The sequence below is a fragment of the Streptomyces ardesiacus genome (assembly GCF_003112575.1).
GTDB classification, from domain to species: Bacteria; Actinomycetota; Actinomycetes; order Streptomycetales; family Streptomycetaceae; genus Streptomyces; species Streptomyces ardesiacus.
The window spans coordinates 338,868-454,210 of the sequence record NZ_BEWC01000007.1; the positions used below are offsets into that span (position 1 = coordinate 338,868).

Below are 115,343 nucleotides of genomic sequence, written 5' to 3' on the forward strand. Positions count from 1 at the left end.
GGTTTGGGACCCTCGCCGAGCCGCTGGTAGTGTGGGTGACTGTGTCTCTTGCCCTCTCAGCGTGAGGCACTCCTTCAAGAAATCACCGGCACGGGACCCTCGCGGCCTCGTGCCTGAACCTGCAAAGGCTCATTCGTGGCGAACATCAAGTCCCAGATCAAGCGGAACAAGACCAACGAGAAGGCCCGGCTGCGCAACAAGTCGGTCAAGTCCTCTCTGAAGACCGCGATCCGCAAGGCCCGCGAGGCCGCCGCCGCGGGTGACGTCGAGAAGGCCACCGAGTACCAGCGCGTCGCTTCGCGCGAGCTCGACAAGGCCGTCTCCAAGGGCGTCATCCACAAGAACCAGGCCGCCAACAAGAAGTCGGCGCTGGCGCAGAAGGTCGGCGCTCTCCAGGGCTGAATCCCTTGTCTGGTCTGATCGCCGGAAGGACCCAGAGCGGGCCCTCTCTCATCCGCTCCCGTCCGGCACCCGGGATCCGTGCGCGGCCTGCGTTCGCCACGCGGGCACGGATCCGCGAGCTTGATCCGGAGGCCCCGGTGGCCGTCCTTCCCCAGGACGGCGCCGGGGCCTCCGGTGTGTCCGGGGCCGCGCAGGCCCGGGGAGGCGGCCGGGAGGAGGGACGGGCCTACGACCGCCCCCGCGAGCGGGCCGCCCGGGCGATGGTCACCACGGCTTTCTCCAGGGCGTACTCGGGGTCGTCCCCGGCGCCCTTCACTCCCGCGTCCGCCTCGGCCACCGCGCGCAGGGCCACGGAGACGGCGTCCGGGGTCCACCCGCGCATCTGCTGCCGGACGCGGTCGACCTTCCAGGGCGGCATGCCCAGCTCGCGGGCGAGGTCGGCGGGGCGCCCGCCGCGGGCGGAGGACAGCTTGCCGATGTTCCGCACGCCCTGCGCCAGGGCGCTGGTGATCAGCACCGGCGCCACTCCGGTCGCCAGCGACCAGCGCAGCGCCTCCAGGGCCTCCGCGGCACGTCCCTCGACCGCCCGGTCGGCGACCGTGAAGCTGGAGGCCTCCGCCCGCCCGGTGTAGTACCGCCCGACGACCGCCTCGTCCACGGTCCCCTCGACGTCAGCGGTGAGCTGGGAGACCGCCGAGGCCAGCTCCCGCAGATCGCTGCCGATCGCGTCGACCAGGGCCTGGCACGCCTCGGGGGTGGCGGAACGCCCGGCCGTACGGAACTCCGAACGCACGAACGCCAGCCGGTCGGCGGGCTTGGTCATCTTCGGACACGCCACCTCGCGCGCCCCCGCCTTGCGCCCGGCGTCGAGCACGCCCTTGCCCTTGGCACCGCCCGCGTGCAGCAGCACGAGGGTGATCTCCTCGACGGGGGCTGCGAGGTACGCCTTGACGTCCTTGACCGTGTCGGCGGACAGGTCCTGCGCATTGCGTACGACCACGACTTTGCGCTCGGCGAAGAGCGAGGGACTGGTGAGCTCGGCGAGGGTGCCGGGCTGCAGTTGGTCGGAGGTGAGGTCGCGTACGTCCGTGTCGGCGTCGGCGGCCTTCGCGGCGGCCACCACCTCCTGCACGGCACGGTCGAGCAGGAGGTCCTCCTGGCCCACGGCAAGGGTCACCGGGGCGAGAGGGTCGTCGTTCGCAGTCTTCCTGGCCATCGCGACAAGCATCGCACGCACCACTGACAACGCCGGACGGCCCCGCGGGCCGAGCACCGCCGGACGAGCACCGCCGCACGAGCGCCGCCGACCGCGCACCGCCGGACGGGCGCTACGGCTCCTCGCGCCAGCCCTCCCACTCCCCCGCGAACGCGTCCAGTTCACCGGGGTCCAGCGCGTCCCGCTCGTCCCTCAGGACGACCAGCCACTGGGCGTCCTCGGCGTCGTCCTCACCGGCCAGGGCGTCCCGGAGGATCCGGGGCTCCTCGTCGATCCCGAACCGCTCCCCGAGCGCCTGGGCCGCTTCCTCCGCGGCGTCGCGGTCGGGCAGTACCAGTACATGTCTCACGTCGCTCACGGGAGCCATTCTCGGTCAGCTCTTGGGAACGATCTGCACGTCGAGGTCGATGCGGATGCTGGGGCCCACCACCGCGATGCCGCGGGCCAGCATCGTCTGCCAGCTCACCGTGAAGTCGTCGCGGTGCAGTTCGGTGGTGGCGCGGCAGGCGGCCCGCGTCTCGCCCTCCATGCCGTTGCCGAGGCCGAGGTACTCCGTGTCCAGGGTGACCGTGCGCGTCACACCGTGCAGGGACAGCGCGCCGGTGACGGCCCAGCGGTTGCCGCCGCGGTGGGCGAACCGGTCGCTGTAGAACTCCAGGGTCGGAAACCGCTCCACGTCCAGGAAGTCCGCCGAGCGCAGGTGGTCGTCGCGCATCTTCACGTTGGTGTCGATGGAGGCCGCGTCGATCACGACGTGCATCGCCGACTGCTGCATGTCGTCGGCGATCCGCACGGCTCCCGCGAAGGAGTTGAACCGGCCGTGGATCCGGGCCAGCCCGATGTGCCGCGCGGTGAACGCGATCGAGGAGTGCGCCGGCTCTATCTCCCAGTCGCCCGACGCGGGCAGCTCCGGCGGCTGGGCCACCTGGAGCGTCACGTCCCCGAGCGAGGCCAGCGTGTCCTCGACGACCGTGGCGGAGGCGCGGTAGGGGGTGTAGCCCTCGGCGGAGACGGCGAGCCGGTACTCCCCCGCGGGCACCGTCGTCACGAACGACCCGAAGGGGTCCGTACTGCCGCCGACCACCTTGCGCCCCATGGCGTCGCTGACCGTGAACTCCGCGTTCGGCACCGGGGCGCTGACGGGGTCGAGCACCCGGCAGCTCAGCACTCCGGCGTCCGGCGGGGTGTGCACCGCCGCCAGGGGACCCGTCCGTTGCATCCGCTTCGTTCGGCTTCCCAGCAAGCGGCCGATCATTGGCGACACCCTCTGCACGACTTCGAAGAACTAGTTGACTGGGAAAACATTCGATCACCGATGTGGCTTTCGAGGCAACACGGGACTACATCACAGCAAACCGTCGCATGTGCCGGCAGTCGGCAGGAGAAGCCCTCTGTGCTCCGGTTTCACCGCACCGGGCGGGATTTCTCACAGGAGGCGCACAGGCCGCCGGGTCTCCGGCAGCGCCTCCTCACGCCTCCCAGTACAGACCGCGGACCTTCGCACTCGTGATCGTGACCGGGGTCTGGTCGCCCGCGTCGGGCGGGTAGTAGGCGAACTCGAAGCGCACCCTCTCGTTGGCGACGACCGAGCCGCTGTTCCCGAAGTCCGGGTAGCTGCCGCCGGTGGTGCCCAGCCGCTCGACGATCGGGCCGGTCCACCTGCTTCCGTCCGGCCGCAGGTGGTAGAAGCGGCCCTGGAGCGTGGAGCCGGGCGGCACGACCATCTGGAGGTGGGCCGTGGCCTGGTAGTGGGACGCGCCGGTCAGCAGGTCCGTCCCGCCCACGGTGAGCGTCGTCCACTTCCGGGGCGTGATCCGCTGGTCGTCGTTGCCGGTGCGGCTGATCGCTCGCGGCATGTCTTCCTCCTCGGAATCGCCGGGTGTCCAGCCGGCGGGGTGGTTGAGGCGTTCTTCGACCCGGGCGCGCATCGAGGCCATGGTGAAACCGCGCGGGTCGACCTTTCCGGGCTGCCACTCCAGGTGGCCGACGACGGACCGCCCGTTCCAGCCGTGGTGCCGGCACAGGGCGGCGGCGGCCCGTTCGATCGCGTCCAGTTGTGCCGCGGGCCAAGGGTCCTTGCCGTCGCCGAGGTTCTCGCACTCGAAGCCGTAGAAGTGGCGGTTGCCGTCGGTGTCGGCCTCGTTGTCCGGGGGCAGCGCCTTCTCCGCGATGACGGCGCGCAGCACGTCGCCGTCGCCCAGGCCGGCGTGGTTGGCGCGGCCGTGGCCGACCAGGTGCACACGGCCGTCCTTGGTGATGACGCCGTGGCACAGGGGGCCGGGCAGGCTCGCGTAGCCCTTGCGGCAGATGTCGACGGTGGCGGCGCTGCCCCGGGTCACGGTGTGGTGGATCATCACTCCGTGGACGGGGCCCCACGGCCCCTTGTGGTTGCGGTTGTGGCTGCGCCAGTCGCCCACTTCGACGACGGTGAGGCCCTCCGCCTTCAGTGCCTTCAGGAAACCGCTCGCGGTGATGGGGGCGGCCATCAGCCACGCTCCGGCCGCGACGACGTGGTCCGCCGCCCGTCCTCGCCGGGCCGGTGCACGACGGTGCGCCCCGGGCTGGGGGCAGGGGGATGGGGCATGGGCTGCTCCTTCTGCGGTCGTTCGGGCGGGCGTTGACGAAGCCGTCGCGGGCGGAGCCGTCGCCGGTCGGACGGCTTCGAGGCCCTGGGAGGGTGGAAGTGGGGGTGCGGGGGCGCTGGTGGGGGGACGATCGGCCGGGCGCGTCGGCTGCGCCGCACGGTGGCGTCGCTCTGCCTCGCTGGTCTGGAAATTCCCGGTGCCCGCCCGGCCTACGCCTCCCACGGCACCGCGGGACCGGAGCAGCGTGCGTTCCGGCCAGTACGGGGTCCCCGCGCCCCGGCGGAGCGGGCCCGTCCGAGCGCCCCGACCCAAGTCTCAGTCTCCCGCCACCCGCAGCTCCCTCCCCGTGCCGGCGACCGCCAACGCCCCGTCCCGGTCCGTGCGCAGCACCGTCGCTCCCTGGGCGCGCAGTGCCGCGACCGTGCCCGGCGCCGGGTGGCCGTAGGTGTTGTCCTCGCCGCAACTGACGAGGGCCAGCCGTGGCGCGACCCGCCGGAGGAACGCGAAGTCCTGGTGGGCCGAGCCGTGGTGGGCCACCTTCAGCACGTCGGCTCCTTCCCACGCCGCTGCCGCCGGGGAGCGGGCCAGCTCCCGCTGGGCCGGGGGTTCGAGGTCGCCGAGGAGGAGCAGGCGTATGCCCGCCGTGCGGACCAGGAGGGTGACGCTGGCGTCGTTGGGCCCGCTTTCCGTGCCCGGTGCCGTGGTCGTCGGCGGGCTCGGCGGGGGCCACACCACCTGCCAGGACAGCGGGCCGGAGCGACGCTGCTCTCCGGCGGCCGCGTGCCGCAGGGGGATGCCGGCGGACGCCGCCTGCCTGCGGACGAACTCCGCCTGGTCCACGGGCTCTTCGAGGGCGGTTGTCTCGATCCCGCCCACCGCGCGGCCCCGCAGTACGCCGGGGAGCCCGGCCACGTGGTCGGCGTGGAAGTGGGTGAGCAGGACGAGGGGGACGCGGGTGATGCCGAGGGAGCGCAGGCAGCGGTCGACGGGGGCGGGGTCGGGACCCGCGTCCACGACGACGGCCGTCCCCGGCCCCGCCGCGAGCACCAGCGCGTCGCCCTGACCCACGTCGCACATCACCATCCGCCAGCCGGGCGGGGGCCAGCCCTTGATCACCCGGGCCAGCGGGGGCGGCTGCACCACGACGAGGATCAGGAGCAGGGCGCACAGGCCGCACCACCACGGGTGCCGCAGCAGGCGCCGCCCCGCCGGCAGCGCTCCCGCCGTGACGAGGGCCAGCAGCGCCGCTCCGGCCCAGTTGCCCGGCCAGTCCACTCCGGCGCCGGGCAGTGCGGCCCCGCTGCGGGCGATCCCCGCGATCCACTCGGCCGGCCAACCCCCGCACCAGGCCAGGGCCTTGGCGAGCGGCATCGCCACCGGTGCCGTCGCCAGTGCCGCGAAGCCCAGCACCGTGGCCGGGGCCACCGCGAACTCCGCCAGCAGGTTGCACGGCACTCCCACCAGGCTCACCCGCGCCGACAGCACCGCGACCACCGGCGCGCACAGGGCCTGCGCGGCACCCGCGGCGGCCAGTGCCTCCGCCGGCCGGGGCGGCATCCCCCGTCGGCGCAGCCCCGCGCTCCACCGTGGGGCGATCGTGAGCAGCGCCCCCGTGGCCAGCACGGAGAGCACGAAGCCGTAACTGCGGGCCAGCCAGGGGTCGTACAGCACCAGCAGCAGGACCGCCGTCGCCAGGGCGGGCAGGAGGGTTCTGCGGCGTCCGGTGGCCAGCGCGAGCAGGGCGACGGATCCGCAGGCCGCCGCGCGCAGCACGCTCGGGTCGGGACGGCACACGACGACGAAGGCGAGCGCGAGCAGTCCGCCGAGCAGGGCGGTGGTCCGCAGGTGCAGGCCGAGGCGGGGCGCCAGGCCGCGGCGCTCGCTGCGCTGGGCCAGGCCCGGCGGGCCGAGGAGCAGTGCGAGCACGATGGTGAAGTTGGCTCCGGACACGGCCAGCGTGTGGGTCAGATCGGTCTCCTTGAACGCCTCCTCCAGCTCCGGTGTGACGCGTGCGGTGTCGCCGACGACCAGGCCCGGCAGCAGCGCCCGCGCGTCGGCGGGCAGGTTCTCGGTCGCCTCGCGCAGGCCGGCCCGCAACCGGCCCGCGAGCCGTTGCGCCGCCGAGGGCTCCGACGTCCGCTCCGGTGGCTGTCGGCCCGTCCGTACGCGCAGCACCGCGGCGATGCGGTCGCCACGCTGCTTCGGGGGCGAGAGCCGGGCGGTGACGCGGAGCCGGGTGGTCGGCAGCAGGCTCAGCCAGCGGGAGGGAGCGGGCTCCGCGCGGGACCGATCGTCCTGCGCGCCCACGTCCACGTCCACGAGCACGAGGACCGGTGTCCTGGTCGTCACCGTCCTCCCGTCCCCCTCGGTCACCCGCCGCACGTCCGCCTCGATCAGCACCGTGGGCGGCACCGCGCGGTCGCCCCGGACGCGGGGCCGGGTGAGGCGGGGGTCGGCCGTGACCTCCACCTCGGCGGTGACGGTGGCGTACCGCCGCGCCAGCTCGGGCACGGGGCCCCTGCGCAGGTCCGCGCCGTGCAGCGCGGCCGAGGCGGCGGACGCGGCGATGCAAAGGAGGACGGCGGCGGCCACCGGCGCGTGGGGCCGTCCGCGCCTCGCCGGGCCCAGCAGGAAGGCACCGGCCAGCAGCACACCGGCCGCCACCACCCCCACCGCCCAGCCGGCCGGCACGTCCGGCGTCAGTGCCGCCGTCGCCCAGGCCGCCAGGGCGGGCGGGACCAGGCGCAGGTCGGCCGGGCCCTCCTGCCGGGGATGGGCCGCGCCCAGCCGGTGGCCGGAGGCGGCGTGCACGGCGGCGCGCGGGGGCCTCGCCGGTGGCTCCCGCGGCCCGTCGCACCCCTCGCGCCCGTCCGGCGGCTCCGGCCGGACCGGCCGGACCGCTCCCCTGACGTCCGTGTTCATGGCCGTACGAGGTCTCGCAGGTCGGCGAAGCGGCGTTCGCCGATGCCGTTGACCTCGCGCAGTTCGTCCACCGAGCGGAACCCGCCGTGCTCGGTGCGGTAGTCGACGATGTGCTGGGCGAGGACCGGGCCGACGCCCGGGAGGGTGTCGAGCTGGTCGGTGGTCGCCGTGTTGAGGGAGACGGGTGCCCCGGGTGCCGCTCCCGCCGGTGCGCCCGGGGCGGGGCCCGCCGCGGGCGGGGGTGCGGGCGCGGACGCTCCGACGATCACCTGCTCGCCGTCCACCAGGAAACGGGCCCGGTTCAGCCCGTCGGTCTTCGTGCCGGGCCGCACGCCGCCGGCGGCCCGCAGGGCGTCCGCGACACGGGAACCCGCCGGGAGACTGTGGACCCCGGGATGGCGGACCTTGCCGCCCACGTCCACCACGATCTCGCTCCCGGCCGTGGCCGAGGGCTCGGTCGTGGCCCCGCCCTCGTCCGGGGTCGCGCGGTCCCCGGCCGTCGGCCCCGTCTTCCCCGCTCCGTACGCCGCCGCCTCCCGCACCACCTCGGGCGCCGCCACCTGCTGGGTGCGGCCGGACCAGAAATGCTGCACCGCGAAGACCGCCGCGACGACGAGCAGTACCGAGAGCGCGGCCACGCCACGCCGCTCCAGTCCACACCGTGTCTGCAGCCACAGCGGCATCCGCTCCCGCAGGGCCTGTCCGGTCCGCTCCCGCCAGGTGGTCGTCGCACCGCGGAGGTCACCGGTCCCCGCGTCGCCGGGTGCCCCGGGGCCGGGCCGTGGCGGACGTGGCGGCCCCTTCCCCGACTCGCCCTGCGTCCCCTCGGGGGCCGTCTGCTCGACGCGCTCCCCGAACAGCACCTCGGCCCTGCGCCGCAGCTCCTCCGGCGGCGCGGGCCGGCGCCCGCGCAGGGCACGGGAACGGGGACGGGCGTGGGAGGGGGAGCCGGAGGGGCGGCGGTGGGCGAGGCGGCCGTCGGAGGCCGGGGCGCGGCCCGGGCCACTGGTCGCGGACGTGGTGCCTGAGCGTGATCGGAGAGCCATGCGACGAGGATCGGGCACCCCGCCGGCTCGCGGTGATCATGGTCGAATCCCGGGGACTACCCACGGGTTGTGGAAAACCCCGACACCCTCACGCGGGGCGGGACGGAAACGGCCGACCGGCGGACGTGAGCATGCCTCACCGCGACGAGACCACAACCCCCAGCAACCCCGGCCCCGTGTGCGCGCCGATCACCGCACCGACCTCACTCACATGCAGGTCCGCCAGCCCGGGCACCCGCTCCCGCAGGCGGTCCGCGAGGGCCGACGCCCGCTCGGGGGCGGCGAGATGGTGGACGGCGATGTCGACGGGCGCGCCGCCCGCCCGGTCGGCGGCGATCTCCTCGAGCCGGGCGATGGCCCTGGAGGCCGTCCGGACCTTCTCCAGGGGTTCGATGCGCCCGCCCTCCAGCCGCAGCAGCGGTTTCACGGCGAGCGCGGAGCCGAACAGCGCCTGGGCGGCGCCGATCCGGCCGCCGCGGCGCAGATAGTCGAGGGTGTCGACGTAGAAGTAGGCCGAGGTGTCCGCGGCCCGCTTCTCGGCGGCCGTGACGGCCTCGTCCACCGTGCCGCCCGCCTCCGCCGTCTCCGCGGCCGCGAGCGCGCAGAAGCCGAGGGCCATCGCGATCATCCCGGTGTCCACGACCCGGACCGGGACGGCGGCGTCACGCGCCGCGACGACGGCCGCGTCGTGGGTGCCGGAGAGCTCGGCGGACAGGTGCAAGGAGACGATGCCGTCGGCGCCGGACTCGGCGATCCGGCGATAGGTCGCGGCGAACAGTTCGGGACTGGGCCGGGAGGTGGTGACCGGCCGGCGTTTCTGCAGGGCCTGGGCCAGGGAACGGGTCGAGATCTCGGTGCCCTCCTCCAGCGCCCGGTCGCCCAGGACGACGGTCAGGGGTACCGCTGTGATGCCGTGCCGCTCCATCGTCCGGGCCGGGAGGTAGGCCGTTGAATCCGTGACGATAGCGACATGGCGGGACATGAGCTGGAGGTTACCTGGCGTAGTGCCCGTACGGCAGTCCGGCCCCGACGAGCGGGCGTTCACAGGTCCTCGGCCGGGCGGCCGGGCCGCTCCGGCGGGTCGGAGCGAGGGTCAGGTCGTGCTCTCCGGGCGGGCCTTCTTCTGCCACGGGTACACCGGGCTCGCGGCGGGCGGAGTGATGGCGGGGCGGGCCGAGCCGCCCTCCGCCGGCTCCTGCGCCGGGGAGTCCGGCCAGGTCTGCCGGGTGGACGGGGCGTCGGCGGAGGGGGCCTCGGGCCAGGACGGCGGCGTGGTGCGCGCGCCCTCCCCCGGGCCTGTTCCGGCGTCCGTCTCCGCCTGCGTCCTGGTCTGCGTCCAGTGCCGCAGCGCACCGGCCTCCACGTCGATCTGGGCGCTCAGCGAGTCCAGGTCGTCGTCGGCGAAGCGGCGGGCGCGGTCACGGGCCGCCCAGCGCAGGGCGTCCGCCGACCGGGTGATGCGCTCGGTCCGCTCGCGCAGCTCGGGAAGGCGCTCGGCGAGGGCGGCGCGGTCCGGCTCGGACTCCAGCCGCCGCAGCTCGGCGTCCAGCTCGAAGCCGTGCGCACTGAGCCGCTCGAAGAGGGCGAGGGACTCCTTGAGGGACGCGTCCTCGGCCACGCGCGCGTGGAGCGCGTCCTGCGTGGACCGCATGGAGGTGCGCAGCCCCAGCCGCAACTGGGCCAGCTCCGCGGCCGGCCCCACCTGGACGAGGGACTTGGCCCGCAGGGTGTGGTCCTCGACCGTGCGGCGGGCCTGGGTGATGCCGCGGTCCACGCTGCGCTTGGCGGCGCCGACGGCCTTCACCGTGGCGTACACGCCGAGTACGACGGCGAGCAGGAAGAGCAGGGCGAACACGGTGAGCGCTGCTTCCACGGGGCTCCTCCTCGGGGGACGTCCGGTCCGCGCACCGGCGGTCCACGGCACGCATCGCGCCGCTCTTCCACGGTAAACGCAGCGGGCAGGCCCAGGGTTCCGCAAGAACCCCGAACCTGCCCGTACCGGACCCTGATCCGACCCGTAGGGGACGGCTCCGCGGCCCGCTCACCGGCGGACTACGCCGGCACGATGTTCACCAGCTTCGGCGCCCGGACGATCACCTTGCGGATTCCGGCGCCGCCCAGCGCGGCCACGACCTTCTCGTCGGCCAGCGCGGCCTTCTCCAGGTCGCCGTCGGAGATGGACGGGGAGACCTCCAGACGCGCCTTGACCTTGCCCTTGACCTGGACGACGCAGGTCACGGTCTCGTCGACGACGTAGGCCGGGTCGGCGACCGGGAAGTCCTCGTGGACGACCGAGGTCGTGTGGCCCAGCTTGCGCCACAGCTCTTCGGCGACGTGCGGGGCCAGCGGGGCGACCAGCAGCACCAGGCGCTCGGCGACCGACCTCGGGACCGGGCCGCCGGCCTTGGTCAGGTGGTTGTTCAGCTCGGTGACCTTGGCGATGGCGGTGTTGAACCGCATGCCCTCCAGGTCCTGCCGTACGCCGTCGACGGCCTTGTGCAGGGCGCGCAGGGTGTCGGCGTCGATGTCGCTCTCCGCGACGTCCACGACCGACAGCTCACCGGTGTTCTCGTCGACGACGTTGCGCCACAGCCGCTGCAGCAGCCGGAACTGACCGACCACCGCGCGGGTGTCCCACGGCCGGGACACGTCCAGCGGGCCCATCGCCATCTCGTACAGGCGCAGCGTGTCGGCGCCGTACTCGGCGCAGATCTCGTCCGGCGTGACCGCGTTCTTCAGGGACTTGCCCATCTTGCCCAGCAGCCGGGAGACCTTCTCGCCCTGGTGGTAGTAGGCGCCGTCGCGCTCCTCGACCTCGGCGGCGGGCACCGCGATGCCGCGGCTGTCCCGGTAGACGTAGGCCTGGATCATGCCCTGGTTGAACAGCTTGTGGAAGGGCTCCGCGGAGGAGACGTGCCCCAGGTCGAACAGGACCTTGGACCAGAAGCGCGCGTACAGCAGGTGCAGCACGGCGTGCTCGGCGCCGCCGACGTACAGGTCGACGCCGCCGTGCGGCAGACCCTCGCGCGGGCCCATCCAGTACTGCTCGATCTCGGGGTCGACCAGCCGCTCGCCGTTGTGCGGGTCCAGGTAGCGCAGCTCGTACCAGCAGGAGCCGGCCCAGTTGGGCATGGTGTTGGTCTCGCGGCGGTACGTGCGCGGTCCGCGGCCGTCGCCCAGGTCCAGGGTGACGTGGACCCAGTCCTCGTTGCGGGACAGCGGGGTCTCGGGCTCGGTGTCGGCGTCGTCGGGGTCGAAGGTGCGCGGGGAGTAGTCCTCGACCTCGGGCAGTTCCAGCGGCAGCATCGACTCGGGCAGGGGGTGGGCGACGCCGTCCTCGTCGTAGACGATGGGGAAGGGCTCGCCCCAGTAGCGCTGGCGGCTGAACAGCCAGTCGCGCAGGCGGAAGTTGACGGTGCCCTCACCGGCGCCGGTGCGCTCCAGCCACTCGGTGATGCGCTCCTTGGCCTCGACGACGGGCAGGCCGTCCAGGCTGACCTCGTCGTTGGAGGAGTTCATGATCTTCGCGTCGTACGACGAGAAGGCGTCCTCCCACGTCGCGGTGTCGGTGCCGCGGCCGTCGGTCGGCTCGACGATGCAGCGGATCGGCAGCTCGAAGGCGCGGGCGAACTCGAAGTCGCGCTGGTCTCCGGCGGGGACGGCCATGATGGCGCCGGTGCCGTAGCCCATCAGCACGTAGTCGGCGATGAAGACCGGGACCTGCTCGCCGTTGACCGGGTTGGTCGCGTACGCGCCGATGAAGACGCCGGTCTTGTCCTTGGCCTCGGCCTGCCGCTCGACGTCGGACTTCGAGGCGGCCTGCGCGCGGTACGCGGCGACGGCCTCGGTCGGGGTGGCGTGGCCCCCGGTCCACGCGTCGCGGGTGCCCTCGGGCCAGGCGTCCGGGGTGAACTTCTCGACCAGCGGGTGCTCGGGCGCCAGCACCATGTAGGTCGCGCCGAACAGGGTGTCGGGGCGGGTGGTGAAGACGGTGATGCGCTCGCCGTCGACCGGGAAGTCGACGCGGGCGCCCTCGGAGCGGCCGATCCAGTTGCGCTGCTGCAGCTTGATGGCCTCGGGCCAGTCCAGCTCGTCCAGGTCGTCCAGCAGCCGGTCGGCGTAGGCCGTGATGCGCATGTTCCACTGGCGCAGCTTGGACTTGAAGACGGGGAAGTTGCCGCGCTCGGAGCGGCCGTCGGCGGTGACCTCCTCGTTGGCCAGCACGGTGCCCAGCCCGGGGCACCAGTTGACCGGCGCGTCGGAGGCGTAGGCCAGGCGGTACTCGCCCAGCACGTCGGCGCGCTCGGCCTCGCTCAGGCTGCTCCACGCCCGGCCCGCGTGGCCCGGGACCTCCCGCTCACCGGACTCGAACTGCGCGACCAGCTCGGCGATAGGACGGGCCTTCTTCGCCTCGTCGTCGTACCAGGAGTTGAAGATCTGCAGGAAGATCCACTGGGTCCACTTGTAGTACTCGGGGTCGATCGTGGCGAACGACCTGCGCTTGTCGTGGCCCAGGCCCAGCCGGCGCAGCTGGGACTTCATGTTCTCCATGTTGGCCTCGGTCGACACGCGCGGGTGCGTGCCGGTCTGCACGGCGTACTGCTCGGCGGGCAGGCCGAAGGCGTCGAAGCCCAGGGTGTGCAGGACGTTGTGGCCGGTCATCCGCTGGAAGCGGGCGAAGACGTCGGTGGCGATGTACCCCAGGGGGTGACCGACGTGCAGACCCGCACCGGACGGGTACGGGAACATGTCCATGATGAACTTCTTCGGCTTGGCGACCAGCTCGGGGTCGCCCGCCAGGTCGCCCTTGGGGTTGGGAGCGGCGTACGTGCCCTCGGCGTCCCAGAAGTCCTGCCAGCGTGCCTCGATCTCGGCGGCCATGGCGGCCGTGTAGCGGTGCGGCGCGGCGTCCGCCGACACAGGGGCGGTCGCCGCGGGGTTCGTCTCGCTCATGATCCTCAAAGCTCCATCGATCGTCTCTGCCAGCGGCTGCGACCTTCAAGACCAGCGGCTGCTAGGGCCGGGAAATGAAAAATCCCCTCGCACAGGAGGGGACGCCGCGCCGATTCCGGCCACCGGAGTCGACCGGTGCCGGGACTGATCAGCGCGGCTCGCTAAGCAGAAGGCGTACGGCACGCATGGCGTCAGGGTACCGCAGTCGCACAGCGGGCCGCGACGGGCTTCCGCGGTCACCGGAATCCGGGAACCGTGGTCCGGAAAACGGAGGCCGACCTGAACCAAGGTTAAGGGTTACTTCGCGTAACGACCACTAAGGGACAGCGTTACGAGCGCGCGGTCATTTGATAACAACGCAATAACTCAAACCCCCTACCCACGGGTACGGCGCCACTTAGAGTGCGGCAGCGGGACCGCTTTCCCGAACCGCTCCGGAGTTGCCCCCATGAACCCTCCCCCGATCCACCCTCGCGACACCCGTGCGCGGACTTTCCTCACGTCCCTGACGTGGGGAGGTCCCTCCTCATGACGAACGACAGCACGGTGGACGACACCTTCGCCCAGTTCCTCGACTTCGGCGCCGGCGTCCTCTCGCTCGTCTTCCTGAGCTGCTCGGTCATCTGGGGCCTGCTCGCCCAGGACCGGATCGTCCTCGACACCCGGCAGCGGATCCTGGCCCAGGCGGTGCACCGGACCACCGCGGTCGCCTCGGTCGTCTTCCTCCTGGTGCACATCGGCGTCAAACTCGCCCTCGACCACACCACCTGGGTGGCCGCGGTCCTCCCGTTCGGCCTCCTGGCCACGGACGACGAGGCGTTCGGCGGCCGGGCCGTCCTCATCGGCTTCGGGACCCTGGCCAGCATGCTCATGATCTTCGTGGGGATCACGGGAGCCCTGCGCAACCGCTTCGCCTCCCCGGCCCCCGTGGCGGCCCGCTGGCGGGCGATGCACATGCTGGCCTACCCGGCCTGGTGCCTGGCCCTGCTGCACGGGCTCTACGCGGGCCGGGCGGCGAAGCCGGTCTTCATGGTCCTGTACGCCCTGTCCCTGGTCGGCGTCATGGCGGCCCTGGCGCTGCGCGCGGCGCCCCGCCCGGTCAAGCGCAGGGTCGCCGACCGGATCTCCGGCCTGCTCGGGACCGGGGAGCGGCCCGCCCGGCAGGAGCGTGCGCAGGCGGCGGAGGGCCGGTCCCGGGAGGACGCCGCGGTCCCGGGCCACGAGCGCGCCGGGGCTTCCCGGTCACCCGGCACGTCCCCCTCCGCCCCGCTGTACGCAACCGCGGAGCGCCTCGCTCCCCCGGAGCCCGCGGGCGGCTTCGCGGCGGCCTACCGCGCCGTGTCCGCCCCCTCCGGTCCGCACCGCCCGCCGCTGACGGCCGACCCGCGGCCCGCCGAGGCGATGCCCGCCGCGGACAACGGCGGCGGCACCTCGGGCAGTTGGCCCATACCGTCGCCGCCCCCGGTCGGCGAGGCCCCCCCGTCGCACTACGACCCGCTCAACGACACGGGACACACCATCCCCGTCCACGGCGAACCGGACACCGTGGGCTCCGCCGCCGGCCACGTCCCGGCGTACCCGTCGCCGTACGGCTCGAGTGACGTGTACGACACCCGTGAGACGAACGCGGTCCACGGCACGTACTACCCGGACGACACGTACAACAGCGGTCCCGCCCCTGAATCAACCCCCGGTGCGCCGTCGTCCCGCGACTTCGGCGCACCGGGTTCCGGCGAACCTTGGAACACGCCTTCCGGAGGCTTCAAGTGAACGAGGCCCTGCCCGACGTCCCCGAAGTCCGCGTGGTCGGCCTTCCCCAGCTCACGTCGGGTTTCGACCTTGTCGAGCGGCTCGACCTGCCGATGCACCTCAAGGTGCACGGTCCGCTCGAACCGATGGGCGGGGAGCAGCTCGCGCAGCTCTCCGAACGCATCGGCCTGAAGGGCCGCGGCGGCGCGGGCTTCCCCTTCCACAAGAAACTGCGCTCGGTCGCCGAGGCGGCGATCAAGCGCGGCGTACGCCCGGTCGTGGTCGTCAACGGCAGCGAGGACGAACCGGCCTGCCGCAAGGACACGGTGCTGATCAACCGTGCCCCGCACCTGATCCTGGACGGCGCGCTGCTGTGCGCCGAGGCCATGGGCGCCCGCACGCTGGTCATCGGGGTCACCCGGGAGTCCACGCAGCGCTCCATGGAGGCCGCCCTCGCCGAGCGCGGCCTGAGCAACGGGCGCCGGTCCGCCCTCCGCGCGCGCGTGCAGCGCAATCCGGTGCGCATGGTCACCGGCGCGGCGGCCTCGCTGATCCGCTCCATCGACGGCGGCCCGGCGATCCCGCCCGGCCGCAAGGTGAGCGCCTCCAGGAGCGGCGTCGGCGGCGCCCCGACCCTGCTGTCCAACGCCGAGACCTTCGCCCAGTTGGCGATCGCCGCCCGCATCGGCCCGGAGCGCTACGGCCACACCGGCCTGTACGACGAGCCGGGCACCGTGATGCTCACGGTCTCCGGCGCGGTGGCCCGGCCGATGGTGATCGAGGTCCCCACGGGCGTGCCGCTGCGCTACGTCCTCCAGTTGGCCGGCGCCCCGCCGGTGCCGCAGGGGGTGCTGACCGGCGGCTACCACGGCAAGTGGATCGACGCGGCGACCGTCGACGAGGCGATCGTCTCCCGCAACTCGCTGCAGCAGGTGGGCGGGTCGCTCGGTGCGGGAGCGATCCTGCCGATCAGTCAGGACACCTGCCCGCTGGGCGAGTCGTTGCGGGTGGCGCAGTGGCTGGCCGAGGAGAGCGCGGGCCAGTGCGGCCCCTGCTACCTGGGCCTGCCGGCCGCCGCCCGGGGCCTGGAGGACATCCTGAACGGCGGCGGCCCGGCCGCCCTCGAGGCCGTCAAGCAGGTCGCGAAGAACGTGAAGCGGCGCGGCGCCTGCTCGCACCCGGACGGCTCGGCGATGTTCCTGGAGTCGACCGTCAAGGCGTTCACGGACGACCTGGCCGCGCACGTCCTCGGCAACGGCTGCGGACGGCCCGTGGAGGGTGTCCTGCCGCTCTTCGAGGGGGGCAGGACACCGACCGGCATCCCGGGCGGCGGCGGGGAGGAGGACGGCCCCAGCCGTCAGAAGATCTTCGTCGACTGGACGCTGTGCCGGGGCCACGGGCTGTGCGCGGACATCCTCCCCGAGGTCTTCCAGCTCGGCGCGGACGGCTTCCCGACCGTCGCGCAGGCCGCGGTGCCCCGGTTCGCGGAGGCCAAGGCCGTGCGGGCGGTGCGCCGCTGCCCGGCGCTGGCGCTGCGCATCGAGGAGGACACCCGCGCGCAGGCGCCGTCCTCGCGCACCAACCTGCCGGTGCTGTCCCAGGGACGGGGCCGCCGGGCGCTCGGGCGCTGAGCCGGAGGCTGCGTCGAGAACGAGGAAACCCCCGGATCGTCGATCCGGGGGTTTCCCTGTGTGTGTGGAGCTAAGGAGAATTGAACTCCTGACCTCCTGCATGCCATGCAGGCGCTCTACCAACTGAGCTATAGCCCCTTGTCCTTCATCCGCCCGGTCTCCCCGGCGGCGACGCCAACATTACACGGTCCACCGGGGCAAACACCAAATCGTTTCCGTTCTGCCCGGTTCGCCCTACGCCGTCACGAACGAGTAGAAGCGCTTGAGCGTGCAGTGCTCCTCGAGGAGCCGGCCGTAGATCGGCTCGCCCTCCAGTTCGCGGTACGTCTCGATGGGGTCGCCCTTTATGATCAGCGCCCGCGCGCATTCCTCGCACCAGTACTGGTAGTCGGGGTTGAGCGGCTCCATGTCGCGCACGATGGGCGTACCGCTGCCGCACCAGTCGCACTTCCGCCTGTGTGCACCCATCGTTCAGCTCCAGCTGTGGCCGCAGGCCGTGCACACGTAAGAGATTCCGCCGTTGTCGCCGAGGACCTGGGCCACGTGCCGGGAACCGCAGGAAGGGCAGCTCAGGCGGGTGAGCGTGTTCCTCGCCACCGCTCCGTCGAGGAGGTGACCGACCTCCTCGAGGATGCTCCCAGGCATCGCCACTCCCTCCCGTCGGGCCGCGGTCCCCTTCCGGCCGTTTGATTCTGCCACGACCGGACGACCCGGTCAGCGACGTCTCAGTACCGTTCCGGACACGGAGTCCACCGACGTATACGCCTGTGGGACGCGTGGTGCTCAAGCGGGCGGAGACGAAAAATCCCGCCCCCCGAAGGGGGCGGGATTCATCCGTGGGCTGTGGAGCTAAGGAGAATTGAACTCCTGACCTCCTGCATGCCATGCAGGCGCTCTACCAACTGAGCTATAGCCCCTGGTGCCACGCGACCGGAGCCGCATGGTTCTTCACTTCGTCCGCTCCGCCCGGCGGGGCGAACAAGAAGAACTTTAGCCTGCGACCTGCCGGAAAGTGAAATCCGGGTCCCGGGCCCACCGGCCGGGCCGCCGGCACCGGCTCAGACGTCGTCGCCGAGGACCGGTTCCGGCAGCGTGCCGGCGTTGTGCTCCAGCAGCCGCCAGCCGCGGGCGCCCTCGCCGAGGACGGACCAGCAGCAGTTGGTCAGCCCGCCCAGGCTCTCCCAGCTGTGCGGTTCCAGACCGAGCAGGCGGCCGATGGTGGTGCGGATCGTGCCGCCGTGGCTGACCACGACGAGGGTGCCGTCCTCGGGGAGCTTCTCGGCGTGCCGGAGCACCACGGGGGCGGCGCGGTCGGCGACCTCGGTCTCCAGTTCGCCGCCGCCGCGGCGCACGGGCTCGCCGCGCTTCCAGGCCGTGTACTCGTCGCCGTACCTGGCGATGATCTCCTCGTGGGTCAGCCCCTGCCAGACACCCGCGTAGGTCTCCCGCAGGCCCTCCTCCAGGGTCACCTGGAGGCCGGTGAGCGCGGACAGCTCGGCGGCCGTGGCGGAGGCGCGCGAGAGGTCGGAGGCGACGATCGCGTCGGGCCTCAGGTGCACGAGCAGTCCGGCCGCGCGGCGGGCCTGGGCGACGCCGGTCGCGGTCAGCTCCACGTCCGTGCTGCCCTGGAAGCGGCGCTCCACGTTCCACGCGGTCTGGCCGTGCCGCCAGAGGATGACGCGCCGGCCGCGGCCCGGCTTGCCGGCCGTCACCTCGCCGGTGGCGCTCATCGCCAGTCCTCGTCGGCCGGCGTCGCCTCCTCGGCGGCCTGGAGCTTGGCGTGCTCCTCCGCCTTGCCGCGGGTCTGCCTGGCGTCGGCGGGCAGGTCCAGCTCGGGGCAGTCCTTCCACAGCCGCTCCAGGGCGTAGAAAACGCGCTCCTCGCTGTGCTGGACGTGGACGACGATGTCGACGTAGTCGAGCAGGACCCAGCGGGCCTCGCGGTCGCCCTCGCGGCGCACCGGCTTGGCGCCGAGTTCCTTGCTGAGCCGCTCCTCGATCTCGTCGACGATCGACTTGACCTGGCGGTCGTTGGGTGCGGAGGCCAGAAGGAAGGCGTCCGTGATCGACAGCACGTCGCTGACGTCGTAGGCGATGACGTCGTGGGCCTGCTTGTCGGCCGCCGCCTGTGCGGCGGTGTTGATGAGTTCGATGGAGCGGTCGGTCGCGGTCACTGCCTGGCTTTCGGGTCGGCGGTCGGTTGACCTCAAGGGTCTCACGACCGCCGACACGGGCCCACGCAAAAAACCTCCGCCCCCTACGAGGCCGGCTCGTAGTCCTGGCCGAGCACCACCGAGACCCGCGCGTTCGCGGAGACCTTGCCCCGGGAGACGGAGTCGGTGGACAGGCCCAGGGTCTTGGCGACCTGGACGGCGTTCTCCTTGTCGGCGTCCTCCGCGTAGACGACCTTCGAGACGGCCTCGGTACCGGAGGCGGTGCCGCCCGACACGAAGGTGAAGCCGCCGTTGAGGAGGACGACGCGGGCCTTGCCGGTGCGGTCCTCCTCGCCGGTGGCGTTGCGCACGGAGACGCTGACGGCCGCGTCCTGGTCGGGGCTCTTGGCGGTGCCGCCGAGGACGTCCTTGACGATGCTGTCACTGGCCTCGGCGCTGATCCCGCCGCCGTCCTGGACGGGCAGCAGCGCGGTCTTGAAGTCGCCGCCCTTGGCGCGGTCGGAGAGCCCGGCGAGGAAGGTGCCGAGGTCCTTCTCGGTCAGCGGCGGGTCGAGGATCATCCCGAGGGTCTCGACGGTGGTCGTCGCGGCCTGCGGGTCGGAGGACATCTTGCGCAGCACGCCCTGCATGACCTGACCGAACCGCTGCAACTGGGCGTTCGCGTCCTCGCCCGAGCCCTTGTGGGTGGCGTAGGCGACGGCCATCTTGCCGCTGAGGGTCTGGCGCTCGCCCTTGCGCACGAGGGGCGCGGCGCCCTTCTTCTTGGACTCCGGGTCGGGGACGTCGGCGTCGGTGTCGACCTCGATGTTGCCGACCAGGTCCACGAGGATCTGGAGGTAGGGCGTGTCCAGGCGCCAGGTGCCCTCGATGTCGGTGCCGAGCGCCGAGTCGAGCGAGGTCCGGGTCGCGTCGGGTCCTTCGTCGCCGACGGACTCGGCGAGGGTGGTGGTGCTGCCGTCGTCGCCGGTCAGGGCGAGCGCGTTGGGCACCAGGACGGCGGTGCCCTGCTTGGTGGTGGTGTTGTTCACGAGCAGCGCGGTGGAGGTGCCGCCGCCCTTGGTGTCGTGCAGGTGGACGGCGATCACGTCGCGCTTCTGGGCGCCCGCCGCCGTCGTGCCGCCCGCCTTGTCGTCGGAGGAGGACAGCCCGGGCAGCTTGCCCGCGTACCAGAGGTAGCCGACGCCGCCGACGGCGACCAGTGCCAGGACGACGACCAGGGCGACGACCCGCGTGCGCGCGCGCCGGCGGGCCTCCTCGCGGCGTTCGGTGCGGTTCTCCGTGAACTTCATCCAGTCGATGACGTCCTCGGAGTCGCCGGCCGGCTCCTCGACGAAGGCGAACTGCTCGGTGCGGTAGTCCCCGCCGGCGCCGGGCTCCGGCTCGTCGGTGTCCGTCCGCTCCCGCTCCTCCGGCGGGGCCGCCTGCTGCGGGATGTGGGCGGTCTGCTCGGCCACCCGAGGCTGCGGGCCGCTGGTCGCGGCCCGGCCGTAGGGGTCGTACGGCTGCTGCGGGGCCGGGCCGGACCCGTGGTCGCCGTAGCCCGGCGCGGGCGGCTGCGGGGGCTGCTGACCGGTGTCGTAGCCCCCGGGGGAGCCGTAGGGGTCGTACGGCTGCTGGACGGGCTGCTGGGTGCCCGTGGCGTACGGGTCGTACCCGTAGCCCTGCTGGCCGTACGGCTGTCCCTGCTGTCCGTACGGGTCCTGGCCCTGCTGCGGGTACGGGTCGTACGGCTGCTGCGCGCCGGGCTGGGCCGGTACGTGGCCCTGGGCGCCGCCCTGGGCCTGGCGGTACACCGGGCGGCCGTACGCGTCGTAGCCGACGAGTTCGTACGGGTCGCCGCCGTATCCCGGGTCGTATCCGTCGTTCACGGGTGCCCCTCTCGGCTCACTCGCCGCGGTACAGCCGGCGTTTGTCGATGTAGCGCACGACTCCGTCGGGCACCAGGTACCAGACGGGCTCGCCCTGGGCGACCCTCGCACGGCAGTCCGTGGAGGAGATGGCGAGGGCGGGGACCTCGACGAGCGAGACACCGCCCTTGGGGAGTCCGGCGTCCGTGAGGGTGTGGCCGGGCCGGGTGACGCCGATGAAGTGGGCGAGGGAGAACAGTTCCTCGCTGTCGCGCCAGGTGAGGATCTGGGCGAGGGCGTCGGCCCCGGTGATGAAGAAGAGGTCCGCGTCCGGGTTGAGGGCGCGCAGGTCGCGCAGGGTGTCGACGGTGTAGGTGGGGCCGCCGCGGTCGATGTCGATGCGGCTGACGGAGAACTGCGGGTTCTCGACGGTCGCCACGACCGTCATCAGGTAGCGGTCCTCGGCCGCGGAGACCGTGCGGTGGCTCTTCTGCCACGGCTGCCCGGTCGGCACGAACACCACCTCGTCGAGCTGGAACTGCGCGGCGACCTCGCTGGCGGCCACGAGGTGGCCGTGGTGGATCGGGTCGAAGGTCCCGCCCATGACGCCCAGGCGTCGCTTGCCCGACGGCGGGCCGTCGCCCGGTCCGTTGACCGGGCCGGTGGCGCGGGCGGGCACCGCGTTCTGCGTGCCGCGCGCCGGCGCGTGCGCCGGGCCGGTAGGCGTGTCGTGCTCTCCCATGCGAGCAGACCCTACCGGCCCGCCCGGAACCACCCGGTCGCGCCCACTCGGCCGCCGCTCAGCGGTCGCGGTTGAACCGGGTCGTGATCCACAGCAGGAGCAGCAGGATGATGAGCGCACCGAAGCCGGTGACGTAGGGGCTGAGGCTGTTGTGGTTGCCGCCGTGGCCCTCGCCGCCCTCGGCTGCGAGGGTGGCGAACTGGGCGGCGCTGAGAGGAAGGCTCATTGTCTGCAGGACCTATCCGGTGTGGGCGGGACAAGACGTCCGCTCATCGTATGCGGGCGTCCCGCGGACGATCACGCCGACTCCGCCGACGGAGCCGGGCGGCGCCGGGCCGGGGCGGGCCCCCGGGGAACCTCCGGATCTCCTCAGTCGTCCTTCTGCCTGTACCCCCGCAGCAGGAACCACCCGGTCAGCACGCAGCCCACCACCATCACGATCAGGACGATCCGGAGCAGATTCCCCGGCCCCTGCTGCTCTGCGGCGGTCGCGGCCCCGGCGAGCCAGTCGGCGTGGGGGATGTGCTGCATGGCGTGGACTCCTTCGACGTACTGCCCGTCCACGGTATCTCCGCCTAGGCTGGTCCCGGCTCCGGGGGCGCAAAGGGCCGCACAAGGGTTCGCAAAGGCCCGGCACACACGCAGGTCATACAGACGCACATGGGGGATGAGATGTCCGACGGCCACGACAACGGGCACGAGAAGGTGCCCGGCAGGCAGCGCAGGCGCTTCCCCGGGATCTCCTCGCGTGCCTACGAACATCCGGCCGACCGCAGCGCGCTGGTGGCGCTGCGCAGGCTGAGCGGCTTCGACACGGTCTTCAAGGCGCTGAGCGGCCTGCTGCCCGAGCGGAGCCTGCGGCTGCTGTTCCTGTCCGACTCGGTGCGTGTCTCGGACCGGCAGTTCGCCCATCTGAACGTCATGCTGCGGGACGCCTGCTACATCCTGGACCTGGAGAAGGTGCCGGCGATGTACGTCAAGCAGGACCCGGTTCCGAACGCGATGTGCATCGGCATGGACGAGCCGATCGTCGTGGTCACCACGGGATTGGTCGAACTCCTCGACGAGGAGGAGATGCGGGCGGTCGTCGGGCACGAGGTCGGTCACGCCCTGTCCGGGCACGCGGTCTACCGGACGATACTGCTGTTCCTGACCTCGCTGGCCGTCCGGGTCGCCTGGATCCCGCTGGGCAACGTGGCGATCATGGCGATCGTGACCGCGCTGCGCGAGTGGTTCCGCAAGTCGGAGCTGTCCGCCGACCGCGCCGGTCTGCTGGTCGGCCAGGACCTGCAGGCCTCCATGCGGGGCCTGATGAAGATCGCGGGCGGCAACCACCTGCACGAGATGAACGTGGACGCCTTCCTGGAGCAGGCCGAGGAGTACGAGGCCAGTGGCGACCTGCGCGACTCGGTGCTGAAGATCCTCAACGTGCTGCCCCGCTCGCACCCGTTCACCACGGTGCGGGCCGCCGAGCTGAAGAAGTGGGCCGCCTCCCGCGAGTACCAGCGGACGATGGACGGTCACTACGCGCGGCGCGACGAGGACAAGGACACCTCGGTGCGGGACTCCTTCCGGGAGTCGGCGTCCCACTACGCCACGCATGTGCGCAACTCCAAGGACCCGCTGATGAAGCTGGTCAACGACATCGCGGGCGGTGCCGGCGACCTCGGCGACCGGGTGCGGCGCGGCTTCGGAGGCTTCGGGGGCTCCCGGCCGGGGCCGCCCGGGGACGGCGACGGACCGGCGGGCGGCTCCGAGGGCCCGGAGGGGTCCGGGGGCGAGGGCCCCCGGTCTCCGCGCGACGGCGCCTGACGCCGCGCGGTCACAGCTTCGGCTGGGCGCCCTCGGCGAGGGTGCCGCACAGGGCCGTGGCGTCGCCCGGGCGGAACGGGTCGGTGCCGGCGGGGAGGCCGGCCCCCGCCTGCTCCCCCGCCAGCAGCGGGCGCAGGTGGTTCGCCGAGTCCCCGGCGCAGGACATCGGCCCGGCCTGGACGTAGGAGCCGACGAGCCGGGTCTGGTGCAGGCGCAGGTCGTCGCGGTCGAAGCGGAAGTGCAGCTCGCGCCGGACGGTGAACAGCGACTCCTCGGCCCGGTCGCCGTGGGCCGGGCGCAGCGCGTACACCATGGTGTGGTCGGCGGTGACGTCCAGGGTGGACGCGTCGCTCTCGACGATCCGCAGGCTGCCGTCCACCCGGATCCCGGGGTCGGCCAGCTCGGCCCGGGCGGGGTCGAAGCGGATCAGCCATCCGGTGGGCGTGTGCCGGCCGTCCGCGGCGGGGCTGTCGAAGCTCTGGTCGAACTGCTGGAACTGGTCCGGGTCCAGCAGCACCCGCACCGAGCGGACCTGGCCGCCGCGGAGCACGTCGGGGTCGAGCGCCGAGCGGACGATGTAGGTCTTGGCGGTGGTGAGCGCGTTGAGCACCTGGTCCTCGGAGAAGTGCGCCGTGCGCCGCGCCCCCGGCAGCGGGACGCCGTCGGCCGCGGTCCTGAAGTGCGCGGCGGGACTGTGCGCGTACAGGCGGGCGGCGTCGTCGGCGCCGGGCACCCGCTCGCGCGGGGCGAGCGGGACGACGGTCATCCGGGCCGGTTCGGCCGCCCGCTCCACCGTGGGGCTCTGGTACGGGTGCCGCACGCCCATGTAGATGGCGGTGCCGAAGGCGACGGCGATCAGGACGACGAGGATCAGCGCCTGCCGGGACAGTCCGGCCCGGCGCAGTGGCGGGCGGGGGCGTACGGCGGGCGCGTGGTCGGTGATGCGCTCCTGGGCGGAGAACTCCTGGAGCCGGGCAGCACGCACGAACGATTCGTCGAAGACGACGGACCGGTATTCGTCCTCTCCGCCTCCGGGGGCGCCCTCGGGCGTTCCTCCGGGCGGACCGCCACGCCCTGCCATACCTTCAGAGTGGGTCTGCGGCAGGTCGTGTAAACGCGCCGGTGCGGGTCAAGTTGGGCCCGGTCCGGCGTCGTCCGGCGGCAGGTCAGGGGCTGCGCGGAAGCACCGGGACGGCCGGCCGGGAGTAGTCGGCGGAGGCCGAGGGCGTCACGGTGCCGCCCTGTTCGGGGCCGGTCGAGGCGGGCGGGGGCACCTGCTGCGGGCCGCCGCCCGAGGAGGCGCCGCGGTAGACGGCCACGAAGGCCAGCGCGACCATGCTGATGCCCATCGCGAGGGCGAGCAGCCAGGCGACGGGGCGGTGCCAGCGGACCTGCTTGCCGTAGGCCGCGGGAGCGCCGTAGGGGCGGTCGAGGGGGTCGCGGTCGTCGTCCGGGTCGTCGAGGTCGGGATCGGGGGCGAGGTCGCCGTATCCGTCGTCGTAGCGCTCGGCCCTGCTGCGGCCGCGGCGGGCCGCCTCGGCCTCGGTGGCCTCGGCCCGGGCCTCCGCGGCGGCCAGGAGGCGTTCGACGGCGGTCGGCTCGTGCACCGCGGCCGCCTGGACGAAGGCCTCGTCGAAGACCACGGAGGCGAACTCTTCGTCCGACACCCCGCGGTCGTGGTCGTCGTCGGGCTCCCTGCCGTCCGGAAACGGCGTGCCCCCCACGTCCTCCGGCACGGGTCCAGCCTAGACCTGGGGGGTCGTTTTGGGCAGACGGCGGGGAAATTCATCCAGTGGGTGAGATGCCCCGATCGGTGCGCCTGCGGCGGGCCGGCTAGCGGCGGACGTGCCCGTCGCCGGTGACGATGTACTTGGTGCTGGTCAGCTCCGGCAGGCCCATCGGGCCCCTGGCGTGCAGCTTCTGCGTGGAGATGCCGATCTCGGCGCCGAAGCCGAACTGGCCGCCGTCGGTGAAGCGGGTGGAGGTGTTCACGGCGACGGTGGTGGAGTCGACCAGTTGGGTGAAGCGCCGGGCGGCCTGCTGGGAGGTCGTCACGATGGCCTCGGTGTGGCCGGAGGTCCACAGCCGGATGTGCTCGACGGCCCGGTCCAGGGAGTCGACGACGGCCGCGGCGATGTCGTACGACAGGTACTCGGTCTCCCAGTCCTCGGGCGTCGCCTCGACGACGGTGGCCCGGGAGTCCTTGGCGTACGCCATCACGCGCTCGTCGGCGTGCACGGTGACGCCGGCCTCGGCGAGGGCGTCCAGCGCGCGGGGCAGGAAGTCGGCGGCGATGTCCTGGTGGACCAGGAGGGTCTCGGCGGCGTTGCAGACGCTGACCCGCTGGGCCTTGGAGTTGACCAGGATGTCGACGGCCATGTCGAGGTCGGCCTGCGCGTCCACGTAGACGTGGCAGTTGCCGGTGCCGGTCTCGATGACGGGGACGACGGACTCCTGGACGACGGTGTTGATCAGCGAGGCGCCGCCGCGCGGGATGAGCACGTCGACCAGGCCGCGGGCCCGCATCAGCTCGCGCACGCTGTCCCGGCTCTCGCCGGGCACGAGCTGCACGGCGTCGGCGGGCAGCCCGGCCCCGCCCACGGCGTCGCGGACGACCCGGACCAGGGCGGTGTTGGACTGGTAGGCGGAGGACGAGCCGCGCAGCAGCACCGCGTTGCCGGACTTCAGGCACAGGGCGGCGGCGTCGACGGTGACGTTGGGCCGGCCCTCGTAGATGATGCCGACCACGCCGAGCGGCACCCGGACCTGGCGCAGGTCGATGCCGTTGGGGAGGGTGTTGCCGCGCACGACCTCGCCGACCGGGTCGGGCAGGGCGACGACGTCGCGGACGTCGGAGGCGATGGCCCGGACCCGCTCCGGGGTGAGGGTGAGCCGGTCGACGACGGCCTCGCTGGTCCCGGCGGCACGCGCCTTGGCCACGTCCTGGGCGTTGGCCTCGACGATCTCGCTCGTACGGACCTCCAGCGCGTCCGCGACGGCGAGCAGCGCGTCGTCCTTCGCGGCCCGCGGCAGCGGCGCGAGGTCGGCCGCGGCGGACTTGGCCCGGTAGGCGGCCCGGGTGACGGGTGACATCGAGTCGTACGGCGAGAGCGTGGTCATGAGGGGAAGGGTAGTGCGCGCCGTCGGGGCGGCCACCTGCCGTCCCACCCCGCGAGATGCGCCGGGAGGGGGTCGGCGGAAGGGGTCAGAACGGGTGAACGCCGACGGGTGTCGCCGGTGCGGGGCCGTACCCGGCGGCGATGCGCTGGTGGTAGGTGGCCCGGTCGATGACCTCCAGGCCGACGATCTCCCAGGGCGGCAGTCCCGCGGTCTGGCGGTGCTCGCCCCACAGGCGCAGGGCGACGGCGGCGGCGTCGTGCAGGTCGCGGGCCTCCTCCCAGTAGCGGATCTCCGCGTGGTCGTCGGCGTAGCGGCTGGTCAGCAGGAAGGGATGGTCGTGCGCGAGCTGTTCGAGCGCCCGGCGCACCTCGGCGAGCGGGGCGCGTGCGCCGGAGACGCTGAGGGTGACGTGCCACAGGCGCGGGGTGTGCTCGGGCTCCTCGCCGCGGAAGCGGTCGCCGGCGGCGACGCTGGTGAGGGCGCGCTCCTCGCCCGGTGCGCGGTTCGCGCTCCGGGCGCCGCCGGGGCGCGCGCCGGCGGCGCCGCGTGCGCCCGTGCCGCCTCGGGAGGCGGCACCACCGCGGGGCGCCGGCGGCCCAGGGCGTACTCCGCTCACGTCGGCCTCCTTCACGCACACGGCTCGGCCCGGTGGTCGGCCGGGCTTTGTCCCTGAGGAAAGTTGAGCAGGCCGCGCGAGATCGCGGGGCGGTTTTGCGGAACGTCCACCACCGATTCGGGGACGTTTCGACCCATTACGGGTGCAGGATCACCAGATCGTCCCTGTGTACGACCTCGCGTTCGTACGCGGGTCCGAGTTCGCGCGCCAGTTCCCGGGTCGAGCGGCCGACCAGCCGGGGCATCTCCTTGGCGTCGAAGTTGACCAGCCCCCGGGCCACGGGCCGGCCCGCGCCGTCCCGCAGCTCGACGGGGTCGCCCGCGGCGAAGTCGCCCTCCACCCCGGCGATCCCGGCGGGCAGCAGCGACTTGCGGCCCTCCACGACCGCCCGTACGGCGCCGTCGTCGAGGATCAGGGCCCCCTGCGGGGCGGAGGCGTGCTGGAGCCACAGCAGCCGGTCGGCGGAGCGCCGGCCGGTGGCGTGGAAGTACGTGCCGGTGTCGCCCCCGGCCAGGGCGTCGGCGGCGTGGACCGCGCTGGTCAGCACGACGGGGATGCCGGCGGCGGCGGCGATCCGGGCCGCCTCGACCTTGGTGACCATGCCGCCGGTGCCGACGCCCGCCTTGCCGGCGCTGCCGATCTCGATGTCGGCGAGGTCGGCCGGTACGCGCACCTCGGCGATCCGCGAGGTGCCGGGCCTGCTCGGGTCGCCGTCGTACACGCCGTCCACGTCGGACAGCAGCACCAGCAGGTCGGCGTGGACCAGGTGGGCGACGAGGGCGGCGAGACGGTCGTTGTCGCCGAAGCGGATCTCGTCGGTGGCGACGGTGTCGTTCTCGTTGACGATCGGGAAGGCGCCCATCGCCAGCAGCTTGTCGAGGGTGCGGGACGCGTTGCGGTGGTGGGCGCGGCGGCTCATGTCGTCGCTGGTCAGCAGCACCTGGCCGACGCGGACGCCGTAGCGGGCGAAGGAGGCGGTGTAACGGGCGACCAGCAGCCCCTGGCCGACGCTGGCGGCGGCCTGCTGGCGGGCCAGGTCCCTCGGGCGGCGGCGCAGGCCGAGGGGGGCGAGGCCGGCGGCGATGGCGCCGGAGGAGACGAGGACGATCTCCTTGTCGGTGCCGCGCACCTTGGCGAGCACGTCGACGAGCGCGTCGACCCGGTCGGCGTCCAGGCCGCCCGCGGCGGTGGTCAGCGAGGAGGAACCGACCTTGACGACGATCCTGCGGGCCTCGCCCACGGCCTGCCTTGCCCCTGCCACGGCCCCGTCCGCCTCTCCCGTCGACACACGCCGATCCCTGCGCTCGCCAGGCAATCTACGCGAAGCCGCACACCCGCCGCACCGGAGTTCACGCTGCGGACAGGAGGCCGGGGGGCGCCCGCCGCCGGACGCCGCGTCCCTCGCCGCGCGCACCGCGTCCGCCGTGCGTTCCGGCCCGTCAAGGCCCCGCGTCAACACGCGCGTGTCGTCCGGTGGTCACTGGGCGTTAACCCGGTTGTCCGATGCGCGACGAGCCTGGAGCGACCGCAGTGCCCCTCACCCCGCCCCGCCTGCCCCGCCGCCGTCCTCCCCGTGGGCCCCGCCCCGGCCCGCCCGCACGGCGGACCGTCGTGAAGCTGCTGGCGCTGGGCGGGCTGGCGGCCGCCTTCGCCGCGCAGGCGCTGGGCGCGCTGCTGCCGCACGTGCCGCTGCTGCTGGCGGCGAGCGCCGCCTCGCTGGCCGCCGAGGGCGTGCTGTACCGGTGGCAGCGGGGCATGGTGTCGCTGTTCGCCAAGTCGCACGCCGACCTCACGGTCCGGCACGTGCTGCGGGACCTGCTGCTCGTGGTGGGCCTGCTGCGCCTCGGCGAGCAGCACCGCGAGGGGGCGTACGCCCCGCTCGTCGCCGGGCTGCTCGTCTTCTACGCGCTGCACTGGGCGATCCAGGCGGTGTCCGTCCTGGTCCGGCGCACCCGCACGCTGCCCGTGGTGACCCGCAACATCGACGCCTCGGCGCTGCGGCTGACCCCGGCACCCCCGGTGCTGCTGCGCCGTTCCGGGCACCGGCTGGCGGTCTTCGGGCTGCCCGCGACGGGCGGGCTCGCGGCGACGGCGGCGGCCGACGCGCCGGTGTACGGGGCGGCCGGGCTCGCGGTGTCCCTGGCGGCGGCGCTGGCCGGCCTGGGCACACTGCTGCTGCGGCTGCTGCCGGGCCGCCGGCCGGCCGGTGAGCAGGAGGTGCTCGACTGGTTCGACGCCTGGCTGGCCCGGTACCGGCCCACCGTCGGCCTCTACTTCTCGGGCGGGGCGTCCTCGGCGTACCAGGCGAACATGTGGCTGGAGCCGCTGGCCGGCCTGGACGGGCGCCCGGTGATCGTGCTGCGGGAGCGGCACATGGTGCAGCGGATCGCGGCGACCGACATCCCGGTGGTGTGCCTGCCGAAGGTGTCCACGCTGATGCGCCTGGAGCACTCCACGCTCCGCGTCCTCCTGCACCCGTCCAACTCCGGGAAGACCTCGCAGGTCCTGCGCATCCCGACCATCAAGCACGCCTTCGTCAACCACGGGGAGAGCGACAAGCTGTCCTCGTGCAACCCGTACGCGAAGGCGTACGACGAGGTGTGGGTGGCCGGCCCCGCGGCGCGCGAGCGGTACGCGCTGGCGGAGGTCGGCGTCGAGGACAAGGACGTCGTGGAGATCGGCCGCCCGCAACTGGACGCCGTACGGCCCTGCGCCGGGCCGCCCGCGCCCGGGGCGCCGACCACCGTTCTGTACGCGCCGACCTGGGAGGGCTGGGACGGCAACCCGGGCAACACCTCGGTGGTCGAGGCCGGGGAGAACCTGGTGCGGGCGCTGCTCGCGGACCCGGGCGTACGGCTGCTGTACAAGCCGCATCCGCTGACCGGCTCCGTGGATCCGCGGGCCCGCGCCGCCGATCTGCGCATCCGGGAGCTGGTGCGCGCGGCGAACCGGGAGCGGGGCGGGCCCCGTCCCGACGCCTCGGCGGCCGCCGGTCTCGCGCGGCGGGCGGCGGAGCTGGACCGCCTCACCGCGGCCGGTTTCCGCCCGGCGGCGGACCAGGCGGAGCGGATGCTGCGGCAGCCCGCGCTGGAACCCGGGCGGGCGGAAGCGGTGCGGCGGGCCGCGGCCGCGTGGGAGGAGGCGTACTGGGCGTCGCTGCCCGCGGGGCAGCACCAGGTGGTCACGGACGCCCGGCCGGCGCTGTACTCCTGCTTCAACCGGGCCGACCTGCTGATCAGCGACGTGTCGAGCGTGATCAGCGACTTCCTGGCGAGCGGCAAGCCGTACGCGGTGGCCAACACCAGCACGCTGGCCGAGGACGTGTTCCGCAAGTCGTTCCCGACGGTGGCGGCGGCGACCGTGCTGACGCCGGACGCGTCCGGGGTGCCGGCGCTGCTGGAGTCGGTGCGGCATCCGGAGCTCGACGAACTCGCCGGGGAGCGGGCCGCGTTGGCCCTGCGGCTGCTGGGTCCGGCCGAGCCGCCGTCCCGGGAGCGCTTCGCCGGTGCGGTGCGGGACCTGTGCGCGGAAGCGGTACGGCACCGGGCCAGGATGGCGGAGCGGCTCGCCGAGGAACTCCCGCCCGCCGGACCGCTCCCCGGCCCGCGCCGCGAACCCGCCCGGCCGTCCGCCCCCTCCGCGGCCCCGGAACCGCACGGCCGCGTCTGAGTCCCTTCCCGGCCCGGCGGGCACCGCGCCTGTCACAGCATGGTCACGAATCACGCCGCGCGGCCGGGGGCGCCCCGCCCGCCCCCGGTACCGCCCGGCGCCCGCGGCCGGTGCCGTCGGGGGCGCCCGGCGGACAAGTCCTCGCACCCGGCCGCGCCTTCGCCGCCCGTGCCCCGCACGCGTGCCCCGCGCACGCCGCCGCACCGGCTCCGGCCGTGACCAGCCCGCTCGTTCGCCCGTCTCCCGCACCTCCGGCACCCGGCCGGGGCTCGTACACGGCCCACGGAAAACGAGTCGGGCACATGGGGCGGAAACCGGCGCAAGTCGGTAAAGAGGACAGCGGGGCCGAATGTGAGGAAGTTCTCCAGCTTCTTCGGCGCGGCCCATTCGGGCGGCCGGTCCTTCCTTTTCCCACCGTGGCGGGGCACAGGGTGTCCGACTACCGTGCCCACGGAAACTCCGCGTGAATCCTTTACGCTGATGCGGCGGCGCGCTCCAGGCCCGAGCGGTGCCCGGAGCGCGTTCCGGTCCCAGCCCGCGGTCCCGTGGTCAGTTCTCGGAACAGGTTGTAAGGATGCCCAAGCTCTCTCTCGTTGTCCCCGTGTACAAGGTGCAGGGCTATCTGCCCGAGTGCCTTGACTCCATACTCGGGCAGGACTGCACGGACTTCGAGATCATCGCGGTCGACGACTGCTCGCCCGACGGGTCAGGGGCCATTCTCGACGAGTACGCGAAACGCGACGACCGGATTCATGTGATTCACCTCACGGAAAACGTGGGGCTGGGTCGCGCGCGCAACGCCGGACTGGAAAAGGCCACCGGCGATTACGTGTTGTTCCTGGACAGTGACGACACGTTGTCGGACGGTGCGTTGTCGGCCATTCGGGACCGGATCGAGGCCACGGGCGATCCCGAGATCCTGATCTTCGACTACGCGCGCACCTACTGGGACGGCCGGGTCCGCCCGAACCTGCGGGCCGACGTGCTCAAGGAGGAGGGCCCGGACACCTTCTCCCTCGCCGAGCGCCCCCAACTGCTCGACCTGCTCCAGATCGTGTGGAACAAGGCCTACCGGCGCGACTTCGTCACCCGCACGGGGCTCACCTTCCCGCCCGGCTACTACGAGGACGCCCCCTGGACGTTCTGCTCGCTGATCAGCACCGAGCGGATCGCCGTGCTGGACCGGGTCTGCGTCTACTACCGGCAGCGGCGCGAGGGCGGCAACATCCTCAAGACGGTCAGCCGCAAGCACTTCGACGTCTTCGACCAGTACCAGCGGGTCTTCGACTACCTCGACGCCCACGAGGAACTCGCCGAGTGGCGCGCCCCGTTGTTCCGCAAGATGGTCGACCACTACCTGACCGTCCTGGAACGCCCGGGCCGCCTGCCGCAGGACGCGCGCGCCGAGTTCTTCCACCGGGCCTCGGCCGACTACCGCGCCCGCGTGCCGAAGGGCTTCACCCGCCCGGGCGGCGGCCGCGGCCACAAGTACGGGATGCTGGAGCGCGACGCCTACACGACCATGGTGAGCGCCCTGGCGGCGGTGAAGCTGCGCCAGCGGGTCAAGTCCCGCACCCGCACCGCGCTCAACCGCTCCAAGCGCGGCGCGATGGGCGCCTTCTACCAGTCCCAGCTCAGGCTGCCGCTGGACGACAACCTGGTGCTGTTCTCCGCCTACTGGAGCCGCAGCGTCTCCTGCAACCCCGCCGCGATCGACGCCGAACTGGCCCGTCTGGCCCCGCACATGCGCCGGGTCTGGGCGGTGCGCGCGGAGAACGCGAGCCGGGTGCCCGAGGGCGTGGACGTCGTCCGGGTGGGCTCACGCGCGTACTGGGCGGCCGTGGCCCGCGCCAAGTACCTCGTGAACAATGTGAACTTCCCGGACTCCGTGGTCAAGCGCGACGGCCAGATCCACGTGCAGACCCACCACGGCACGCCGCTGAAGACGATGGGCCTGGACCAGCAGAAGTACCCGGCCTCCACCGACATGGACTTCGAGAAGCTCCTCGAGCGCTGCGACCGCTGGGACTACAGCGTCAGCGCCAACCAGTTCTCGACCGTGATCTGGGAGCGGGTCTACCCCTGCTCGTACACCACGCTGGAGACCGGCTACCCCCGCAACGACGTCCTCGTCAACGCCGGTTCGCAGGAGGTGCGCGCGGCCCGCGCGGCGCTCGGTCTGGCCGACGGCACCAAGGCCTTCCTGTACATGCCGACGCACCGCGAGTACCAGCCGGGCTTCACGCCGCCCCTGAACCTGTCCGCGTTCGCCCGCGAACTCGGGCCCGACGTGACCCTGCTGGTGCGCGGCCACTACTTCTACGGCAACTCCCCGCACGTCGACGAGCTGCGCCGCACCGGCCGGGTCGTCGACGTCTCCGGGCACGCCCGGGTGGAGGAGCTGTACCTCGCGGCCGACGCCCTGATCACGGACTACTCCTCGGCGATGTTCGACTACGCCGTGCTGGACCGCCCGATCATCAGCTACGTCCCCGACTGGGACGTCTACTCGGCGGTGCGCGGCACCTACTTCGACCTGCTCCAGGAACCGCCCGGCGCGGTGGCCACCACGCAGGCGGAGCTGCTGAAGCTGCTTTCCTCCGGCGCGTACGACAGCCCGGAGACGACGAAGCGCCGGGACACCTTCCGCCGGCGTTTCTGCGAATTCGACGACGGACACGCAGCCGAACGGGTCGTGCGACGCGTCTTCCTCGGTGAAGAGAGCCTGCCGCCCATCGTCCCGTTCGACGAACGCCACCACGCCCCCACCCCCGCCCAGGCGCTCGAACTGGTCGAGCGGGCCTGACCCCGAAAGGAGACCACCAAGCCATGGCCCCTCGGCTCAGTGTCATCGTCCCCATCTACGACGTGGAGCGCTACCTCCCCGCCTGTCTGGACTCGCTCGCGGCACAGACCTTCCGTGACTTCGAGGTCCTGATGGTGGACGACGGTTCGCCCGACAACTCCGCCGCCATCGCCGAGGAGTACGCCGCCCGCGACCCGCGCTTCAAGCTCATACGCAAGGAGAACGGCGGCCTGGGCGCCGCCCGCAACACGGGCATGACGCACCTGGCGCCCGAGTCCGAGTTCCTGACCTTCGTCGACAGCGACGACCTGATACCGCCGGACGCCTACCGGCTCATGGTCGGCAGCCTCGACGAGAGCGGCTCGGACTTCGCCACCGGCAACGTCTACCACCTCAAGGGCGAGAAGTCCTGGCAGGTGCCGCTGATGCGGATGCTGGCCGGCGAGGCCCGGCTGCGCACCCACATATCCCGCTACGGCAAGCTCGTCGCCGACCGCATCGCCTGCAACAAGGTCTTCCGCCGCACCTTCTGGGAGAAGAACGGCTTCGCCTTCCCCGAGGGCCGGCTGTACGAGGACACCCCCGTCACCATGCGGGCCCACTACCTGGCCGAGAGCGTCGACGTCATCTCGGAGCCCTGCTACTACTGGCGCCTGCGGGAGGGCGAGTCCGCCCCGTCGATCACCCAGCGCCGCACGGACCCGGCGGGCGTGCGCGACCGGACCACCTCCGTGATGGAGATCAGCGCCTTCCTCGCCGATCAGCCCGGCGAGACCTACGCCCGCCTCAAGCGCGAGTACGACACCCGTGTCCTCCGCGACGACCTGCGGCTCTTCCTCAACGTGGTCCCGGACGGCGACGAGGAGTACCGGGCCGAGTTCCTGCGGTCGGCCAACCGCTTCCTCGACAGCATCGACCCCAAGGTCGTCATGGACCTCCCGGCCGAACTGCGCGTGCAGTGGCTGCTGGTGCGCAAGCACCAGATGGAGGAGCTGATCGCCCTGCTGGCCGGCCAGCGCCGCAAGGAGACGCCCGAGGTCAGCGGCCTGGTGCGCAAGTACGCCTCCTTCCCCTCCCTGGAGGGCGCGGACCTGCACCTGCCCAAGGGCGCCCTGCGCATCGACCAGCACCTGAACATGCGCGCCCCGCTGCAGGAGGTGAGCTGGTCCGGCGGCAAGCTCGTGCTGTCCGGCAACGCCTGGATCGACAAGATCGACCTGCCGACCCGCAAGGCCTCGGTGAAGGTGCTCCAGCTGCGCAAGGACCGCTCCCGCCGCCGCATCCTGCTGCCGGCCCGCAACCTGCCCCGCCCCGAGGTCACCACCGACTCCGGCCAGGACCGCTACAACTACGAGTGGGCCGGCTGGGAGGTCACCATCGACCCCGCCCGGCTGCGCAAGGGCGGCGAGTGGCAGGAGGCCGTGTGGCACGTGGGCCTGGGCATCTTCGCCTCCGGCCTGGTGCGCCGCCACGCGGTCCACTCCAGCGGCGGCGCGGCCTGCAACTTCCCGCCGTACCACTGGCTGAGCCCGGACTTCCGGATGCTGCCCGCCGTGGAGCGCGGGGCGCTGAAGCTGCGGATCGAGAAGGTCCGCGCCCTGATCACGGGCCGTGAACTGGAGGGCGACCGGATCAAGGTCACCGGTGAGATCCGCGAGCCCCTCGCCGCGGACGAGCAGGTGGTCCTGCGGGTCAAGAACCAGAAGGGCGCCGAGACGCTCGACTACCCCGTCGCCGTGGAGCGCGCGGGCGGCAGGCAGACCTTCTCGGTCGGGGTGCCGGTCGCCGACGTGGCGCTCATCTTCCACGAGGGTGTCGACGAGAAGGCACAGCCGGAGAAGCGGACCTGGTCCACGGTGCTGGTCGCGACCGACGCGCAGGGCAAGGAGCGCCGCTTCGGCACCGTGATGCAGGAGGGCCTGGCCGACGCGGCGTTCCCGCTGCCCGAGTCCCTGGGCACCCAGTCCCACCTGGTGGAGCTGGCCGTCGTGGCGGGCCACACCGGGTACCTGAAGTTCTCCGGCCGCACCCGCCGCGCCGTGATCGACACCGCCGTGGTGCGCGACGGCAGGATGGTCCTCACCGGCCACGCCGACCCGCGGCTGTCCGGCTCCCGTTTCCTGCTCAAGCCCCGCAACCGCTACGAGGAGCGCTTCGTCGAGACCCGGTGGCTCGACGGCGGACGCTTCGAGGTGGCCTTCGACCCCTCCCGTCTCGGCGGCAAGGGCGACCTGCCGCTACGTGCCGGGCGCTGGAACCTCTTCCTGCGGCCCGACGAGGAGGGCGTGCCCGACGTCGCCTTCGTGACCGACCGGCTGGCCTCGGACGCGTTCCCCGTCCAGGCCGAACTGAACGGCCGCCGCTACTGGCTGGAGAACCGCTGGGGCGACTTCCCGCAGCTCAACGCCCGTTCCGAGCTGAGCGACCTGGAGCGCGGCCCGTACCGCCAGAAGGAACTGCGCCGGACGGTGTACGAGCCGCTGTTCCAGCAGCCGCTCAAGGACCAGGTCTTCTACCTGAGCTACAACGGCAAGCAGTTCTCGGACAGCCCGCGCGCGATGTACGAGGAGCTGGTGCGGCGCGGCTCGGACCTCAAGCACCTGTGGGCGGTCCGTGACGGCCAGGTCAACCTGCCGGACGGGATCGAGAAGGTCCGCATGTGGGGCAAGGAGTGGTACGAGGCGCTGGCCTCCAGCCGCTACATCGTCACCAACGCCCACCTTCCCGACTGGATCGTGCGCCGCCCGGGCCAGTCGATCGTGCAGACGTGGCACGGCACGATGCTGAAGAAGATCGGGCACGACATCGACACCCTGCACTTCGACCGGCGCTACCAGGAGAAGCTGGCCCTGGAGGCCAAGCAGTGGAGCCTGCTGGTGTCCTCCAACCGCTTCAGCACCCCCATTTTGAAGCGGGCGTTCTCCTACGACGGCGAGATCCAGGAGGCGGGCTACCCCCGCAACGACTACCTGTACTCGCCCGAGCGGGACGCGATCGCGGCCCGGGTGAAGAAGGCGCTCGGCCTGCCCGAGGGCAAGAAGGTCGTCCTGTACGCGCCGACCTGGCGCGACGACCAGTCGCACAGCGCCGGGCAGTACCTGTTCGACCTCCGCATCGACCTCGAGGACGCCCAGCGCCGCCTCGGCGACGACCACGTGCTGCTGATCCGCCGCCACTCCAACGTGGTGGACGCGGTGCCGGGCGCGGGCAACGGGTTCGTGTGGGACGCCTCGGAGTACCCGGACATCGCCGACCTGTACCTCGCGGCGGACATCATGATCACGGACTACTCGTCGGTGATGTTCGACTACGCGCACCTGAAGCGGCCGATGCTGTTCTTCACCTACGACCTGGAGCACTACCGGGACACGCTGCGCGGGTTCTACTTCGACTTCGAGCAGGACTCCCCCGGTCCGCTGATCGACAACTCCAAGGAACTGGTCGACGCGATCCGGGACATCGACCAGGTGCAGGCGGAGTACCAGGAGCGGTTCGACCGCTTCCACCACCTGTTCTGCGACCTGGACGACGGCAACGCCTCCGCGCGGGTCGTCGACCGGATGATCGAGCAGGCCCGCGAGGGCTGACCCGCCGCCGCGCGGGTGAAAGGGGCGGGCCCCGAGGAACACGATCCTCGGGGCCCGCCCCTTTCGTCCGCGGCCGGTTCAGAGCCGTACGGTCTTCACCGAGAGCTGGCACGCGGCCGTGAAGTAGGGACGCAGCTCGGTGCGCCGGCGGGTGGGCGGCAGCGGGGCGGGCGTCTGGCCCAGCGCCCGGCGGGACTTGCGCACCGCGCGGGTCAGCACGGTCGGCGGGGAGGCCACGGGCTCGCTGAGCACCGGGCGGGGGAAGGTGAACACGTCGATCGGCGCGAGGACGTCGGTCGCGAGCTTGGCCAGCGGCACCCGGGGCGCGTCGGCCGCCGTGCGCAGCGACAGGTCCCAGATGACCTCCTTCTCGTCCTCGTCGGTGTGCGCCCGCACCAGGGCGGCGCAGTCGACGTCCACGGCCACCCAGCCGTCGCCCTCGTCGCGCAGCGGGAAGGTCAGCACCCGCTCCTTGTCCCGCCGGTGCACGGCCTCCACGACGGCGCCCGCGGCGGGCCGCGCACCCCACAGCTCGGCGCGTACGGCGACGGTGCGCTCGTCGACGGCGACCGGTCCGACCTCGGCGTGCACCTCGCGCAGCGCGCTGCGCAGCCGCAGCCCGCCGTCCTCGTGCCGGTGCGGCAGCATCAGCGCCAGGGACGGCCCCTGCTCGCGCGGCAGCCGTACGGCCAGCAGGTCGCGGGTGTCGCAGCCGTAGCCGTCGGTGGTGAGCGCCACCTCCCGCTCCCCCTCGCGGGCGGCCAGCGCCAGCTCCCAGGTGCCGTGCGCGAGACCGGCGTCCCAGGGGACCACGGCGTCGCCCTCGGCGGAGAAGGGGAAGCGGTGCTCCGCGGCACCGGCGCCGCCCTTGCGCAGGACGAGGTCGGCCTGCCCGACGCTCGCCGGCAGCGCTCCCACGGCGACGTGGACCGAGCCCTCCCGGTCCACCCGCGCGGTGGCGTGGCGGGGCAGCTCCTTGCGGGCGAAGGCCTCCTCGATGATGGCCTCGAAGCGCTCGCGGCTGGCCCGCTCGTGGAAGCGCTCGGCGTTGCGGATGCCCGCGGCGCCCATCTTCAGGCGCAGTTCGTCGTCCTGGACCAGGCGCCGGATCGCCCCGGCCATGGCCTCCACGTCACCGCGCGGGACGATCAGCCCGTCCTCGCCGTCGGTGAGGATGTTGCGCGGCCCGTGGTCGGCGTCGGTGGCGACGACGGGCAGTCCGGCGGCCATCGCCTCGACGAGGACGTTGCCGAACGCCTCCCGCTTGGAGGGCAGGACGAAGATCGAGCCCTTGCCGAACTCCGGGGTGACGGGCGAGGTCTGGCCCATCAGCAGGATGCTGTTGGACAGCCCCAGTTCCTCGATGCGGGCCCGCAGCTTCTTCTTCTCGGCGCCGTGGCCGTAGATGCGCAGGGTCCACTCCGGTGCCTCGGCGTGGACCTTGGCGAAGGCCTCGACCAGCAGGGCGTGGTTCTTGTTGTCGGTGAGGTGGCCGGCGGAGACGATCACCTTGTTGGTACCGCTGGAGCGGATCGCGGACGCGGGCACGCAGTTGGGCATCACCGCGAGGCGGTTGCGCACCGCGGGCACCTGCCGGGCGAGGGCCGCGACCTCCTCCGGCGTGAGCGCCGTGAGGGCGTCCAGGTGCCGGTAGGCCGGGAAGAGGCGCTGCTTGATGTCCGTGGCGTAGATGGCGGGCATCGAGTGCTCCTGGGTGACCTTCAGGTAGTCACCGGGCGCCTGTGCCAGCATGATCGTGTTGCGCGGGCTGGAGCTGACCACGACGTCGGCGTCGGTGGTGGCGAGGTACTCCAGCAGCCGCAGCTCCGCGAGCCGGCTCACCACCGGCGTCTTGGCACCGGCGTTGAGCGGGTATATCAGCGGGAACTTGTCGGACAGCGGGTCGTCCACGTCGGAGACCGGGGAGTGCGGCCGCATGTCGGTCAGCGCCCGGACCCTGACCCGCGGGTCCAGCGGGAAGTACGACTCGTCGCGCACCTTGCGCAGCGCGACGATCTCGACGTCGTGCCGCTCGGCCAGGGCCCCGGCGAGGTTCTGCGTGGCGCTGACCACGCCCCCCATGTGGCACAGGTCCCGAACGAGGAATGCGATCTTCACTTTGCGGCTTCTCTCTGCTCCCGGGAGCGGCTGGTCAGGCCGTCCCCCACCCCTGGCCACACACGTGAGGCCACATCATCCTCACAAAGTACACAGGGAATCCGAAGGTCGGATCACAGCGGTGACACACCTCTGTAACCCCGTCGACGGGACAGGGGCGCAAGCGGGGGCGGCCCGGGGGGCGGGAGAGAGCGCCGACCGGCCCTAGAAGGGCTCGAAACCGTCGAACTCCTGCTGGACCTCGTCCCGTTCGGCCTCCCGGTCGCGGCGGCGCTGAGCGGCTGGGCGGGGTGCCTCGAAACGGTGGTCCTCGCCGCGGCGGCCGAGCATCTCGGCGCCGGCCGACATCGACGGCTCCCAGTCGAAGACGACCGCGTTGTCCTCGGGGCCGATGGCGACGCCGTCGCCGCCGCGGGCGCCCGCCTTCAGCAACCGCTCCTCGACACCAAGGCGGTTGAGCCGGTCGGCGAGGTAGCCGACGGCCTCGTCGTTGTTGAAGTCGGTCTGGCGCACCCAGCGTTCGGGCTTCTCGCCGCGCACCCGGAACAGGCCGTCCTCCTCGCGGGTGACGGTGAAGCCGGCGTCGTCCACGGCCTTGGGCCGGATGACGATGCGTGTGGCCTCCTCCTTGGGCCGGGCGGCCCGCGCCTTGGCGACCAGCTCGGCCAGCGCGAAGGACAGCTCCTTGAGGCCCATGTGGGCCACGGCAGAGACCTCGAACACGCGGTAGCCGCGCGCCTCCAGGTCCGGGCGGACCATCTCGGCGAGGTCCTTGCCGTCGGGCACGTCGATCTTGTTGAGGACGACGATCCGGGGCCGGTTGTCCAGGCCGCCGTACTCGCGCAGCTCGGCCTCGATGACGTCCAGGTCGGAGAGCGGGTCGCGCTCGGACTCCAGCGTCGCCGTGTCCAGCACGTGCACCAGCACGCTGCACCGCTCCACGTGCCGCAGGAACTCCAGGCCCAGGCCCTTGCCCTGGCTGGCGCCGGGGATGAGGCCGGGGACGTCGGCCACGGTGTACACGGTCGAACCGGCCGTCACCACGCCCAGGTTGGGGACGAGCGTCGTGAAGGGGTAGTCGGCGATCTTCGGCTTGGCCGCGCTCAGCACCGAGATCAGCGAGGACTTGCCGGCGCTGGGGTAGCCGACCAGCGCCACGTCGGCGACGGTCTTCAGCTCCAGGTGGATGTCCTGGAGGTCGCCGGGCTCGCCGAGCAGCGCGAACCCGGGCGCCTTGCGCCGCGCGGAGGCCAGCGCCGCGTTGCCGAGGCCGCCCCGGCCGCCCTGTGCGGCGACGTAGGAGGTGCCGTGGCCGACCAGGTCGGCGAGCACGTTGCCCGCCTTGTCGAGCACGACGGTGCCGTCGGGCACCGGCAGGACCAGGTCCTGGCCGTCCTTGCCGGACCGGTTGCCGCCCTCGCCGGGCTTGCCGTTGGTGGCCTTGCGGTGCGGGGAGTGGTGGTAGTCGAGGAGCGTGGTCACCGACTGGTCCACGGTGAGGATCACGTCGCCGCCCCGGCCGCCGTTGCCGCCGTCCGGGCCGCCGAGGGGCTTGAACTTCTCACGGTGGACGGAGGCACAGCCGTGGCCTCCGTTACCCGCGGCGACGTGCAGTTCGACGCGGTCCACGAAGGTGGTCATGGGATGTGCCTCCAGTTACTACTCACTGCTACGAGTACTACGAGTTACTGACAAGAGCGTCTCTTGGGTAACACGCGAAAGGCGGACCCGCTTCCCGTGGGGGAAGTGAGGCCCGCCTCGCGAAAGTGTCCGGTCAGGCGACCGGGACGATGTTCACGACCTTGCGGCCACGGTGGGTGCCGAACTGCACCGCACCGGCCTGCAGGGCGAACAGCGTGTCGTCGCCGCCGCGGCCGACACCGGCGCCCGGGTGGAAGTGGGTGCCGCGCTGGCGGACCAGGATTTCACCCGCGTTGACGGCCTGACCGCCGAAGCGCTTCACGCCGAGCCGCTGGGCATTCGAGTCGCGACCGTTCCGGGTGGACGATGCGCCCTTCTTGTGTGCCATGTCTCCTCAGTCCCTTACTTCGCAGCCGCGGGGATCTCAGTGACCTTGATCGCCGTGTACTGCTGGCGGTGGCCCTGACGACGGCGGTAGCCGGTCTTGTTCTTGTAGCGCAGAATGTCGATCTTCTGGCCCTTGTGGTGGTCCACGACCTCGGCCTGGACCTTGATGCCGGCCAGCACCCACGGGTCGCTGGTCACAGCGTCGCCGTCGACGACGAGCAGGGTCGAGAGCTCGACCGTGTCGCCGACCTTGGCGGTGGAAATCTTGTCAACCTCAACGATGTCGCCGACAGCAACCTTGTGCTGGCGACCACCGCTGCGCACGATGGCGTACACGCGGATCTCACTCTCTCGCTCGGGAACGGCACCCCCGCAGTCCAGCCGCCCGGTGACACACGCGCGGCCTCTCCCGGCCGGAGCCCGTGAGGGCACACACCCGGAAGGAAAGAGGTTTACGGGGATGTGACGCGCCAGTCGACACGCCGACGGTCAAGATTACGGGGCCGCACGACGGGGGTCAAACCGGGCCCCCGGGTGTCAACCGGAGACGGCCGCGACGTACTCGGCGTACGCCTCCCCCGCCCGCGCGGGCGACAGGTCGAGGTGCTCCAGGATCGTGTACCGGCCGGGCCGGGTCCGCGGCGCGAACCCCACGGCCCGCACGAACTCCTCGTCGTCGAACCCGATCTCCCGGGCCACCACGGGCAGCCCGTGCCGGCGCAGCGTGTCCGCCATCAGCAGGGAACCCTCCCGGTCGCCGCGCAGGTACGTCGCGAAGGCGGCACCGATGCCGACCTGCTCGCCGTGGCTGGCCGCGCGCCCGGGGTACAGCAGGTCGAGGGCGTGGCTGATCTCGTGGCAGGCACCGGACGAGGGACGGGTGTGCCCGGCGATGGTCATGGCGATGCCGGACAGCACCAGCCCCTCGGTCAGCACGGTGAGGAACCCGTCGTCGCCGCAGCCCCCGGGGTGGCGCAGCACGGCCTGGCCGGCCTGCCGGGCGAGGGCGGCGGCGAGGCCGTCGACCTTCTCGCCGTTGATCCGGTGGGCCAGCTCCCAGTCGGCGACCGCGGAGATGTTGGACACGGCGTCGCCGATCCCGGAGCGCACGAAGCGGATCGGCGCCTCGCGGATCACCGCCAGGTCCACGACGAGCGCGATGGGCGTGGGCACGCCGTACGAGCCGCGCCCCGCGTCGTTGTCGAGGATCGAGACCGGCGAGCAGATGCCGTCGTGGGACAGGTTGGTGGCCACCGCGACCATGGGCAGACCCACGCGGGCCGCGGCGAACTTGGCACAGTCGATGACCTTGCCGCCGCCGAGGCCGACGACCGCGTCGTAGCGCCCCGCCTTCATGCCGTCGGCCAGTCGCACCGCGTCGTCGATCGTGCCGCCGCCCACCTCGAACCAGTCGGCGCCCGGCAGGGACGGCTCCAGCCGCCTGCGCAGCCGCGCCCCCGAACCGTCGCTGACCGCCACGGCCAGCATGCCGGACTGCGAGATCCGCTGGTCCGCGAGGACGCTCGCCAGGTCGTCCAGGGCGCCGTGCCGGACGTCCACGACGAGCGGCGAGGGGATGAGCCTCGTCAGTACCGGCACGTGATCTTCTCTCCTCGCGGGGGCGGGCCTGTCGTTGATGATGCGCCGGGGAGGGCCCGGGGAAACGTGTGGCCCCGTCCGAACGGACGGGGCCACACGTCGTGCTGCGGTGCCGGATCAGCCCTCGTCGGTGGCGGCCGTGACCGAGGACGGTGCCTGCTGGGCGGCCGCCGCGGTCTTCTTCGACGCCGTCTTCTTGGCCGTGGCCTTCTTGGCGGTCGTCGTCTTGGCCGCCTTCTTGGCGGTGGCCTTCTTGGCGGTCGTCGTCTTCTTGGCCGCCGTCTTCTTGGTGGCGGCCTTCTTCGCCGTCGCCTTCTTGGCCGTCTTGCGGGCCGCCGCCTTCTTGGCCGGGGCCGCCTCCTCGCCCTCGGGCTCCGCCTGCGGCGCCTCCTCCGCCGTGGCCGACGGGACGACCACGACGGCCGCCTCCTCGGACGCGGTGGACGTGGTGGGCTTGCGCACCGCGCGGCGCCGCGGACGGGCCGGGGCCGCGCTCTCGGCCGCCTCCGCCGGGGCCGGGGCCTCCGGCGCCTGCTCGGGCTGCGCGGGCTGCTCGGACACCGCGGACGCGGTCTCCGGGACCGTCAGTACGGCGGCCTCGGCGCCCTCGGGCGAACCGGCCGGCGCGGACACCTTGCGGGTGGCCCGGCGGCGCGTACGGCCCTTGGGCGCGGCCTCGTCCGACACGGGCTCCGGGGCCTGCTCCGGGGCGGGGGCGCCGGAGACGGCGTCCTCGACGGCGGCCGGCTCGGCCAGCACCTCGGCGGCGGGCTCGCGCCGCACGGGACGCTCGACCTCCTCGCGCACGGTCACGTCCTGCGCCGTCGGCACCCCGGCGGAGGCGGCCTCGGCCTCCTCGGGCCTCGCCGTCTTCTCCGCCCGGGCCTCCTCGGACTTCGCCGTCCCGGCCTTCGCGGCCCTGGGCGCGCCCGCCGGGGCGGACGCCCGACGGCTCGCGCGACGCCGGCCGCGACCGCGCGTGGCGGCGGCCTCGGCCTCGGCGGCGCTGCTGTACAGCTCCTCGTCCGTGCTGAAGTCGGGCGCCGGGAGGGCGACCGGCTCGGCCACCTCGGCGGCCACCTCGGACTCGGACTCGGTCTCCGCCTCCTGCTCCGCCGTCGGGCCGGTCTCGACCCCGGCGACCGCCTCGTGCTCGTGCGGCTGCTCGGCCCCGGCCCGCGCCCGCTTGCGGCGCTTGCCGCCGCCACCACCGGCCGACGACGGCTGGTCGAGGTGGACGATGACACCGCGGCCGTTGCAGTGGACGCAGGTCTCCGAGAACGACTCCAGCAGGCCCTGGCCGACCCGCTTGCGGGTCATCTGCACCAGCCCCAGCGAGGTCACCTCGGCCACCTGGTGCTTGGTCCGGTCCCGGCCCAGGCACTCCAGCAGGCGCCGCAGCACCAGGTCCCGGTTGGACTCCAGCACCATGTCGATGAAGTCGATGACGATGATGCCGCCGAGGTCGCGCAGCCTCAGCTGGCGCACGATCTCCTCGGCCGCCTCCAGGTTGTTCCTGGTGACCGTCTCCTCGAGGTTGCCGCCCTGACCGGTGAACTTGCCGGTGTTGACGTCGACGACGACCATCGCCTCGGTCCGGTCGATCACCAGCGAACCGCCGCTGGGCAGCCAGACCTTGCGGTCCAGCGCCTTGGCGAGCTGCTCGTCGATCCGGTACGTCGCGAAGACGTCGACCTCGCTCGTCCACCTGGACAGCCGCTCGGCGAGGTCCGGCGCCACGTGGGACACGTAGCCGTGGATGGTCTGCCAGGCCTCGTCGCCGCTGACGACGACCTTGGAGAAGTCCTCGTTGAAGATGTCGCGCACGACCCGGACGGTCATGTCCGGCTCGCCGTACAGCAGCGTGGGCGCGCTGGAGCTGCCGCCCTTCGCCTTCTTCTGGATGTCCTCCCACTGCGCCTGGAGCCGCTCGACGTCGCGGCGCAGCTCGTCCTCGCTGGCGCCCTCGGCGGCGGTGCGCACGATGACGCCCGCGTCCTCGGGGACGATCTTCTTCAGGATCGTCTTGAGGCGGGAGCGCTCGGTGTCGGGCAGCTTGCGGCTGATGCCGGTCATCGAGCCCTCGGGCACGTAGACCAGGTAGCGGCCGGGCAGCGAGACCTGGCTGGTCAGGCGGGCGCCCTTGTGGCCGATCGGGTCCTTGGTGACCTGCACGAGGACCGACTGGCCGGACTTGAGGGCGGACTCGATGCGGCGCGGTCCGCCCGCCATGCCCAGCGCCTCGAAGTTGACCTCACCGGCGTACAGGACGGCGTTGCGGCCCTTGCCGATGTCGATGAAGGCGGCCTCCATCGACGGCAGCACGTTCTGCACCTTGCCGAGGTAGACGTTGCCGACGTACGAGGTGGCCTGCTCCTTGTTGACGTAGTGCTCGACGAGCACCCCGTCCTCCAGGACGCCGATCTGGGTGCGCTCGCCGTGCTGGCGGACGACCATGACGCGTTCGACGGCCTCGCGGCGGGCCAGGAACTCGGCCTCGGTGATGATCGGCACGCGCCGGCGGCCCTGCTCGCGGCCCTCGCGGCGGCGCTGCTTCTTGGCCTCCAGACGGGTCGAGCCCTTGATGGACTGCACCTCGTCGGACGGCTCGCTCTTCTCCCGCGCGGGACGCGGCTCGCGGACCTTGACGACGGTGCGCTCGGGGTCGTCGGCGGAGGTCTCGCCCTCGCCGGAGGCGTCCCCGGCACGGCGGCGACGGCGACGGCGGCGACGGCTGCTGCTGGAGCCACCGCTCTCGCCGGCCTCCTCGCCGCTCTCCTCGGCGGCGTCCTCCTGCGTCTGCTCGGCGGTGTCCTCGGCGTCCTGACCGGCCTGCTCGGCGGCGGTGTGCTCGCTCTCGCCGTCCGCCAGGTCGCCGTCGGCGGCGTCACCCCGGCGGCGGCGACGGCCGCCCCGGCGACGGCGCCGGCGCGAACCGGACTCCTCGTAGCCCTCGGCGTCGTCGTGGTCGTCGCCCGGCTCGTCGGACTCGGCGTCGGCGTCCGCGTCGCTCTCGGCCTCGGGCTCCTCCGGGACGACGGCCGCGGTGGCACGCTCCTCGGCGGCCTCCTCGGCGACGGCGCCCCGGCGCTTGCGGCGACGGCGCGAACCGGCGGTCTCCTCCGCGGGCTGGGCGCTCTCCTCGACCGGCTTCGCCGGCTGGGCACCGGCCGCCTCGGCGGCGGCCTCGGCCGCGGCCCGCTCGGGCGTCTGGAACTGGGGCTCGGCGAACACGGGCGCCTGGAACACGGCGACCGCTGGACGCGAGGGACGCTTGGGCGCGTCGGCCTCGTCGGAGTCGGCGGCGCCCCGCGCCGGGGCGGCGAAACCGGAGGCGGCCTTACGGGTGGAGCGGCGGCGCGCACGGCGCGGGGCGGCGTCCTCACCGGACTCGGCGCTCTCGGCCCGCGCGGCGGGCTCGGCGGCCTTCGCGGGCTCGGGCTCAGGGGCCACCGCGGCCTCGGGCTCGCCCGTTTCGGCGGCGGTCTCGGCGGGGGCGTCGACCGGGGCGGAGACGCTGCGCGTGGCACGGCGCCGGGTCCGGCCCTTGGGAGCGGCACCCTCGGCCTCGGCCGGGGCCTCCTCCGCGGCGGGCGCGGACGTCTCGGCCGGCTCGGCGGCCGAAGTCACGCTGCGCGTGGCCCGGCGCCGGGTGCGCGCCTTGGGAGCGGCGCTCTCGGCGACGGCCTCGGCGGCTTCGGCGGACCGCGCGTCCTCCGCGGGCGCCGGCGTCTCGGCGGCGGACGCCGCGGGCACGACGGTCTCGGCCGTCTCCGCCGGCGCGGCGGCGCCCGCCGGAGCGGAGGCACGCCGCACCGCACGGCGGCGCGGGCGGGCGGGGGCCGCGGGCTCCGGGGCCGGCTCGGGGGCCTCCGCCACCTCGGCGGGGGCGGTCCCGGCCGGGGCCACGGTCTCCGCCGGCGCCTCGGAGGCACCGGCCGGCGGCCCCGCCGGGCGGGACGCGGCCCTGCGCCGACGGCGCGGCGGCAGGGTGTCGCTGGGGGTGTTCGACTCGGTGTCCGTCGAGCTGGTCGCGGACCCGGTGGGTTCGGTCGGTTCGAGCATGCGGGGGTTTCTCCCGTCAGGCTCCCGGGCGCCGCGCCTGGTCCGGCATCGATCAGGTCGACCGCCGGTGACGTCCGCGGCTCGCGCGGTGCGCGATCGCCGCCGTCCGGGGCGCGGGCGCCGCTCGGAAGCTCTCCGTGTCTTGTCTCGCCGGTTCCGTACCCCTTGTCGTGCACGGCCTGGCGAAAGTCTTGTGGTCGGTGCGCTGCCCGACCCAGGTGGCTCCCGAGTTCGAGGGCGGCGCTACGACGTCCGTCCCTACGCGGAACCTTCCTTACGCCGGCGCCTTCGCGGCGGCGGAAGCGGCGGCCGGTTGCGGCTCGGGCGCTTTCGCCTCGCGGTCGGGCGCGAGCGGGTCGGTCACCGCACCGGTCTCTTCATCGAACAGCCCCTGCGCCAGCCTGGTCACCGCTGCGGGGACCGGCGGCGCCAGGTCGGCCACGGCGCGAAGACCGGACAGGACGTCGTCGGGTCGTACGGCAGGCGTCACGTGCCGAACAACCAGCCGCAGTATCGCACAGGGCCGGTCGGTCGGCCTATCAGCCGGTGAACCGTGCGTGGTGAGGCTCTCGAGGTGCGCGACGGCGGAACGGGTGTCGAAGGTCCGCACGCCGTTCTTGGTCCGGCGCTGGACCTCCACCGTCGGAGCCGCGTTGAAGGCCGCGACGGCGGCCTCGGCCTCGGCGGGCCGCACGCCCTCCAGCCGCAGCTCCCACACGGAGGCCGTCAGCCGGTCGGCGAGCCCGGAGGTCCGGGCCTCGACCGCGTCGACGACGTCGAGCCCGGCGGGCAGCGACTCGTCGAGGAGCAGCCTGAGCCGCTCCGGGTCGCGCGCCTCGGTGAGCGCGATCTCCAGGTACTCCGCCTCACTGCCCGTGCCGGTGGGTGCGGCATTGGCGTACGACACCTTCGGGTGCGGCGTGAACCCCGCCGAGTACGCCATGGGCACCTCGGCGCGGCGCAGCGCACGCTCGAAGGCGCGCTGGAAGTCACGGTGGCTGGTGAACCGGAGGCGGCCGCGCTTGGTGTAACGCAGTCGAATGCGCTGCACCGCGGGAACGGGCGGCGGGCCTACGGGCTGTCGCTTGCCCAGTGTCGTTCAGTCCTTCGTGAGAGCGGTCGTACTTCTACCAAGGGTACGTGCCTCGGCGGCGGATGGTTCCCGCCTACTTGACCACGGTCAGCGGCAGCAGCTTCTTGCCGGTCGGGCCCACCTGGATCTCGGTGTCCATGGCCGGGCACACCCCGCAGTCGAAGCACGGCGTCCAGCGGCAGTCGTCGACCTCGGTCTCGTCGAGGGCGTCCTGCCAGTCCTCCCAGAGCCATTCCTTGTCGAGGCCGGAGTCCAGGTGGTCCCAGGGCAGGACCTCCTCGTAGCCGCGCTCGCGGGTGGTGTACCAGTCGACGTCGACGCCGGTGGGCTCCAGGGCCTTGTCGGCGCAGGCCATCCAGCGGTCGTAGGAGAAGTGCTCGCGCCAGCCGTCGAAGCGGCCGCCGTCGTCGTAGACGGCGCGGATGACGGCACCGAGGCGGCGGTCGCCGCGGGAGAGGAGGCCCTCGACGATGCCGGGCTTGCCGTCGTGGTAGCGGAACCCGATGGAGCGGCCGTACTTCTTGTCGCCGCGGATCTTGTCGCGGAGCTTCTGGAGGCGGGCGTCGGTCTCCTCGGCGGAGAGCTGCGGGGCCCACTGGAAGGGGGTGTGGGGCTTGGGGACGAAGCCGCCGATGGAGACGGTGCAGCGGATGTCGCCGGAGCCGGAGACCTCGCGGCCCTTGGCGATCACGCGGGTCGCCATGTCGGCGATCTGGAGGACGTCGTCGTCGGTCTCGGTGGGCAGGCCGCACATGAAGTACAGCTTCACCTGGCGCCAGCCGTTGCCGTAGGCCGTCGCGACGGTCCGGATGAGGTCCTCCTCCGAGACCATCTTGTTGATGACCTTGCGGATGCGCTCGGAGCCGCCCTCGGGGGCGAAGGTGAGGCCGGAGCGGCGCCCGTTGCGGGTCAGCTCGTTGGCCAGGTCGATGTTGAAGGCGTCGACGCGGGTGGAGGGCAGGGACAGGCCGACCTTGTCCTCCTCGTAACGGTCGGCGAGGCCCTTGGCGATGTCGGCGATCTCCGTGTGGTCGGCGGAGGAGAGGGAGAGCAGGCCGACCTCCTCGAAGCCGGTCGCCTTGAGACCCTTGTCGACCATCTCGCCGATGCCGGTGATGGAACGCTCGCGCACCGGCCGGGTGATCATGCCGGCCTGGCAGAAGCGGCAGCCGCGGGTGCAGCCGCGGAAGATCTCCACGGACATGCGCTCGTGGACGGTCTCGGCGAGCGGCACGAGCGGCTGCTTGGGGTAGGGCCACTCGTCCAGGTCCATGACGGTGTGCTTGCTGACCCGCCACGGGACGCCGGAGCGGTTGGGGACGACGCGGGCGATACGGCCGTCGGGGAGGTACTCCACGTCGTAGAAGCCGGGGACGTAGACGCCGCCGGTCCTGGCGAGGCGGAGGAGGAGTTCCTCGCGGCCTCCCGGGCGGCCCTCGGCCTTCCAGGCGCGGATGATCGCCGTGACCTCCAGGACGGCCTGCTCGCCGTCGCCGATGACCGCGCAGTCGATGAAGTCGGCGATCGGCTCCGGGTTGAAGGCCGCGTGGCCGCCGGCCAGGACGACCGGGTCGTCGATGCCGCGGTCCTTCGCCTCCAGCGGGATGCCCGCCAGGTCCAGGGCGGTGAGCATGTTGGTGTAGCCCAGCTCCGTGGAGAAGGAGAGGCCGAAGACGTCGAAGGCGCCGACCGGTCGGTGGCTGTCGACCGTGAACTGCGGGACGGAGTGCTCCCGCATCAGCTCCTCGAGGTCCGGCCAGACGCTGTAGGTGCGCTCGGCGAGGACGCCCTGCTGCTCGTTGAGTACCTCGTAGAGGATCATGACGCCCTGGTTGGGCAGGCCGACCTCGTAGGCGTCGGGGTACATCAGGGCCCAGCGGACGTCGCAGGATTCCCAGTCCTTGACCGTGGAGTTGAGCTCTCCGCCGACGTACTGGATCGGCTTCTGCACATGCGGCAGCAGGGCTTCGAGCTGCGGAAACACGGACTCGGCGGCCTGGGTGGCTTCGGCAGACATCTCACGGGACCTTCGTGTGCTGACAAGGGGGACCATCCAGCCTAACCCGGCCGGACCCGTCCCCCTGACCCCTCACCCCTCCGGTGCCGTGCTACGCCGACATCGGTCTCTGCACGGCGATCGACTGGAGCAGGCCGACCGCCATCCACACGGCGAACATGGAGGAGCCGCCGTAGGAGACGAAGGGCAGCGGGAGGCCGGTGACCGGCATGATGCCCAGCGTCATGCCGACGTTCTCGAAGGACTGGAAGGCGAACCACGCCACGATCCCGGCGGCGACGACCGTGCCGTACAGGTCGGGGGTGCCGCGGGCGATGCGGCAGGCGCGCCACAGGACCACGCCGAGCAGGGCGATGATGAGGCCCGCGCCGAGGAAGCCCAGTTCCTCGCCGGCGACGGTGAAGACGAAGTCGGTCTGCTGCTCGGGCACGAACCGGCCGGTGGTCTGCGAACCGTGGAAGAGGCCGGAGCCGGTGAGCCCGCCGGAACCGATGGCGATGCGGGCCTGGTTGGTGTTGTAACCGACGCCCGCGGGATCGAGGGCCGGGTTGGCGAACGCGGCGAAGCGGGCGATCTGGTAGTCGTCCAGGATGCCGAGCTGCCACACGGCGAGCGCCCCGGCGGTGCCGGCGCCGAGCAGCCCGAAGATCCAGCGGTTGCTGGCGCCGGAGGCGAGCAGGATGCCGAGCACGATGATGACCATGACCATGACCGACCCGAGGTCGGGCATGAGCATCACGATGAGCATCGGCACGGTGGCCAGGCCCAGCGCCTGGAGCACGGTGCGGTGGTCGGGGTGCGGCCGGTCCCCCGCGTCGACGCGGGCGGCCAGCAGCATCGCCATGCCCAGGATGATCGTGATCTTCACGAACTCCGAGGGCTGCAGGGAGAAGCCGCCGGGGAGCTTGATCCAGGAGTGGGCGCCGTTGATGGTCGAGCCGAGCGGGGTGAGCACCAGCAGGATCAGGAAGACGGACGCGCCGTAGAGGACCGGCACGGCGGTGCGCAGCGCGCGGTGGCCGAGCCAGACGGTGGCGACCATCAGGGCGATCCCGATGCCGGTGTTCAGCAGGTGCCGGGTGAGGAAGTAGTACGGGTCGCCCTGGTTGAGTTCGGTGCGGTTGCGGGTGGCGGAGTAGACGAGCAGCGAGCCCATCAGCGACAGGGCCACCGCGGCCAGCAGTATCGGCCAGTCGAGCCGCCGGGCCAGGGAGTCCCGGGCGAGGAGGCGGGTCCAGCCGGCCTTCGCGGGGCCGTATCCGGAGACCTGGAAGCTGTTGCCGGTCATGCGCGTGCCCTCCGGCTTCTTCCGACGCCGCCGCGCCGGGCGCCGCCCCGGGCACCGCCTCGCCGTCGGTGGCGGCGGGTGTCGCGGTTCTCCCCGGTCGGGTTGGGGGTGGTCGCCGGCTGGTTGCCCTCCTCGACGGGGGCGTACTCCTCGTCGGGGGAGGCCTTCTCGTCGGGCTGGAGTTCCTTGACGACGTCCTTGGGCATCTTCGGGGAGAGGATGGTCCCGTCCGTCTTGATCTTCGGGAGGCCCGCCTGCGGCTTGGGCAGCAGGGCCTTCTTCGGATCGATGTCGCCGTCGTCGGAGACGCCGTACAGCGCGTCGTAGATGTTGCGGACGGCCGGGCCCGAGGCGCCGGAGCCGGTGCCGCCCTGGGAGATCGTCATGACGATCGAGTAGTCCTTGGTGTACGTCGCGAACCAGGACGTGGTCTGCTTGCCGTAGACCTCGGCGGTACCGGTCTTGGCGTGCATCGGGATCTTCTCCTGCGGCCAGCCGACCTGGGCGAACCGCCAGGCGGCGGTGCCCCGGCTGGCGACGCCGGCGAGGGCCTCGTCCATCTTGGCCCGGGTGGCCTTGCTTATGGGCAGCCTGCCGTGCGAGGTGGGCTTGATCTCCTGGACCTGCTTGCCGTCGGGGCTGACGACGGCCTTGCCGATGGTCGGGTCGTAGAGGGTGCCGCCGTTGGAGATGGCCGAGTAGATGGTGGCCATCTGGATGGGGGTGACGAGGGTGTCGCCCTGGCCGATGGAGTAGTTGATGGAGTCACCGGCGCGCATCTTGTTGCCCTCGAGGCAGTTCTCGTACGCGATCTTCTCGACGTAGGAGCCGTCCTTCTTGCCGGACTTGCACCAGGCGTCCTTGTTGGCCTCCCAGTAGTCCTGCTTCCACTGGCGGTCGGGGACGCGGCCGGTGACCTCGTTCGGGAGGTCGACGCCGGTCTTGGCGCCGAGGCCGAACTGGTGGGCGGCCTTGTAGAAGTAGTCGTGGGGGTTCTTCGGGTTCATCCCGCCGTCCTTCTTCCACTCCTGGTGGGACAGGCGGTAGAAGACGGTGTCGCAGGAGAGTTCCAGGGCGCGGCCGATGGTGATCATGCCTTCGTTGGCCGACTCGAAGTTCTTGAAGACCTGGCCGCCGACGTCGTAGGCGCTGGAGCAGTCGTAGTTGCCGTCGAAGTCGTAGCCGGCCTCGACCGCGGCGGCCGAGGAGACCACCTTGAAGATGGAGCCGGGGGCCGCCTGGCCCTGGATGGCGCGGTTGAGCAGCGGGTAGTTGGAGTCCTTGCCGGTGAGCTTCTTGTAGTCCTTGGCGGAGATGCCGCCCACCCAGGCGTTGGGGTCGTAGTCGGGGTTGGAGGCCATGGCGACGACCCGGCCGGTCTTGGCCTCCATCACCACAACCGCGCCGGAGTCGGCCTCGTAGGTCCGGTTGGTGTTGCGGTCCATCTCCTTGCGGGCGGCCTTCATCGCCTCGTTCAGCTCGTACTCGGCGACGCGCTGGACGCGGGCGTCGATGCTGGTGACGAGGTTGGCGCCGGGGGTGCCGGGGTCGGACTCGGCCTCGCCGATGACGCGGCCGAGGTTGTCGACCTCGTAGCGGGTGACGCCCGCCTTGCCGCGCAGTGCCTTGTCGTACTGCCGCTCCAGGCCGGAGCGGCCGACCTGGTCGGAGCGCAGGTAGGGCGAGTCGGTGTCCTCGGCCTTCTTCAGCTCCTCGTCGGTGACCGGCGAGAGGTAGCCGAGCACCTGGGCGGTGTTGGAGCCGCCGGGCGCGGCGTAGCGGCGTACGGCCATGGGTTCGGCGGTGATGCCGGGGAAGTCCTCGGCGCGCTCGCGGATCTGCAGGGCCTGCTTGGCGGTGGCCTCGTCGGTGACGGGGATCGGCTGGTAGGGCGAACCGTTCCAGCAGGGCTGGGGGGTCTTCGCGTCGCAGAGCCGGACCTTGTCGATGACGTCCTGGGGCTTCATGCCGAGGACACCGGCGAGCTTGGTGAGGACGGCCTTGCCGTCGTCCTTCATCTTCAGCAGCTCGGTGCGGGAGGCGGAGACGACGAGCCGGGTCTCGTTGTCGGCGAGGGGGACGCCGCGGGCGTCCAGGATCGAGCCGCGGGTGGCGGGCTGGACGACCTGCTGGACGTGGTTGCCGGAGGCCTCGGCGGCGTACTCGTCGCCCTGGCGGATCTGGAGGTACCAGAGGCGGCCGCCGAGGGTGGCGAGGAGGGAGAGGACGAGGATCTGGATGACGACGAGCCGGGTCTGGACGCGGGTGCTGCGGCCGGTCTCCGGGATGTTAGTCATGGGCGCGGCCCATCCGGTTGAGGGTGGTGGTGGGCGACGGGTGGGAGCTGGTCACTGCTGCCTCCCCCTGACGACGTGTGTGCTGGTGTGCCGGCGTGCGCTCACAGCCGCTTGACCCCCTTGATGCGCCCGGCCCTGGCGACGCGGGCGCGGGCCGTCTTCACCCGCAGCGCGTTGCGCTGTCTGCCGATGCGCAGGCCGGTGCCCCCGGAGAGCCAGCCCGAGGAGATGTCGGGGCTCTGGGCCGCGGAGTTGGTGTCGGCCAGCGGGTCGTTGTCGGCGCGGCGGGCCAGCGCCATGATGCCGGGGACGACGAACGGCGCGAGCAGCAGGTCGTACAGGGCGGCCGTGAACAGCAGGCTGGGCAGGCCGACGTGGCGGGCGGCGGTGTCGCCGACGAGGGCGCCGACGCCCGCGTAGAGCAGGGTGGTGCCGACGGCGGCGGCGACCACGACGACCATGGGGCCGGTGGCCGAGCGGAGCCGTCCGTTGTCCGGCTTGGCGAGGCCGGCGAGGTAGCCGACGACGCAGAGCACGAGGGCGTAGCGTCCGGCGGCGTGGTCGGCGGGCGGGGCGAGGTCGGCGAGGAGTCCGGCGCCGAAGCCGACGAGGGCGCCGCCGACGTGGCCGTAGACCAGGGCCAGGCCGAGGACGGTGAGCAGCACGAGGTCGGGGACGGCGCCGGGCAGGTGGAGGCGGGCGAGGACGCTCACCTGGATCACCAGGGCGACGACGACCAGGGCGACGGACAGCAGGATCCGGTTGACGCGCATGGGGTGAGGGCTCCTACGGCTGGGTCTGCTCGTTCTGCTGGTCGGTCTGGCCGGTCTGGTTGTTCGGGTCGGTCTCGTTGTCCGGGTCGGTCTGCCCGGCGGTGTCGTTCTGGCCGGCGGTGTCGTTCTGGCCGGTCCCGCCGTCCTGGGCGCGGCCCTCGGGGTCGGCGCCCGGGGTCACGGTCACCGTCACGGTCGGCGTGGGCTTCGGCTGCTTCTTCTCCGGCAGCACCGTGTCGCGCGGGTCCTTCGCCGGGGCCTGGACGACGACGCCGACGATGTCGAGCTTGGTGAAGCTGACGAACGGCGTGACGTCGAGGATGCGGGTCAGGTCGCCGCCGTTGGGGTCGACGCGGGTGATGGTGCCGACGGGCACGCCCGGCACGAACGGCTTGTCGGACTGGGAGCCGAAGGTGACCAGGCGGTCGCCCTTCTTGACGTCGGCCTTGCCGTTGAGGAGTTCGACGCGCAGGGGCCGGCTGCCCTGGCCGGAGGCGAAGCCGAGTTCGTCACCGGACTCCATCCGGGTGCCGACGGTGAAGTCCGGGTCGTTGGCGAGCAGCACCGTGGAGGTGTTCGGGCCGACGGTCGTCACGCGTCCGACGAGGCCGTCGCCGTTGAGGACGGTCATGTCGCGCGCGATGCCGTCGTTGGCGCCGACGTCGAGGGTGACGGTCCAGGAGAAGCCCTGGGCCGCTCCTATGGCGATGACCTGGGCGCCCTTGATGCCGTACTGCCCGGCTCCGGCGAGTCCGAGCATCTTGTCGAACTGCCTCAGGCGGCTGCGGCCGCGCTCGTCGCTGCCGAGCTTGGCCTTCAGCGCCGCGTTCTCCGTCGCCAACTGCGCGAGCCGGTCGTGCCGGTCGCCGGAGTCGCGGATCGCGGAGACGGCGTTGCCGACCGGGTCGACCGCGGACGACACACCGTTCTCGATCGGGCCGAAGACGGTGGCCGCGGCCTGCCGGGCACCGTCGACCGGCGAGTCCTCCCCACCGCGGATGTCCACCGTGATCAGTGCGAACGCGACGGCGATCAGCAGTACCAGGAGCAGCCGGCTCTCTTTCGTGTCCCTCACGTGCGGCGGCCGTGCCTTCCTCGTCGAAATCCGGGAATCTCGGAATGTACGTGGCGGTGTTCAGGAATTCAGGTGATCCGGTGCTTCGGGCGTGTGCGGCGCATCGGGCACTTCACGCGCATCGAGTACCGGAACCCTCTATATCAACGATCCGCCGCACGAGAGGAGATCGTCTCGTACGGCGGAACCGAAGTGTGACGTCATCTGCGGGGCGAGGCGTCCAGCACCTGCTGGAGCGCCTCGAACTCCTCGACGCACTTGCCGCTGCCGAGCGCGACGCTGTCGAGCGGGTCCTCGGCGATGTGGATCGGCATTCCGGTCTCCCGGCGCAGCCGTTCGTCGAGCCCGCGCAGCAGGGCGCCGCCGCCGGTCAGGACGATGCCGCGGTCCATGATGTCGCCGGACAGCTCCGGCGGACACTTGTCGAGGGTCGTCTTGACGGCGTCGACGATGGCGTTGACCGGTTCCTCGATCGCCTTGCGCACTTCGGCGGCGGAGATGACGACGGTCTTGGGCAGCCCGGAGACGAGGTCCCGGCCGCGGATTTCGGTGTGCTCGTCGGAGTCGAGGTCGTACGCCGAACCGATCGTGATCTTGATCTGCTCGGCCGTGCGCTCACCCAGAAGAAGGCTGTACTCCTTCTTCACGTGCTGGATGATCGCGTTGTCCAGCTCGTCACCCGCGACGCGGATGGACTGGGCGGTGACGATGCCGCCGAGCGAGATGACCGCGACCTCCGTGGTGCCGCCGCCGATGTCCACCACCATGTTGCCCGTGGCCTCGTGGACCGGCAGGCCGGAGCCGATGGCCGCGGCCATGGGCTCCTCGATGATGTGCACCTGTCGGGCGCCGGCCTGGGACGACGCCTCGATGACGGCGCGGCGCTCGACGCCGGTGATGCCCGAGGGCACACAGACGACGACCCGCGGACGAGCCAGATAACGCCGCTTGTGGATCTTCAGGATGAAGTAGCGGAGCATCCGCTCGGTGATCTCGAAGTCGGCGATGACGCCGTCCTTCAGCGGGCGCACGGCAACGATGTTGCCGGGCGTGCGCCCGATCATCTTCTTCGCTTCGGCGCCGACCGCGAGGATGCCACCGGTGTTGGTGTTGATCGCGACGACGGACGGCTCGTTGAGTACGATCCCGCGACCCCTGACGTACACCAGCGTGTTGGCGGTCCCGAGGTCGACAGCCATGTCACGGCCGATGAACGACATTGAGTTCCCCATCAGGATTCGACTGGCCTTCCCAGGAGCTTTTGAGGGCTTTTCAGGTCGGCGAAGTGGGTGCAGTGACGCGTGGAGGCTTCCATCGTAGACGCGCTTTCGCGAACACTGCGCGAGGGTCTTCGCCATTGTCAGCAGATGGCGCACCGCCTCGCTCGTGGAGACGGGCCAACGGTGGGATCCGTTCCCCCGAACAGGCGCGCATATGCCACAGGGCGGTCGCTTTCGCGCGACCGCCCCGGCTCTCTCCGGTCCATTCGGCTGACGTGGTGTCAGAAAAAAGGCCTCTCCGGCGTGTCCCGAAGGCGGATCAGACCCGGCCCGGGAAGAAGATCTTCAGCTCGCGCTCGGCGGACTCCTCGGAGTCCGAGGCGTGGATCAGGTTCTCGCGGACGATCACGCCGAAGTCGCCCCGGATGGAGCCGGGCGCGGCGGCGATCGGGTCGGTCGGACCGGCCAGCGCGCGCACGCCCTCGATGACCCGCTCGCCCTCGACGACCATCGCGACGACCGGACCGGACGCCATGAACTCGACCAGGGGCTCGTAGAAGGGCTTGCCCTTGTGCTCGCCGTAGTGCTGCTCCAGCGTCTCGGCGTCCAGGGTCCGCAGTTCCAGCGCGGTGATCTGCCAGCCGGCCTTGCGCTCGATACGGCTGATGATCTCGCCGGTCAGGCCACGACGGACGGCGTCGGGCTTGAGGAGGACGAGGCTGCGCTGGGTCACGAGGGGCTCCCTTGGAGAGGTGCGGTTGTGCGGGTGATGACTGAGGTTACCGGGCGTGTCGCGACGCCCGTCACGCAGCGTCAGGCATACGGGCCCGGTCGCGTCCGGCGCTTTCAGGCGGGGTCGGCCGCGGAGGCCGCCGAGGCCTCGGCCTGCGCGGCGAACCGTGCCTTCGCCTCGTCGATCTTGCGCCCGTAGTGCACGGAGGCCCACCACAGGGCGGCAAAAACCGCGCCCAGGAAGTACATGGTCGGCACGACCAGGCCGGAGGCGATGAGCGCGACCTGGAGCGCCCAGCCGAGGACGACGCCGCCGGGGCGGGTGATGACCCCGCACAGCGCGACGCACAGGAACATCGCGATGCCGCTGACCGTCCACACCGTCCCCATGGACAGGTCGGGGTCCTTCATGGCGACCAGACCGGCGAAGCCGATCACGAAGAACTCGCCGATCAGCGTCGAAGCGCAGAGCGTACGCACGGTTTCTCAGCCCCTCCTCAGAAGCAGTCGGGCCTCGCCGACGGTGATGACGGAACCGGTGACGAGCACACCGCCGCCCGCGAACTCGCCCTCCTCCTCGGCCAGCGTGATCGCCGCCTCCAGGGCGTCCGGCAGCCGCGGCTCTACCTGCACGCGGTCCTCGCCGAAGACCTCGACGGCGACCGCGGCCAGCTCGTCGGCGTCCATCGCGCGGTGGCTGGAGTTCTGGGTGACGACGACCTCGGCGAAGACCGGCTCGAAGGCCTCCAGCAGCCCGCGCACGTTCTTGTCACCGCTGGCGCCGACCACACCGATGAGCCGGCTGAACTGGAAGGCCTCCCCCACCGCCTCGGCGGCGACCCTGGCGCCGGCCGGGTTGTGCGCGGCGTCGAGGACCACGGTCGGCGAACGCCGCACGACCTCCATCCGCCCCGGCGAGGCGACGGAGGCGAAGGCCCGGCGCACGGTGTCCACGTCCAGCGGCTCGGGACGCTGGGCGCCGACGCCGAAGAACGCCTCGACGGCGGCCAGCGCGACCGCCGCGTTGTGGGCCTGGTGGGCGCCGTGCAGCGGCAGGTAGACCTCGGTGTACTCGCCGCCGAGCCCGCGCAGCGTCACCAGTTGCCCGCCGACGGCGACCTCGCGGGCGACGACGCCGAACTCCAGCCCCTCGCGGGCCACGGTGGCGTTGACGTCCACCGCCTTCTTCAGCATCACCTGCGCCGCGTCCACCGGCTGCTGGGCGAGGATCACGGTGGCGTCCTGCTTGATGATCCCGGACTTCTCGACCGCGATCTCGCCGGGCGTCCCACCGAGCCGGTCGGTGTGGTCCAGGTCGATGGGGGTGACGACGGCGACGTCCCCGTCGATGACGTTGGTGGCGTCCCAGGAACCGCCCATCCCGACCTCGACGACGGCCACGTCCACGGGCGCGTCCGCGAAGGCGGCGTACGCCATGCCGGTGAGCACCTCGAAGAACGACAGCCGGTACTCCTGCTGCGCGTCGACCATCTCGACGTACGGCTTGATGTCCTGGTACGTCTCGACGAACCGCTCGGCGGAGACCGGCGCCCCGTCCAGGCTGATGCGCTCGGTGATCGACTGCACGTGCGGCGAGGTGTACCGCCCGGTGCGCAATTCGAAGGCGCCGAGCAGGGCCTCGATCATGCGGGCGGTGGAGGTCTTGCCGTTGGTGCCGGTGATGTGGATGGAGGGGTACGAGCGCTGCGGCTCGCCCAGCACGTCCATCAGCGCGGCGATCCGGGTGACCGACGGCTCCAGCTTGGTCTCGCCCCAACGGGTCGCCAGCTCCGTCTCGACACCGCGCAGGGCCGCGTCCAGCTCGGGGTCCTCGGGACGCCCGGGGATGTCGGCCTGCGGGGGACCGCCCTGGGTGCGCAGGGTGCGGCTGCCGGCCTCGATGACGGCGAGGTCGGGGTCGCGGGTGGTCTCCGCGTCGATGATCTCGTCGAAGGAGTCGAGGGGGTCGGGCTGGTCGTTCTGGCCGGGGTTGTCGCTCACGGGGACCAGTCTACGTACCCGTCCTGCACGGGCAGTCGCGCCCGCCGCGGGGCGGCACGGGCGGGCCCGGCGGCACCCCGCGAGCGCCGGGCTGCGCGATTCCCTGCGGGCCGCCGGCGGACGGGGTGGCTCGGGTCTCCGGGCGAGTGCGGCGCCGTTGTGGCCGGTCGCGCGGTTCCCCGCGCCCCTGGGGGCGGAAAGGCACCCGGCGCCTGCAAGGGCCCCGGGTGCCTTCCTGAGGTATCGGCGACTACGCCTCCGGCAGCTTCTCCAGCTGCGCGGTGATGCGGGCGATGTCCTCGTCCGCCTTGGCGAGGCGGCCCCGGATCTTGTCCACGACCTGGTCCGGCGCCTTCGCCAGGAACGCCTCGTTGCCGAGCTTGGCGTTCGCCTGGGCCTTCTCCTTCTCGGCCGCGGCGAGGTCCTTCGCCAGCCGCTTGCGCTCGGCGGCGAAGTCGATGACCCCGGAGAGGTCGAGGGCCACCTCGACGCCCGCGACCGGCAGCGTCGCCGTCGCCGTGAAGGCGTCGCCCTCCGGCTGGAGCCGCAGCAGCTGCCGGACGGCCGCCTCGTGGGCCGCGAGCGCGCTGCCCGCGAGGGTCAGCCGGGCCGGGACCCGCTGGCCGGGCTGGAGGCCCTGGTCGGCGCGGAAGCGGCGGACCTCGGTGATCACCGACTGCAGCGTCTCGATCTCCCGCTCGGCGTCCGCGTCCCGGAAGCCCGAGTCGGTGGGCCACTCGGCGATGACGACCGACTCGCCGCCCGTGAGCGTCGTCCACAGCGTCTCGGTGACGAAGGGGACGACCGGGTGGAGGAGACGCAGCGTCACGTCCAGGACCTCCCCCAGGACGCGCTGGGAGACCTCGGCGGCCTCGCCGCCCGCCTGGAAGGTGGTCTTGGACAGCTCGACGTACCAGTCGAAGACCTCGTCCCAGGCGAAGTGGAACAGGGCGTCGGAGAGCTTCGCGAACTGGTAGTCCTCGTAGTACGCGTCGACCTCGGCGACCACCGAGTTGAGCCGGGAGAGGATCCAGCGGTCCGTGGACGACATCTTCGACGCGTCCGGCAGCGGGCCCTGGACCGTCGCGCCGTTCATCAGGGCGAAACGGGTGGCGTTCCAGATCTTGTTGGCGAAGTTCCGGGAGCCCTGGACCCAGTCCTCGCCGATCGGGACGTCGACGCCCGGGTTGGCGCCGCGCGCGAGGGTGAAGCGGAGGGCGTCGGAGCCGTACTTGTCCATCCAGTCCAGCGGGTTGACCACGTTCCCGAAGGACTTGGACATCTTCTTGCCGTTCTGGTCACGGACCATGCCGTGCAGGGCGATGGTGTGGAACGGCGGGGTGCCGTCCATCGCGTAGAGGCCGAACATCATCATCCGGGCGACCCAGAAGAAGAGGATGTCGTAGCCGGTGACCAGGACGGAGTTCGGGTAGAACTTCGCGAGCGACTCGGTCTGCACGGGCCAGCCGAGCGTGGAGAAGGGCCACAGGCCGGAGGAGAACCAGGTGTCCAGGACGTCGGGGTCCTGGTGCCAGCCCTCGCCGCTCGGCGGCTCCTCGTCGGGGCCGACGCAGACGACCTCGCCCGCGGGGCCGTACCAGACGGGGATGCGGTGGCCCCACCAGAGCTGGCGCGAGATGCACCAGTCGTGGAGGTTGTCGACCCAGTCGAAGTACCGCTTCTCCATCTCCTGCGGGTGGATCGTGACCCTGCCGTCGCGGACCGCGTCACCGGCGGCCTTCGCGAGCGGGCCGACCTTGACCCACCACTGCATGGACAGGCGCGGCTCGATGGTGGTCTTGCAGCGCGAGCAGTGGCCGACGGAGTGGACGTAGGGCCGCTTCTCGGCGACGATCCGGCCCTCGGCGCGCAGCGCGGCGACGATGGCGGAGCGGGCCTCGAGGCGGTCCAGGCCCTGGAAGGGGCCGTGGGCGGTGATGACGGCGTGCTCGTCCATCACGGCGATGGCGGGCAGGTTGTGCCGCTGGCCGATCTCGAAGTCGTTCGGGTCGTGGGCGGGCGTCACCTTGACGGCGCCGGTGCCGAACTCGGGGTCGACGTGCTCGTCGGCGACGACGGGGATGGAGCGCTCGGTCAGCGGCAGCTTGATGAGCTTGCCGACCAGGTGCTTGTAGCGCTCGTCCTCGGGGTGGACGGCGACGGCGGTGTCGCCGAGCATCGTCTCCGCGCGGGTGGTGGCGACGACGATGGTCTCGTCGCCCTCCCCGTACTTCATGGAGACCAGTTCGCCGTCGTCGTCCTGGTACTCGACCTCGATGTCGGAGATGGCCGTCAGGCAGCGCGGGCACCAGTTGATGATGCGCTCGGCGCGGTAGATCAGCTCGTCGTCGTAGAGGCGCTTGAAGATGGTCTGGACGGCCTGGGACAGGCCCTCGTCCATGGTGAACCGCTCGCGCGACCACGCGACGCCGTCGCCGAGGCGGCGCATCTGGCCGCTGATCTGGCCGCCGGACTCGGCCTTCCACTGCCAGACCCGCTCGACGAAGGCCTCCCGGCCCAGGTCGTGCCGGGACTTGCCCTCCTTGCCCAGTTCGCGCTCGACGACGTTCTGCGTGGCGATGCCGGCGTGGTCCATGCCGGGCTGCCACAGCGTCTCGTGGCCCTGCATGCGCTTGCGGCGGGTCAGGGCGTCGATGAGCGTGTGCTCGAAGGCGTGCCCGAGGTGCAGGCTGCCCGTGACGTTCGGCGGCGGGATGACGACGGTGTACGGCGGCTTGTCGCTCTTCGCGTCGGCCTCGAAGTAACCCCGTTCTACCCAGCGCTCGTACAGCTGCCCCTCTACCTCGGCCGGCGTGTACTGGGTCGGCAGTTCGGTGGTGGGTGCGGGCTGCGGCTGCTGAGAGTTCTCGGTCACGGGGGTCAGTTTACGGGCGTCACGGCCCTGTCCCGAAACTCGTTTCCTTTGTAACGGTGCGGCCCCCGATGACCTGCGCACGCCGGCTCTGGGTCAGGATGTCAGAACCACGTAAGCATCTGGAGGGGAACCCAGTAATGAGTCACAACCAGCCGGGCCCGTACGGCGGGCAGCCCCAGCAGCCCGGACCGTACGGCCAGCCGGGACCGTACGGCCAGCAGCCGCCGCAGGCCCCCCAGCCCGGCTACGGCTACCCCCAGCAGACGCCTCCCCCGCAGCCCGGCTACGGCTACCCGCAGCAGCCCCAGCAGGGCGGCGTCCCGCCGCAGGCTCCCCCGTACGGCCAGCAGCCGCCCTACGGCCAGCAGCCCCCGTACGGCCAGCAGCCGCCCTACGGTCAGCAGCCGTACGGCATGCCGCAGCCCCCGGCTCCGGGCGGCGGCAAGAAGAAGACGGGCCTGATCATCGCCGGGGTGGCCGTCGTGGCGGCGCTCGGCGTGGGCGCGTACTTCGTGTTCGGCGGGGGCGGCGGCGCGGGCGGCGGCCTGAAGGACGACGGCGCGCACAAGCTGACGACGCCCGCGAAGGCGCTCGGCGAGTACACGAAGTTCCAGGGCCAGGAGAGCAACGACTCCGACACGGCCAAGGACATGACGAAGAGCGGCGTCAAGAACGGTACCGCCGTCGTCGCGCAGTGGTCGACCGCCGACCTCAGCGGCTTCGACCCCGAGGACCCGTCGACCGCGCCCGACCAGTCGGAGCTGCTGACCGCCAAGGGCTTCACGATGCTCGGCGGTTACGGCACGATCGACGACCCCCAGGCGGTCCTGGACAAGTTCTTCGCGAACATCCAGAAGCAGGTCAAGGAGAGCTCCACCGGCAACACCGGCGGCATGCAGAACGCCGAGCTGGTCGGCGAGCCCGAGGAGGTCGAGATCGACGGCACGGTCGCCAAGTGCCAGGCGACCAAGGCCACCAACGGGCTCACCAAGAAGGAGTCGACCGACTGGTTCTGCGCCTGGGCCGACTACAGCACGGTCGCCATGGTCTCCCCGGGCGACAACTCCGGTACCGGGGTCGGCAAGGAGACGGCGATCGACATCACGAAGCGGCTGCGGGACGAGGTCCGCGTCAAGTCCTGACGCGCGGGACGGCACAGCGGAAGGGGCCCGGTCGACGACCGGGCCCCTTCCGCATGGCTGTTTCGCCTACGCCGTCTTCTGCTCGCCCGAGCCGCGTCCCCGCGCATCCCGCGGGATGAGCGTCGGGTTGACGTTGGAGAGGACCACGTCCGCCGTGATGACGACGCGGGCCACGTCCTTGCGGGACGGGACCTCGTACATCACGCCCTGGAGGACTTCCTCCATGATGGCGCGCAGGCCGCGGGCGCCGGTCTGGCGGAGGATGGCCTGGTCGGCGATGGCCTCCAGGGCACCGCGCTCGAAGTCCAGCTCCACGCCGTCGAGTTCGAAGAGGCGCTCGTACTGCTTGACCAGCGCGTTGCGCGGCTCGACGAGGATCTGGAGGAGCGCCTCGCGGTCCAGGTTGTGCACCGAGGTGATGACGGGCAGCCGTCCGATGAACTCGGGGATCATGCCGAACTTGACCAGGTCCTCCGGCATGACCTGCTCGAACTGGTCCTTGGACTCGATCTCCCGCTTGGAGCGGATCTGCGCGCCGAAGCCGATGCCCTTGGCGCCGGCCCGGCCCTCGATGATCTTCTCCAGGCCCGCGAAGGCACCGCCCACGATGAACAGCACGTTCGTCGTGTCGATCTGGATGAACTCCTGGTGCGGGTGCTTGCGGCCGCCCTGGGGCGGGACGGAGGCCGTGGTGCCCTCCAGGATCTTCAGCAGGGCCTGCTGGACGCCCTCGCCGGACACGTCGCGCGTGATGGAGGGGTTTTCACTCTTCCGCGCGACCTTGTCGATCTCGTCGATGTAGATGATCCCGGTCTCGGCCTTCTTGACGTCGTAGTCCGCGGCCTGGATCAGCTTCAGCAGGATGTTCTCGACGTCCTCGCCGACGTATCCCGCCTCGGTGAGCGCCGTGGCGTCGGCGATCGCGAACGGGACGTTCAGCATGCGGGCGAGGGTCTGGGCGAGGAGGGTCTTGCCGGAGCCGGTGGGGCCCAGCAGGAGGATGTTGGACTTCGCCAGCTCGATGGCGTCCTCGCGGCCCTGGGCGCCGCCGTTCTCGCCGGCCTGGACCCGCTTGTAGTGGTTGTACACCGCGACGGAGAGGGCCTTCTTCGCCGCCTCCTGGCCGACCACGTAGCTTTCGAGGAACTCGTAGATCTCGCGGGGCTTAGGGAGCTCCTCCCAGCGCACCTCGCTGGTCTCCGCGAGCTCTTCCTCGATGATCTCGTTGCAGAGGTCGATGCACTCGTCGCAGATGTACACACCGGGCCCTGCGATGAGCTTCTTGACCTGCTTCTGGCTCTTCCCGCAGAACGAGCACTTGAGCAGATCGCCGCCGTCACCGATGCGTGCCACGGTGTGCTTCCCCTTCGCCTGGGAGACTCCCGGACGTCGACGTCACGTCAACGGCGGGCGGACTCCTGGTGCTGCCTTATGTCCGACGGTACCTTGCCGGGCCCCTCGTCCGGGCCCCCCTTGGCACGGTTCGCTTTGACGTGAATCGCGTCAAACCGTGCCAAGGAGCGGCAGACGATACAGCCTCCCGCCTAGCGGAGAGAGGAGTTGTCCATCTTCCGGGTGGTGATGATCTGGTCGATCAGGCCGTAGGCCAGCGAGTCCTCGGCCGTGAGGATCTTGTCGCGCTCGATGTCCTCGCGGATCTTCTCGACCGGCGTGGTGGAGTGCTTGGCCAGCATCTCCTCGAGCTGCGAGCGCATCCGCAGGATCTCGTTGGCGGCGATCTCCAGGTCGGAGACCTGGCCGCGGCCGGTCTCGCTGTACGGCTGGTGGATCAGGACGCGGGCGTTCGGCAGCGCCATGCGCTTGCCCGGCGTGCCGGCGGCCAGCAGGACGGCGGCGGCGGAGGCGGCCTGCCCCATGCACACCGTCTGGATGTCGGGCTTCACGTACTGCATCGTGTCGTAGATGGCCGTGAGCGCGGTGAAGGAGCCGCCGGGGCTGTTGATGTAGATCGAGATGTCCCGGTCGGGGTCCATCGACTCCAGGCACAGCAACTGCGCCATGACGTCGTTGGCCGAGGCGTCGTCGATCTGGACGCCGAGGAAGATCACGCGCTCCTCGAAGAGCTTCGCGTACGGGTCGTACTCGCGCACGCCCTGCGAGGTGCGCTCGACGAAGCGCGGGATGACGTACCGGGACTCGGCGGAGGGGCCGGTGTACTCGGCGCGCGAGCGGTCGTACAGGCCGCTGCCGGGGAAGTCGTTCACAGTGTCTCCTGTAAAGGGGCTGAGGCGGTCGGCTCGGGGCGGGGGATGGCTCAGGCGCCCGTGCCGCCGCCGCCCGGCATGCCGGCGGCCGTGGCGATGACGTCGTCGATGAGGCCGTACTCCTTGGCCTCGAAGGCGTCGAACCAGCGGTCGCGGTCCGAGTCGCGGGTGATCTGCTCGACCGTCTGGCCGGTGTGCTGAGAGGTGAGCTCGGCCATGCGCTTCTTGGTGTGCAGCAGTCGCTCGGCGTGGATCTTGATGTCCGAGGCCGAACCGGCGAGGCCGGCGGAGGGCTGGTGGATCAGGATCTCCGCGTTCGGCAGCGCGAAGCGCTTGCCGGGGGTGCCCGCGCTGAGCAGGAACTGCCCCATGGAGGCCGCGAGGCCCATCGCGATCGTCACCACGTCGTTCTTGATGTACTGCATGGTGTCGTAGATCGCCATGCCGGCCGTGATCGAACCGCCCGGGCTGTTGATGTACAGGAAGATGTCCTTGTCCGGGTCGGACGCGAGGAGCAGCAGCTGTGCGGTGATCTTGTTCGCAATGTCGTCGTCGACCGGCTGGCCGAGGAAGATGATCCGCTCGCCGAGCAGTCGGTTGTAGACCTGGTCGCCGAGGCCGCCACCGATGGAGGGCTCGCCGGCGGCTGAGGGCATCAGATTCGTCACGTATCCACCTGCTCGTCTTACGACGGCGCCGGGCCGTCTCACGTTTCCCTGCGGGGCTGGAGCCGCTTTCGGGGACTCCCCTGCCCTCGTATTCATGGACCCTAACGCGGTGACCCTGCGGTGCCATCCCGGTTCTGCGGGTGTTCGCCTCGGGCGTAGCGGTACGCAGGGTGCGGGTGGGGGTCTCGCCGTCGGGGTGCACGCTCGTCGCCGGGTGCGGGTCCCATCGTGGTCGCTCGCGCAGTTCCCCGCGCCCCTGGGCCGGCTGCCCGGCCGTATGCCGAAAGGGCCCCGGCGTCGGAACGTCCGGGGCCCGTTTCACATCCGTCGGAGACGGCGCGAGGGGATCAGCCCTCGGTCTTCTCCTCGGCCTTGTCGTCGGCCTTGTCGGCGTCGGTGGACTCGGCGGCGGCCTCGGCGGCCTCCGTCTCCTCGTCCTCCTCGTCGTCCAGGTCGACGACCTCGCCGTTGGTGTCCTTGACCGTGGCCTTCTCGACCACGGAGGCCAGGGCCTTGCCGCGGGCGACCTCGCCGACGAGGAGCGGGACCTGGCCCTGCTCGACGACGGCCTGGGCGAACTGGTCGGGGGACATGCCGGAGGAGGCGGCGCGGCGCATGAGGTGCTCGGTCAGCTCTTCCTGGCTGACGTTGAGCTTCTCCTGCTTGACCAGCTCGTCGAGGACGAACTGGGTCTTGATGCCCTTGACCGCGGCCTCGCGGGTCTCGGTCTCGAACTCCTCGGCGGTCTTGCCCTGCAGCTCGAGGTACTTCTCGAGGTCCAGGCCCATCTGGCCGAGCTGGTGGTGCTCGAGGTTGTGCTTACGGGTGTTGATCTCGTCCTCGAGGAGCTTCTCGGGGACCGGGACCTCGACCAGGTCGAGCAGCTTGTCCAGCACGCGCTCCTGGGCCTGCGTGGCCTGGTCGTACTGCTTCATGTTGGCCAGGCGCTTGCGGCTGTCGGCCTTCAGCTCGTCGAGGGTGTCGAACTCCGACGCGAGCTGCGCGAAGTCGTCGTCCAGCTCGGGCAGCTCGCGCGCGGCCACCTGGGTGACCTTGACGGTGACCTCGGCCTCCTTGCCGGCCGCCGAGCCGCCCTTGAGCTCGGAGGTGAAGGTGGCCTCGCCGCCGGCCTCCAGGCCCGTCACGGCGTCGTCGATCCCGTCCAGCAGCTCGCCGGAGCCGATGGTGTAGGAGACGCCGTCGGCGACGCCGTCCTCGAGGACCTCGCCGTCGACCTTGGCCTGCAGGTCGATGGTGACCACGTCGCCCTCGGCGGCGGCGCGCTCGACCGGGGAGGTCGAGGCGAAGCGCTCGCGGAGCTGCTCCACGGACTTCTCGACGTCCTCGTCGGTGACCTCGACGGCGTCGACCTCGATCTCGATGCCGGAGTAGTCCGGGATCTCGATGGAGGGGCGGACGTCGACCTCGGCGGTGAAGTTCAGCGTCTCGCCGTCCTTCAGCTCCGTGATGTCGACCTCGGGCTGGCCGAGCGGGTTCAGCTCGGCCTCGTTGACCGCGTCGGTGTAGAACTTGGGAAGCGCGTCGTTGACCGCCTCCTCCAGAACCGCACCGCGGCCGAACCGCTGGTCGATGACCCGGGCCGGGATCTTGCCCTTGCGGAAGCCCTTCACCGTGACCTGCTGGTTGATCTTCTTGTACGCCGCGTCGAGGCTGTCCTTGAGCTCCTCGAAGGGCACCTCGACAGTGAGCCGAACCCGGGTCGGGTTCAGGGTCTCCACGGCGCTCTTCACGGTTCGGTCTCCTTGGTGGCTGACTTCTTGGGTTCTGCCGGAAACCAGAGTGTCCGGCGAATTTCGCCGCCCGGAGACTTCAGACGCTGAGACACACGGGCGTGCAGCTTGCATAGTAACGGCAGCGACTACACGGCCCAAAAGGCGATCGCTCGCGCTCACCGGGGAGGCCGGGGCGGTCGGCGGTCCGGCCGACGGACGGTGGTCGGGGTGGCGGGATTTGAACCCACGGCCTTCCGCTCCCAAAGCGGACGCGCTACCAAGCTGCGCCACACCCCGTCTGGTGCGACACGTAGGGTACATGCCGCCGGACGCCGGGGGCCGCAGAGTTTCCCGGGCGTCCTCGAAGGCACGGCGCGTACCGGAAGGGGTGTGCGGTGAGGGGCGGCGACCCGCTACGATGCGTGCAGTGCCGCGGTCACCGACTCGCGGCGCGCGCTGTGCGGGCGTAGCTCAATGGTAGAGCCCCAGTCTTCCAAACTGGCTACGCGGGTTCGATTCCCGTCGCCCGCTCCGAGAGGCCTCCGGCCCGGTCCCCACAGGGGATCGGGCCGGAGGCCTTTGTGCGCTCCGCGCGCTCCGGCCCTCCGGGGGGGAACGCCGGGACCGCACGGCGGCCCGGGGGCCGCGCGGGCCCGCTAGAACCGGATCGAGTTGATCGTGTTCGCTATGGAGTCCAGGAAGCGCTGGATGTCGTCGGCCATGCCGGTCGAGGCCAGGAAGAAGCCGAAGAGGACCGCGACGACCGCCGGCCCCGCCTTGATGGAGCCTCCCCGCAGCAGCACCACCAGGATGATCCCCAAGAGCAGCACCACTGACAGTGAAATGGCCACAACTGATCACACCCTCGGTCGGTCCGCTCTCCCGGCCCGGAGGTGCGCCACCGCGCACCCCCGCCAGAACCATCGTGCCACCAACCGGGCCTCGTCATGCGGGAGGTGACACATCGTCCGGTCGGCTGCGCCCACCTCATGCTCCCCCGCGCACGCGGGCGCACCCGGCCCCGGTGCCCCGTACGGAATTTCGACCGGACACTCGTACGAGAAATTCCGGCCGTTTCGTTTCCATGTCCACACAACGCGTTCGCAGATATTTCGAATTGTCGTGGCAGACACATCGACACGGTTCTCACAGGAGGTTCACAGGAACACCGGGCGAACCCGTAAGCGCATGGAAGCGGACATTCCAGGGGAGTCGCCCGCCGGTCTTATGCGGCGTTTAGTCGTGATGTGTCCTGACAAGTGGGGTGCTCGGGACGGGGTTTCGGACGCGCGGCCCGGCAGCGGCGCGGCCCGGGTGTGGGGGCCGTCACCCGTCCGGAGAGGCCGAGTTCCCGAAATACGGGGGTAACCGCACGGTACCCACACCGTGCTCAAGACGCGAAATGCAGGAATGACGTCGAGGGTTTTACGGAATCACATCGAGAACGCTAGGGTGCCTCAAATGTTCTACGCTGCCTCGTCCCCCACCAGAGCAGCGAGGTCCTGTGACCACTCGCCGGTTTCCGGCGGGAGGTGGCATGACTAGCTCGCTGCGACCCCACGGCGACCGGAAGCCGTCGTCTTCGTCGGACCAGCAGACACAGCAGGCACAGCCGGCCCGGCAACCCCCACGGACCCCGTCGGGCCGGCAGCGCGACGCGTTCTTCGACAACGCCAAGTACCTGGCCATCGTGCTGGTCGGGGTGGGTCACGCCTGGGGCCAGATCCTGGACGGGAACCGGACCGTGGAGACCCTCTACCGGGTCCTGTACACGTTCCACATGCCGGCGTTCATCATCATCTCCGGCTACTTCTCGCGCAGTTTCGACCTGAGTCCCAAGCGGGTCAAGCGGCTGATCACCGGCGTCGCCGTCCCGTACCTCGTCTTCGAGATCGCCTACACGCTGCACCGCCGCGTCAGCGAGGACCCGCAGGCCGACTTCAGCCTGCTGGACCCGACCTACCTCCTGTGGTTCCTGTGCGCGCTGTTCGTCTGGCGGCTGACCACGCCCATCTGGCAGACGGTCCGTTGGCCGCTGCCGATCGCCCTGGTGATCGCGGCGCTGGCCTCCGTGACGCCCACCATCGACAACGACCTGAACATGCAGCGCGTGCTGCAGTTCCTGCCGTGCTTCGTGCTGGGGCTGCTGCTGCGCCCCGAGCACTTCCACCTGGTGCGGCGCCGCGCGGTGCGGATCTGGTCCGTGCCCGTGGTCGCGGCGGCGCTGGTGATCGGCTGGTGGTCGGTGCCGCGCATGGAGACCGGCTGGTTCTACCGCAACGCCGCGGTGCAGGACACCGGCGGCCCCTGGTGGTCCGGGCCGGTCCTGACCCTCGCGCTCTTCGGCTGCTCCGTGGTGTTGTCCGTCTGCTTCTTCGCCTGGGTGCCCGGCCGGCGCATGTGGTTCACGGCCCTCGGCGCCGGCACGATCTACGGCTACCTGCTGCACGGCTTCCTGGTGAAGGAGGGCAGCTACGCCGGCTGGTTCCAGCACTCCTTCCTGGACGAGCCGCTGGGTGAGATCGGGCTCACCGTCCTCGGCGCCGCCGTCATCACCCTGTTGTGCACCAAGCCCGTCCAGCGGGTCCTGCGGTACGTGGTCGAGCCGCGGATGGACTGGGCCTTCAAGCGGGATCCCGGCGACAGCGCCCGGGCCCGCGACCGGCGGGACGAGGACGCGGGCGGCACCCGCGCGACGCCCGCCGGGGCCTCCGCGCCGATCGGCGGCGGGGAGAAGGTCTCCGTCTAGCCCCGTCCGCCGGCGCTCCCGCTCATGCCCGGTCCGGCCGGCCGAGGAGTTCGCGCATCCGCGCGTACTTCTCGGTCAGCCGGGCGCGGGTGGCCCCGTCGAGGACGGCGAGCCGGGCGGGGTCGGCGTTGTGCGCCAGGTCCGCCTCCTTGACCAGCCGCGCCCCCGGGGTGGCCAGGATCCGCGCGGCGTACGCCTCGGGCGGCTCCCCCGGCCGTTTGGTGAGGGCCAGGACGATGTCCTTGGTACGGCGGCTCAGCGGTGCCCCGTCCAGCCACCGTTCGCTCAGCGCGTCGTCCTCGACGGCGTCGTGCAGCCAGGCGGCGGCGATCTGCTCGTCGTCGCCGCCGCGTCGGCGTACGCCCTCGGCGACGGCCCGCAGGTGCTCGGCGTAGGGCCGGCCCGCCTTGTCGGTCTGTCCGGCGTGGGCGGCGCGGGCGGTGGCCTCGACCTCGGCGAGGGAGAGCGGCGGGGCGGTCGGACCGGAACCGGAGTCCGGGGAGTCCTGCGGCGTCTGGGGCATCGGGCCAGTATGGCGGGGCGCGGCGCGGGTCCTCGGGCCCCGGGCAGGGATCTCAGGCCCCGGGCGGCGCGGACTGGGCCGTCGGTCCGTCCCGGGAGATCAGCAGCAGCGCGCGGTCGTCGTTGACGTCCTTGGCCACCGCCTCGATCAGGTGCCAGGCCGCACCGTGGAAGCCGCCCGCGACATAGCGGTCGGCCTCGCCGGTGAGACGGTCGATGCCCTCGGCGATGTCCCGGTCGGAGGTCTCCACCAGGCCGTCCGTGAACAGCATCAGCACGTCTCCGGGCCGCAGGGTGCCCTTCACCGGGTCGAACTGCGCACCGTCGTACACGCCGAGCAGCGGTCCCTCGGCGGACTTCTCCTCCCAGCGGCCGGTGCCCGCGCTGAGCTGGAGGCCCGGCGGGTGTCCGGCGGAGTACAGCTCGTAGTCGCCGGAGTCGAGGTCGAGCACCAGGTGGATCGAGGTGGCGAAGCCCTCGTCCCAGTCCTGGCGCAGCAGATAGCCGTTGGCGGCCGGCAGGAAGGCGTGCGGCGGAAGGCTGCCCAGCAGTCCGCCGAAGGCGCCCGACAGCAGCAGGGCGCGGGAGGCCGCGTCCATGCCCTTGCCGGAGACGTCGGTGAGGACGACCTCAAGGGTCCGGCCGCCGTTCGTGCGGGCCGCGACGACGAAGTCGCCGGAGAAGGACTGGCCCCCGGCCGGGCGCAGCGCCATCTCGCGGTGCCAGCCCTTGGGCAGTTGGGGCAGTTTGCTCTGGACGCGGATGCGTTCGCGCAGGTCGAAGAGCATGGTGCCGCCGCGCCGCCAGGGCACGCCGACCCGGCTGCGGAACTGGGCGACGACCAGCCCGAAGAATCCGCAGGCCGCGACCACCAGGACCACGCCGGGGGTGACGCGGGAGGGCCCCTCGGTGTACGGGCCGAGTTGTACGGACTCCACGATCAGCGCGGTGGCCGCCGCGGCGTACAGGCCGAGCAGGCTCGCCGGGCGCAGCAGCAGGCCGCCCGCGACGATCGGCACGACCAGCGCGGAGGGCGAGCACCACACGGAGTTGGCCATGGTGCCGGCCGCGATGACGGGTATCGCCAGCAGCAGTCCGGCCAGCGCGATCCAGTCGGAGCCGTCGCCGCGGAAGTAGTCGACGGCGGCCCGGCGCACGCCGACGCGGGCCCGGTGCCACTGCTTCTTCCACCGGGCCGTGAACGTCTCGGCCTCCGCGCGCCGCTGTCGTCCTGCTGCCATTAGTTCGGGACCCTATCCATCGGACCGGCCGCTTGGCACGGGAGGTCCTCCTTGTCCCCCGTCCGGGGCCGGACTTCACAGTGAACTTCACGAACGGCTTCCGCGCCGCAACCCTGCCGAAATTGCCTCGCCCGTCTCCGTCCTGCCCTGATACGCATGAGGCATGGAACGGTCCACGGGAAATGGCGGCGACGTGACGACGACGGAACCGCGGGTACTGCGGCAAGAGGAGTGGGACACCTGGTACGGGTCGCTGGTCCGCGCCTTCGGCGGGGTTCCGGAACCGGACGAGGAGTTGGCGCTGTTCCGCGAGCTGACGCGGTTCGACCGGTCGATCGGTGTGTGGGAGGGCGACGCGTGCGTCGGGACGGCCGGCGCGTTCGCCTTCCGGATGACCGTGCCCGGCGGCGCGCAGGTGCCCGCGGCGGGCGTGACGATGGTGAGCGTGGCCGCCACGCACCGGCGCCGGGGTGTCCTGACGTCGATGATGCGGCGGCAGCTGGACGACGTACGTTCCTGGGGCGAGCCGCTGGCCGTGCTGACGGCCTCCGAGCCGGCGATCTACGGCCGGTTCGGCTACGGCGCCGCGACCTTCGAACTCGGCGCGGAGATCGACACGAGCCGGGTCCGGCTGTCCGCCCCGCCCGGCACGGACGACGTACGGCTGCGGTACGCGGCGCCCGGTGACGTGCTCGACGTGTGCGAGGCCGTGTACGCGCGGCTGGTGCCGGCGCGGCCCGGGATGATCGCCCGGCAGCCCGGCTGGGAGCGGCTGGGACTGCTGGACCCGGAGAGCGGGCGGGAGGGTGCCTCCCCCCTGCAGTGCGTGGTCGCCAGGCGGGGCGGCGAGGTCACCGGGTACGCGCGGTTCCGGGTGCGTCCGGCGTGGGAGCAGGACGGGCCCAGGGGCACGGTGGTCCTGGACGCCCTGGCCGGGCTCGACCCGGCGACCGAGGCGGCGTTGTGGCGTTTCCTGTACGACATCGACCTGACCGGCACGCTGTCGGTGCGGGGGCGGCCGGTCGACGAGGCGTGGCAGCACCAGGTGTCGGACATCCGGCGGTGCCGGCCGGCCCTGCGGGACGCGCTGTACGTGCGGCTGGTGGACGTGGGGGCGGCGCTCGCGGCGCGGACCTACCAGGCGCCGGTGGACGTGGTGTTCGAGGTCGAGGACGCCTTCTGCCCGTGGAACGCGGGGCGTTGGCGGCTGAGCGGCGACGCGAAGGGGGCGTCCTGCGAGCGTACGGCCGACGCGGCGGATCTCGCCCTGTCGGTGCGGGAGTTGGCGGCTGCCTACCTCGGCGGTGTGCGCCTCGGTTCGCTCGCGGCGGCCGGGCGGGTGCGCGAGGTGCGGGGCGGGGCGCTGGCGGAGGCGTCGGTGGCGTTCGGGTCGGACGTGGCGCCGTGGCTGCCGCACGGCTTCTGAGCGCGGGGCGGCGCTAGCGCCGCTGGCAGGTGGGGCACCAGAAGAGGTTGCGGGCGGCGAGGTCGGCGGTGCGGACGGGGCTGCCGCAGAGGTGGCAGGGCTGGTTCGCCCGGCGGTAGACGTAGACCTCGCCGCCGTGGTCGTCGACGCGGGGCGGGCGGCCCATCGCCTCGGGGGTGTGCTCCGGGCGGACGGTGTCGATGCGGTTGTTCCGCACGCCCTCGCGCATGAGGCCGGTGAGGTCCTGCCAGACGGTGTCCCACTCGGCGCGGGTGAGGTCCCTGCCGGGGCGGTACGGGTCGATGCCGTGGCGGAAGAGGACCTCGGCGCGGTAGACGTTGCCGACGCCGGCGACGACCTTCTGGTCCATGAGCAGGGCCGCGACGGTGGTGCGGCTGCGGGAGATCCGGCGGTACGCGGCCTCCGGGTCGGCGTCCGGGCGCAGTGGATCGGGGCCGAGGCGGTCGTGTATCGCCTGTTTCACCGGGTCGGTGATCAGGGTGCAGGTGGTGGGGCCGCGCAGGTCGACGTACGCCGTGTCGTTGGCGAGGCGGAGGCGGACGGTGTCCGTGGGCGGGGGTGCGGGGGCGGGGCCGAAGGTGACCTTGCCGAAGAGGCCGAGGTGGATGTGGACCCAGGTGGACGTCTCGGGGGCGGTCCCGGCTGCGCCGAAGCCGAGGAAGAGGTGTTTGCCGTGGGCGTCGGCGGTGGTGAGGACGGTGCCGTCGAGGAGGGCCGCGGAGTCGGTGAACTTGCCCTGGGGGCTGGTGGCGTGGACTGCCGTCCGGGCGAAGGCGGCGGTGTAGTCCTGGGCCAGCCGGTGGATCGTGTGCCCCTCTGGCACGTGCGGTGTCCTTTCGTCGCGGTGCGGAGCGCTGCGCTGCGCTCGCCGTGGCCTTTGCCCACCCGCCCACCCGACTCGGTGGGTCGAGAGGCTCGACTCGTTCCGGGGCTCCGCCCCGGACCCCGGCGGGGACTCCGTCCCCTGCACCCCTGGGGTCCGCTTCCCCACCCTGGGGGTCCGGGTTCCGACCACCCCTGAGGTCCGCTTACCTGCCCAGCGGGGTCCGGGTTCCGACCACCCCTGAGGTCCGCTTCCCTGCCCTGCGGGGATCGGGTTCCGACCCCCCGGTGAGGCCGTTTCCCTCCCCACGGGGATCAGACCCCGACCACCCAGTGGGGGGGCGGGGCCCCCGGCCCTGCGGGATTCGGTTTCCCACCACCCCGGTGAGGCCGTTTCCCTCCCCGCGGGGAGCAGATCCCGGCCACCCGGTGAGGCGGTGTCCCCACCCTGCGGGGTCCGGTTTGCGTCCGCCCCGCGGGCGCCGTTTCCCCGCCCCGCGGGTGCGCCCCCAGTGGGGCGGGGCAACGGCGGCGTTCGTGTGCCGGGGTCGGCTACTGCTGCGGGTGGTGGGGCGGGACGGGCGGGAGGTCGCCCGTCGTTTCGTAGGACGTGAGCATGTCGATGCGGCGGACGTGGCGTTCGTCGCCGGAGAACGGGGTGGTGAGGAAGGTCTCGACGAACTTCGTCGCCTCGTCCTGCGTGTGCATGCGGGCGCCGACCGCGACGACGTTGGCGTTGTTGTGCTGGCGGCCGAGCGAGGCCGTCTCCTCGCTCCAGGCCAGCGCCGCGCGCACGCCCTTCACCTTGTTCGCCGCGATCTGCTCGCCGTTGCCGGAGCCGCCGATCACGATGCCGAGGGCGTCGGGGTCCGCGGCCGTGCGCTCGGCGGCGCGCAGGCAGAAGGGCGGGTAGTCGTCCTGGGCGTCGTAGATGTGCGGGCCGCAGTCGACGGGCTCGTGCCCCGCCGCCTTGAGCCACTCGACGAGATGGTTCTTGAGTTCGAAGCCCGCATGGTCCGAGCCGAGATACACGCGCATGCGTCGAGTGTGACACGGCGCGACGACCCTGGTCGTGCGGGGTCGGGGTGCCCGCCGGGACGCCGCTCGCGGCCCCGGCGGGGTCCTCGCGTGGGCCCGCGGCCTCCTACCGCTTGTCGGCCAGCTTCCACGCGGTGGGCAGGACGCCCATCGCCAGTACGGCCTTCAGCGCGTCGCCCACCAGGAACGGGGTGAGGCCGGCCGCGATCGCGGCGGTGAGGGACATGTCGGCGGCCAGGGCCAGGTACGGCACGCCGACGGCGTAGATGATCGCCTCGCCGAGCAGCATGGTGCCGGCCGTGCGCAGCATCGAGCGGTCGGCGCCCCGGCGGGCCAGCGCGCCCACGACCGTGGCGGCGAGCAGCATGCCGAAGACGTAGCCGAGCGACGGGGCGGCGGTGCCGGAGCCGCCCTCCGCGAACCACGGCACGCCCGCCATGCCCACCAGGGCGTACAGCGCGAGCGAGAGGAGGCCGCGGCGGGCGCCGAGCGCGGTGCCGACGAGGAGTGCGGCGAAGGTCTGGCCGGTCACCGGCACCGGGGAGCCGGGCACGGGCACGGCGATCTGGGCCGCGACGCCGGTGAGCGCGGCGCCGCCCGCCACGAGCGCGACGTCCCGGACTCGGGAGGAGGGGATGAGGTCGGCGAGGACCTGCCCGGAGCGGCGGGCGGAAACGGCAGCGGTGCTCATGGGGACTCCGCGGTGGTGTGGACATGTCGGGACACCGCGACGCTATCCCAGCCGCCTGGAGCCGATCACCAGTAACGCCCGACAAAGGCCCGCTCATCGGCTTGGTGGGCTCCCGACAAAGGGCGCGGGATACACACGGACTCGGGTGACACCGGTCACCGAAGGGGTGAGGCGGGCGTCACCGGCAAGCGGAACTTCGCATTCGGACTGTCACACTCCGCATCCGGTCCGTCCGTATCGTGGGCGTCCGCTGTCGCCGGCCGGCGCGAGACCGGAGACTGTGGGCGTTTTTGCCCTGCCCGAGCCCCCCACGCATTGGACGAGCCGCTCCATGTCCAACAGCACCACCTCCACGGCGCCCCAGCAGCCGGTGGACGCCTCCCTCTCCCACGGCCTCAAGCAGCGCCACCTGTCGATGATCGCCCTCGGCGGCGTGATCGGCGCCGGACTGTTCGTCGGTTCCGGGGCCGGGATCGCCGCCGCCGGACCCTCGATCGTCGTCGCCTACACCCTCTCCGGTCTCCTCGTGATGCTGGTGATGCGGATGCTGGGCGAGATGTCCGCCGCGTATCCGTCGTCCGGTTCCTTCTCCGCGCACGCCGAGCGGGCGATCGGGCCGTGGGCCGGGTTCACCGCGGGCTGGGCGTTCTGGGTGCTGCTGTGCACGGCCGTCGGCCTGGAGGGCATCGGCGCCGCGCAGATCGTGCACGGCTGGCTGCCGGGGACGCCCGAGTGGGCGTGGGTGGCGCTGTTCATGGTGGTGTTCTGCGGGACGAACCTGGCCGCCGTGAAGAACTTCGGCGAGTTCGAGTTCTGGTTCGCCGCCCTCAAGGTCGGCGCGATCTCGCTGTTCCTGGTGCTGGGCGTGCTGGCGATCTGCGGCGTCCTGCCGGGCACCGACTCCCCCGGCACCGCCCACCTGGGCGACTTCCTGCCGAACGGCGGCAACGGCCTGATCATCGGCCTGCTCGCCTCGGTGTTCGCCTACGGCGGCCTGGAGACGGTGACCATCGCGGCGGCCGAGTCGGAGAACCCGGTCAAGGGAGTGGCGAGCGCCGTGCGGACGGCGATGTGGCGGATCGCGCTGTTCTACATCGGCTCGATGGCGGTCATCGTGACCCTGGTCCCCTGGGACTCCCCCGAGGTGGTCGAGAAGGGCCCCTACGTCGCGGCCCTCGACGAGCTGGGCATCCCGGGCGCGGGCGGGCTCATGAACGTCGTCGTCCTGGTCGCGCTGCTGAGCGCCATGAACGCCAACATCTACGGCGCCTCCCGCATCGGCTACTCGCTGGTCGAGCGGGGGCAGGGGCCGAAGGCGCTGGGGCGGGTGTCGGGCGGGGTGCCGCGGATCGCGGTGCTGGTCTCCTCGCTGTTCGGCTTCGGCTGCGTCCTGCTCAGCTACTGGCGGCCCGACGACGTCTTCTCCTGGCTGCTGAACATGATCGGCGCGGTCATCCTGGTCGTCTGGATCTTCATCGCCGCCTCGCAGCTGCGGCTGCGCCGCCGGCTGGAGCGGGAGGCGCCCGGGAGGCTGGTGGTGCGCATGTGGGGCTTCCCGTGGCTGACCTGGGTGGCGCTGGCGGGTATGGCCGCGGTGTTCGTGCTGATGGCCCGCGAGCCGGACACGCGGGTGCAGCTCTACTCGACGGGCGGGATGACGCTGTTCCTGGCGGCCGTCGGGTACGCCCGGCAGCGGCGGCGGGCCCGCCTCGGCTAGCCGCCCCGCCCGGTACCTCCCGAGGGCCTCCGCACGGTCGCGTGCGGGGGCCCTTTTCGTGTGCCGCGCGTCCGGCCCTGCGCGCCTCCCGGACCTCTTGCTGCTAGCGTGCACTTGCAAGCCTTTTGCAATAAGAGGTCGGAGGGGATCCGCCATGCCCGTCTACACGCTTCCTGAACTGCCGTACGACTACTCCGCACTGGCTCCGGTGATCAGTCCCGAGATCATCGAGCTGCACCACGACAAGCACCACGCCGCGTACGTCAAGGGCGCCAACGACACCCTCGAGCAGCTCGCCGAGGCGCGGGACAAGGAGACGTGGGGCTCGATCAACGGCCTGGAGAAGAATCTGGCCTTCCACCTCTCCGGCCACATCCTGCACTCGATCTACTGGCACAACATGACCGGCGACGGCGGCGGCGAGCCCCTGGACAAGGACGGCACGGGCGAGCTGGCCGACGCGATCGCCGAGTCCTTCGGCTCCTTCGCCGGGTTCAAGGCACAGCTCACCAAGGCCGCCGCGACCACCCAGGGCTCGGGCTGGGGCGTGCTGGCGTACGAGCCGCTGAGCGGCCGGCTGATCGTGGAGCAGGTCTACGACCACCAGGGCAACGTCGGCCAGGGTTCCACCCCGATCCTGGTCTTCGACGCCTGGGAGCACGCCTTCTACCTGCAGTACAAGAACCAGAAGGTCGACTTCATCGACGCCATGTGGGCCGTCGTCAACTGGCAGGACGTGGCCAGGCGCTACGAGGCGGCCAAGTCCCGCACGAACACCCTGCTGCTGGCGCCCTGAGCGCCCTGAGCACTCCCGGTCGTCCTGCCTCGTGATCGTCTTCTCACCCTTCACCGGGCAGGCGGAATGAGGGAAGCCCCCGCGAGGACGTGACTCGCGGGGGCTTCCTGTGCGCGGGGGTCCGCCGGGGCCGCCTACAGGTTGCTGAAGTCCGGGCCCTTGGTGCGGGTCCGCTTGATCTCGTAGAAGCCGGGGACGGAGGCGACCGCGAGGGTGCCGTCCCAGAGCTTGGCGGCGTCCTCGCCCTTGGGGGCGGGGGTGACGACCGGGCCGAAGAAGGCGAGCTGCTCGCCGTCGGCGCCGGGCACGGCGATGACCGGGGTGCCGACCTCCTGGCCGACCTTGTCGATGCCCTCCTTGTGGGAGGCGCGGAGCTGGGGCTCGTAGGGCGTGCCGTCCCAGTGGTCCATGAGGGAATCGGGCAGGCCGACGTCCTTCAGGGCGGCGGCGACCGTCTCGCGGCCGGGGCCCTCGTCCTGGTTGTGGATGCGGGTGCCGAGCGCCGTGTAGAGGTCGCCCAGCACCTCGGCGCCGTGCTCCTCGCGGGCCGCGATGACGACGCGGACCGGACCCCACGCCTTGACCTCGAGCATCTCGCGGTACTCGGCGGGCAGCTCGTCGAGCTTGTCCTCGTTGAGGACGGCCAGGCTCATCACGTGCCAGCGGACCTCGATGTCCCTGACCTTCTCCACCTCCAGCACCCAGCGCGAGGTCATCCAGGCCCAGGGGCACAGCGGGTCGAACCAGAAGTCGACGGGCGTCTTCTCGGACATGTCTCTCCTCATGGGGCACGTGACTGGCCGTTTCTCGGGGCAACCGACCGGCGGCCCCTCCCATTCCCGGCTGCCGGGCGTCAGGGGCGCATGGCAGGATCGGTGCTGTCCGCATACTGAACACCACACGTGTCCGACCACGATCCGAGGAGTGCCGCCCGTGCCCGGTGAGAATCTGTCCCGCGACGAGGCCCGGGAGCGGGCCGCACTGCTGTCCGTCGACGGGTACGAGGTGTCCCTCGACGTGCGTTCGGCCGTCGGCGAGGCCGAGGGCGAGGGCCCGCGCACCTTCCGGTCCGTGACCACGATCCGCTTCCGCTGCAACGAGCCCGGCGCGAGCAGCTTCGCCGACCTGATCGCCCCGAGCGTCACCGCTGTCTCCCTCAACGGCCGCGACCTCGACCCGAGCGAGGTCTTCGACGGCGCCCGGATCGCCCTGGAGGACCTGGCCGCCGACAACGAACTGGTCGTCGACGCCCAGTGCGCCTACTCCCGCACCGGCGAGGGCCTGCACCGCTTCGTCGACCCCGAGGACGGCGAGGTGTACCTGTACACCCAGTACGAGCCGGCCGACTCCCGCCGGGTCTTCGCCAACTTCGAGCAGCCCGACCTCAAGGCGCCCTTCCGCTTCGAGGTGCGCGCGCCCGAGGAGTGGACGGTGTGGTCCAACGGCGCGGGCGAGCGCGCCGACGGGGTGTGGCGGTTCGCGGAGACGAAGCCGATCTCGACGTACATCACGTGTGTCGTGGCCGGTCCGTACCACTACGTGACGGATTCCTACGAGCGCGTCCTCGAGGACGGCACGCGGCTGGAGATCCCGCTCGGCGCCCTGTGCCGCAAGGGGCTCGCCCCGCACTTCGACGCCGACGACGTCTTCCTGATCACCAAGCAGGGCCTGGACTTCTTCCACGACCACTTCGACTACCCGTACCCCTTCGGGAAGTACGACCAGGCGTTCGTGCCGGAGTACAACCTCGGCGCGATGGAGAACCCGGGGATGGTGACCTTCCGGGAGGAGTACATCTTCCGCGGGAAGGTGACGCGGGCGTCGTACGAGGGCCGCGCCAACACGATCCTGCACGAGATGGCGCACATGTGGTTCGGCGACCTGGTCACCATGGAGTGGTGGGACGACCTGTGGCTCAAGGAGTCCTTCGCCGACTTCATGGGCGCCTTCGCCAACGTCGGCGCGACCCGGTTCAAGGACGCCTGGATCACCTTCGCCAACCGCCGCAAGGCGTGGGCGTACCGCGCCGACCAGCTCCCCTCCACGCACCCGATCACGGCCGACATCCGTGACCTGGAGGACGCCAAGCTCAACTTCGACGGCATCACCTACGCCAAGGGCGCCAGCGTGCTCAAGCAGTTGGTGGCGTACGTCGGGCAGGACGCCTTCATGGAGGGAGCACGGCGCTACTTCAAGCGGCACGCTTACGGCAACACGCGCCTGGGCGACCTGCTCTCGGTCCTGGAGGAGACCAGCGGGCGGGACATGGCGGCCTGGTCGCGCTCCTGGCTCCAGACGGCCGGCGTCAACTCGCTCACGCCGCAGGTGCTGTTGGGCGCGGACGGCACGGTCGACGAGCTGGCCGTGGTGCAGGAGGCGGCGGAATCGCACCCCGAACTGCGCCCGCACCGGGTGGCGGTGGGCCTGTACCGGCGCACGGCCGAGGGCGCCCTGGAGCGCTACGCGCGCGCCGAGGTGGACGTCGAGGGTCCGCGCACGCTGGTCGCGGAGCTGGCGGGTGCCGAGGCGCCGGAGCTGGTCCTGGTCAACGACGACGACCTCACGTACTGCAAGACGCGCTTCGACGACACCTCGCTGGCGACGCTGCGCGAGCACCTGGGCGCGGTGAGCGACCCGCTGGCCCGCGCCCTGTGCTGGTCGGCGCTGTGGAACATGACGCGGGACGCGCTGCTGCCGGCCCGGGACTTCGCGGCGCTGGTGCTGCGGTTCGCGGGGCGCGAGTCCGACATCGGCGTCCTGCAGATGCTGCACGCCTGGGCCGACTCGGCCCTGGTGCACTACGCCGCTCCGGACTGGCGGGAGACGGGCGGCCGGCTGCTCGCCGAGGGTGCGCTGCGCGAGCTGCGGGAGGCGGCGCCGGGCAGTGAGCAGCAGCTCGCCTGGGCGCGGTTCTTCGCGTCGGTGGCGGCCGAGGAGGCCGACCTGGCGGTGCTCCGGGGTCTGCTGGAGGGCACGGAGAAGATCGACGGGCTGGAGGTGGACCAGGAGCTGCGGTGGACCTTCCTCACCCCGCTGTCCGCGCACGGGGTTGTCGACGGGGCGGTCCTGGTGGCCGAGCTGGCCCGCGACGACACGGCCTCCGGCAAGCGGCACCAGGTGCGCTGCCTGGCCTCGCGGCCCTCCGACGTGGTCAAGGCGCAGGCCTGGGCCCAGGTCGTGGAGTCGGACAAGCTCTCCAACGCCCTGGTGGAGGCGACCATCGCCGGTTTCGTGCAGCCCTCGCAGCGGGAACTGCTCGCGCCGTACACCGAGAAGTACTTCGCGGCGATCGAGCGGGTGTGGGCCGAGCGGTCCATCCAGATCGGGATGGACGTGGTCCGGGGCCTGTTCCCGTCGCTGCGGGACTCGCGGGAGACGCTGGACGCGACCGACGCGTGGCTGTCCGCGCACGAGGACGCGGCACCGGCCCTGCGGCGGCTGGTGCTCGAAGGGCGGGACGATCTCGCGCGCGCCCTGCGGGCGCAGGCCCGCGACGGGGCCTCCGACGGCCGGTGAGGTCCCGTCCCGCGCGGTCCGCCGCCGTTACGGAATGCGGTCAATAGCAGCCGTAACCCCGGGTCCCACCGGTGCGGACCAGGGGTTACGGCATCCGAACACCCGTCCCGCAGCGCGGGCTTGTCCCGGTTCGGCGATGGGTGTGTAACAGGGGTTAAGGGGCGGATGGGGCGCGGGGAAATTGCCGGTCATGACGCACAACACCCCGCTCTCCCCCCGCCCCCGCCCGCTCCACGCACTGGCCGACGGCCGGCGCCGGCTGATGACGGTCGCCCAGCTGCGGGCGCACGGAGTCTCCGCCGCCGAGACCAACGAGCAGTGCCGGCCGGGCGGCCCCTGGCAGCAGGTGCTGCCGAACGTCGTCCTGCTGCACGCGGGGCCGCCCACCGGCGAGGAGCGCCTGCACGCGGTGCTCCTGTACGCGGGGCGCGACCGCAGTTCGGGCACGCCTCCGGGTGCGGGGGCCGGGAGGACCGCTTCCGTGCCGGTGCAGCCGGGCGCGGAGCACGCGCCGGTGCCCGCCTGCGCGGAGGCGGTGATCACGGGTCTGGCCGCGCTGGCGCTGCACGGGTTCGCCGCGGCTCCCCCGTTGCCGTCCCTCGACGTCATCGACGTCCTGGTCCCGCGGCTGCGCCGGCTGCGTACGACGGGCTGCGCGCGGATCGTGCGGACGGCCGCGCTGCCGACCGCCGTGGAGGTGACCGGTGTACCGGTGGCGCCGGTGGCGCGGGCGCTGGCGGACGCGGTGGCGGAGCCGGCCGATCCGGGCACCGTGCGCGAGCTGCTGAGGGAGGCGGTGCGCGACGGGCACTGCGAACCGGCGGCGGTGGTGCGGGAGCTGAACCGGGCCCGGCTGCTCAGTCGCCCGCACGTGGTGGACGCGGTGGACTCGCTGGTCGCCGAGGGGCGGGCGCTGGCCGAGCAGCGCCTGTACCGGATGGTGCGCGAGCACGCACTGCCGGAGCCGGTGTGGAACGTCGACCTGCGTCTGCCCGGCGGTCCCCATCTGGGCGGTGTGGACGCCTTCTGGCCCGAGCAGGCGGTGGCGGTGGAGCTGGACACCCGCGCCCACCGCGAACAGGAGGACGACGCCGCCCGGGCGGAGCACGCCCGCAAGCGCGAGCACCTGGAACGGCTCGGCATCACGGTCGTGCACCTGACCCCGCGCAAGCTGCGGGCCTGCCCGGAGCACCAGGCGGCCGTCGTGCGTACGGCGTTGATGGCGGCCGGGGACCGGGAGCCCGCGGCCTACGTCGTGGTGCTGCCCCGGTAGCCCCGGCGCGGCGCCCGGATCAGTCGCCGCAGAACTCCGCCTCGATCACCGCCTGGCTGTCGCCCGACCAGTCGCCGTTGAAGTTGAGGGCGAGGGCGTGCCGGCCGTCCCGGGTCGTCACCGCCTCCGAGGAGGAGCCGTGGATGCCGCCGGCGTGGCCCCAGACGGTCACTCCGCAGTCGAGGTCCCGCCTGATCAGGCCGAGGCCGTAGGAGGCACCCGGCAGCGCGGGGACCGTGGTGGTCATCTCGGCCAGTTGCTCCGCGGGCAGCAGCCCGCCCCGGAACAGGGCGGTGTAGAAGCGGTTCAGGTCGGCGGAGTCGGAGATCATCTCCCCCGCCGAGCCGGCCATGGACGGGTTGAGCCGCGTGACGTCGTAGGTGGGGTCCGTCGCCGTCCCGCCCAGCTTGGAGTAGGCGCGGCTGCTGGGCTGCGGCAGGCCGGTCCGGGTGCCGGGGAGCGAGGTGGCGCGCAGTTTCAGCGGTCCGACGATCCGGCGGCGCACCTCTTCGGCGTACGGGCGCCCGGTGGCCTCCTCGATCACCATGCCGGCCAGGACGTAGTTGGTGTTGGAGTACTCCCAGCGGGCGCCGGGTGCGAAGGCCGGTTCGTGGGCCGTGGCGATCGCGACCAACTGCCGGGGTGTCAGCGTGTCGTAGCGGTGCTCGGCGAAGCCGTCCCGGCCGAAGTGGTCGCGGACGAATCCCTCGTCGGACGTGTAGTCGTAGACGCCGCTGGTGTGGTTCAGGAGCCGGCGCAGGGTGATGCGGTCCCCGTCGTGGCCGTGGCCCTCGACCACGCCCGGCAGCCACCGGCCCACCGTGTCGTCCAGCGAGAGCCTGCCCTCGGCCTCCAGTTGGAGCAGGACGGTGGCGACGAAGGTCTTGGTGATGCTCCCGACGCGGTAGCGGTCCCGCTCGGAACGCGGCTCACCGGTCCTGAGGTCGCCCACCCCGGCGGTCCGGGACCAGGTGCGCCGGTCGGTGCGGGCGGTGGCGGTGACGCCGGGCACGCCGTCGGCGACCGCTGCCCTCAGGGCGCGCTCCGTGGCGTCGTGGCCGTGGACGGCCGGCGCCGCCACGGCCGGGGCGGCCAGGGCCGCCGACAGCGCGACGGCGCAGGCGGCCGCCAGGGTGGTGCGTACGCGTGCGGTCATGTCTTCCCCGTTCCACTGTTCCGTTGTGCTCGGTCCGGGGAGGAGACCGCGCGGGCGGCCGCGGGGTTGCCGCGGTCCGTGAGGGTTGAGCACCTTTCGGCCCTCCTCCGCCGCGGTTGTCACGGACCACCCCTTGTGTCCCCGGTGGCGTATGGCGGAAGTACGCCATCGGTCCATCCCGTCCCGGACAACTCTCCCCAAACGTGGGCCCCTTGCGTAAGGCTGAGCGGTCGTCCGGGATCGGATTCCGGACCACTTCGGCCGGGACCGATCGGTTCCGGTCGTTCCGTACGTTCCTTCACTCCAAGGGATGCCGATGACCCACACCCCCCAGCGGGAACCGATACCGGGCGTCAGACGCGCGGCGCGGATCGTCCTGGCCACGGGCCTCGTCGCCGCGCTCGCCGCGGTCGGGCCCGTCCCCGCGGCCCTGGCCGCCGACGGACCGGCGTCGACCACGCCGCCCGCGGACGCCTCCGTCAAGTCCGCCCACGACAAGCTCGGTTCCCACGACGCGGACCTGCTCGCCGCCGCGAAGGCCGGCGGCGAGAAGAACGTCACGATGATGGTCGCCACCGCGCCGGGCGCGACCGCACAGGTGGCGAAGGAGCTGAACGCGATCGCCGGCGGCACCGTCGGCCGCACCTACGACGAGCTGGGCTACGTCCGCGCCACCGTCCCGACCGCCAAGGCGGACTCGGCCATCGCCGCCGCCGCGAAGCTCTCCTCCGTGCACGGCATCGACCTGCGCGACGAGATCGAGCTGGACGACCCGACGCCGAGCGCGGACATGGCCGAGGGCGCCGCGCACAAGGGCCGCTCCTACCCGGCGCCGGACCGCCGGACGCCCGCCGAGAACCCGTACAACCCGTCCTTCGAGACGGGCGCCGTCGACTTCGTGAAGAAGAACCCGAAGTCGGACGGGCGCGGCGTCACCATCGGCATCCTCGACTCCGGCGTCGACCTGGCCCATCCCGCGCTGCAGAAGACCACCACCGGCGAGCGCAAGATCGTCGACTGGGTCACCGCCACCGACCCCGTCGTCGACGGCGACCGCACCTGGCGCCCGATGACCACCTCGGTCTCCGGCCCCGCCTTCACCTACGGCGGACAGACCTGGACGGCGCCCGCGGGCTCGTACCGGATGAGCACCTTCCTGGAGTCGTACACCACCGGCGGTGACGCCGCGGGGGACGCCAACCGGGACGGCGACACCACCGACTCCTGGGGCGTCCTGTACGACGCCGAGGCCGGCACGGTCCGCGTCGACCTGAACAACAACCACGACTTCTCCGACGACACCCCGATGAAGCCGTACAAGGACGGCTTCCAGGTCGGGTACTTCGGCACCGACGACCCGAAGACGGACGTGGCCGAGCGCCAGCCGTTCGTGGTCGAGATCCGCAAGGACGTCGTCTACAACTCCGCGGGCGCCAAGGCCGACTTCGTCAACATCGGCGTCATCGAGTCCGAGCACGGCACCCACGTGGCCGGACTCGCCGCCGCCCACGGGCTGTTCGGCGGCCGCATGGACGGTGCCGCGCCCGGCGCGAAGATCGTGTCGTCCCGCGCCTGCACCTGGAGCGGCGGCTGCACCAACGTCGCGCTCACCGAGGGCATGATCGACCTCGTCGTCAACCGGGGCGTCGACATCGTCAACATGTCGATCGGCGGCCTGCCCGCCCTCAACGACGGCAACAACGCCCGCGCCGAGCTGTACACGCGGCTCATCGACACCTACGGCGTCCAGCTCGTCATCTCCGCGGGCAACTCCGGCCCCGGCGCCAACACCATCGGCGACCCCGGCCTGGCCGACAAGGTGATCTCGGTCGGCGCGTCCATCTCCCGCGAGACCTGGGCCGCCAACTACGGCTCCGAGGTGAAGACCAAGTACCAGATGATGCCGTTCTCCTCGCGCGGCCCGCGTGAGGACGGCGGCTTCACGCCGACGCTGACCGCGCCCGGTGCGGCGGTCAACTCCATCCAGACCTGGATGCCCGGCGCCCCGGTCCCCGAGGCCGGCTACGACCTGCCCGCCGGCTACGGCATGCTCCAGGGCACCTCGATGGCGTCCCCGCAGGCCGCCGGCGCCTCCGCGCTGCTGCTGTCGGCGGCCAAGCAGGCCCGCATCGACCTGACCCCGGCGAAGCTGCGCACGGCGCTGACCTCCACCGCCGACCACATCAAGGGCGCGCAGGCCTACGAGGAGGGCGCGGGCCTGATCAACATCCCCGACGCCTGGAGGTCCGTCCGGCGCGGCGCCACCGCCCACGAGTACACGGTCGAGGCACCGGTCGACACCGCGATCGACCAGTTCCTGAAGACCCCGGGCCACGGCACCGGCCTCTACGACCGCGAGGGCGGCCTGAAGGCCGGGCAGAAGAAGACGTACGAGATCACGCTCACCCGCACCTCCGGCGCCGACAAGGCGATCCGCCACGAGCTGCACTTCGAGAACAACGCGGGGAACACCTTCCGCGTCGTCGGCAGTGACGAGGTGAAGCTGCCGCTGAACGAGCCGGTGACCGTCAGGGTCGAGGCACGGCCCGGCTCCGCCGGTCTCAAGAGCGCGATCCTGGAGGTCGACGACCCGCGCACCGAGGGCGTCGACCAGCAGGTCCTGACCACGGTCGTCGTCTCCGCCCCGCTGACGTACGACTTCTCGGCGAAGGGCTCGGTGCAGCGCAACAGCACCGCGTCCTACTTCGTGACCGTCCCCGAGGGCGCCAAGTCGCTGGAGGTGGCGATCGGCGGGCTCAAGGGCAGGAGCCAGACCCGCTTCATCTCCATCCACCCGTACGGCGTCCCGGCCGACAACACCTCCACGCCGTACTGCTACAACAACTACCTCGACGGCAACGGCTGCCGCCCCGACGTGCGCGCGTACGCCGACCCGCAGCCCGGCGTCTGGGAGGTCGAGGTCGAGGCCCGGCGCACCTCGCCGCTGCTCGACAACCCCTACAAGCTGGACGTCACCGTGCTCGGCGCGGCCTTCGACCCGCAGGTCGTCACCGTGCCCGAGGCCAAGGCGGGCACCCCTGCGGACGCCTCCTGGACGGTGACCAACAAGTACGCCGCCCTGGAGGGCAAGCTGGTCGGCGGCCCGCTCGGCTCCTCCGAGACGTCCCGGCCGACGATCAAGCAGGGGCAGACGGCCACCTCCACGGTCGAGGTGCCCGAGGGCGCCGAGTCGCTGGACGTCGCGATCGGGGGCGTCTCCGACGCCGCCGCCGACCTGGACCTGACGGTCTACGGCGAGAACGGCGCCGTCGTCGCCCAGTCCGCTGACGGCGACTCGGAGGAGTCGGTCTCCGTCGCGAAGCCGGCCGCCGGTACGTACACCGTCGTGGTCGCGGGCTACTCGGTGCCGTCGGGCAGCACGGAGTACGACTACCGGGACGTGTACTTCTCCGCCGGTCTCGGCTCGGTCACCGTGGACGGCTCGGCGGCGGTGAAGCTCGGCACGGGCGGCTCCGCGACGGTCACGGGCAGCGTCACCGCCCTGGCCGCCGCCCCCGAGGGCCGCGAGTTCTTCGGCCGGGTCCAGCTCGTCAACGCCCACGGCACGGTCGCGGGCCTCGGCAGCGTGCGGATCGGGAAGGTCGTGCCGTAGTCCGGTGCGGTACCGGGAGGGGCGGGCGCGCGGTTCGGGCGTCCGCCCCTCTCCCTTTGCGCGCGGCGTCCGGCCCCGGCCTCGCCCTCTGCACGCGGCGTCCGGCCCCGGCCTCGCCCTCTGCGCGCGGCGTCCGGCCTCCCGGCCCGGCCTCCTTCGGCGCACGAGGCGTACATCACATCGTCGTGTGGGGTGGGCGGAGGTGGGCAGGGGCGGAACAGCACAGCTTGCGGCGCGGGGGCGGAGCGACGGAATTTCTGCAGCTCAGCCGGGGTTCGTGCGCAAGGACCGCACCTCGTGTCCGAGCCGCCGCGTCCCAGTGTGCGGGCACACCGCTCAATGGACTGGACAGGCGGGCCGGGCTTCGCCCCATGATGGAAAAGTCTCGGCCGAGCAAAGCGCGCGTGAAGACACGCGCACAAACGGAGAAGGAGCCACCGTGAGGGTCGGAATCGTCGGAGCCACCGGTCAGGTCGGCACGGTCATGCGCAGGATCCTCACGGAACGGAACTTCCCCGTCACCGAGCTGCGCCTGTTCGCCTCGGCGCGCAGCGCGGGCAAGGAGCTGGACGGCGTCACGGTGGAGGACGCGGCCGCCGCGGACTACTCCGGGCTCGACATCGTGCTGTTCTCGGCGGGCGGCGCCACCTCCAAGGCGCTGGCCGAGAAGGTCGCCTCGCAGGGCCCCGTCGTGATCGACAACTCCTCCGCCTGGCGCCGCGACCCCGAGGTCCCGCTGGTGGTCTCCGAGGTGAACCCGCACGCGATCGCCGACCGCCCCAAGGGCATCATCGCCAACCCGAACTGCACCACGATGGCCGCGATGCCCGTCCTGCGTCCGCTGCACGCGGAGGCGGGCCTGGAAGCCCTGGTCGTCGCCACCTACCAGGCGGTGTCCGGCTCGGGGCTGGCCGGCGTGGACGAGCTGTTCGAGCAGGTCCAGAAGGTCGGCGCGGACGCCCCCAAGCTGACCCACGACGGTTCGGCCGCCGAGTTCCCGAAGCCGGAGAAGTACGTGGCGCCGATCGCGTACAACGTGCTCCCCCTGGCCGGCTCGATCGTCGACGACGGACTGCACGAGACGGACGAGGAGCAGAAGCTCCGCCACGAGTCCCGCAAGATCCTGGAGATCCCGGAGCTGAAGGTCTCCGGCACCTGCGTGCGCGTGCCGGTCTTCAGCGGCCACTCCCTGCAGATCAACGCCCGGTTCGCCCGTCCGCTCGGCGTGGAGCGTGCCAAGGAGCTGCTGGCCGGCGCCCCCGGCGTCGCGCTCACCGAGGTGCCGACCCCGCTGCAGGCGGCCGGCCAGGACCCGTCGTACGTGGGCCGCATCCGCCGGGACGAGACCGTGGACAACGGCCTCGCCCTGTTCGTCTCCAACGACAACCTGCGCAAGGGCGCGGCGCTGAACGCGGTGCAGATCGCGGAGCTGGTGGCGGCGGAGCTGAAGGGCTAGAGCCGGGGCCTGGCCACCTCGTAGAGGAAGCAGCCGTACTCGACGGCCCGGACGTGGACGAACTCCACGTCCGGGTCGTCGAACGCTTCCCGCAGGGCGTACGCGAAGGCGCCGGGGTCCCCGATCAGCCGCCCGCCCAGGATGCGTCCGCCGGCGGAGTAGCGGCGCAGGGTGCGGTGCGAGTTGGTGAAGGGGAGCGCGTCCGTCTCCGGTCCCGTGCACGCGTCGGCGTGGATGAAGACGGGGCCCTGCTCGTCGTAGGCGCCCGGGTCGGCGCCCGTCTCCGCCGCCCAGCGGCGCAGCGGGGCGTAGGAGACGAGCGCGACGCGCTCACCCGCGCGGCTGTGGCGCAGACAGCAGCGCAGGGGTGCGCCGCCCTCGTCGTCGGTCGTCGGTGCGGGGGTGCGGCCCGCGTCGTCGGCGGCGCGCAGTTCCTCGAGGGTGGCCGGGGGGATGGCGTGTGCGGTGTAGCCGTTCATGGGCCCCAGGCTCGCGCGCGGACGCGCCGCGCACCGGCGGGAAACGGACATCGCGTTGGGCACAGGTCACGTGGAAGGATGGCGCAACCCACACATAACGAGGAGATGACCGCGTGCCTGGCACAAACCTGACTCGCGAAGAGGCGCGGCAGCGGGCGACGCTGCTGACCGTTGACTCGTACGAGATCGATCTCGACCTCACCGGCGCGCAGGAGGGCGGCACCTACCGGTCCGTGACCACGGTGCGCTTCGACGTCGCCGAGGGCGGCGGCGAGTCCTTCATCGACCTGGTCGCGCCGACGGTCCACGAGGTGACGCTGAACGGCGACGCCCTCGATGCCGCCGAGGTGTTCCAGGACTCCCGCATCGCCCTCGCGGGGCTGCTGCCGGGGCGCAACATCCTGCGCGTCGTCGCCGACTGCGCCTACACCAACACCGGTGAGGGTCTGCACCGGTTCGTCGACCCGGTGGACGACCAGGCCTACCTCTACACCCAGTTCGAGGTGCCGGACGCGCGGCGGGTCTTCGCCAGCTTCGAGCAGCCGGACCTCAAGGCGACGTTCCAGTTCACCGTGAAGGCCCCCGAGGGCTGGACGGTCGTCTCCAACTCGCCGACGCCCGAGCCGAAGGACAACGTCTGGGAGTTCGAGCCGACCCCGCGCATCTCGTCGTACATCACGGCGCTGATCGTCGGCCCGTACCACTCGGTGCACAGCGTGTACGAGAAGGACGGCCAGTCCGTCCCGCTCGGTATCTACTGCCGTCCCTCGCTGGCCGAGCACCTCGACGCGGACGCCATCTTCGAGGTGACCCGGCAGGGCTTCGACTGGTTCCAGGAGAAGTTCGACTACCGGTACCCGTTCAAGAAGTACGACCAGCTCTTCGTGCCGGAGTTCAACGCGGGCGCGATGGAGAACGCGGGCGCGGTGACCATCCGCGACCAGTACGTGTTCCGTTCCAAGGTGACGGACGCCGCGTACGAGGTGCGGGCCGCCACGATCCTGCACGAGCTGGCGCACATGTGGTTCGGCGACCTGGTCACCATGGAGTGGTGGAACGACCTGTGGCTGAACGAGTCGTTCGCCACCTACGCCGAGGCCGCCTGCCAGGCCGCCGCGCCGGGGTCGAAGTGGCCGCACTCGTGGACGACGTTCGCCAACCAGATGAAGACCTGGGCGTACCGGCAGGACCAGCTGCCGTCCACGCATCCGATCATGGCGGACATCAGCGACCTGGACGACGTGCTCGTCAACTTCGACGGCATCACGTACGCCAAGGGCGCGAGCGTGCTCAAGCAGCTCGTCGCGTACGTCGGGGAGGACGCGTTCTTCCGGGGCGTGCAGGCCTACTTCAAGCGGCACGCGTTCGGCAACACCCGTCTGTCGGACCTGCTGGGCGCGCTGGAGGAGACCTCCGGGCGCGACCTGAGGACCTGGTCGAAGGCGTGGCTGGAAACGGCCGGCATCAACGTGCTGCGCCCGGAGATCGAAACGGACGCGAACGGCGTCATCACCTCCTTCGCCATTCGCCAGGAGGCCCCGGCGCTCCCGGCCGGCGCCAAGGGTGAGCCCACCCTGCGCCCGCACCGCGTCGCGATCGGCGCCTACGACCTCGACGGCGACGGCAAGCTGGTGCGCGGGGACCGGGTCGAACTGGACGTGGACGGCGAGCTGACGTCCGTGCCGCAGCTGGTGGGCAAGCCCCGCCCGGCGGTGCTCCTGCTCAACGACGACGACCTCTCGTACGCGAAGGTCCGCCTGGACGAGCAGTCGCTGGCCGTGGTCACCGAGCACCTGGGCGACTTCACCGAGTCGCTGCCGCGTGCCCTGTGCTGGGCGTCGGCGTGGGACATGACCCGGGACGCGGAACTGGCCACCCGGGACTACCTGTCCCTCGTCCTGTCGGGCATCGGCAAGGAGTCCGACATCGGTGTCGTGCAGTCGCTGCACCGCCAGGTGAAGCTGGCCATCGACCAGTACGCCGCCCCGAGCGCCCGCGAGGCGCTGCTGACCCGCTGGACCGAGGCCACACTGGCCCACCTGCGGGCCGCCGAGGCGGGCAGCGACCACCAGCTTGCGTGGGCGCGGGCGTTCGCGGCGACGGCCAGGACGCCGGAGCAGCTCGACCTGCTGGACGCGCTGCTGGACGGCACGCAGACGATCGAGGGCCTGGCCGTCGACACGGAGCTGCGCTGGGCGTTCGTGCAGCGGCTCGCGGCCGTGGGCCGGTTCGGCGGGTCGGAGATCGCGGCCGAGTACGAGCGGGACAAGACCGCGGCCGGCGAGCGCCACGCGGCCACCGCGCGGGCGGCCCGCCCGACCGAGGCGGCCAAGGCGGAGGCCTGGGAGTCGGTCGTGGAGTCCGACAAGCTGCCGAACGCCGTCCAGGAGGCGGTCATCGCGGGCTTCGTCCAGACCGACCAGCGGGAACTGCTGGCGCCGTACACGGAGCGGTACTTCGAGGCGCTGAAGGACGTCTGGGAGTCCCGTTCGCACGAGATGGCCCAGCAGATCGCGGTCGGCCTGTACCCGGCGGTGCAGGTCTCCCGGGAGACCCTGGACCGCACGGACGCCTGGCTGTCCTCCGCCGCTCCGAACGCGGCCCTGCGCCGCCTGGTGTCCGAGTCCCGCTCGGGCATCGAGCGCGCGCTGAGGGCCCAGGCCGCGGACGCGGCGGCGGCCGAGTAGGCCGCGGTACGCAGGAAGGGGCGTCCGGCGCGTGTGCAGCGCCGGGCGCCCCTCGCACGGGGTACGGAGCCGCGTCTCCGGCACCGTGCCGGGGCAGTCCCCCGGAGCGTCCTCAGGCGCCCCGTTCGTCCGCCGCCGTGCGCAGGGCCTCCAGGACGGTGGCGACCGCCGCGGCCTGCTCCGCTCCCCTTCGTACGGCCGCGACGACGTGGCGGACGGGGCGGTCGGCGTGGAGTTCGCGCATGATGACGCCGTCGCGGGGGACGGCGGCCATGCGCGGTACCAGGGCGACGCCCATGCCCGCCTCGACCATGGCGAGGATGGCCGGCCAGCCGGCCGCCGCGTGGCCCTGGTGCGGACGGAACCCGGCGGCCTCACAGGCCCCGCGCGTGATGTCGGACCAGGGCCCGCTGCCGCCGAAGATCCACGGCTCGGCGGCGAGGTCGGCCAGCCGCAGCCCCTCCGCGCGGGCCAGCGGATGGCCGCCGGGGAGGGCGACGTCCAGCGGGTCGGCGAGCAGCGGCACGCGGGTGAAGCGCGGGTCGACGGCGCTCGGCGCCTGCGCGGCCAGCGACAGCGCGAGGTCGACCTCCCCGGCGGCCAGCAGCTCGTACGCCTCCTGCGCCTCGGCCTCCCGCACCCGCACCTCGATCCCGGGGCTGCCGGCGCGCAGGGCGGTGACGGCCGGGACGACGAGGGCGGGCACGGCGGTGGCGAAGGCGCCCACCCGGACCTCGCCCGCCTCGCCCCGGACGTACGCCGAGAGCTCGGCGTCGGCGCGTTCGAGCTGTTCGAACACCGCTTCGGCGTGCCGCAGCACCAGCCGGGCCGCGTCGGTCAGCCGCACCCTTCTGCCGTGCGCCTGGAGCAGCTCCACCCCGAGCTGCCGGGAGAGGTTCGTCAACTGCTGGGACACGGCGGACGGCGTCATGTGCAGCGCCTCGGCCGTCGCGGTCACCGTGCCCCGCTCCCGCAGCGTCCGCAGGATCTGCAGCTTGCGGAGGTCCCAGTCGGCCATGGCGGCAACCTACCGCCGGGCCCCCGCGCCGAGGACGACGCCTCCGAGGATCAGCGCCATGCAGCCCGCCTGCGCCCAGCCGGTCGGCTCGGCGAGCAGCACCCAGGACAGCAGGGCGACGCACACCGGCTGGAGGTAGTAGACGACCCCGGCGCGGGACGGGCCGATCAGGGAGATCGCCTTGTTCCAGGCGAAGAAGGCCACGGCGGAGGAGGCGACCCCGACGTAGAGGATCGGCCAGACCGTGCCCGGCGTCGGGTGGAAGCCGCCCTGGACGGCGAGGCTGATGCCCTGCGCGGGCAGCAGCAGGACCGTGCCGAGCAGGAACGTGGTGAACAGGAACCCGACCCCGTCCAGCCCCTCGGGCCTGCGGCGCAGCAGCGCGCTGTACGACCCGAAGCAGCACGCGGCCGCGATCATCCACAGGTCCCCGGCCGAGAACGACGCCCCGTCCCCTCCCACGAGCAGCAGGACGCCCGCGCAGGCGATGACCAGCCCGGCGACCCGGCGGGCGCCGAGCCGGACGCCGCCCGCGCGTTCGTAGAGGGCCATGAGCACGGGAGAGGCCGCCATGATCATGCCCATGTTGGCAGCGGGGGTGGTGACGCCGGCCTGGTTGACGAGGGTGTTGTAGACGGTCACGCCGAGCAGCGAGGCGAGGACCACGAAGCCGAGGTGGCGCCGGATCAGCGCGCGCTGCCGCCAGGCCCGCCGGGCGCCGAAGGGGGCGACGACGGCGAGGGCCACCACCCAGCGCCAGAACGCGTGCTGGACGGGCGGCACGCTGTCGCCGAGGGCCCGCGAGGTGACGAAGCTGCCGGACCACACGACGGTGGCGAGGACGGCGAGCGCGAGACCGACGGCCACGGGCCCCGTCGGCCGCACCGGGGCGGAGGGCGGGTCGGAGGGCGGGTCGGCGGACGCGGCGTCTTCGGCGGGGCGGGCGGCTGTGGCCACGAAGGTCCTTTCCTGGTCGTCCGGTTCGGCCCGACCGTCCCGTTCGGACCGGTCGTCGTGGCCGAACCGGCCGGGGGCCTGGCGGGCCTACCGTCGCAGGGCCGGACCCGTCAGGTCCATCGAATCTTTCCGACCGTTCTTTGAAGCAGAACTGAAGAATCGGCCGCCCGCCGCGCCCGCCGCCCGCGCCCGCGGCGCCCGCTGCCCCGCCAGGGTCGCCCCGAACGCCAGCGCCATGCCCGCCAGCTGCACCGGACCGAGCGCCTCGCCCAGCACGGCCCAGCCGATCACGGCGGCGGTCAGCGGCGAGAGCGGACCGAGGAAGGTGACCTGCGTCGCCGAGAGCCGGCCGATGCCGCGGAACCAGAGCCAGTACGCCAGCGCCGTGTTGCCCAGCGCCAGGTAGAGGTACCCGCCGACCGCCGGGCCGTCCAGCGCGGGCGGGGCGCCCTCGGCCAGGAGGGCGAGCGGCGCCAGGAGCAGGCCGCCCGCGGTCAGCTGCCAGGCGGTGAGGGCGAGCGGTCCGACCCCCTCGGGACGGCCCCAGCGCTGGGTGAGCACGACGCCCGCGGACATGGACACGGTGGAGGCGACGGCCGCGAGCAGGCCCAGGGCGTCCAGTCCCCCGGCCGCCTCCAGCACCACCAGGCTGACGCCGGACGCGGCGACGACGCCGGTGAGCACGGACCGGGCCGCGGGCCGCTGCCCGAGGAGCAGTGCCGAGAAGCCGACGACGAGGAGCGGTCCGGCCGAGCCGACGACGGCGGCCATCCCGCCGGGCATCCGGTAGGCGGCGAGGAACAGCAACGGGAAGAACGCCCCGATGTTCAGCACGCCCAGCACCGCCGCCCTCCCCCACCAGGCACCGCGCGGCAGCACCCGGGCGAGGGCGAGCAGCAGCAGACCGGCGGGCAGGGCACGCATCAGCCCGGTGAACAGGGGCCGGTCGGGCGGCAGCACCTCGGTGGTCACGACGTAGGTGGTGCCCCAGGAGACGGGGGCGAGTGCGGTGAGCGCGATGACGGCGGGGCGAGCGGTGCGGGTGGCGGCCATGAGGGCACCCTTCGGGGGCGGGGAAAGCTCGGCGGGAAGCAAGCTCGGTAGAAAGTAGCTTACTTCTAAGCAAGTTTCCGTCAAGCTACTTTCTTGCGGCCGAGCGGAGTGGCCCCGATACTCGTCCCATGACTGAACGCCCCCACCGCCCGGAACCGCGCACGGACCCCGTCGACGTGATCGTCGACCAGTGGGCGGCGGTCCGGCCCGACCTGGACACGGCCGGCATGGAAGTGTTCGGCCGGATCTTCCGGCTGTCGCGCGCGATGGGCGACCGGATGGAGCAGGCCTACGCGCGCTTCGGCATCTCGCGGGGCGAGTTCGACGCCCTGGCCACCCTGCGCCGCTCCGGCGAGCCGTACACGCTCTCCCCCCGGCAGCTCTCGGCCGCGCTGATGCTCACCACCGGCGGCATGACCGGGCGGCTGGACAAGCTGGAACGGGCGGGGCTGCTGCGCCGCTCCCCCGACCCGCACGACCGCCGGGGGCTGCAGGTCACGCTCACCGACCGGGGGCTCCGGCTCATCGACGAGGCGGTCGGCGCGGGCCTCGCCGCCCAGACCGAGGCGCTGGCCTCCCTGGAGCCGGAGCGCGCCGCTCACCTGGCCGACCTGCTGCGGGACCTCCTCGCCGGCACGGAGAAGTAGGGCCTCCCGCGCAGACACGGCGGGAAACGACCGAGGGCGCCGTCCCCGTCGGCGTACGGCTGGTGCGCGTACGTACGGCGGGGGCGGCGCCCTCGGTCGGGCTGGGGCGGTGGGCCGGGCGGGGAGGTCAGGCCTTGGCGCCGGCCTTGGCCTTGGCCTTGGAGCCGGGGGTCTTCACCAGGTGGTCCGGGTTGGACCGGTCCAGGACCATGACCAGGCCCGCGACGATCACGAACAGCGCGATCGGGGCCAGGACGTAGAGGCCCAGCGTCTCGACGACGCTCAGGCCGGTGCCGGGGTCGTCGCCGGCGTCGCGCGTCAGCGCGAGCGCGGGGGACGACATGAGCAGCATCATCAGCGTCGTACCGGCTGCCAGGGCGCCGGCGCGCAGGGCGTTCTTCTTGTCCACGGTGCCAAGTTAGCGAACGGTCCCGGCGCCCGCGCGCCCGGGGTGCCCGTACGGGGCCCACGGGCGCCCGGCTCAGCCGTCCCGGCCGGCGTCGCGCTCCGGCGGTGCGTCCCGCGCGGCAGCACGCACGACGTCGATCAGGGCGTGCAGCCGGGGCGAGGCGGCCAGGTCCTCCAGGGTCACCGGGCGGCCCCCGGCGTCGGCGACGGGCAGCCGCCAGTTCGGGTACTGGTCCCAGGTGCCGGGGAGGTTCTGCGGGCGGCGGTCGCCGACGGTGTCCGGGAGCCAGATGCCGACCATGCGGGCGGGGGTGCACAGCAGGAAGCGGTGCACGGCCTGCACCCCGGCCTCCTCGGCGGGCGTGCCGGTGTCGCCGCCGGTGCCTTGCAGCAGCCCGAGCCGGGCCAGGACGTCGAGCCACTCCGCGGTGTCCGCGGCGGCCTCGGCGCGTTCCTCCTCCGGCGGGCGGGCGAGCAGGCCGAGCCGGTCGCGGAGTTCGACGTGCTCGCCGGTGAGGCGGGCGGCGGTGGAGGGCAGGTCGTGCGTGGTCGCGGTGGCCAGGCAGTCGGCGCGCCACCGCTCGGGCGGCAGAGGGCGGCCGTCGCCGGTCCAGTCCCGTTCGAACCACAGCACCGAGGTGCCCAGCACCCCCCGCTCGCGCAGCGCCTCGCGCACGCCGGGTGCCACGGTGCCCAGGTCCTCGCCGATGACGACGGCGCCGGCCCGGCTCGCCTCCAGGACGAGGACGGCGAGCATGGCCTCGGCGTCGTAGTGGACGTAGGTGCCGTCGGTGGGCTCGTGGCCCTCCGGGACCCACCAGAGCCGGAACAGGCCCATGACGTGGTCGACGCGCAGCCCTCCGGCGTACCGGAACACACCGCGCAGCAGCTCCCGGAAAGGCGCGTACCCCGAGTCGGCGAGGCGGTCCGGGCGCCAGGGCGGCAGCCCCCAGTCCTGGCCGAGGGCGTTGAAGGCGTCCGGCGGGGCGCCCACCGACATGCCGGCGGCGAAGTACTCCTGCTGCGCCCAGGTGTCGGCGCCGCGCGGGTGCACGCCGACGGCGAGGTCGTGGACGATCCCGACCGGCATGCCGGCCTCGCGGGCGACGCGCTGGGCGGCGGTGAGCTGGGTGTCGGTGAGCCAGGTGAGGCGGGCGTGGAAGTCGACGCGGTCCATCAGCTCGCGGCGGGCGCGGTCGGTCGCGGCCGAGCGGGGGTCGCGCAGGCCCTCGGGCCACCGGTGCCAGTCGGGGCCGTGGACCTCGGCCAGCGCGCACCAGGTGGCGTGGTCCTCCAGGGCGGTGCCCTGCTCGGCGAGGTAGTCGCAGTAGGCGGCGCGGCGGCCGGGTCCGAGGGGAACCTCGTGGAGCAGTCCGAGCGCCTCGCGCTTCAGCTCCCACACTGCGTCCCGGTCGACGAGGGCGTCCTTCTCCAGCACCCCCTCGCGCAGCCGCGCGGCCCGCTCCCGCAGGGTGCGGGCGCGCTCGGGGCCGGTGACGTACGCGAACTCGGGGACGTCCTCGATCCGCAGGTGCACCGGGTCGGGGAAGCGGCGCGAGGAGGGCCGGTAGGGGGACGGGTCGGCGGGGGCGCCGGGCACGGCCGCGTGCAGCGGGTTGACCTGGACGAACCCGGCGCCGAGGGCGCGTCCGGCCCAGGCGGCCAGTTCACCCAGGTCGCCGAGGTCGCCCATGCCCCAGGAGCGGTGGGAGAGGAGGGAGTAGAGCTGGACGAGGAATCCGTGGGAGCGGGTGGCGGGGCCGGGCAGCCGGTCGGGCGCGACGATCAGGTGGGACACGGCGACCCGGCCGTCGGGCGCGGTGGCGGTCAGCCGGTGGACACCGGGCGGGAGCGGCGTGGCCCCGTCGCGGCGCTCCCCCTGCTCGGTGTCGACCCGCAGCCGCGTGCCCGGCGGGAGGGCGGCCAGCGCGTCCGGGGTGCCGCCGCCTTCCCAGCGGACGACGGTGGGCGGCAGCAGCCGTTCGCGCAGCTCGCTCTCGCGTGCGGCGAGCGCGGCCCGTACGGCACCGGGGCTGCCCGTGTCCACGCCGAGGGCGGCCAGCGCGAGGGTGACGGCGGTGGCCGAGGCCGGGACGGTGCGGTCCGGGGAGGGGCGGTAGGAGGTGGCGACGCCGTGCAGGGCGGCGAGCCTGGTCAGTTCCTCGGGAAGGTCCTCGGTGGGGGGCTCGGCCGGCCGGGCTGCGGGCATCTGCTTCCTCTACGACCTCGTGGGTTCCGGGACGGGGACGGCGAAGGAGGGGCCGCCCTGCTCCGGCACGTCGGCCGTGAGTTCGGGCGAGGACTCGCTGGTCAGCGGTACGGCGTCGGCGAACGGCGACTCGCTGGTGAGGGGTTCGGCGTCGGGCAGCGGCGGTTCGCTGGTCAGCGGGGTCTCGGCGCAGCTTCCGGTGGCGCCGAAGACGCAGTAGTGCGGGGTCTCGGAGTCGGCGGAGGGCTCCGCCCAGGGGGTGGACGGCTCCGCCACGGGTTTGGAGGGGGCCGGCAGCAGAAGGGGCGCCAGTGCAGCCACGGGGGTCTCCTTTGGTTGAGGCTCTGGGTGGGACGGTGGAACGGGCTCGGGGTCGGGCTCGGGGTCGGGCAGGATGCCGAGCACGCTGGTGGCGAGTTACGGCAGCCCCTACCCAGTCCGCGCGAGGACAGACGCCCCATTACCGCCAACGTGGTCCTGGTCACATCCACCCCGTCCCGAATACACACGGACCCGGCCAAAAAGTCACCTGACCCACCGCCGAATCACCCAAACCGGTCACGCGGACCTGCCGGAACGGGTGCCCGCTGCTCCAGGACGGGACGAGTCGCCGGAGGAAGCACAGGACGTCGCTGCCGCACCGGCTCCTCGGGGCGCTCGACCGGTACAACGCCGCTCGCCCCTGGGACCACGAGCGCCCACCACCACCGCTGGACCCCGCGGCGGTCCCCCGCCGGTTCCGCGGCGCGCCCGACGTCGGCTCCGGCACCGGTGACCCGGCCCGCCCGCCCACCGCCCGAGCCGACGAGGTCCGCGGCGTCGCCCCCGTTCCGGTGATCACCTCGACCGCCCGTACCCCGCCGGCCGGCATGCCGTTCGCCGGCGTCGCCGAAGCGGCGCGCAGGGTGCTGCCCCCGGAGTCCGGCTGCGTCGTCGGCCCCTCCGGCACCGCACCCTCGTCCGGTGCCGTCGACCGGGGGCTTCCCGCGCCGGGACGTCAGGCGGAGATGCCGTCGATCCGGGCCATGGCGTCCTCCGCGCCGTACGGCTGCAGGTACGGGAGCCAGCGCGGGTCCCGGTGGCCCGTGCCGATGATGCGCCAGGCCAGGCCGGTCGGCGGGGCCGGTTTGTGGCGCAGGCGCCAGCCCAGTTCGACCAGGTGGCGGTCGGCCTTGACGTGGTTGCAGCGGCGGCAGGACGCCACCACGTTGTCCCACGCGTGCAGGCCCCCGCGGCTGCGCGGGACGACGTGGTCGACGCTGGTGGCGACGGCGCCGCAGTACATGCAGCGGCCGCCGTCGCGGGCGAAGAGGGCGCGGCGGGTGAGCGGGACGGGACCCCGGTAGGGCACCCGGACGAAGCGCTTGAGCCGGACCACGCTGGGTGCGGGCACGGTGACGGTCGCGCTGTGCAGGTAGGCGCCGGACTCCTCGAGGCACACGGCCTTGTTCTCCAGGACGAGGACGAGCGCGCGGCGGAGCGGTACGACGCCGAGTGGCTCGTACGACGCGTTGAGGACCAGGACATGCGGCACGGGTGCCTCCTTGGGCGTCGGCGGCGCGTGGCTCGCGCCGGGACGATCTGGTTCAGTCTCCCCTCATGGCTGGTCGTAGCGCCACCATGTCCCGGTAACGGGCTGGGAGTGTTTTCGACCACACGCACTCCGAGTCCGCGGGCGTGACCAGTCCGGGCGCGGGTGAGCAGCGTCCCGGCCGCCCCTTTCTGGCCGGACCGCGTCCGGTGCCCCGTTAGTGTGGTGCTTCTGCCCGTCCGGTGACCATTCCGTGACCTTGGACCGGACCTCGGACCGGACCGCGCAGGACGGGCCGCCGCACCTGGAGGTTTCCGCCGTGTCCCTGTCAGCCGCCGTCCTACTGGCCGCCGGTTCGCCCTCGCCCTCGCCGACCCCGTCGGACCCGACCGTGCCCTCGCTGCGGGAGGCCCACGAGAGCGCGACCAACGCCGCCGGCTGGGTCGAGGAGAACTGGTCGACGTGGCTCGCGATCGGGCTGCGGGTGCTGCTGATCGTGGCCATCGCGGTCGTGCTGCGCGCGGTGGTGCGGCGGGCGATCACCAAGCTGATAGAGCGGATGAACCGTACGAGCGGTTCGTCGACCGGCACCGCGCTCAGCGGGCTGCTGGTCAACGCCGAGCGGCGCCGCCAGCGCTCGGAGGCGATCGGGTCCGTCCTGCGTTCGGTGGCCAGCTTCCTCATCCTCGGCACCGCCGCCCTGATGGTGCTGGGCACCTTCCAGATCAACCTGGCCCCGCTGCTGGCCTCCGCCGGTGTCGCGGGCGTCGCGATCGGCTTCGGCGCCCGCAACCTGGTCACCGACTTCCTGTCCGGCGTCTTCATGATCCTGGAGGACCAGTACGGCGTCGGCGACAGCATCGACGCGGGCGTGGCCTCCGGCGAGGTCATCGAGGTCGGCCTGCGGGTGACCAAGCTGCGCGGCGCCGAGGGCGAGATCTGGTACGTCCGCAACGGCGAGGTCAAGCGCATCGGCAACCTCTCCCAGGGCTGGTCCACGGCCGGCGTCGACGTGACCGTCCGCTCCGACGAGGACCTGGACAAGGTGAAGGAGACCCTCGCCGCGGTCGGCGAGCGGATGAGCAAGGAGGAGCCCTGGAACGAGATGCTCTGGGGACCGATCGAGACCCTCGGCCTGGACTCCGTGCTGCTCGACTCCATGGTGGTGCGGGTCTCCGCCAAGACCATGCCCGGCAAGTCCCTCACCGTCGAGCGTGAGCTGCGCTGGCGCATCAAGCGGGCCTTCGACGCGGCCGGCATCGCGATCGTCGGCGGTGCCACCGTGCCCCTGGAGGGCGCCCCGGCCGCCGCCGACCCGGCGGCGGGCGTCGCGGCACCGTCGGCGTACGCGAGCGCCTCGTCGCCGCAGTCCCTCGCGGCCTCCCCCATTCCGCCGCCCAGCACCAGCAAGTAGCCCACGCTTCCCGGCGCACCGGCGCCCCCGCGCTCCCCGCGCTCCCCGCCCCCGAGGTAACGACTGCGTTGCCCCGGGGGCGGTCTCTTGACGGCACCTCGCGGGCGGGCCTACGTTCTCCGTCCAACAGGAAACTTTCCTAACAGACCCACGTCAGGGCGTTTCCCGTGATCCACGCGGTGGACTTGGCCCACCGCCCCCTGAAAAGCTGAGCGGTCGAGAGGCAGGTGTGGACACGCATGGCAGGAACCGCCGGTACGCCGGGCACCCCGCGCGTCCTGCGCGCCATGAACGACCGGGCCGCACTCGACCTCCTGCTGGCGCACGGGCCGCTGTCCCGGACCCGGATCGGCAAGCTGACCGGCCTGTCGAAGCCGACGGCCTCGCAGTTGCTGGCCCGGCTGGAGGCGGCGGGGCTGGTGCTGGCCGGGGGCACGACCGAGGGGCGCCCCGGGCCCGGCGCCCAGCTCTACGAGGTCAACCCGGCCGCCGCGTACGCCGCCGGGCTCGACGTCACCCCGGGCCGCATCCTGGCCGCGGTCGCCGACGTCACCGGCCGCACCGTCGGCCGGCACGAGCTGCCCACCCCGGGCCGGCGCCCCGCCGCGCCCGTCGTCCAGCAGGTCACCGACGCCCTGGACGGCGCGGTGAAGGCGGCCGGGCTGGACCGCGGCGCCGTGCACCGGCTCGTCATCGGCACCCCGGGCGCCTTCGACCCGGGCACCGGACGACTGCGCTACGCCTCCCACCTGCCCGGCTGGCACTCCCCCGCCCTCCTGGACGACCTCGCCGCCGCGCTGCCGATGCCGGTGGAGTACGAGAACGACGTGAACCTCGCCGCCGTGGCCGAGCAGCGCCTCGGTGCCGCCCGGGGGCACGAGGACTTCGTGCTGCTGTGGAACCAGGAGGGCCTGGGCGCCGCCCTGGTCCTCGGCGGCCGGCTGCACCGCGGCTGGACCGGCGGCGCCGGCGAGGTCGGGTTCCTGCCCGTGCCGGGCGCCCCGCTGGTCCGCAAGGTCAGCCGTACCGGCAGCGGCGGCTTCCAGGAGCTGGCCGGTTCCCAGGCGCTTGCGGGACTGGCCCGGGAGCTGGGGGTCGCCGACGTGCCCTCGGGGCCGTACCCCGAGGTCGCCGCCGCCCTGGTCGCCCGGGGCGCCCGGGCCGGCCGCGACGACGACCCCCACCGCCTGCTGCTGCGGACCTACGCCACCCGCCTGGCCACCGGCCTCGCCTCCCTCGTCTCGGTCCTGGATCCCGAGCTGGTGGTCCTGAGCGGCACCTCGCTGACCGCCGGCGGCGAGGCGCTGCGCGACCTGGTCCGCGACGAGCTGGAGGAACTGGCCGCCTCCCGGCCCCGGCTCGCCGTCGGTGAGGTGACCGGGCACCCCGTTCTGCGCGGCGCCCTGGAGAGCGCGCTCGCGACCACCCGCGACGAGGTCTTCGACACCTCGCGCTGACCCCGCGCCACCCCGACTCGGTCCACCCACCCGACCCCGCGCCCCCCCCCGACGTGCCCCACCACCTGTCCTCACCCTGCCCCTGGGAGCCTCGCCATGCCCGGAATATCCAGAAAAGCGGCCCTGGCCGTCGCCGCCTCCGCCTCCCTCGCCCTGCTCGCCACCGCCTGCACCGGCCAGGCGGAGACCGGCGCCTCCGACGACCCGGACGCCGAGACGACGATCACCTTCTGGCACGGCTGGAGCGCCCCCGCCGAGGTCGAGGCCGTGCAGGCCAACGTGGACCGGTTCGAGAAGGCGCACCCCAACATCAAGGTGAAGGTCGTCGGCAACATCAACGACGACAAGCTCAACCAGGCCCTGCGCGCGGGCGGTTCGAGCGGCCCCGACGTGGTGTCCTCGTTCACCACCTCCAACATCGGCAAGTTCTGCTCCTCGGGCGCCTTCCTCGACCTGAAGCCGTTCGTCGAGAAGTCGAAGCTCGACCTGGACGCCCTCATCCCGAAGCCGATGCTGGACTACACGCAGTTCGACGGGACGCGCTGCGCCCTGCCCCTGCTCGGCGACGCCTACGGCCTCTACTACAACAAGGACGCCTTCGAGGCGGCCGGGATCAAGGCGCCGCCGAAGACCTGGTCCGAGTTCGCCCAGGTGGCGAAGAAGCTGACGAAGACGAAGGGCGACGGGTACGAGCAGCTCGGCTTCATGCCGAACTACCACGGCTACGAGACCGTCGTCGACCACTACATGTCCCAGTGGGACCACGCCTACTTCGACGCGGACGGCAAGTCCAACGTCGCCAAGGACCCGGCGTTCGCCGAGATGTTCACGTACCAGAAGAAGCTCGTCGACGACCTCGGCGGCTTCGAGAAGCTGGAGAAGTACCGCACCTCCTTCGGCGACGAGTGGGGCGCCAAGCACCCCTTCCACACCGGCCAGGTGGCCATGCAGCTCGACGGCGAGTGGCGCCTCGGCATGGCGAAGGACGCGGGCGCCGGCTTCGAGATCGGCACCGCCCCGATGCCCGTCGCCGACGACGAGGCGGACGAGTACGGCAAGGGCTTCCTCTCCGGCACCGTGATGGGCATCGCCCCGCACAGCAAGAAGCAGAACGCGGCGTGGGAGCTGGTGAAGTACATGACGACCGACACCGAGGCCGTCGTCGCCTTCGCCAACGCCATCCGCAACGTGCCCTCCACCTTCCCGGCCCTCAAGTCGCCCGGCCTGAAGACCGACCCGGCCTTCAAGACCTTCCTGGACATCGCCCAGCACCCCGAGTCGAACTCCCCGCCCGCCTCCGTCAACGGCGCCACCTACCAGCTGACGCTCCAGGACTTCGGGTACCAGTACGAGTCGGGCAGGGTGAAGGACCTCAAGGCGGGGCTGGAGAAGACGGCCGCGCAGATCGACCGCGACATCGAGCAGGCGAAGTAGCGGTCCATGGCCTCCATGACATCGACGCGTGCCCCGCACGCGCTCCGTGCCAGGCGCCGGCGCTCGGCGCTGCGCACGGTGGCCTTCATGTCACCGTGGCTCGTCGGGTTCGGCGTCTTCTTCGCCTACCCCCTGGTGTCCACCGTGTACTTCTCGCTCATGAAGTACGACGGCTTCGGCGTCCCGGAGTTCCGGGGGCTGGAGAACTGGGCGTACGTCTTCCGGGACTACCCGCTGTTCTGGCCGGCGCTGCGCAACACCCTGTGGCTGGTCCTGGTGATGGTGACCTGCCGGGTGGCCTTCGGGCTCGGCGTCGGGCTGCTCATCACGAAGATCAGGACCGGCGCCGGGGTCTTCCGCACCCTCTTCTACCTGCCCTACCTCGCCCCTCCCGTCGCGGCGACCCTGGCCTTCGTCTTCCTCCTCAACCCCGGTACGGGACCGGTCAACTCGGTCCTGGAGGGCCTCGGCGTGCCCGCGCCCGGCTGGTTCACGGACGCCGCCTGGTCCAAGCCGGCGCTGACCGCGCTCGCGGTGTGGGGCGTGGGCGACCTGATGGTCATCTTCATGGCCGCCCTGCTCGACGTGCCCAAGGAGCAGTACGAGGCGGCCGAGCTGGACGGGGCGTCGGCCTGGCAGCGGTTCCGGTTCGTGACGCTGCCGAACATCTCGCCGATCGTGCTGTTCGCCGTGGTCACGGGCGTGATCCAGACGATGCAGTACTACACGCAGCCCCTGGTCGCCGGGAAGGTCGCCTCCGGGATCATCGGCGGCTCCGGGCAGTCCTTCGAGCCCGGCTACCCCGACAAGTCCACCCTCACCCTCCCCCAGCTCGTCTACAACCTCGGCTTCCAGCGCTTCGACTACGGCTCCGCCTGCGTGGTCGCACTCGTGCTGTTCGCGCTGGCGATGGCGTTCACGGCGCTGCTGATGCGCCGCCGGGGCGGTCTGATCCAGGCAGGTGACCGATGACCCAGGTATCGACGGCCCGACCGCCGGCCCGGACCGCGCCGGCCGGCGGCCCGCCGCCCTCCGGGGAGCGCACGGCCCGCCGGCGGGTGCTGCTGCACTGGATCGGCGTCCACTCCCTGGGCGTGGCCGCCGCCCTCTTCTTCACGCTGCCGTTCGTGTTCGTGGTGCTCACCTCGCTGATGAGCGACCAGCAGGCACTCACCCGCGACCTGTGGCCGCACACCTGGGAGTGGGGCAACTACCGCACCGTCCTGGACACGCCCGGCTTCCTCACCTGGTGGAAGAACACGCTGCTGTACGCGGGGCTCGGCACCGTGCTGACCGTGGCGTCCTCGGTCCCGGTGGCGTACGCGCTGGCCAAGTTCCGCTTCCGGGGCCGGCACCTGTCCCTGATGCTGGTGATCTCGATGATGATGCTGCCCCCGCAGGTGATCATCATCCCGATGTACCTGTTCTGGGCGAAGCAGCTCGACCTGTCCGGCACGCTGTGGCCGCTGATCGTCCCGATGGCCTTCGGCGACGCCTTCTCCATCTTCCTGCTGCGCCAGTTCCTGCTGACCATCCCGGACGAGTACCTGGACGCGGCGAAGGTCGACGGCTGCGGGGAGCTGCGCACCCTGCTCAAGGTGGTCCTGCCGATGGCGAAGCCGGGCGTCGCGGCCGTGGCCCTCTTCCAGTTCTTCTACGCCTGGAACGACTACTTCGGCCCGCAGATCTACGCCTCCGAGAACCCCGGCGCCTGGACCCTCTCCTACGGGCTGGAGTCCTTCAAGGGCGCCCACCACACCGACTGGAACCTCACCATGGCCGCGACCGTGCTGGTCATGGCCCCCGTGATCCTCGTGTTCTTCTTCGCGCAGAAGGCGTTCGTCGAGGGCGTCACACTGACCGGAGTAAAGGGTTGATGACTTCATGAAACTCACCGTGGTCGGCGGCGGTTCGACCTACACGCCCGAACTGATCGACGGTTTCGCCCGGTTGCGGGACACGCTGCCGGTGGAGGAGCTGGTGCTCGTCGATCCGGCGGCGGACCGGCTGGAGCTGGTGGGGGGCCTGGCCCGCCGCATCTTCGCCCGACAGGGGCACGGCGGCCGTGTGGTCACCACCTCCGACCTGGACGCGGCCGTCGACGGCGCCGACGCCGTACTGCTCCAGTTGCGGGTCGGCGGGCAGGCGGCCCGGCAGCAGGACGAGACGTGGCCGCTGGAGTGCGGCTGCGTCGGCCAGGAGACGACCGGCGCGGGCGGGCTCGCCAAGGCGCTGCGCACGGTGCCGGTGGTGCTGGACATCGCCGAGCGGGTGCGCCGGGCCAACCCGGACGCGTGGATCATCGACTTCACCAACCCGGTGGGCATCGTCACCCGCGCCCTGCTCCAGGCCGGGCACCGCGCGGTCGGGCTGTGCAACGTGGCGATCGGGCTGCAGCGCAAGTTCGCCGCGCTGCTGGGGGTGGCACCGGCCGACGTCCACCTGGACCACGTCGGGCTCAACCACCTCACCTGGGAGACCGCCGTACGGCTCGGCGGCCCCGAGGGCGAGGACGTGCTGCCCCGCCTGCTGGCCGGGCACGGGGACGCGGTCGCCGCCGACCTGCGCCTGCCCCGGCCCCTCCTGGACCGCCTGGGCGTCGTCCCCTCGTACTACCTGCGCTACTACTACGCCCACGACGAGGTCGTCGACGAGCTGCGTACCAAGCCGTCCCGGGCCGCCGAAGTGGCCGAGATGGAACGGCAGTTGCTGGAGATGTACGGCGACCCGGCCCTGGACGAGAAGCCGGAGCTGCTCGCCAGGCGCGGCGGCGCCTACTACTCCGAGGCCGCCGTGGACCTCGCCGCCGCCCTGCTCGGCGGCTCCGGCTCCCCCTACCAGGTGGTGAACACCCGCAACCGGGGCACGCTGCCCTTCCTCCCCGACGACGCGGTCGTCGAGGTGCCCGCGGCGGTGGGCGCCAAGGGTGCCTCCCCGCTGCCGGTGGCCCCGGTGGACCCGCTGTACGCGGGACTCATGGCGCACGTCACCGCCTACGAGGACCTGGCCCTGGACGCGGCGCTGCGCGGCGGGCGGGAGCGGGTCTTCCGGGCGCTGCTCGCCCACCCGCTCGTCGGCCAGTACGCGTACGCCGAACAGCTCACCGACCGACTGATCGCACACAACCGGGAGCACCTGGCGTGGGCCTGAGCGCAAGCGTCCTCGCCGTCGACGCGGGCAACAGCAAGACCGACGTGGCCGTGGTGACGGCCGGCGGGGAGGTCCTCGCCACCGCGCGCGGCGGGGCCTTCCGCCCGCCCGCCGTGGGGGTCGACCGGGCCGTGGACGCCCTGGCGGAGGCGGTGACGCGGGCCTTCGACGCGGCCGGTGTCACCTCCGTCGAGCACGTGTCGGCGTGCCTGGCCAACGCCGACCTGCCCGTGGAGGAGGAACAGCTGGCCGCCGCGCTGCGGGCGCGCGCGTGGGGCGCGGACGTCGAGGTGCGCAACGACACGTTCGCGGTCCTGCGGGCCGGCGTGGCCGAGCCGCTGGGCGTCGCGGTCGTGTGCGGGGCCGGTGTCAACTGCGTCGGCATGCGTCCCGACGGCCGCACCGCCCGCTTCCCGGCGATCGGCCGCATCTCCGGCGACTGGGGCGGCGGCTGGGGGCTGGCCGAGGAGGCGCTGTGGCACGCCGCGCGCGCGGAGGACGGGCGCGGGGAACCCACGGAACTGGCCAAGGCCCTGCCGGCGCACTTCGGGCTGGACTCGATGTACGCCCTCATCGAGGCGCTGCACCTGCGGCACGTGGAGCCCGCACGGCGGCACGAGCTGACCCCCGTGCTGTTCGCCACGGCGTCCGGCGGCGACCCGCTCGCCCGGTCGATCGTCGACCGGCAGGCCGACGAGGTGGTGGCCATGGCCACGGTGGCGCTGACCCGCCTGGACCTGCTGGACGAGCCGGCGCCGGTCCTGCTGGGCGGCAGCGTGCTGGCGGCCCGGCATCCGCGGCTCGACGACCGGATACGGGAGCTGCTGGCGGCCCGCGCCCCCAAGGCGGTGCCGCGCGTGGTGACGGCGCCGCCCGTGCTGGGCGCGGTGCTGCTGGGCCTGGACCGCGTGGGCGCGGCGCCCGGGGCCCGGGAGCGGGTCCGGGAGCACTTCGCCGCCTGAGCCGCCCGCGTCACCCGCCGTGCCCGCGTCACCCGCCGTGCCCGTGTCACCCGCCGTGCCCGGGCACGGGAACCGGTCCGGGGGAACCGAACCGGTTCCCGTGGCGTATTCATGGGCAGGGGTGGTGCGTTGCACCCCGATCACCGGGATCGGGTGAAGGCCGGTGCGAAGGCCGGGGCGGCCAGCGATACTTGCGGCGACGGATGACCATGGGGGAGGTCAGCAGTGACTCAACCGCCGAGGGGCAGCGCGGCGCCGCCGCCCGGCCCGGCTGTGCCCGGCCCGCCCGCCGCACCGCCGCGTTCCGCACCGGTGCCGGCCCAGCGGCCGGGCGGCGCGCCCGCGGCTCCCCCGCCGCCCCGGCGGCGCACCGCGTTCGCCGAGGGCGTGGACCGGCTGCGCGCGGCGGCGGTCACCGAGCCGGGGCGCCTGCGCATCATCGGCGCGCTGCTCGCCGTCCTCGTGGTGGCCTTCGGGGCCGTCACCGCCTGGCAGATGAACGAGCGGGCCGCGGCCGCCGACGACGTGCTGTCCCGCAGCCAGCCGCTCAGCTCCGCCGCGGCCGGCATCTACCGCTCGCTCGCCGAGGCCAACACCGCGGCCTCCAGCGGCTTCCTGGCCGGCGGCCAGGAGACGGAGGACTCCCGCACGCGGTACGACAAGGGCATCCGCGCCGCCGCCGAGGGGCTCGTGACGGCCGCGGCCAACTCCGAGCCGAAGTCGCCGGCGGCGCGGACCATCGGGGAACTCAACCGCCTGCTGCCCGAGTACAAGGGCCTGGTCGAGCGCGCCCGCACCTACAACCGGCAGGGCTTCCCGGTCGGCGGCGCCTATCTGCGCTACGCCAACGAGAAGATGCAGAAGGAGATGCTCCCGGCGGCGGAGGACCTCTACACCAAGGAGAACCAGCGGCTGAGCGCCGACTACGGCGACGCCGAGCCCTACCCCTGGGCGGCGATCGCCCTCGGCCTGGTCCTGCTCGCCGCGCTGGCCTGGGCGCAGCACCGGCACTACCGGCGCACGAACCGCGTCCTGAACCACGGCCTGGTCGCCGCCACCGCCGCCTCCGCGATCGTGCTCGTCTGGCTGGTCGTCGGCCACGGCGTCGCACGCGCGCACCTGACCGACTCCTACGAACACGGCGTGCGCTCCCTCAACGCGCTCAACGAGGCCCGCATCGCCTCCCTCAAGGCCCGGGGCAACGAGAACCTGACCCTGGTCTCCCGCGGCGCGGAGACCACCAAGGCCGACGGCAGGACGTACGACTCCTACGACCTGGCCTTCGGCAAGAACATGGACGCCCTCGGCACGGCGCTGGCCGAGGCGGGGCGGCTGGCCGACGACAAGGCGGGCGCACAGCCGGTCGCCGCGGCGAACCGCGACATGACCGAGTGGAAGAAGCGGCACGCCTCGGCCCGTGAGCAGGACGAGAACGGCAACTACCAGCAGGCGCTGGACCTGGTGATCGGCGGCGACGGCGCCACGGCCGAGTGCTTCGACGGCGTCGACGCGGCGCTCGCCACCGCGCTCGGCCACGAGAAGGCGGAGTTCGAGCGGGCGGCGGGCGACGGCCTGGACGCGATGGGCTACCTGCCGCAGGGCGCCGGTGTGCTCGCCGCGCTCGGCGCGGCCGGCGCGCTGATCGGCATCGGCCGCAGGCTGTCGGAGTACCGGTGAGGCCGGGCGCGGACGCGGCGGTCCGGTGGGAAGGGGTGCCCGTGGGGGCGGTACCCGGGAAAGGGGGCGTGAGGATGCGTGCACAGCGGCTGCGGACCGGTCTGAGGGGCTGGGGCGGTGTGGGGGCGATGGCCCTCGCTTGCGCCCTCGCGGTGCTGGCGGCCCTGCTCCTGCCGATGGTCCACTCGCACGGCGCGGACGGCGCCCGCCCGGACGACGGCGGCCGGGGCGCCGCCCACGGCAGCCGGGCGCGGGCCGCGCAGGAGTGCACCGACCCGGAGAAGCAGACCCTCGCCCCCTCCGGCGACGACGGGCCCACCATCGACGAGATCCGTTCCCGCAAGGGCGGCAAGCGCAAGCTGGTCGTCGGCGTCGACCAGAACAGCTACCGCTGGGGCTACCGCGATCCGAACAGCGGCGGCGACGCCCGGCTGGAGGGCTTCGACATCGACCTGGCGCACCGCATCGCCAAGGACGTCCTCGGCGACGCGGACGCCGTGCAGTTCAAGGCGATCCCCACCGACCAGCGCATCCCCGCGATCCAGGACGGCCGGGTCGACATGGTGGTCCGCACGATGACCATCAACTGCGACCGGCTCCAGGACGTCGCCTTCTCCGCGCCCTACTTCCGCACCGGCCAGCAGGTCCTGGCGCCCAAGTCCTCGAAGATCACCGGGTACGACCGCAGCCTGGCCGGCACGGAGATCTGCACGGCGGCGGGTTCGACGGCGCTGAGCACGCTGGAGCAGGACCAGAAGGACGGGAAGCTGCCCGAGGGCGTCGACCTGCGCACCACCGTGCCCAACCAACTGGACTGCCTGGTACGGCTCCAGCTCGGCGAGGTCGACGCGGTCGTCACCGACGGCGCCCTCGCCGCCAGCCAGGCCGCGCAGGACCCGACGGTCGAGCTGAAGGGCGACGCCTTCACCACCGAGTACTACGGCGTGGCGATGAAGAAGGACGCCGACGATCTGGTACGCCGGGTCAACCGGGTCCTCGAGCAGTGGCGCGCGGACCGGGCCGGGGGCTGGCAGCACTCGTACGACCGGTGGCTGTCGGAGACCATGGACGACGCGGCGAAGTCGCTGCCGCCGACCCCGCAGTACCTGCGCGGGAGCTGACCGGCGGGGCGGCGCAGGCGACGAGGGAACACACGCACAGGCAAGTCCGCTACGGCGAGAGGTGATCGATGGGCGACACGGGACCCACCGGGCCGGTGATGGACCGGGACGAGGTGGACCGTGCGCTGGCGCGGCTCGGCGCGGAGCACGAGGCGATCGAGACCTCGCTCCTCGCCCTCCAGGACCACGCGGGCCGCAGACTCCTCGAGGGCGCCGAGCTGACCGGTGTCACCGCCGAACGCTGGTCGGCCGCGGAGGCGTCGATCACGCTGCTGTGGGCCTACTTCGACGCGTACACGGGCGCGTTGCGCACCGCCCGGGAGATCCGTTCCCGGCGGCGCTGGTCCAGCCGCGAGGACCTGGTGGAGCTGACGGAGCTGCTGCGCGGCGAGGCCGTCACGGTGGCCGGTTCGGCCGCGGCCACCGCGCCCGCGCCGGACGGCCGTCCGGGCCGGCTCAGCGAGCGGTACACGCTGGCGTCGCTGGTGGAGCGGATGAACCAGCTCTACGCGACCTCCCTGGACATGGTGGTCGCCGCCGACGCGGTGTGGTCGGCGCTGCCCGCCCGGATCGATTTACTCGCCGCCGAGCTGCGGCGCACCCGCGAGCTGGCGCACTCCGTGGGCGTGCGCCCCGGTGAGCACCCGGCCGGGGACGACCTGGAGCGGATCACCCGCACCCTGACCCGGCTGCGCGAGCAGGTGGTGTCCGACCCGCTGGCCTTCTGGACGCCCGCGCAGGGCAGTTCGGCACCGGGCGGCGGCCGCCCCGACACCACGGTGTACGACCGGGAGGCGCGGGCGCTGGAGGAGGTGCGCCGGGAGATCGAGGCGGTGCTGGCCGTGCGCCAGGACGCGGAGCAGCGGATCGTGCGGCTGCGGGACGTGCTCTCGCGCGCGGACCGCACGCTGGCCGAGGCGCGCACCGCGCGCGGCGAGGTCCTGGCGAAGATCGCCGCGACGGAGGTGCCGGTGGTGGGCGGGCCGCCGATCGTGCTGCAGGAGCAGCTCGCGGCGGCCGCCGAGTACCGCAGGCACGCGCAGTGGCACCGCCTGTCGCCGCTCCTGGAGTCCCTGGAGGAGAAGGCGGAGGACGAACTGCTGCGCGCCCGCGAGTCGTTGACGGCGGTCACCGCTCCGCTCGCGGTCCGCGCCGAGCTGCGCGGCCGGCTGGACGCGTACAAGGCGAAGATGGCCCGGCTCGGGCACGCCGAGGACCCGGAGCTGGCCGAGAAGTACGAGAAGGCGCGCCGCATGCTGTGGAGCGCGCCCTGCGACCTGCGCGTCGCCGAGCAGGCCGTGCTCCGCTACCAGCGGGCGGCGGCCGAACTCCTCGCCACCGCCCCGCGCGTGCCCGGCCAGGCCGGACCGGTGGACCGGACGGGGCCCGGCGCATGAGCGAGAAGGGGGAGGCAGCGGCATGAGTGAGGCAGGGCGGACGTGTCAGCGTCCCGGCTGCGGCGGGACCTACGAGGACATGGGCGGCGGCGAGCTGTACTGCGACACGTGCGGTCTCGCGCCGGTCGTCGCGGCGGGCGGCGCGCTCGGCTCCACGCCGACCGGCGTCACCGGCGGCGGGGCCCGGGGCTCGCGCGGCTCGTCGGGCAGCGGCGGTTCCCGCTCCGGCGCCCGCGGTTCGCGTACGTCCTCGCAGTCGTCGAAGTCCCGGCGCTCGGTGTCGGGCCGGCTCTCGCGCGCCGTCTCGGGCCGCTCCACGGGGCGTTCGGTGTCGGTGCGCAGCTCGGGTTCGGGCGCCGGTTCCACCGGGCGCGGGCGGCTGGGCGCCGGGCTGGTCGAGGTGCCGGGGGTGCCGCGGCCCGACCCGCGCGAGATGGTCATGGAGCGCCCCGAGGTGCCCGAGCGCAAGCGGTTCTGCTCGCGCTCCGACTGCGGGGCGCCGGTCGGCCGGGCGCGCGGCGAGCGGCCGGGCCGCACCGAGGGCTTCTGCACCAAGTGCGGCCACCCGTACTCGTTCGTGCCCAAGCTCAAGGCGGGGGACGTGGTGCACGGCCAGTACGAGGTCGTGGGCTGCCTCGCACACGGCGGCCTGGGCTGGATCTACCTAGCTGTGGACAAGGCCGTCTCCGACCGCTGGGTGGTCCTCAAGGGCCTGCTGGACACCGGCGACCAGGACGCGATGGCGGCGGCGATCTCCGAGCGGCGCTTCCTCGCGGAGATCGAGCACGCCAACATCGTGCGGATCTACAACTTCGTCGAGCACCTGGACCAGCGCACCGGGTCCCTCGACGGCTACATCGTCATGGAGTACGTCGGCGGCAAGTCGCTCAAGGAGATCGCCAACGCCCGCCGCTCCCCCGAGGGCAGACGCGACCCGCTGCCGGTGGAGCAGGCCTGCGCGTACGGCATCGAGGCGCTGGAGGCGCTCGGCCACCTGCACAGCCGCAAGCTGCTGTACTGCGACTTCAAAGTCGACAACGCCATCCAGACCGAGGACCAGCTCAAGCTCATAGACATGGGCGCGGTCCGCCGCATGGACGACGAGGAGTCGGCCATCTACGGCACGGTGGGCTACCAGGCCCCCGAGGTCGCCGAGGCCGGCCCGTCGGTGGCGTCCGACCTGTACACGGTGGGGCGCACGCTGGCCGTGCTGACCTTCGACTTCCAGGGCTACACCACGGTCTACGCGGACAGCCTGCCGGACCCGGACAACATCGACGTCTTCCGCCGGTACGAGTCGTTCTACCGGCTGCTGGTGCGGGCCACCGACCCCGACCCCGCCCGCAGGTTCGCCTCCGCGCAGGAGATGGCCGAGCAGTTGACGGGTGTGCTGCGCGAGGTGGTCTCGCTCCAGACGGGCCGGGCCAGGCCCGCCGTCTCCACGCTGTTCGGGCCCGAGGTGCGGGTGACGGACACGGAGCTGTTCCCGCGCCTGGACGGCGAGGTGTCGCGGCTGGGGGCCAGGGCGGTGCGCGGGCGTGGCCGCCGGGGCGGCTCCGGGGCGGCGCGCGCGGCCGGTCCGGCCCCCTCGCCCGCGCTGCCGGGCGGGACCGTTCCCGCCGTGGGCGCGCCGGGCGGGACCGTCGCGCACGCCCCGCCGGCCGGCGCCGGGGGACCGGGGGGCGCGCCGGGGGGCGCGAGCGCGTCGCTGCCGGACGCCGTGAGCGCCGTCGGCGGTCTCGACACCGGGGCCTCCGGCCTGGTCAAGGCGGCCGACGCGCCCACCGCCACGCTCGCGCTGCCGGTCCCCCGGGTCGACGCCGCGGACCCCAACGCGGGCTTCCTGGCGGGCCTGATGGCGTCCGCGCCGGCCGAGCTGC

Annotated in this window: 88 protein-coding genes and 4 tRNA genes (1 of these 92 only partly in view); 30 read left to right on the top strand and 62 right to left on the bottom strand. The window is 72.5% G+C overall.

Going from position 1 to position 115,343, the window contains the following annotated elements; translation table 11 throughout:
• Nucleotides 1-135: 135 nt before the first annotated feature.
• Nucleotides 136-402, top strand: a complete 267-nt coding sequence (rpsT, locus tag Sdi02f_RS23615; protein ID WP_030399889.1) for a 30S ribosomal protein S20 — start codon at nt 136-138, stop codon at nt 400-402.
• 226 nt (nt 403-628) lie between these two features.
• On the opposite strand, the gene holA is transcribed toward rpsT, so the two are convergent.
• The 9 genes from holA to leuS all read right to left on the bottom strand — a co-directional run bounded on the left by holA (nt 629) and on the right by leuS (nt 13,124).
• Nucleotides 629-1,618 carry a DNA polymerase III subunit delta gene (holA, locus tag Sdi02f_RS23620; protein WP_199815028.1) on the bottom strand — a complete coding sequence of 330 codons (990 nt, stop codon included), beginning with the start codon at nt 1,616-1,618 and terminating at the stop codon, nt 629-631.
• 112 nt (nt 1,619-1,730) lie between these two features.
• Nucleotides 1,731-1,976, bottom strand: a complete 246-nt coding sequence (locus Sdi02f_RS23625) for a hypothetical protein (RefSeq protein WP_037824459.1) — start codon at nt 1,974-1,976, stop codon at nt 1,731-1,733.
• A 15-nt stretch (nt 1,977-1,991) separates the two neighbouring features.
• Entirely contained in the window at nt 1,992-2,873 is an 882-nt protein-coding gene (locus tag Sdi02f_RS23630; protein ID WP_079080524.1) for a YceI family protein, read from the bottom strand.
• A 214-nt stretch (nt 2,874-3,087) separates the two neighbouring features.
• Nucleotides 3,088-4,104 carry an N-acetylmuramoyl-L-alanine amidase gene (locus Sdi02f_RS37005; RefSeq protein ID WP_053639402.1) on the bottom strand — a complete coding sequence of 339 codons (1,017 nt, stop codon included), beginning with the start codon at nt 4,102-4,104 and terminating at the stop codon, nt 3,088-3,090.
• A 414-nt stretch (nt 4,105-4,518) separates the two neighbouring features.
• Nucleotides 4,519-7,125, bottom strand: coding sequence for a ComEC/Rec2 family competence protein (locus Sdi02f_RS23640; protein ID WP_108933978.1), 2,607 nt, complete (start codon nt 7,123-7,125; stop codon nt 4,519-4,521).
• Nucleotides 7,122-8,171, bottom strand: coding sequence for a ComEA family DNA-binding protein (locus tag Sdi02f_RS23645; protein ID WP_031184571.1), 1,050 nt, complete (start codon nt 8,169-8,171; stop codon nt 7,122-7,124). Before Sdi02f_RS23645 ends, Sdi02f_RS23640 begins: the two co-directional genes overlap by 4 nt.
• A 136-nt stretch (nt 8,172-8,307) precedes the next feature.
• Nucleotides 8,308-9,153 carry a DegV family protein gene (locus Sdi02f_RS23650; RefSeq protein ID WP_030399896.1) on the bottom strand — a complete coding sequence of 282 codons (846 nt, stop codon included), beginning with the start codon at nt 9,151-9,153 and terminating at the stop codon, nt 8,308-8,310.
• 111 nt (nt 9,154-9,264) lie between these two features.
• Nucleotides 9,265-10,044 carry a hypothetical protein gene (locus Sdi02f_RS23655; protein ID WP_030399897.1) on the bottom strand — a complete coding sequence of 260 codons (780 nt, stop codon included), beginning with the start codon at nt 10,042-10,044 and terminating at the stop codon, nt 9,265-9,267.
• A gap of 179 nt (nt 10,045-10,223) precedes the next feature.
• Nucleotides 10,224-13,124, bottom strand: a complete 2,901-nt coding sequence (gene leuS, locus Sdi02f_RS23660) for a leucine--tRNA ligase (protein ID WP_031081703.1) — start codon at nt 13,122-13,124, stop codon at nt 10,224-10,226.
• A 528-nt stretch (nt 13,125-13,652) separates the two neighbouring features.
• On the opposite strand from leuS, the gene Sdi02f_RS23665 reads away from it, so the two are divergent.
• Together Sdi02f_RS23665 and Sdi02f_RS23670 are read left to right on the top strand one after the other, a co-directional pair.
• A complete protein-coding gene (locus Sdi02f_RS23665; RefSeq protein WP_108933979.1) occupies nt 13,653-14,894 on the top strand; it encodes a hypothetical protein in 1,242 nt (413 codons plus the stop codon).
• Nucleotides 14,891-16,504, top strand: a complete 1,614-nt coding sequence (locus Sdi02f_RS23670) for an NADH-quinone oxidoreductase subunit NuoF family protein (RefSeq protein ID WP_053662272.1) — start codon at nt 14,891-14,893, stop codon at nt 16,502-16,504. Before Sdi02f_RS23665 ends, Sdi02f_RS23670 begins: the two co-directional genes overlap by 4 nt.
• 65 nt (nt 16,505-16,569) lie before the next feature.
• Here the strand turns inward: Sdi02f_RS23670 and Sdi02f_RS23675 are convergent.
• The 10 genes from Sdi02f_RS23675 to Sdi02f_RS23720 form a co-directional block, all read right to left on the bottom strand.
• A tRNA-Ala gene (locus Sdi02f_RS23675) sits at nt 16,570-16,642 on the bottom strand.
• A 96-nt stretch (nt 16,643-16,738) separates the two neighbouring features.
• Entirely contained in the window at nt 16,739-16,972 is a 234-nt protein-coding gene (locus Sdi02f_RS23680; protein ID WP_019523121.1) for a hypothetical protein, read from the bottom strand.
• 3 nt (nt 16,973-16,975) lie between these two features.
• Nucleotides 16,976-17,149, bottom strand: a complete 174-nt coding sequence (locus tag Sdi02f_RS23685) for a hypothetical protein (RefSeq protein ID WP_107049486.1) — start codon at nt 17,147-17,149, stop codon at nt 16,976-16,978.
• Between the two features lie 199 nt (nt 17,150-17,348).
• A tRNA-Ala gene (locus Sdi02f_RS23690) sits at nt 17,349-17,421 on the bottom strand.
• A gap of 141 nt (nt 17,422-17,562) precedes the next feature.
• A complete protein-coding gene (locus Sdi02f_RS23695; protein WP_030399901.1) occupies nt 17,563-18,234 on the bottom strand; it encodes a histidine phosphatase family protein in 672 nt (223 codons plus the stop codon).
• Nucleotides 18,231-18,677 carry a ribosome silencing factor gene (gene rsfS / locus Sdi02f_RS23700; protein ID WP_108933980.1) on the bottom strand — a complete coding sequence of 149 codons (447 nt, stop codon included), beginning with the start codon at nt 18,675-18,677 and terminating at the stop codon, nt 18,231-18,233. Before rsfS ends, Sdi02f_RS23695 begins: the two co-directional genes overlap by 4 nt.
• An 83-nt stretch (nt 18,678-18,760) precedes the next feature.
• The gene (locus tag Sdi02f_RS23705; RefSeq protein ID WP_108933981.1) at nt 18,761-20,545 is read right to left on the bottom strand and encodes an LCP family protein; all 1,785 of its coding nucleotides are present in this window, start codon (nt 20,543-20,545) and stop codon (nt 18,761-18,763) included.
• A gap of 16 nt (nt 20,546-20,561) precedes the next feature.
• Nucleotides 20,562-21,266 carry a nicotinate-nucleotide adenylyltransferase gene (nadD, locus tag Sdi02f_RS23710; RefSeq protein WP_030399904.1) on the bottom strand — a complete coding sequence of 235 codons (705 nt, stop codon included), beginning with the start codon at nt 21,264-21,266 and terminating at the stop codon, nt 20,562-20,564.
• Nucleotides 21,267-21,324: 58 nt separating this feature from the next.
• Entirely contained in the window at nt 21,325-21,492 is a 168-nt protein-coding gene (locus Sdi02f_RS23715; RefSeq protein ID WP_030399905.1) for a hypothetical protein, read from the bottom strand.
• 143 nt (nt 21,493-21,635) lie between these two features.
• Entirely contained in the window at nt 21,636-21,797 is a 162-nt protein-coding gene (locus Sdi02f_RS23720; protein ID WP_030399906.1) for a hypothetical protein, read from the bottom strand.
• Between the two features lie 141 nt (nt 21,798-21,938).
• Between Sdi02f_RS23720 and Sdi02f_RS23725 the strand changes: the two genes are divergently transcribed.
• Nucleotides 21,939-23,078 carry a M48 family metallopeptidase gene (locus tag Sdi02f_RS23725; protein ID WP_037824402.1) on the top strand — a complete coding sequence of 380 codons (1,140 nt, stop codon included), beginning with the start codon at nt 21,939-21,941 and terminating at the stop codon, nt 23,076-23,078.
• 10 nt (nt 23,079-23,088) lie between these two features.
• Here Sdi02f_RS23725 and Sdi02f_RS23730 read toward each other — a convergent pair whose 3' ends face one another.
• From Sdi02f_RS23730 to proB, 5 genes are all read right to left on the bottom strand, one after another.
• Nucleotides 23,089-24,159 carry an SCO2583 family membrane protein gene (locus tag Sdi02f_RS23730; protein ID WP_031184566.1) on the bottom strand — a complete coding sequence of 357 codons (1,071 nt, stop codon included), beginning with the start codon at nt 24,157-24,159 and terminating at the stop codon, nt 23,089-23,091.
• 85 nt (nt 24,160-24,244) lie between these two features.
• The gene (locus Sdi02f_RS23735; RefSeq protein WP_030399909.1) at nt 24,245-24,814 is read right to left on the bottom strand and encodes an SCO2584 family spore wall biosynthesis protein; all 570 of its coding nucleotides are present in this window, start codon (nt 24,812-24,814) and stop codon (nt 24,245-24,247) included.
• A 97-nt stretch (nt 24,815-24,911) separates the two neighbouring features.
• Nucleotides 24,912-26,198 carry a glutamate-5-semialdehyde dehydrogenase gene (locus Sdi02f_RS23740; protein ID WP_030399910.1) on the bottom strand — a complete coding sequence of 429 codons (1,287 nt, stop codon included), beginning with the start codon at nt 26,196-26,198 and terminating at the stop codon, nt 24,912-24,914.
• Between the two features lie 85 nt (nt 26,199-26,283).
• Entirely contained in the window at nt 26,284-26,814 is a 531-nt protein-coding gene (locus Sdi02f_RS23745) for a DUF8830 family protein (RefSeq protein ID WP_108934053.1), read from the bottom strand.
• Between the two features lie 136 nt (nt 26,815-26,950).
• On the bottom strand, nt 26,951-28,075 hold the full coding sequence (gene proB / locus Sdi02f_RS23750; protein ID WP_108934054.1) for a glutamate 5-kinase: 1,125 nt from the start codon (nt 28,073-28,075) through the stop codon (nt 26,951-26,953).
• 350 nt (nt 28,076-28,425) lie between these two features.
• On the opposite strand from proB, the gene Sdi02f_RS23755 reads away from it, so the two are divergent.
• The 3 genes from Sdi02f_RS23755 to Sdi02f_RS23765 all read left to right on the top strand — a co-directional run bounded on the left by Sdi02f_RS23755 (nt 28,426) and on the right by Sdi02f_RS23765 (nt 36,876).
• Nucleotides 28,426-30,483: a hypothetical protein gene (locus tag Sdi02f_RS23755; protein WP_167458239.1), complete on the top strand. Its 2,058-nt coding sequence runs from the start codon at nt 28,426-28,428 to the stop codon at nt 30,481-30,483.
• 574 nt (nt 30,484-31,057) lie between these two features.
• Nucleotides 31,058-33,289: a bifunctional glycosyltransferase/CDP-glycerol:glycerophosphate glycerophosphotransferase gene (locus tag Sdi02f_RS23760; protein WP_108933983.1), complete on the top strand. Its 2,232-nt coding sequence runs from the start codon at nt 31,058-31,060 to the stop codon at nt 33,287-33,289.
• 23 nt (nt 33,290-33,312) lie between these two features.
• The gene (locus tag Sdi02f_RS23765; RefSeq protein ID WP_031081726.1) at nt 33,313-36,876 is read left to right on the top strand and encodes a bifunctional glycosyltransferase/CDP-glycerol:glycerophosphate glycerophosphotransferase; all 3,564 of its coding nucleotides are present in this window, start codon (nt 33,313-33,315) and stop codon (nt 36,874-36,876) included.
• 78 nt (nt 36,877-36,954) lie between these two features.
• Here the strand turns inward: Sdi02f_RS23765 and Sdi02f_RS23770 are convergent, their stop codons facing one another.
• The 17 genes from Sdi02f_RS23770 to Sdi02f_RS23850 all read right to left on the bottom strand — a co-directional run bounded on the left by Sdi02f_RS23770 (nt 36,955) and on the right by Sdi02f_RS23850 (nt 62,057).
• On the bottom strand, nt 36,955-38,994 hold the full coding sequence (locus Sdi02f_RS23770) for a glycosyltransferase family 4 protein (RefSeq protein WP_063839805.1): 2,040 nt from the start codon (nt 38,992-38,994) through the stop codon (nt 36,955-36,957).
• A 204-nt stretch (nt 38,995-39,198) separates the two neighbouring features.
• Nucleotides 39,199-40,635 carry a GTPase ObgE gene (gene obgE / locus Sdi02f_RS23775; protein WP_030399917.1) on the bottom strand — a complete coding sequence of 479 codons (1,437 nt, stop codon included), beginning with the start codon at nt 40,633-40,635 and terminating at the stop codon, nt 39,199-39,201.
• A 133-nt stretch (nt 40,636-40,768) separates the two neighbouring features.
• The gene (gene rpmA, locus Sdi02f_RS23780) at nt 40,769-41,023 is read right to left on the bottom strand and encodes a 50S ribosomal protein L27 (RefSeq protein ID WP_003976205.1); all 255 of its coding nucleotides are present in this window, start codon (nt 41,021-41,023) and stop codon (nt 40,769-40,771) included.
• Between the two features lie 14 nt (nt 41,024-41,037).
• The gene (gene rplU / locus Sdi02f_RS23785) at nt 41,038-41,358 is read right to left on the bottom strand and encodes a 50S ribosomal protein L21 (protein ID WP_004931419.1); all 321 of its coding nucleotides are present in this window, start codon (nt 41,356-41,358) and stop codon (nt 41,038-41,040) included.
• A 201-nt stretch (nt 41,359-41,559) separates the two neighbouring features.
• Nucleotides 41,560-42,621: an iron-containing alcohol dehydrogenase family protein gene (locus tag Sdi02f_RS23790; RefSeq protein WP_030399918.1), complete on the bottom strand. Its 1,062-nt coding sequence runs from the start codon at nt 42,619-42,621 to the stop codon at nt 41,560-41,562.
• A gap of 117 nt (nt 42,622-42,738) precedes the next feature.
• Complete coding sequence (locus Sdi02f_RS23795; protein ID WP_108933984.1) at nt 42,739-46,686, bottom strand: Rne/Rng family ribonuclease; 3,948 nt, start codon at nt 46,684-46,686, stop codon at nt 42,739-42,741.
• 274 nt (nt 46,687-46,960) lie between these two features.
• Entirely contained in the window at nt 46,961-47,737 is a 777-nt protein-coding gene (locus Sdi02f_RS23800) for a TIGR03936 family radical SAM-associated protein (RefSeq protein WP_108933985.1), read from the bottom strand.
• Nucleotides 47,738-47,852: 115 nt separating this feature from the next.
• On the bottom strand, nt 47,853-49,796 hold the full coding sequence (locus tag Sdi02f_RS23805; RefSeq protein WP_030399921.1) for a TIGR03960 family B12-binding radical SAM protein: 1,944 nt from the start codon (nt 49,794-49,796) through the stop codon (nt 47,853-47,855).
• 91 nt (nt 49,797-49,887) lie between these two features.
• Nucleotides 49,888-51,084 (bottom strand): rod shape-determining protein RodA, encoded by a 1,197-nt coding sequence (gene rodA, locus Sdi02f_RS23810; RefSeq protein WP_030399922.1) that lies wholly within the window; start codon nt 51,082-51,084, stop codon nt 49,888-49,890.
• Entirely contained in the window at nt 51,081-53,381 is a 2,301-nt protein-coding gene (gene mrdA, locus Sdi02f_RS23815; protein WP_031081735.1) for a penicillin-binding protein 2, read from the bottom strand. The genes rodA and mrdA overlap by 4 nt, the downstream gene beginning before the upstream one ends.
• 101 nt (nt 53,382-53,482) lie before the next feature.
• A complete protein-coding gene (mreD, locus tag Sdi02f_RS23820; protein WP_030399924.1) occupies nt 53,483-54,154 on the bottom strand; it encodes a rod shape-determining protein MreD in 672 nt (223 codons plus the stop codon).
• 13 nt (nt 54,155-54,167) lie between these two features.
• Complete coding sequence (gene mreC / locus Sdi02f_RS23825; protein ID WP_108933986.1) at nt 54,168-55,229, bottom strand: rod shape-determining protein MreC; 1,062 nt, start codon at nt 55,227-55,229, stop codon at nt 54,168-54,170.
• A 200-nt stretch (nt 55,230-55,429) separates the two neighbouring features.
• The gene (locus tag Sdi02f_RS23830; protein WP_007449816.1) at nt 55,430-56,449 is read right to left on the bottom strand and encodes a rod shape-determining protein; all 1,020 of its coding nucleotides are present in this window, start codon (nt 56,447-56,449) and stop codon (nt 55,430-55,432) included.
• A 319-nt stretch (nt 56,450-56,768) separates the two neighbouring features.
• Nucleotides 56,769-57,182, bottom strand: a complete 414-nt coding sequence (ndk, locus tag Sdi02f_RS23835) for a nucleoside-diphosphate kinase (RefSeq protein ID WP_007449819.1) — start codon at nt 57,180-57,182, stop codon at nt 56,769-56,771.
• 113 nt (nt 57,183-57,295) lie between these two features.
• On the bottom strand, nt 57,296-57,661 hold the full coding sequence (locus Sdi02f_RS23840; RefSeq protein ID WP_055467694.1) for a DUF4233 domain-containing protein: 366 nt from the start codon (nt 57,659-57,661) through the stop codon (nt 57,296-57,298).
• A gap of 6 nt (nt 57,662-57,667) precedes the next feature.
• Nucleotides 57,668-59,182, bottom strand: a complete 1,515-nt coding sequence (folC, locus tag Sdi02f_RS23845) for a bifunctional tetrahydrofolate synthase/dihydrofolate synthase (RefSeq protein ID WP_030399927.1) — start codon at nt 59,180-59,182, stop codon at nt 57,668-57,670.
• A gap of 250 nt (nt 59,183-59,432) precedes the next feature.
• On the bottom strand, nt 59,433-62,057 hold the full coding sequence (locus Sdi02f_RS23850) for a valine--tRNA ligase (protein ID WP_108933987.1): 2,625 nt from the start codon (nt 62,055-62,057) through the stop codon (nt 59,433-59,435).
• 137 nt (nt 62,058-62,194) lie between these two features.
• On the opposite strand from Sdi02f_RS23850, the gene Sdi02f_RS23855 reads away from it, so the two are divergent.
• On the top strand, nt 62,195-63,199 hold the full coding sequence (locus Sdi02f_RS23855; protein ID WP_108933988.1) for a hypothetical protein: 1,005 nt from the start codon (nt 62,195-62,197) through the stop codon (nt 63,197-63,199).
• A gap of 66 nt (nt 63,200-63,265) precedes the next feature.
• On the opposite strand, the gene clpX is transcribed toward Sdi02f_RS23855, so the two are convergent.
• The 5 genes from clpX to Sdi02f_RS23880 form a co-directional block, all read right to left on the bottom strand.
• The gene (gene clpX / locus Sdi02f_RS23860) at nt 63,266-64,552 is read right to left on the bottom strand and encodes an ATP-dependent Clp protease ATP-binding subunit ClpX (RefSeq protein ID WP_030399934.1); all 1,287 of its coding nucleotides are present in this window, start codon (nt 64,550-64,552) and stop codon (nt 63,266-63,268) included.
• Between the two features lie 191 nt (nt 64,553-64,743).
• The gene (locus Sdi02f_RS23865; RefSeq protein WP_007449830.1) at nt 64,744-65,424 is read right to left on the bottom strand and encodes an ATP-dependent Clp protease proteolytic subunit; all 681 of its coding nucleotides are present in this window, start codon (nt 65,422-65,424) and stop codon (nt 64,744-64,746) included.
• 50 nt (nt 65,425-65,474) lie between these two features.
• A complete protein-coding gene (locus Sdi02f_RS23870) occupies nt 65,475-66,080 on the bottom strand; it encodes an ATP-dependent Clp protease proteolytic subunit (RefSeq protein WP_030399935.1) in 606 nt (201 codons plus the stop codon).
• Nucleotides 66,081-66,439: 359 nt separating this feature from the next.
• Nucleotides 66,440-67,843 (bottom strand): trigger factor, encoded by a 1,404-nt coding sequence (gene tig / locus Sdi02f_RS23875; protein ID WP_030399936.1) that lies wholly within the window; start codon nt 67,841-67,843, stop codon nt 66,440-66,442.
• A 202-nt stretch (nt 67,844-68,045) separates the two neighbouring features.
• Nucleotides 68,046-68,122, bottom strand: a tRNA-Pro gene (locus tag Sdi02f_RS23880).
• Nucleotides 68,123-68,285: 163 nt separating this feature from the next.
• Between Sdi02f_RS23880 and Sdi02f_RS23885 the strand changes: the two genes are divergently transcribed.
• Nucleotides 68,286-68,356: transfer RNA gene (locus Sdi02f_RS23885), tRNA-Gly, on the top strand.
• Between the two features lie 125 nt (nt 68,357-68,481).
• On the opposite strand, the gene Sdi02f_RS23890 is transcribed toward Sdi02f_RS23885, so the two are convergent.
• Nucleotides 68,482-68,676 (bottom strand): hypothetical protein, encoded by a 195-nt coding sequence (locus Sdi02f_RS23890; RefSeq protein ID WP_030399948.1) that lies wholly within the window; start codon nt 68,674-68,676, stop codon nt 68,482-68,484.
• A gap of 686 nt (nt 68,677-69,362) precedes the next feature.
• Here Sdi02f_RS23890 and Sdi02f_RS23895 point away from each other — a divergent pair.
• Nucleotides 69,363-70,574 (top strand): acyltransferase family protein, encoded by a 1,212-nt coding sequence (locus tag Sdi02f_RS23895; protein ID WP_108933989.1) that lies wholly within the window; start codon nt 69,363-69,365, stop codon nt 70,572-70,574.
• A gap of 22 nt (nt 70,575-70,596) precedes the next feature.
• On the opposite strand, the gene Sdi02f_RS23900 is transcribed toward Sdi02f_RS23895, so the two are convergent.
• Nucleotides 70,597-71,097: an HD domain-containing protein gene (locus tag Sdi02f_RS23900; RefSeq protein ID WP_055467691.1), complete on the bottom strand. Its 501-nt coding sequence runs from the start codon at nt 71,095-71,097 to the stop codon at nt 70,597-70,599.
• A gap of 52 nt (nt 71,098-71,149) precedes the next feature.
• Nucleotides 71,150-72,337, bottom strand: a complete 1,188-nt coding sequence (locus Sdi02f_RS23905; RefSeq protein ID WP_030399951.1) for a PP2C family protein-serine/threonine phosphatase — start codon at nt 72,335-72,337, stop codon at nt 71,150-71,152.
• 163 nt (nt 72,338-72,500) lie between these two features.
• Here Sdi02f_RS23905 and Sdi02f_RS23910 point away from each other — a divergent pair, with 163 nt between their 5' ends.
• Entirely contained in the window at nt 72,501-73,763 is a 1,263-nt protein-coding gene (locus tag Sdi02f_RS23910) for a GNAT family N-acetyltransferase (RefSeq protein WP_108933990.1), read from the top strand.
• A 13-nt stretch (nt 73,764-73,776) separates the two neighbouring features.
• Here Sdi02f_RS23910 and Sdi02f_RS23915 read toward each other — a convergent pair whose 3' ends face one another.
• From Sdi02f_RS23915 to Sdi02f_RS23925, 3 genes are all read right to left on the bottom strand, one after another.
• Nucleotides 73,777-74,607 (bottom strand): Fpg/Nei family DNA glycosylase, encoded by an 831-nt coding sequence (locus tag Sdi02f_RS23915; protein WP_108933991.1) that lies wholly within the window; start codon nt 74,605-74,607, stop codon nt 73,777-73,779.
• Nucleotides 74,608-75,158: 551 nt separating this feature from the next.
• Nucleotides 75,159-75,644 carry a ribose-5-phosphate isomerase gene (locus tag Sdi02f_RS23920; protein WP_030399954.1) on the bottom strand — a complete coding sequence of 162 codons (486 nt, stop codon included), beginning with the start codon at nt 75,642-75,644 and terminating at the stop codon, nt 75,159-75,161.
• A 106-nt stretch (nt 75,645-75,750) separates the two neighbouring features.
• Nucleotides 75,751-76,335 (bottom strand): biotin transporter BioY, encoded by a 585-nt coding sequence (locus tag Sdi02f_RS23925; protein WP_030399955.1) that lies wholly within the window; start codon nt 76,333-76,335, stop codon nt 75,751-75,753.
• Between the two features lie 331 nt (nt 76,336-76,666).
• On the opposite strand from Sdi02f_RS23925, the gene Sdi02f_RS23930 reads away from it, so the two are divergent.
• Together Sdi02f_RS23930 and Sdi02f_RS23935 are read left to right on the top strand one after the other, a co-directional pair.
• Nucleotides 76,667-78,052 (top strand): amino acid permease, encoded by a 1,386-nt coding sequence (locus Sdi02f_RS23930; protein ID WP_030399956.1) that lies wholly within the window; start codon nt 76,667-76,669, stop codon nt 78,050-78,052.
• 154 nt (nt 78,053-78,206) lie between these two features.
• Entirely contained in the window at nt 78,207-78,848 is a 642-nt protein-coding gene (locus tag Sdi02f_RS23935; RefSeq protein ID WP_030399957.1) for a superoxide dismutase, read from the top strand.
• Nucleotides 78,849-78,982: 134 nt separating this feature from the next.
• Here Sdi02f_RS23935 and Sdi02f_RS23940 read toward each other — a convergent pair whose 3' ends face one another.
• The gene (locus Sdi02f_RS23940) at nt 78,983-79,621 is read right to left on the bottom strand and encodes a mycothiol-dependent nitroreductase Rv2466c family protein (protein ID WP_031184644.1); all 639 of its coding nucleotides are present in this window, start codon (nt 79,619-79,621) and stop codon (nt 78,983-78,985) included.
• Nucleotides 79,622-79,781: 160 nt separating this feature from the next.
• Here Sdi02f_RS23940 and pepN (Sdi02f_RS23945) point away from each other — a divergent pair, with 160 nt between their 5' ends.
• Both pepN (Sdi02f_RS23945) and Sdi02f_RS23950 read left to right on the top strand, forming a co-directional pair.
• The gene (pepN, locus tag Sdi02f_RS23945; RefSeq protein WP_030399958.1) at nt 79,782-82,364 is read left to right on the top strand and encodes an aminopeptidase N; all 2,583 of its coding nucleotides are present in this window, start codon (nt 79,782-79,784) and stop codon (nt 82,362-82,364) included.
• A 190-nt stretch (nt 82,365-82,554) separates the two neighbouring features.
• Entirely contained in the window at nt 82,555-83,637 is a 1,083-nt protein-coding gene (locus Sdi02f_RS23950) for a hypothetical protein (RefSeq protein ID WP_031084019.1), read from the top strand.
• A gap of 19 nt (nt 83,638-83,656) precedes the next feature.
• On the opposite strand, the gene Sdi02f_RS23955 is transcribed toward Sdi02f_RS23950, so the two are convergent.
• Nucleotides 83,657-84,793 carry a serine hydrolase domain-containing protein gene (locus Sdi02f_RS23955; RefSeq protein WP_053639045.1) on the bottom strand — a complete coding sequence of 379 codons (1,137 nt, stop codon included), beginning with the start codon at nt 84,791-84,793 and terminating at the stop codon, nt 83,657-83,659.
• A 316-nt stretch (nt 84,794-85,109) separates the two neighbouring features.
• On the opposite strand from Sdi02f_RS23955, the gene Sdi02f_RS23960 reads away from it, so the two are divergent.
• The gene (locus Sdi02f_RS23960; RefSeq protein WP_108933992.1) at nt 85,110-88,406 is read left to right on the top strand and encodes a S8 family serine peptidase; all 3,297 of its coding nucleotides are present in this window, start codon (nt 85,110-85,112) and stop codon (nt 88,404-88,406) included.
• A 439-nt stretch (nt 88,407-88,845) separates the two neighbouring features.
• Complete coding sequence (locus Sdi02f_RS23965) at nt 88,846-89,862, top strand: aspartate-semialdehyde dehydrogenase (protein ID WP_030399962.1); 1,017 nt, start codon at nt 88,846-88,848, stop codon at nt 89,860-89,862.
• Here the strand turns inward: Sdi02f_RS23965 and Sdi02f_RS23970 are convergent.
• Nucleotides 89,859-90,341: a DUF1203 domain-containing protein gene (locus tag Sdi02f_RS23970; protein ID WP_108933993.1), complete on the bottom strand. Its 483-nt coding sequence runs from the start codon at nt 90,339-90,341 to the stop codon at nt 89,859-89,861. The two genes, Sdi02f_RS23965 and Sdi02f_RS23970, sit on opposite strands and share 4 nt — an antisense overlap.
• 113 nt (nt 90,342-90,454) lie before the next feature.
• On the opposite strand from Sdi02f_RS23970, the gene pepN (Sdi02f_RS23975) reads away from it, so the two are divergent.
• Nucleotides 90,455-93,028 carry an aminopeptidase N gene (gene pepN / locus Sdi02f_RS23975; protein WP_108933994.1) on the top strand — a complete coding sequence of 858 codons (2,574 nt, stop codon included), beginning with the start codon at nt 90,455-90,457 and terminating at the stop codon, nt 93,026-93,028.
• Between the two features lie 112 nt (nt 93,029-93,140).
• Here pepN (Sdi02f_RS23975) and Sdi02f_RS23980 read toward each other — a convergent pair whose 3' ends face one another.
• The 3 genes from Sdi02f_RS23980 to Sdi02f_RS23990 form a co-directional block, all read right to left on the bottom strand.
• Complete coding sequence (locus Sdi02f_RS23980) at nt 93,141-94,046, bottom strand: LysR family transcriptional regulator (protein WP_030399965.1); 906 nt, start codon at nt 94,044-94,046, stop codon at nt 93,141-93,143.
• Between the two features lie 9 nt (nt 94,047-94,055).
• Nucleotides 94,056-95,003, bottom strand: a complete 948-nt coding sequence (locus Sdi02f_RS23985) for a DMT family transporter (RefSeq protein ID WP_108933995.1) — start codon at nt 95,001-95,003, stop codon at nt 94,056-94,058.
• A gap of 87 nt (nt 95,004-95,090) precedes the next feature.
• On the bottom strand, nt 95,091-96,056 hold the full coding sequence (locus Sdi02f_RS23990; protein ID WP_030399967.1) for an EamA family transporter: 966 nt from the start codon (nt 96,054-96,056) through the stop codon (nt 95,091-95,093).
• Nucleotides 96,057-96,184: 128 nt separating this feature from the next.
• Here Sdi02f_RS23990 and Sdi02f_RS23995 point away from each other — a divergent pair, with 128 nt between their 5' ends.
• The gene (locus Sdi02f_RS23995; RefSeq protein WP_031084032.1) at nt 96,185-96,703 is read left to right on the top strand and encodes a MarR family winged helix-turn-helix transcriptional regulator; all 519 of its coding nucleotides are present in this window, start codon (nt 96,185-96,187) and stop codon (nt 96,701-96,703) included.
• Nucleotides 96,704-96,830: 127 nt separating this feature from the next.
• Here Sdi02f_RS23995 and Sdi02f_RS24000 read toward each other — a convergent pair whose 3' ends face one another.
• The 4 genes from Sdi02f_RS24000 to Sdi02f_RS24020 all read right to left on the bottom strand — a co-directional run bounded on the left by Sdi02f_RS24000 (nt 96,831) and on the right by Sdi02f_RS24020 (nt 100,854).
• Entirely contained in the window at nt 96,831-97,112 is a 282-nt protein-coding gene (locus Sdi02f_RS24000; RefSeq protein WP_031084034.1) for a hypothetical protein, read from the bottom strand.
• 72 nt (nt 97,113-97,184) lie between these two features.
• Complete coding sequence (malQ, locus tag Sdi02f_RS24005) at nt 97,185-99,320, bottom strand: 4-alpha-glucanotransferase (protein ID WP_108933996.1); 2,136 nt, start codon at nt 99,318-99,320, stop codon at nt 97,185-97,187.
• A gap of 9 nt (nt 99,321-99,329) precedes the next feature.
• Nucleotides 99,330-99,641: a hypothetical protein gene (locus tag Sdi02f_RS24010; RefSeq protein ID WP_030399971.1), complete on the bottom strand. Its 312-nt coding sequence runs from the start codon at nt 99,639-99,641 to the stop codon at nt 99,330-99,332.
• A 676-nt stretch (nt 99,642-100,317) separates the two neighbouring features.
• Complete coding sequence (locus Sdi02f_RS24020; RefSeq protein WP_030399972.1) at nt 100,318-100,854, bottom strand: HNH endonuclease; 537 nt, start codon at nt 100,852-100,854, stop codon at nt 100,318-100,320.
• A 316-nt stretch (nt 100,855-101,170) separates the two neighbouring features.
• Here Sdi02f_RS24020 and Sdi02f_RS24025 point away from each other — a divergent pair, with 316 nt between their 5' ends.
• The 11 genes from Sdi02f_RS24025 to Sdi02f_RS24075 form a co-directional block, all read left to right on the top strand.
• Entirely contained in the window at nt 101,171-102,265 is a 1,095-nt protein-coding gene (locus tag Sdi02f_RS24025) for a mechanosensitive ion channel family protein (RefSeq protein ID WP_031084038.1), read from the top strand.
• A gap of 239 nt (nt 102,266-102,504) precedes the next feature.
• Nucleotides 102,505-103,722: an ROK family transcriptional regulator gene (locus tag Sdi02f_RS24030; RefSeq protein WP_031184555.1), complete on the top strand. Its 1,218-nt coding sequence runs from the start codon at nt 102,505-102,507 to the stop codon at nt 103,720-103,722.
• 96 nt (nt 103,723-103,818) lie between these two features.
• Nucleotides 103,819-105,156, top strand: a complete 1,338-nt coding sequence (locus Sdi02f_RS24035) for an ABC transporter substrate-binding protein (RefSeq protein ID WP_030399975.1) — start codon at nt 103,819-103,821, stop codon at nt 105,154-105,156.
• Nucleotides 105,157-105,171: 15 nt separating this feature from the next.
• Nucleotides 105,172-106,128, top strand: a complete 957-nt coding sequence (locus Sdi02f_RS24040; RefSeq protein ID WP_037798400.1) for a carbohydrate ABC transporter permease — start codon at nt 105,172-105,174, stop codon at nt 106,126-106,128.
• The gene (locus tag Sdi02f_RS24045) at nt 106,125-107,033 is read left to right on the top strand and encodes a carbohydrate ABC transporter permease (protein WP_031184554.1); all 909 of its coding nucleotides are present in this window, start codon (nt 106,125-106,127) and stop codon (nt 107,031-107,033) included. Before Sdi02f_RS24040 ends, Sdi02f_RS24045 begins: the two co-directional genes overlap by 4 nt.
• Nucleotides 107,034-107,040: 7 nt before the next feature.
• On the top strand, nt 107,041-108,306 hold the full coding sequence (locus Sdi02f_RS24050) for a 6-phospho-beta-glucosidase (RefSeq protein WP_030399978.1): 1,266 nt from the start codon (nt 107,041-107,043) through the stop codon (nt 108,304-108,306).
• Nucleotides 108,297-109,268, top strand: coding sequence for an N-acetylglucosamine kinase (locus tag Sdi02f_RS24055; protein WP_108933997.1), 972 nt, complete (start codon nt 108,297-108,299; stop codon nt 109,266-109,268). Before Sdi02f_RS24050 ends, Sdi02f_RS24055 begins: the two co-directional genes overlap by 10 nt.
• Nucleotides 109,269-109,493: 225 nt before the next feature.
• Nucleotides 109,494-110,945 (top strand): GlnX family signal transduction membrane protein, encoded by a 1,452-nt coding sequence (locus tag Sdi02f_RS24060; protein ID WP_108933998.1) that lies wholly within the window; start codon nt 109,494-109,496, stop codon nt 110,943-110,945.
• A gap of 74 nt (nt 110,946-111,019) precedes the next feature.
• Nucleotides 111,020-112,066 (top strand): glutamate ABC transporter substrate-binding protein, encoded by a 1,047-nt coding sequence (locus tag Sdi02f_RS24065; protein ID WP_030399981.1) that lies wholly within the window; start codon nt 111,020-111,022, stop codon nt 112,064-112,066.
• A 68-nt stretch (nt 112,067-112,134) separates the two neighbouring features.
• Nucleotides 112,135-113,463 (top strand): coiled-coil domain-containing protein, encoded by a 1,329-nt coding sequence (locus tag Sdi02f_RS24070; protein ID WP_031084051.1) that lies wholly within the window; start codon nt 112,135-112,137, stop codon nt 113,461-113,463.
• Between the two features lie 22 nt (nt 113,464-113,485).
• Nucleotides 113,486-115,343, top strand: the 5' portion of a protein-coding gene (locus Sdi02f_RS24075) for a serine/threonine-protein kinase (RefSeq protein WP_030399983.1). It continues 860 nt past the right edge of the window; only the first 1,858 of its 2,718 coding nucleotides appear in the window; the start codon lies at nt 113,486-113,488; the stop codon falls past the right edge of the window.

Bases quoted from the DNA above. Each gene is read 5' to 3' on its own strand.
- holA (WP_199815028.1), bottom strand. From the start codon at position 1,618: ATGGCCAGGAAGACTGCGAACGACGACCCTCTCGCCCCGGTGACCCTT.
- Sdi02f_RS23630 (WP_079080524.1), bottom strand. From the start codon at position 2,873: ATGATCGGCCGCTTGCTGGGAAGCCGAACGAAGCGGATGCAACGGACG.
- Sdi02f_RS37005 (WP_053639402.1), bottom strand. From the start codon at position 4,104: ATGGCCGCCCCCATCACCGCGAGCGGTTTCCTGAAGGCACTGAAGGCG.
- Sdi02f_RS23640 (WP_108933978.1), bottom strand. From the start codon at position 7,125: ATGAACACGGACGTCAGGGGAGCGGTCCGGCCGGTCCGGCCGGAGCCG.
- Sdi02f_RS23645 (WP_031184571.1), bottom strand. From the start codon at position 8,171: ATGGCTCTCCGATCACGCTCAGGCACCACGTCCGCGACCAGTGGCCCG.
- Sdi02f_RS23650 (WP_030399896.1), bottom strand. From the start codon at position 9,153: ATGTCCCGCCATGTCGCTATCGTCACGGATTCAACGGCCTACCTCCCG.
- leuS (WP_031081703.1), bottom strand. From the start codon at position 13,124: ATGAGCGAGACGAACCCCGCGGCGACCGCCCCTGTGTCGGCGGACGCC.
- Sdi02f_RS23665 (WP_108933979.1), top strand. From the start codon at position 13,653: ATGACGAACGACAGCACGGTGGACGACACCTTCGCCCAGTTCCTCGAC.
- Sdi02f_RS23680 (WP_019523121.1), bottom strand. From the start codon at position 16,972: ATGGGTGCACACAGGCGGAAGTGCGACTGGTGCGGCAGCGGTACGCCC.
- Sdi02f_RS23685 (WP_107049486.1), bottom strand. From the start codon at position 17,149: ATGCCTGGGAGCATCCTCGAGGAGGTCGGTCACCTCCTCGACGGAGCG.
- Sdi02f_RS23695 (WP_030399901.1), bottom strand. From the start codon at position 18,234: ATGAGCGCCACCGGCGAGGTGACGGCCGGCAAGCCGGGCCGCGGCCGG.
- nadD (WP_030399904.1), bottom strand. From the start codon at position 21,266: ATGGGAGAGCACGACACGCCTACCGGCCCGGCGCACGCGCCGGCGCGC.
- Sdi02f_RS23715 (WP_030399905.1), bottom strand. From the start codon at position 21,492: ATGAGCCTTCCTCTCAGCGCCGCCCAGTTCGCCACCCTCGCAGCCGAG.
- Sdi02f_RS23720 (WP_030399906.1), bottom strand. From the start codon at position 21,797: ATGCAGCACATCCCCCACGCCGACTGGCTCGCCGGGGCCGCGACCGCC.
- Sdi02f_RS23725 (WP_037824402.1), top strand. From the start codon at position 21,939: ATGTCCGACGGCCACGACAACGGGCACGAGAAGGTGCCCGGCAGGCAG.
- Sdi02f_RS23730 (WP_031184566.1), bottom strand. From the start codon at position 24,159: ATGGCAGGGCGTGGCGGTCCGCCCGGAGGAACGCCCGAGGGCGCCCCC.
- Sdi02f_RS23740 (WP_030399910.1), bottom strand. From the start codon at position 26,198: ATGACCACGCTCTCGCCGTACGACTCGATGTCACCCGTCACCCGGGCC.
- Sdi02f_RS23760 (WP_108933983.1), top strand. From the start codon at position 31,058: ATGCCCAAGCTCTCTCTCGTTGTCCCCGTGTACAAGGTGCAGGGCTAT.
- Sdi02f_RS23765 (WP_031081726.1), top strand. From the start codon at position 33,313: ATGGCCCCTCGGCTCAGTGTCATCGTCCCCATCTACGACGTGGAGCGC.
- obgE (WP_030399917.1), bottom strand. From the start codon at position 40,635: ATGACCACCTTCGTGGACCGCGTCGAACTGCACGTCGCCGCGGGTAAC.
- rpmA (WP_003976205.1), bottom strand. From the start codon at position 41,023: ATGGCACACAAGAAGGGCGCATCGTCCACCCGGAACGGTCGCGACTCG.
- Sdi02f_RS23795 (WP_108933984.1), bottom strand. From the start codon at position 46,686: ATGCTCGAACCGACCGAACCCACCGGGTCCGCGACCAGCTCGACGGAC.
- Sdi02f_RS23805 (WP_030399921.1), bottom strand. From the start codon at position 49,796: ATGTCTGCCGAAGCCACCCAGGCCGCCGAGTCCGTGTTTCCGCAGCTC.
- rodA (WP_030399922.1), bottom strand. From the start codon at position 51,084: ATGACCGGCAACAGCTTCCAGGTCTCCGGATACGGCCCCGCGAAGGCC.
- mrdA (WP_031081735.1), bottom strand. From the start codon at position 53,381: ATGACTAACATCCCGGAGACCGGCCGCAGCACCCGCGTCCAGACCCGG.
- mreD (WP_030399924.1), bottom strand. From the start codon at position 54,154: ATGCGCGTCAACCGGATCCTGCTGTCCGTCGCCCTGGTCGTCGTCGCC.
- Sdi02f_RS23830 (WP_007449816.1), bottom strand. From the start codon at position 56,449: ATGTCGTTCATCGGCCGTGACATGGCTGTCGACCTCGGGACCGCCAAC.
- Sdi02f_RS23855 (WP_108933988.1), top strand. From the start codon at position 62,195: ATGAGTCACAACCAGCCGGGCCCGTACGGCGGGCAGCCCCAGCAGCCC.
- Sdi02f_RS23870 (WP_030399935.1), bottom strand. From the start codon at position 66,080: ATGCCCTCAGCCGCCGGCGAGCCCTCCATCGGTGGCGGCCTCGGCGAC.
- Sdi02f_RS23895 (WP_108933989.1), top strand. From the start codon at position 69,363: ATGACTAGCTCGCTGCGACCCCACGGCGACCGGAAGCCGTCGTCTTCG.
- Sdi02f_RS23900 (WP_055467691.1), bottom strand. From the start codon at position 71,097: ATGCCCCAGACGCCGCAGGACTCCCCGGACTCCGGTTCCGGTCCGACC.
- Sdi02f_RS23905 (WP_030399951.1), bottom strand. From the start codon at position 72,337: ATGGCAGCAGGACGACAGCGGCGCGCGGAGGCCGAGACGTTCACGGCC.
- Sdi02f_RS23910 (WP_108933990.1), top strand. From the start codon at position 72,501: ATGGAACGGTCCACGGGAAATGGCGGCGACGTGACGACGACGGAACCG.
- Sdi02f_RS23920 (WP_030399954.1), bottom strand. From the start codon at position 75,644: ATGCGCGTGTATCTCGGCTCGGACCATGCGGGCTTCGAACTCAAGAAC.
- Sdi02f_RS23925 (WP_030399955.1), bottom strand. From the start codon at position 76,335: ATGAGCACCGCTGCCGTTTCCGCCCGCCGCTCCGGGCAGGTCCTCGCC.
- Sdi02f_RS23930 (WP_030399956.1), top strand. From the start codon at position 76,667: ATGTCCAACAGCACCACCTCCACGGCGCCCCAGCAGCCGGTGGACGCC.
- Sdi02f_RS23935 (WP_030399957.1), top strand. From the start codon at position 78,207: ATGCCCGTCTACACGCTTCCTGAACTGCCGTACGACTACTCCGCACTG.
- Sdi02f_RS23940 (WP_031184644.1), bottom strand. From the start codon at position 79,621: ATGTCCGAGAAGACGCCCGTCGACTTCTGGTTCGACCCGCTGTGCCCC.
- Sdi02f_RS23950 (WP_031084019.1), top strand. From the start codon at position 82,555: ATGACGCACAACACCCCGCTCTCCCCCCGCCCCCGCCCGCTCCACGCA.
- Sdi02f_RS23955 (WP_053639045.1), bottom strand. From the start codon at position 84,793: ATGACCGCACGCGTACGCACCACCCTGGCGGCCGCCTGCGCCGTCGCG.
- Sdi02f_RS23960 (WP_108933992.1), top strand. From the start codon at position 85,110: ATGACCCACACCCCCCAGCGGGAACCGATACCGGGCGTCAGACGCGCG.
- Sdi02f_RS23970 (WP_108933993.1), bottom strand. From the start codon at position 90,341: ATGAACGGCTACACCGCACACGCCATCCCCCCGGCCACCCTCGAGGAA.
- Sdi02f_RS23980 (WP_030399965.1), bottom strand. From the start codon at position 94,046: ATGGCCGACTGGGACCTCCGCAAGCTGCAGATCCTGCGGACGCTGCGG.
- Sdi02f_RS23990 (WP_030399967.1), bottom strand. From the start codon at position 96,056: ATGGCCGCCACCCGCACCGCTCGCCCCGCCGTCATCGCGCTCACCGCA.
- Sdi02f_RS23995 (WP_031084032.1), top strand. From the start codon at position 96,185: ATGACTGAACGCCCCCACCGCCCGGAACCGCGCACGGACCCCGTCGAC.
- malQ (WP_108933996.1), bottom strand. From the start codon at position 99,320: ATGCCCGCAGCCCGGCCGGCCGAGCCCCCCACCGAGGACCTTCCCGAG.
- Sdi02f_RS24030 (WP_031184555.1), top strand. From the start codon at position 102,505: ATGGCAGGAACCGCCGGTACGCCGGGCACCCCGCGCGTCCTGCGCGCC.
- Sdi02f_RS24035 (WP_030399975.1), top strand. From the start codon at position 103,819: ATGCCCGGAATATCCAGAAAAGCGGCCCTGGCCGTCGCCGCCTCCGCC.
- Sdi02f_RS24040 (WP_037798400.1), top strand. From the start codon at position 105,172: ATGACATCGACGCGTGCCCCGCACGCGCTCCGTGCCAGGCGCCGGCGC.
- Sdi02f_RS24045 (WP_031184554.1), top strand. From the start codon at position 106,125: ATGACCCAGGTATCGACGGCCCGACCGCCGGCCCGGACCGCGCCGGCC.
- Sdi02f_RS24050 (WP_030399978.1), top strand. From the start codon at position 107,041: ATGAAACTCACCGTGGTCGGCGGCGGTTCGACCTACACGCCCGAACTG.
- Sdi02f_RS24065 (WP_030399981.1), top strand. From the start codon at position 111,020: ATGCGTGCACAGCGGCTGCGGACCGGTCTGAGGGGCTGGGGCGGTGTG.
- Sdi02f_RS24070 (WP_031084051.1), top strand. From the start codon at position 112,135: ATGGGCGACACGGGACCCACCGGGCCGGTGATGGACCGGGACGAGGTG.